Source organism: Pseudomonas sp. GW823-FHT06E10, assembly GCF_058794995.1.
In genome coordinates this window covers 245767-357117 of the sequence record NZ_JBXAHJ010000002.1, presented here as the reverse complement: position 1 = coordinate 357117, position 111351 = coordinate 245767, and the positions used below count along the sequence as shown (strand labels likewise).

Genomic DNA, 111351 nt, shown 5'->3' with positions numbered 1-111351 from the left:
ATCGATGACGCCATAAATCTCGTCGCGTCGGGCATCGCGGCCATCGTTGCTGGCAAGCTGGGGGTCGTTGGCCAAGTCTTCCCGGCCAATGATCAGCATGAAGCGTTTGAAAATCGCGTCGCCATTGGCGCCGATCTGCATGTGCTTGCCATCGGCACTGGTGTGGATCGAGGACGGGGTGATGCCGGGCATGATATTGCCCGTGCGTTCGCGGATGAAACCGAATACGTCGAACTCCGGAACCATGCTTTCCATCATCGCGAAGATGGCTTCGTACAGCGCCACGTCCACCACTTGCCCCAGACCGCCGTTGACTTCGCGATGACGCAGGGCCATCAGCGCGCCGATCACGCCCCAGAGCGCGGCAATCGAGTCGCCGATGGAAATGCCGGTGCGCACGGGTGGGCGGTCTTCGAAGCCGGTGATGTAGCGCAGGCCCCCCATCGACTCACCGACCGCGCCAAAGCCGGGCTGATCCTTCATCGGGCCGGTCTGGCCGAAACCCGACAGCCGCACCATGACCAGTTTCGGGTTCAAGGCGTGCAGGACGTCCCACCCCAGGCCGAGTTTTTCCAGGACGCCGGGACGAAAGTTTTCGATCAGTATGTCTGCCTCACCCAGCAGCTGTTTCAGGATGGCCTGACCGTCGGGGTGCTTGAGGTTGAGAGTCAGGGACTTTTTGTTGCGGGCCTGGACGAACCACCACAACGAAGTGCCTTCATACAACTTGCGCCATTTGCGCAATGGATCACCGCCGTCCGGGGATTCGATCTTGATTACGTCGGCGCCGAATTCCGCGCAAATACGCGAGGCAAACGGGCCAGCAATCAAGGTGCCCAATTCGATGACTTTCAGACCGGAAAGCGGTTTGGCGGTGAACGGCATGCTGGATCCTGTGGGGCAAAGGTTGAGCGGATAGAGCGTTTTAACATAGCCGACTGTCAGACGCTCCAGCTTGATTGTGTTCAATTCGTGGATTGCCCGTCGCATCGGTTAGACTTGCCGCCTTTCCTCGTATCAAGAAGCCCGTACATGGCCCAGCCGTCCACGACCTACAAGTTTGAACTGAACCTCACCGACCTCGACCGCAGCGTCTATGAGAGCGTGAAGCAGACCATCGCCCGTCACCCTTCGGAAACCGAAGAGCGCATGACCGTGCGCCTGCTGGCCTACGCCCTCTGGTACAACGAGCAGCTGTCTTTTGGCCGTGGTCTGTCGGAAGTGGATGAACCGGCCTTGTGGGAAAAAAGCCTGGATGACCGCGTCCTGCACTGGATCGAAGTCGGCCAGCCGGATGCCGAGCGCCTGACCTGGTGCTCGCGCCGCACTGAACGTACCAGCCTGTTGGCCTACGGCAGCCTGCGCGTGTGGGAGGGCAAAGTGGTGCCGGCGGTGAAAAACCTGAAGAACGTCAACATCGCTGCCGTGCCTCAGGAAGTCCTGGAAACCCTGGCCAAAGACATGCCCCGCGTCATCAAGTGGGACGTGATGATCAGCGAAGGGACGATCTTCGTCACCGACGACCGTGGTCAGCACGAAGTCCAGTTGCAGTGGCTGGCCGGTGAGCGCGGCTGATTTTTCGCAACTGCCCCGCGTCACCCGGTTTTATCCTACGTATTGAAGAGAAGCATCTTTCACCCCATGCGCATCGAACCTCGCCTGCTGCCCGACACCCTGCCATTCCTCGGTGATATTCCGCCGCTGTTGACCCGCCTGTACGCGGCTCGGGGCGTGCTGTCCGAGGCGGAACTGGACAAGAGCCTGGCGCGGTTGATTCCGTTCCAGCAACTCAAGGGCATCGATGCCGCCGTGGATCTGCTGGTGACTGCGCTCGAACAGCGTCAGCGCATTCTGATCGTCGGCGACTTTGATGCCGACGGTGCGACGGCGAGCACCGTGGGCACCTTGGGTTTGCGTCTGTTGGGGGCGGCACATGTCGATTACCTGGTGCCCAACCGATTCGACTACGGCTATGGCCTGACACCGGAAATCGTCGCGGTGGCGCTTGAGCGTCAGCCGCATTTGCTGATCACCGTCGACAACGGCATCTCCAGCGTCGAAGGCGTGGCAGCGGCGAAAAAGGCCGGGCTCAAGGTGCTCGTCACCGACCACCACTTGCCCGGTGACGAGCTGCCGTTGGCCGATGCCATCGTCAATCCGAACCAGCCCGGATGCGAGTTTCCGAGCAAGGCGCTGGCCGGCGTCGGGGTGATTTTCTATGTGTTGATGGCCCTGCGTGCGCGGTTGCGCGAGCTGGGCTGGTACACAAGCAGGCCGCAGCCGAATATCGGCGAACTGCTCGATCTGGTGGCTCTTGGCAGCGTGGCCGACGTGGTGCCGCTGGATGCCAACAACCGGATTCTGGTGCATCAGGGCCTGGAGCGGATTCGCGCTGGACGTGCCCGGCCGGGGATCAAGGCGATCCTCGAAGTGGCCAAGCGCGATCATGCGCGTATCACCTCCACCGATCTGGGCTTCATTGTCGGCCCGCGCCTGAACGCAGCGGGGCGCCTGGACGACATGAGCCTGGGTATCGAATGCCTGCTGACCGAAGACGCAGGTCTGGCCCGTGAGATGGCGGCGCAACTGGACGGCATGAACCAGGATCGCAAATCCATCGAGCAAGGGATGCAGCGTGAAGCGCTGGCGCAGCTCAAGGATCTGCCGGTGGAGTCGATGCCGTTCGGCTTGTGCCTGTTCGATCCCGAGTGGCACCAAGGCGTTATCGGTATCCTCGCGTCACGGATGAAAGAGCGCTATTTCCGCCCGACCATCGCCTTTGCCGATGCCGGGGATGGTTTGCTCAAGGGCTCGGGGCGTTCGGTCCAGGGCTTTCACATCCGCGACGCCTTGAGTGTGGTGGCGGCGCAGCATCCGAATCTGATCACCAAATACGGTGGCCACGCGATGGCGGCCGGCCTGACGCTGCCGGAAGCAAATTTCCCCTTGTTCGCCGAAGCCTTTGACGCTGAAGTGCGCCGGCAGCTGCGCGAAGAAGATCTGACTGGTCGCCTGTTGTCGGACGGCACCCTGGCGGTGGAAGAGTTCCACCTGGAGCTGGCTCGCGCCTTACGGCATGCCGGTCCTTGGGGACAACACTTCCCGGAACCGTTGTTTCATGGGGTGTTCCAGCTGGTCGAGCAGCGCGTCGTTGGCGAACGGCACCTTAAAGTCGTGCTCAAAAGTGAATGTGGTTCGGTGAAGCTCGACGGCATTGCCTTCGGGATCGATCGCGAAATCTGGCCGAATCCGACCATCAAATGGGTGGAGCTGGCCTACAAACTCGACCTCAACGAGTTTCGCGGGAACGAAACGGTTCAATTGATGATTGCCCACATCGAACCGCGTTGACCCCCTGTAGGAGCGAGCTCGCTCGCGATGGACGACAGGACACCGCGGGGTATCAGGTCCCCAACGCTATCGTTCACGCCCATCGCGAGCGAGCTCGCTCCTACAAGGGGGCAACATCCCTCGATGTCGACTAGGCTCTAAGCACTGCTTGATTTTGGCCTTGTGACGTCTTGTCGAATTTTTTGCCCGCGGGGGCGGGTGTTGTACCTTTTTCCTGTCACTCGTCGACTATTCAAACAGAACCTGGAGCCTGCCCACTGATTCGAGAGGTGCCCCATGAGTCTGCTGCTTGAACCCTTTACCCTTCGCCAATTGACCCTGCCCAACCGCATCGCGGTATCGCCGATGTGCCAGTACTCCAGCGCCGATGGCCTGGCCAATGACTGGCATCTGGTCCACCTCGGCAGCCGTGCTATCGGCGGGGCCGGGCTGGTGTTTACCGAAGCCACGGCGGTCACCGCCGACGGGCGTATCACGTCCGAGGATCTCGGTCTGTGGAATGATGAACAGATCGAACCCCTGCAACGCATCACCCGCTTCATCAACGCCCAGGGCGCCGTTGCCGGCATTCAGCTGGCCCATGCCGGGCGCAAGGCCAGCACCCACCGGCCGTGGCTCGGCAAGCATGGCAGCGTCAAACCCGACGAGGGCGGCTGGGTGCCGGTCGGACCTTCGCCGATTGCGTTCGACCCGCAGCACACCCAACCCAAACAACTGGATGACGACGAGATCACCGAGGTGATCCAGGCCTTTGTCGATGCGGCAAAGCGCTCACTGACGGCCGGTTTCAAAGTGGTCGAAGTGCACGCGGCCCATGGTTACCTGCTGCATCAATTCCTGTCGCCGTTAAGCAATCAGCGTCGCGATCAATATGGCGGTTCGTTCGAAAATCGTATTCGGCTGGTGCTGCAGGTCACCGAAGCGGTGCGTGCGGTGTGGCCTGAAGAGTTGCCGGTGTTTGTCCGGGTCTCGGCCACCGACTGGGTGGAAGACGGCTGGAACCCCGATGAAACCGTGGAGCTGGCCCGCCGCCTCAAAGCCTTGGGGGTCGACCTGATCGACGTCTCGTCGGGCGGGACGGCAGTCAATGCTGAAATTCCCACAGGGCCTGGTTACCAGACCCGCTTCGCCGAGCGCGTGCGCAAGGAGTCGGGCATGGCCACCGGCACAGTCGGCATGATCACCGAGCCGGCCCAGGCCGAGCACATCCTGCGCACCTGTCAGGCGGACATCATCTTCCTGGCCCGTGAGTTGTTGCGCGATCCGTACTGGGCGCTGCACGCGGACGACGACCTGGGCGGGCACAAGGCCGTGTGGCCGGCGCAATATCAGCGGGCGACTCACCGTGAGCAGCCCATTCATGAATCGGATTTGCGCGACTGAAATCCATCGATACGAAAAAGCCCCTGAATCGTGAGATTCAGGGGCTTTCGTTTATCCGGATCGTGGTCAGGCCGCTTCGATCTTGTTGCGGTTTTGCTCGACCTTGTTCAGGTAATCCTTGAGTTTATCCTGCTCCGCGGCTGTGGTGAACAAGCCGAGCTTGCTGCGCCGCCAGAGGATGTCGTGTGCGGTAGTGGCCCATTCTTCACTGCACAGGTAATCGACCTCGCGGGTGTAGAGACCGCCGCCGATATGCTCGCCCATATCGCTGAGGTCCTGTACGCCTTCGAGCATGCGCCAGGTACGGCTGCCGTAGGAGGTGGCCCAGCGGCGAGCAATATCGCTTGGTATCCAGTCGAATTTGTCGCGGATACGTGAGCTCAAGGCCTGCGGGGTGGTCATGTCTTCACCGCCCGGCAGCGTGGCGCTTGCGGTCCAGCTTGGCTGGATGTGCTTGAAGTAGGGTGCCAGTTGCGCCAGCGCCGACTCGGCCAGTTTGCGATAGGTGGTGAGCTTGCCGCCGAACACCGACAGCAACGGAGCCTCTTCGCCAGTGCCGGACAGCGCCAGGGTGTAATCGCGGGTCACGGCCGACGGGTTGTCGGATTCGTCGTTGCACAGCGGGCGCACACCGGAATAGCTGTGCAGGATGTCCTCGCGGCTGATTTGCTTTTTGAAATGGGCGTTGACCACGTTCAACAGGTAATCGGTTTCGCCGTCGGTAATTGCCACCTTCGCCGGATCGCCGGTGTACTCGCGGTCGGTGGTGCCGATCAGGGTGAAGTGATTCAGGTACGGAATGGTGAACACGATGCGCTGATCTTCGTTTTGCAGGATGTGCGCGTGTTCGCCTTCGTACAGTTTCGGCACGATCAGGTGGCTGCCCTGGATCAGGCGGATGCCGTAAGGCGATTCCATCTTCAGGTCATCGCGAATGAACCTGGCGACCCAGGGCCCGGCCGCGTTGACCAATGCCTTGGCGCGGATCGAAAACAGGCTGCCATCGGCGCGCTCCAGGTGCAGGTGCCACAGGCCCTTGGTGCGACGTGCGCTGACGCAGCGGGTCTGGGTGTGAATGTGGGCGCCTTTTTCCCGGGCGGCCATGGCGTTCAACACCACCAGGCGAGCGTCGTCGACCCAGCAGTCGGAGTATTCGAAGCCCTTGGTGATTTCGCTTTTGAGCGCGCTGTCGGGGCCGAACTTCAGGCTTTTCGAACCTTGCAGTTGCTCGCGCTTGCCCAGGTTGTCATAGAGGAACAGACCGGCGCGAATCATCCACGCCGGGCGCAGGTGTGGGCGGTGCGGCAACACGAATCGCATTTGCTTGACGATGTGCGGCGCCTTGGCCAACAACACTTCGCGTTCAGCCAGGGCCTCACGCACCAGGCGGAATTCGTAATGTTCGAGGTAGCGCAGGCCACCGTGAATCAGCTTGCTGCTGGCCGACGAGGTATGGCTGGCCAGGTCATCCTTTTCACAAAGGAACACCGAGAGACCGCGTCCGGCGGCGTCCGCTGCGATCCCCACGCCATTGATCCCGCCACCGATGACGGCGATATCGTAGACCTCGGCGAGAGGGGGCGTAGGCAAGGTGGAAGTGGGCATCGGCTCGGCCTCGGAATTCTTTGATGTTTTGTATTTGAATTCGAACATTAATGTTCATTTGCGAAAATACTAGCCCATAAAGACGCCCACAGCCAGTCAGCTTCGATTGAAAATACTCATCGAAGGGCCGTTAAAGGAAAATTTACGAACATTGAAAGGTTGCAGGCTGCTTTTGTGGCGAGGGGGCTTGCCCCCGTTCGACGGCGAAGCCGTCGCAGGTTGGGGCTATGAATGTGCCTGTCTGAACTCGGCTGAATGGTTTTAGGGCCGCTTCGCAGCCCAACGGGGGCAAGCCCCCTCGCCACAGGGGAGCGGTGTGCTTAAACGACTTCCAGGCGAACCTTGTGCTGGTTCAACAACTGCGCCAGCGCCGGGGAGGGCTGCTGATCGGTGACCAGGCAGTCGACCAGGCTGATCGGCCCCAGGCGAATCATGGCGTTGCGCCCGAACTTGCTGGAGTCGGCCGCGAGGATCACTTGCCGGGCATTGGCGATGATCGCCTGGGATACCCGCACTTCCTGATAGTCGAAGTCCAGCAGGCTGCCGTCTTCATCGATGCCGCTGATGCCGACCAGGGCGAAATCGACCTTGAACTGATTGATGAAGTCGACACTGGCCTGACCCACCACGCCACCATCGCGCCGCACGTTGCCGCCAGTGAGCAGGACATCGAAATCGTCCTTGGCGCTGAGCATGGAGGCGACGTGCAGGTTGTTGGTGATGATCTTCAGGTGACTGTGGTTGAGCAGTGCCCGGGCAATGGATTCGGTGGTCGTGCCGATGTTGATGAACAACGAGGCATGGTCGGGAATCTGCGCGGCAATGGCTTCGCCGATACGCTGTTTCTCATCGCGCATCTGATCGGCGCGCATGGCGTAGGCGGTGTTTTCAACGCTGGAGTCGTAAGCCGCGCCGCCGTGGTAGCGACGCAACAAATTGGCTTCCGCGAGCTGATTGATGTCGCGGCGAATGGTCTGCGGGGTAACTACGAACAGCGTGGCCATTTCCTCGATGCTGACATAGCCGCGTTCGCGGACCAGTTCGAGGATTTGCTGCTGGCGGGGAGGCAGATTCATGGGGCGTCCTTTGGGCTGCCGTGCAAAATTTGCCCATGATGCCGCAGGAATCTGCTCCCGACCAGTTACATACAGATACGAGCCTGCGTCTTGGCTTATTCAGCCTCGTCTTCAGCCGCCCAATCGCGGGTACGGCTGACCGCTTTTTTCCACCCCGCGTAGAGTTTTTCCTTCGCCGTTTCATCCAGCGTCGGCTCGAACTTGCGTTCGATCACTGCCTTGCCGCGCAACTCTTCCAGGCTGCCCCAGAAGCCACAGGCCAGACCTGCCAGGTAAGCTGCACCCAGTGCCGTGGTTTCGCGCATTTGCGGACGCTCGACCTGCGTGCCGAGGATGTCGGCCTGGAACTGCATCAGGAAATTGTTCGCCACCGCGCCGCCATCTACGCGCAGGGCCTTGAGGCGTTCGCCGGAGTCCTGTTGCATGGCGTCGAGCACGTCGCGAGTCTGGTAGGCAATCGATTCCAGCGCTGCGCGAATGATGTGATCTACGCGCACGCCGCGGGTCAGGCCGAACAAGGCGCCACGGGCGTACGGGTCCCAGTAGGGAGCACCAAGACCGGTGAAGGCCGGCACCAGGTACACACCGTTGCTGTCTTTGACCTTGTTGGCGAAGTATTCGGTGTCGTGGGCGTCGTTGATGATCTTCAGTTCGTCACGCAGCCATTGCACGGTGGAGCCGCCGTTGAACACTGCGCCTTCCAGCGCGTAGGCCACTTCGCCACGTGGGCCGCAGGCGATGGTGGTGAGCATGCCGTGTTGGGACTTAACGGCTTTGTCGCCGGTGTTCATCAACAGGAAGCAGCCAGTGCCGTAGGTGTTTTTCGCCTGGCCTGGCTCGACGCACATCTGACCGAACAGGGCGGCTTGCTGGTCGCCAGCGATGCCGCCGATGGCGATACCGCTTTTGGTGTGACCGTAGATTTCCGAAGAAGACTTCACTTGCGGGAGCATCTCACGCGGGATGTCGAGGACCTCCAGCATCTTCGCGTCCCACTCCAGGGTGTGGATGTTGAAGAGCATGGTGCGCGACGCGTTGGTGTAGTCGGTGACATGCACCTTGCCACCGGTGAATTTCCAGATCAGCCAGCTGTCGACGGTGCCGAACAACAGCTCACCGTTGCGCGCGCGCTCGCGGCTGCCTTCGACGTTGTCGAGGATCCACTTGAGCTTGGTGCCGGAGAAGTACGGGTCGGTGACCAGGCCGGTGGTGTCGCTGATGTATTGCTCGTGGCCATCGCGCTTGAGCTGCTGGCAGATCTCGGTGCTGCGTCGGCACTGCCAGACGATGGCGTTGTAGATCGGGCGGCCGGTGTTCTTGTCCCAGACCACGGTGGTTTCGCGCTGGTTGGTGATGCCGATGGCCGCCACCTGGTCGTGGTGCAGGCCGGCTTGTGCCAGGGCCTCGACCATCACGGCGCTTTGGGTCGCGAAGATTTCCATCGGATCGTGTTCGACCCAGCCGGCTTGCGGGTAATGCTGTGCGAACTCCCGTTGGGCGGTGCAGACCACGTTCGCGTCGCGGTCGAAAATGATCGCGCGGGAGCTGGTCGTACCCTGATCGAGGGCAATGATGTAGTTCTTATTCTGTGTGTCGGTCATGTCGATTGCCTTGGACGAAATAAGGGAGTGAGGTCTGGCGCGCGATCAAAGGGCAGGGGCACGCGCCAACGGTATCAAGAAGTTCTGGGTTTGCCGTCAATGACAGCTGTTGCATCCTTTGTAGCAGGTACGGCGCTGGGCAGATGGCGGGCAATCAGCCCGCGATAGGCGGCAGCCCCGAGGCAGGCACCGACAATCGGTGCAAAAACAGGAATCAGGAAATACGGGATATCGCGTCCGCCAGTGAAGGAAATTTCACCCCAGCCAGCGAAGAAAGTCATCAGTTTAGGGCCGAAGTCCCGCGCAGGGTTCATGGCAAAACCGGTCAGCGGTCCCATCGAGCTACCGATCACCGCAATCAACAGGCCGATCAACAGCGGTGCCAGCGGGCCTTTGGGCAGGCCATTGTTGTCATCGGTCAGGGACATGATCACGCCCATCAGAATGGCCGTGATGATCACCTCGACCAGAAATGCCTGGGCGGTGGTCAGCACCGGGTTCGGGAAGGTGGAGAACACGGAGGCCAATTCGAGGCTGGCTTGAGTGCCGCGAACCATATGGTGCGTTTGTTCGAATTCGAAGAATAGATTGCTGTAGAGCGTGTAAACCAACAGCGCTCCACAGAAGGCACCCGCCACTTGGGCGAATATGTAGAAAGGCAATTTACGTTTTTCGAAGTCCGCGAAAATGCTCAGGGCAATGCTGACGGCAGGGTTCAGATGAGCCCCGGAAACCCCAGCGGTAAGGTAGATCGCCATGCTGACGCCGACGCCCCAGATAATGCTGATTTCCCACAAGCCAAAACTGGCACCCGCGACCTTGAGCGCGGCAACGCAACCTGTACCAAAAAAGATCAGCAGCGCCGTACCCAGAAACTCGGCCATGCATTGGCTCGAGAGCGACGGTTGTTGTAAATCAGTTGTCATTGAAACCTCATTTTTGTTGTTGTCTGGCGCTTTTTCCATCATGGTCGGAGCGCGTTTTTCGCCGAGGCAGGATCCCCATCCTGGTCGCGGTTTACTGCTGGGTGCAGCGGTAGGACGTTTCGTACAGTTTCATAAACGAAAAAATATAGACAAGAAACGCTGCTGTCAAAGGTCGAAAGTGAACCATCGGTCACAAAGAAACTATTCGCTGTATGAATGACCGGGTTGTTGAGGAATGGGGTGGCCAGGCAATGGCGTCATGAATGCGCCGCTGTAGAGCCTTTTAATGATCAATGTCCTAGAATCGGGCGCAGTATTTTTCTTCTGCCGCCCAGTCTGGAGCTGTCATGACCCCCGCATTGGATTTGTTGAAAAAGGTTCGGGCCGAACATCGCGTACACAGTTACGAACATGACCCCAAGGCCGCCTCCTACGGATTGGAAGCGGCGGAAAAACTCGGGCTCGATCCGGCGCAGGTGTTCAAGACCTTGCTGGCGGCCAGTGAAAAGGGCGAGTTGCTGGTGGCCGTGGTGCCGGTTGTCGGCAGCCTGGACTTGAAAGGGCTGGCCCACGCCGCGGGCGTGAAAAAGGTCGAAATGGCCGACCCGGCGGCAGCGCAGCGCTCTACCGGCTATCTGTTGGGCGGGATCAGTCCGCTGGGGCAGAAAAAGCGCTTGCGTACCTTCATTGATAATTCGGCCCAGCCCTTCGCCAGCATTTTTGTCAGTGCGGGGCGGCGTGGACTGGAAGTCGAACTGGCACCGGCGGTGCTGGCCGAGCACACCCAGGCCAGATTTGCCGATATCGGCCGTGCGTGAACATCATCGGAGTCCGCGCAGCGCTGTATGGTGAAAATCAGCCTGCTCTGTCACTGGTGCCGGCTGAGCCTGCGCGGCATGCTGGGTGGTCTGACAAAGGGAGAAAGTTATGCAACTGGAGTTTCATCTGGTCGACGCGTTCAGCAATCAGCCATTTAGCGGCAATCCGGCGATGGTCTATCGGCTCGACACCTGGCTCGCCGATGAGTTGATGCAAAAGATTGCCGCCGAACACAACCTCGCCGAAACGGCGTTTGTCGTGCGTGAAGGGCAGGGCTGGCACATCCGTTGGTTTACGCCGACCACCGAGGTGCCATTGTGCGGTCACGCGACGCTGGCTAGCGCTCATGTGCTGTTCGAGATTTATAAGGAGCCCGTCGAGCGACTGGACTTCACCTGCAAATCCGGCCCGTTGGGCGTGACCCGTGAAGGTGGGCGGCTGTGGCTGGATTTCCCGGCGATCACTGCATCGCCGGTGAGCGTGATCTCGGACATCGAGCGTGCACTGGGCGTGAAGGCTGTTGAGGTACTGGCTTCAAATGAGCTGTTTGTGGTGCTGGAGTCGGAGCAAGCCGTGCTCGACTGCAAGCCGGACATGGTGGCCCTGGCGAAACTGCCATGGCTGGGTGGCATCGTGACGGCGCGGGGCGAGCAGCACGATTTCGTTTCCCGCTACTTCGCCCCGGCAATCGGCATCAATGAAGACCCGGTGACCGGATCGACCCATTGCCTTCTGATTCCGTACTGGTCAAAGCGTTTGGCCAAGTCGAGCCTGACGGCTTTTCAGCGTTCGGCGCGGGGTGGGGAATTGTTCTGCCAACTGGAAGGCGATCGGGTGAGGATCGGCGGCAATGCGACCCTGGTTGCCAGTGGCACGCTGATGCTGGGATAACGCAAACCCACTGTAGGAGCGAGCTTGCTCGCGATGGACGTCAACGATAACGCGTGCAACCGGAATGAACGCGTTATCCAGACGTTTTTCGCGAGCAAGCTCGCTCCTACAGGGATTTTTGTGTATCAGTTGGCCGTGCTGTAGCGCCGGACACCTGATTCAACAGCTGGAATCTGCGCCGCGGTGCTGCCGGACGCCTGGAACAGCACCAGGTGTTCAGCCGCGACACGAATACCCACATCCGCCCCAACCTGACGATCGACATGGCTCGGGAAAATCGACTCCAGCTGTGCGCCTGTCGGCAGTTGCAAGCGATACAGGGTCGATGCACCCAGGAACGTCTTGCCGGCAATTCGCGCCTTCAGTGCGCTGTCCGGCGCATAGACGATATCGTCCGGGCGCAGCAACACATCCACGGCGCCACCTACCGGCCAGGTGTAGGCCCGATTGCCGCGCAACTCACCCAGTTCGGTTTGCACCGATTCTGGGCTGCTCAACTGACCGCGAATGAAATAGCCCTGGCCGATGAAACTCGCGACAAAAGGTGTCAGGGGTTCGTGATACAGGTTGTAGGGCGTATCCCACTGTTCCAGGCGACCTTCCTTGAACACACCAACGTGGTCGCTGACCGCGAAGGCTTCTTCCTGGTCGTGAGTCACCAGAATCGCGCTGGTGCCACGGGCCTTGAGGATGTCGCGTACTTCATGGCTGAGCTTGCGGCGCAATTCGCCATCAAGGTTGGAGAAGGGTTCGTCGAGCAACAGCAGTTGCGGTTCCGGCGCCAGGGCACGGGCCAGTGCGACACGTTGCTGCTGACCTCCTGAAAGCTCGTGGGGGAAACGCTTGCCGAGATTCTTCAGGTTGACCAGTTCCAGCAGCTCTTCGGTCACGCGATCCTTTTGCGGATGCTTGCGAATGCCGAAGGCGATGTTGTCGGCCACGCTCAAATGCGGAAACAGCGCGTAGTCCTGGAACACCATGCCGATGCGACGTTTCTCCGGTGCAAGGGTGAAGCCGGCGCTGGAGATGGTCTCGCCAGCCAGCTGGATTTCGCCTTCGTGCACCGGTTCGAAACCGGCAATCGCCCTCAGGGTGGTGGTCTTGCCGCAGCCCGACGAGCCCAGCAGGCAACCGATGTCGCCTGCGTTCAGGTGCAGGTTGAGGTTCTGCACCACGCGCTGGTCTTGATAGCCGCAGGCGAGGTTGCGCAGGTTAAGCAGTAATGGCTGGCTCATGCGTGGTGATACGCCGGTTCGACGAGGAACTCGAGCAGGGCTTTTTGCGCGTGCAGACGGTTTTCGGCTTGATCCCAGGCCACCGAGCGCTTGTCATCGAGCAGGTCGATGCTGATTTCCTCGCCGCGGTGCGCTGGCAAGCAGTGCATGAACAGCACGTCTTCAGCGGCCAGGTCGAGCAGGGCGCGGTTGACCTGATACGGCGCGAACAGTTGCAGACGCTTGGCGGTTTCCTCTTCCTGGCCCATGGAGGTCCAGACGTCGGTGCTCACCAGATGTGCACCACGCACGGCTTCCTTCGGATCGCGAACGATGGTGACCCGATCACCGGCCTTGGCCAGGAACACCGGGTTGGGTTCATAGCCTTCCGGGCAGGCAACGCGCAACTGGAAGTCGAACTGGATCGCCGCTTCTATATAGCTGTTGCACATGTTGTTGCCGTCGCCAATCCAGGCCACGGTCTTGCCCTGGATGGAGCCGCGGTGTTCGAGGAAGGTCTGCATGTCGGCCAGCAACTGGCACGGGTGCAGGTCATCGGACAGGCCGTTGATCACCGGTACGCGGGAGTTGGCGGCGAATTCGGTCAGGTTGCTGTGGGCAAAGGTACGGATCATCACTGCATCGAGCATGCTCGACATGACGATGGCGCAGTCGCCGATCGGCTCGCCACGACCCAGTTGGGTGTCACGTGGCGACAGGAAGATCGCCTGCCCGCCGAGCTGGATCATGCCGGCCTCGAAGGAGATCCGGGTACGGGTCGAGGATTTCTCGAAAATCATTCCCAGGACGCGGTTTTTCAGAGGCTCGAACAGTACGCCGCGGTTACGCAGGTCCTTGAGCTCAACGCCTCGACGGATCACGCTGACCAGCTCTTCGGGCGTGCAATCCATCAGGGAGAGAAAGTGCCTTGCGCTCATCATTGACTACCTTTTGCTACAAACCGCAGATGCTCAAAGCCTTGTTTAACGGAACAACGGGCGAGACCTGCGGCGTAAGCCGCACGGGGCGACGAAATAGGGGAAGGCGCGATCTTATAATTAAATGTCGCGTCTTACCAATAGGGCTACAGTTTTTAGGGAGTTTCAGAGGTGCTACGGGTTTACCGAGGTAGCGCTTTTGAAGCCTGTTTCCTGATAGCGGCGGTTCATTTGTACACCGGCCCCTCGGGGCTTGGCAATCAGGCGAGGCGGCAATGGTGCGCTGACAGTCGGTTTTTGACTTGTCATTCATCAGCGCCGGGCTTGATGGGCACTGGCGCCTGATCGGCGAGCAGACCGGCGCGCATGGACCCCACGGACCGATTGAAACCCTTCAGGAAATTCAGTTGCAGACGCCGCCCAGGCTGCCTTCGAACTCAACTCGGGTGGCCATCGGCTGGCCTGATAACCCTCGATTCACAAGACGAACGTCGCTGGCGTGTCGGCGGCTCTGGCGCCATAGTTTTGTTTCCGCGGCCTACGTTGCCCGCCCATAACAAGACAGAGACTGGCCATGACCAAGACTCTCCATCACCGTGCGTGCCATTTGTGCGAAGCCATCTGTGGCCTGACCATCGAAACCACCAGGGTCGAAGGCGGTAACGTCCAGATCACTTCGATCAAGGGCGACCCCCAGGATACGTTCAGTCGTGGGCACATCTGCCCCAAGGCCGTGGCGTTGCAGGACATTCAGAACGATCCGGATCGCCTGCATCAGCCGATGCAGCGGGTGGGCAATGAATGGCAGCCCATCGAGTGGGAAGCGGCATTCAATCTGGTCGCCGAACGCCTCGCCGCCATTCAGGCGCATCACGGGCAAAACGCCGTGGCGGTCTATCAGGGCAACCCGAGCGTGCACAATTACGGGTTGATGACCCACAGCAATTACTTCCTCGGCCTGTTGAAAACCCGCAACCGGTTTTCCGCGACGTCGGTCGATCAATTGCCCCATCACCTGACCAGTCATTTGATGTACGGCCACGGTCTGCTGCTGCCGATCCCGGACATCGACCACACCGATTTCATGCTGATCCTGGGCGGCAATCCACTGGCTTCGAACGGCAGCATCATGACCGTGCCGGATGTGGAGAAACGCTTGAAGGCGATACAGGTCCGGGGTGGCAAGGTGGTGGTGGTCGATCCGCGCCGTAGTGAAACGGCGGCGATTGCCGACCAGCATCTGTTCGTACGCCCGGGCGGTGATGCAGCGCTGTTGTTCGGCCTGCTCAATACCTTGTTCGCTGAAGGTCTGACCCGCGACAGCCATCTGCCGGTGGACGGCCTGGAGGACGTACGGGAGGCCGTCGCACCGTTCACTGCCGAGGCCATGAGTCCGTTGTGCGCCGTACCGGCCGAACAGATCCGCCAGTTGGCGCGGGACTTCGCCGCGGCACCGAGTGCAGTCTGCTATGGCCGCATGGGCGTCTCGACCCAGGCCTTCGGTACTCTGTGCCATTGGGTGGTGCAATTGATCAACCTGGTCACCGGCAATCTCGATCGCGTGGGTGGTGCCTTGTGCACCGAGCCAGCAGTGGACCTGGTGGCGTCGACCTCGGGCGGGCATTTCAATCTGTGGCAGAGCCGGGTTTCCGGGCGCCCGGAGTACGCCGGAGAACTACCTGTCTCGGCGCTGGCCGAAGAGATGCTCACTGAAGGGGAAGGGCAAGTCCGCGCGCTGATCACCGTGGCGGGCAATCCGGTGTTGTCCACACCCAATGGCCGACAACTCGAACAGGCGCTGGACGGGCTGGAGTTCATGGTCAGTATCGACCTGTACATCAATGAAACCACGCGTTACGCCGACCTGATCCTGCCGTCCACATCGGCGCTGGAAAACGACCATTACGACACCACGTTCAACCTGTTCGCGGTGCGCAACGTCAGCCGTTTCAACCGCGCCATCCTCGCCAAACCCCAGGGTGCATTGCACGACTGGGAGATTTTCGTCGGCCTGGCCAAGGCATTTGCCGTCAGGACCGGCAAAGAACTGAAGCCCACCATCGCCCCAGCGCAAATGATCGATCTCGGCTTGCGCATGGGAATGTACGGCGACAATTCAGAGCACAAGCTGTCGCTGGCGACTTTGTTCGATCATCCCCATGGCGTCGATCTGGGCGCGCTCAAGCCTAACCTGACCCCACGCCTGAAGACTGCCAATCAACGCATCCAGGCCGCGCCTGCGGCGATTCTCGCTGACCTGGCGCGCTTTGCAGCCTTGAAGGCGCCGGCCGCCGACGAGTTGTTGATGATTGGCCGCCGGCATGTACGCAGCAACAATTCATGGATGCATAACTATCATCGGTTGGTAAAGGGCAAGCCACGTCACCAGTTGCTGATGCATCCGGACGATCTGGCCAGTCGCGGGCTCAGCGACGGACAGCGCGTTCGGGTCAGTTCACGGGTGGGTGTGATCGAAGTCGAAGTGCTTGGCAGTCTGGACATGATGAAAGGCGTGGTCAGCCTGCCTCACGGCTGGGGGCACGCGCGGCCGGGCGTGCAAATGTCGATTGCCAGCAGTCAACCGGGCTCCAGCGCCAACGACCTGACCGACGAACGCCAGATTGACGAACTGTCGGGAAATGCCGCGCTCAATGGTGTGCCGGTGATCGTGGTGGCGGCGTGAATCAGTCAGACGGAGAGACCGAGCAGGGCGCTCGGCTTTCCGTTACAATGCGCCACCGTGCCGACCCATGAGTCGGAAAGTTCAGCCGAGGTGCTCCATGGATATCATCGAAACGATTAAAGAGCAGATTGCCAACAACACCATTCTGCTTTACATGAAAGGCTCGCCGAATGCCCCGCAGTGCGGCTTCTCCGCGAAAGCCGCGCAGGCCGTGATGGCGTGTGGCGAAAAGTTTGCGTACGTGGACATCCTGCAGAACCCGGAAATCCGCGCCAACCTGCCAAAATACGCCAACTGGCCAACCTTCCCACAGCTGTGGGTTGCCGGTGAGCTGGTCGGCGGTAGCGACATCATGACTGAGATGGCTGCTGACGGTTCGCTGCAGAGCCTGATCAAGGACGCCGCCGCCAAGGCTGCTGCCAAGACTGAAGCCTGATTCGCTTCCTGTAGGAGCGAGCTCGCTCGCGATGGACTAAAGAACGCCGCTGGGTGTCAGGCTCCCAGCGTTATCGTTAACGTCCATCGTCGGAACGCCGCCCGGAGCAAGCTCGCTCCTACAAGAGCAGGCAATAAAAAGCCCCGCCACTCGAAAGAGGGCGGGGCTTTTTATCGCATCGAGATTAATGGCGTAGAACTTACTCGTCTTCGCCCATCTGCGATTGCAGATAGTTCTCAAGGCCCACTTTATCGATCAGGCCCAACTGGGTTTCCAGCCAGTCGATATGTTCTTCTTCGGACTCGAGGATATCTTCAAGCAGTTCACGGCTACCGAAGTCGCCAACTTTTTCGCAATGCGCGATAGCCACTTTGAGATCGGCATGGCCGGTTTTCTCGATACGCAGGTCACACTCAAGCATTTCCTTGGTGTGCTCGCCGATGTGCAGCTTGCCCAGGTCCTGGACATTCGGCAGGCCTTCAAGGAACAGGATGCGCTTGATCAGCTTGTCCGCGTGCTTCATCTCGTCGATGGATTCGTGGTACTCGTGCTTGCCGAGCTTGTTCAGGCCCCAATCTTCATACATGCGCGCATGCAGGAAGTATTGATTGATCGCGACCAGCTCATTGGCGAGGATCTTGTTGAGATGCTGGATGACTGTAACGTCGCCTTTCATGATGGGGTCCTGCCCTGTATTAGCTGTCAATAGAGCAGAGTTTGAGCCTCGTATTTAATAGTGTCAAACCTAAGTTATTGAAACTTAAATGAAAATTAATCGGAATAAGAATGTTTGTGTTCCGCGTCTAGAGCATAACTAGTTGATTTTGAGGCATAAAAAAACCGGACATATGTCCGGTTCTTTGAAATTCGATGTTTAAGCCGCGGTAAATTCTGCTGGATAAGGAATTGCAGCCTGGGCCGTTTGCAGTTTGGTCAGGGTCTCGCGGACCACTTCCTTGGCGAGGCAGGCACATTTGCCGCACTGGCTTGCAACGCCGGTGGCCACACGGACTTCCTTGTAGCTGCAGCATCCTTCATAGATCGCATCGCGGATTTGACCGTCGGTGACGCCAGTGCAGAGGCAAACATACATAGGGAAGGACCGTCGCTGATTGTGACTCAATTGCGATGGATCTTAATGTTAACGAGAATGATTGTCAAAGTGGTTTCAGAGCACTTTTCGTCATAAACGGGTATGGCTGACGAACGGTCTGCCTGGCAAATCGGTGATCCAAAACCGGCGGGGATTTCATCGTACGGGGAAAAAACAGCTAAGCCAGCTCAAACACGCGGTGTATGATGCCCGGTCTTTTGCGACCGGGGATCGTGTCACAGGGCTGTCGCCTCAAGGTGGCAGGCTGATGCGAACCCTGTTTCTCACGCTATTACACCAGGAGATATCCAATGAGCGTACTCGTAGGCAAACAAGCCCCTGACTTCACCGTACCGGCCGTACTCGGCAATGGCGAGATCGTTGACAGCTTCACCCTGTCCTCGGCGATCAAAGGCAAATACGGCCTGGTGTTCTTCTATCCACTGGACTTCACCTTCGTTTGCCCGTCCGAGCTGATCGCTCTGGACAACCGCATGTCTGACTTCAAGGCACGCAACGTTGAAGTGATCGCTGTTTCGATCGACTCGCACTTCACCCACAACGCATGGCGCAACACTCCAGTGAACAATGGCGGTATCGGCCAGGTTCGCTACACCATGGCTGCCGACATCAAGCAGGACATCATGAAGGCCTACGACGTTCAGTCCGCTGACGGCGTGGCTTTCCGTGGCGCGTTCCTGATCGACGACAAAGGCGTTGTCCGCTCGCAGATCGTCAACGACCTGCCGCTGGGCCGTAACATGGAAGAGTTGATCCGTCTGGTCGACGCTCTGCAATTCCACGAAGAGCACGGCGAAGTCTGCCCTGCCAACTGGAAAAAAGGCGACAAAGGCATGAACGCTTCGCCAGAAGGCGTTGCCGCTTACCTGACCGAGCACGCTGCCGCTCTGTAAGGCGTTCCAGGTATAAAAAAACCGGCCTTCGAGGCCGGTTTTTTTATGGACGGAATTCACTCAGTCGTCTGTAGGAGCGAGCCTGCTCGCGATGGACTTGAGAGCGCCGCTGGGTGTCAGGCTCCCCGCGTTATCGTTCACGACCATCGCGAGCAAGCTCGCTCCCACATTGATTCGTGAGTGCACTCAGTCGCCGAAGTCTTCCCAACCACCCATCTGCTTCCAGCGATTGACGATGCCGCAGAACAGCTCTGCCGTCTTCTCGGTGTCGTAGCGAGCCGAGTGAGCCTCGCGACCGTCGAAGTCGATGTCCGCTGCCTGGCACGCCTTGGCCAACACGGTCTGGCCGTAAGCGAGACCGGCCAGCGTTGCGGTATCGAAGCTGGAGAACGGATGGAACGGATTGCGCTTCATGTCCAGCCGCGCGACCGCCGCATTCAGGAAGCCCAGATCGAAACTGCTGTTATGCCCGACCAGGATCGCCCGTTTGCAACCGTTGGCCTTGAGGGCCTTGCGCACGCCGCGGAAGATATCGTTCAGGGCAGACTCTTCACTCACCGCCATGCGCAGCGGGTGATCGAGCTTGATCCCGGTGAATTCCAGGGCTGCCGCTTCGATGTTCGCGCCTTCGAACGGCTCGACACGAAAAAAGTAGGTGTGATCCGGGTAAACAAAACCCTTTTCATCCATGGCGATGGTGGTCGCGGCGATCTCCAGCAGGGCGTCGGTGGCCGAGTTGAAGCCACCGGTCTCTACGTCGACGACAACCGGCAGGTAACCACGAAACCTTGCCGCCATTGGATGACGAGGGCCGCCTCCGCCGCCATTGCCTTCCAGTTCGTCGTCGAAATGGTCTTCACTCACGCGTGTTCCTCCAGCAAGCGCCAGCGCAGTTTTTCACCGGCGCGCAGCGGGATAACGGTCAGCTCGCCAAATGGCAGGCTGGTCGGGGCGGTCCACTCTTCGCGGACCAGGGTGATGCGATCGGTGTTGGCCGGCAGACCATAGAAGCGAGGGCCGTTGAGGCTGGCGAAGGCCTCGAGCTTGTCCAGCGCATTGCGCTGTTCGAAGGCTTCGGCGTACATCTCGATCGCCGCATAGGCGGTGTAGCAACCGGCGCAGCCGCAGGCCGCTTCCTTGGCATGCTGGGCGTGGGGGGCCGAGTCGGTGCCGAGGAAGAACTTGTCGCTGCCGCTGGTGGCCGCGTCGAGCAGGGCTTCCTGGTGGGTATTGCGCTTGAGGATCGGCAGGCAATAGAAGTGCGGCCGAATCCCGCCCACCAGCATGTGGTTGCGGTTGTACAGCAGGTGATGCGCGGTGATGGTCGCGCCCACGTTGGCCGAAGCCGAGTTGACGAACTGCACGGCGTCCGCGGTGGTGATGTGTTCGAAGACCACTTTGAGGGTCGGGAAACGCTCGACCACACGACGCATGTGCTCGTCGATGAAGATTTTTTCCCGGTCGAACACGTCGACATCGCCCCGGGTGACTTCACCGTGGACCAACAACGGCATCCCGACTTCGGCCATGGCCTCGAGTGCAGGAAAGATCTTGTCGATGCTGGTGACGCCAGAATCCGAGTTGGTGGTCGCGCCGGCCGGGTACAGCTTGGCGGCGTGAATGAATCCGCTGGCCTTGGCCTCGCGAATTTCTTCAGGCTGGGTGCGGTCGGTCAGGTACAGGACCATCAGTGGCTCGAACAGGCTGCCGGCCGGGCGGGCAGCGAGAATCCGCTGCCGATAGCCGTCGGCTTCGGCCGCATTGCGTACCGGTGGAACCAGGTTGGGCATGATGATGGCGCGGCCAAAGGTGCGCGCGACATCCGCGACGGTATTGGTCAGCACGGCACCATCGCGAAGATGAATATGCCAGTCGTCGGGACGCAGCAGGGTCAGGCGGTCGGACATGAGGGGATTCCAGGCGGGTCAAACTCAAGGGAATGCTACCGGAAAAGACTCTTGCAGGCACTCGCTATCAAGTTTTGCAGGAAGCTTCCGATATCCAACAGGTATGCCGTAAACATGTGTGTGTCGGTCTTTTTGTTGTAGAAACCAGTGGAGCCTCCCGTGCGCCAGCGTTATTTAGCCTTGCTCAGTGTGTTTGCCAGCCTTCCGGCGATGGCGCTCACTTTCCAGACACGTCTGGAGAACATTGAGTGGACGGTCGAAGGCGACAAGTTCGAATGCCGCCTGACTCAGCCGGTTACCGATTTCGGTTCGGGCGAGTTCGTGCGTCGTGCCGGCGAGCAGGCGACTTTCCGTCTGAAAGCCTACAACCCGATGATCGGCGGTGGTTCGGCCACCTTGTTGGCCGCTGCCGCGCCGTGGCAACCGGGCCGTGACGATATCAACCTGGGCACGGTGAGAATCGGCAGTGGCAACGTATTGTTCAATAGCTCACAGGTTCAGGCCGGTCGTCTGATCAGTGGCCTGATGGACGGTCGCAGCCCGGTCGTTCGACATTCCTCGGGGGATGGGCGGGTGTCGGAAGTACGCTTGTTGCCGGTCAGGTTCACCAAGGCGTTTACCGACTACCAGGGGTGCGTGGCGAAACTGTTGCCACAGAATTTCGAACAGGTGAAGCAATCGGAAATCGGCTTCCCCGGCGGCGGAATCGAACTCGACAGCGCCGCAAAAGCCAAACTGCAGGTAATGCTGGAGTACATGAAGGCCGATCCGACGGTCAATCACATCGAGCTCGACGGTCACTCCGACAACAGCGGCAACCGCCTGACCAACCGCGACCTGTCGCGGCGACGAGCCCTGGCAGTGATGGAGTTCTTCAAGGCCAACGGCATCCAGGAATCGCAAATCACTCTGCGTTTCCATGGCGAGCGTTATCCGGTGGCGCCTAACACCAACAACACTAACCGCGCGAAGAACCGTCGAGTAGCGGTGCGCCTGGAGCGCGGAGCACCCGCGGAACAAGTTGCCCCGCAAGCGACGAAAGCGGCCACTTCGGCCACTTCCTGACCCGGCTGTAATCGTCGCGCCCTCGACATAATCTGTCGCTTCGTCGTCATAAGCTGTCGCGCCACTGTAAATTATTCTGCATGAGCGGTAGACTTCCCGGCTTTCCGTAGAACCCCGTGGAGTGATGGCATGGCGGACGTAAACAAGGTCGTTCTGGCGTATTCCGGCGGCCTGGACACTTCGGTGATCCTCAAGTGGCTGCAGGATACTTATAACTGTGAAGTAGTGACCTTCACCGCTGACCTGGGTCAGGGCGAAGAGGTCGAACCTGCACGCGCCAAGGCTCAGGCCATGGGCGTCAAAGAGATCTACATCGACGACTTGCGCGAAGAGTTCGTGCGCGATTTCGTTTTCCCGATGTTCCGCGCCAACACCGTTTACGAAGGCGAGTACCTGCTGGGTACTTCCATCGCTCGTCCGCTGATCGCCAAGCGCCTGATCGAAATTGCCAACGAAACCGGTGCAGACGCCATTTCCCATGGCGCCACCGGCAAGGGTAACGACCAGGTTCGTTTCGAACTCGGTGCGTACGCCTTGAAGCCAGGTGTGAAAGTGATCGCTCCTTGGCGTGAGTGGGACCTGCTGTCCCGTGAAAAGCTGATGGATTACGCCGCGAAGCACGCGATTCCGATCGAGCGCCACGGCAAGAAGAAGTCCCCGTACTCCATGGATGCCAACCTGCTGCACATCTCCTATGAAGGCGGCGTGCTGGAAGACACCTGGACCGAGCACGAAGAAGACATGTGGCGCTGGACCGTTTCCCCGGAAAACGCTCCAGACAAGCCGCAGTACCTGGAACTGACCTACCGCAACGGCGATATCGTCGCGCTGGACGGCGTCGAAATGACTCCGGCCACCGTGCTGGCGACCCTGAACCGTATCGGTGGTGAGCACGGTATCGGCCGTCTCGACATCGTCGAGAACCGCTACGTGGGCATGAAGTCCCGTGGCTGCTACGAAACCCCTGGCGGCACCATCATGCTGCGTGCCCACCGTGCGATCGAATCGATCACCCTGGACCGCGAAGTGGCTCACCTCAAGGACGAGCTGATGCCCAAGTACGCCAGCCTGATCTATACCGGCTACTGGTGGAGCCCTGAGCGTCTGATGCTGCAACAGATGATCGATGCGTCCCAGGTCAACGTGAACGGCGTTGTGCGCCTGAAACTGTACAAGGGCAATGTGATCGTCACTGGCCGCAAGTCCGACGACTCGCTGTTCGACGCCAACATCGCTACCTTCGAAGAAGATGGCGGCGCGTACAACCAGGCGGATGCCGCGGGCTTCATCAAGCTCAACGCCCTGCGCATGCGCATTGCGGCGAACAAAGGCCGGAAGCTGTTCTGAGACCTTTGATATCGTGATGGATACCTGACCTCGTCCTCGACGAGGTCAGGTACCTGAAAACGGAGTGTGATGCCAGTTACTGCGTTGTCGGGTGTTTTCTTTTCCACTGATGATTTCCTGTTTTTCTCCTTCTCGATGGCCTGACCTGTACTACAGGTTGCTGTTCGCCGGTTGCCCGGTGTGATCAATGACCGACAACCTGTGCGAGTCCAGATTGTAGGCCACATAAAAGGCGGCACCGCGTTTGCTGGCCTGCTTTGTATGTCCAAGCGCACTGGCTTTCAGTAATTTCTCCGAAACGGCACAAGTGACAAACAGAATCACGTACGCCGTCTTTTCCCGTGGCCTCTGGATTTTTTCCAGCAGCGCTCCAAACTCGACCTCTTCGCTCATCCAGCGTACATCAACGATGTACAGGTCTTTTACCGGTTCCGGTAACTGAAGGTGATGCTGAACAGAGACAGTGGTTTGCAGACCAATCCCGGTTGGCGGGTCCTGTGCGCCACAGGGCGTTCGGGCTGACCGCCAGTCATTCGCTGACGTTTCCAGTGTGGGGTTTTCAGGCGGTTTTGCGGACGCTTTTTTTTCCGAGCGCCCAACATCATCCATGACCTTCATGAAGTGCTTTCCCTTTTCAAAATCGGAGGGTGCATAAAGTGATTTATAGTTGAAGTTGAGTGTCGCGAAAAAAAGCAAAAGTAAATAAAACGGAAAGCTGATCAGGAACCAGACGTAGAGTTCTCTTTCCTCCTGATCAAGGAAGGGTAGAGAGACGGCTGCCGACGTTTCAGAGAGCGCTGCGAATATCGCGATAATTGTCATTGGGTTGGTGATTCGTTTTTTTATCATATTCTGTACTCATGCCGGGTTGTCTGTTCTCGAGTGGTTTATGAAGTTGGTTCGATGTGGTGCCTATTGTAGTGATTTTGATTGTCTGCTGGTTTTTGACAGGTTTTTATTTGTTTGTTGTATTGCTCTTCGGTTTCTTGAATTTTTGGCGTGTTTTAATGATTGCTCAAAAAATATTATTTGCTGTAAGAGTAATTGGATGCGAAGTGTGTGATATTTCTGGTGTGAGTGTTGAGTGCGAAAATATCAGTTACGTTTTAGCGGAAAGGTAGAGGCTAGTGTTTGTCAGGGCGGGACCGGATCAAGCTGGCTCTCGAAAAAATCTGGTCGTAAATCGACACAGGTGGCTGCTGGAAAGTGCGACACACTGACGCTGATACAGTTTTAAATTCATTCTGTTCGAGGGATTTTTGTAGGAGGAATCCGTGTTGTTTGTAGGGGATGTCTCTTGGTGTGGGTGGCCGGGAGGGGCGACATGCCATGGGTGAAACGACTAGGCTATTGTGCGGGCTCTAAAAATTCGAACAGCGAAAATTGGACTTGCCCATGAATAAAGTGCTGATCGTGGATGATCACCCCGTCATTCGTCTTGCGGTACGTATGCTAATGGAGCGTCATGGCTACGAAGTTATTGCAGAAACCGATAATGGTGTGGACGCACTGCAACTAGCCCGAGAACTTATGCCGGACATTGTCATTCTGGATATCGGGATTCCGAAGCTGGACGGGTTGGAAGTCATCGCGCGTTTGTCTTCGACTTCAATGCCGATGAAAGTGCTGATTTTGACTTCCCAGGCGCCGGGACATTTTTCGATGCGTTGCATGCAATCCGGTGCAGCCGGTTATGTCTGCAAACAACAAGATCTCACGGAGTTGCTCAGTGCAATAAAGGCCGTTTTGTCAGGCTACAGTTACTTTCCTAATCAAGCCTTGCATACCGTACGATGCAGTTTGGGGAATGCCAGTGAGGCCGATATGGTCGATCGATTGTCGGGGCGGGAAATGATGGTCCTGCAGCAGTTGGCCCGAGGAAAGACCAATAAAGAGATTGCCGATGGGATGTTTCTCAGCAATAAAACAGTCAGTACTTACAAGACCCGCCTGTTGCTCAAGCTGAATGCGCGGTCTCTGGTCGATCTGATCGAACTGGCACAACGCAATGGTCTGGTGTGATGGCATAACTGCGCGACAAGGGGCGCCTATCGGGGTACGGCACTTAGCAAAAAAAAGCCTCCGTTTCGGGAGGCTTTCAGGTGTCATAAATCAAAATCGTAATCGGCCAATTGCTTTTGCAGTCGGCGCTCCTCCAGCAGGTTGTCGATGGTGCGGCGTTTGCTCAGATTAGTTTTCGCTACTTCAACCACCGGTTCAGCATCATCGGTTTCGGCGGTGGTGAAATCGTCTTCTACGTCTAATTGCTCTTTGCCAGTACTCATTTAGTTGCTCCAGGCTAAGAAGGCCTTTGGCGCCCCTTATATCGACATTCTCCCGGCGGGTAAAAAAGATTTTTTCAATCGACAAATCAATAAACCCAATAGCGCCTCAATCGTCGGAGGTTTTGTGCTTGTATTCGCACAAATCCTCGATCCGGCAGCTTCCGCATCGGGGCTTGCGGGCCAGGCAAACATAGCGACCATGAAGGATCAGCCAGTGATGGGAGTCGAGCAGGTACTCCTTGGGCACGAACTTCATCAGTTTTTTCTCGACTTCCACCACATTCTTGCCGGGAGCAATGCCAGTCCGGTTGCTGACCCTGAAAATATGCGTGTCGACGGCCATGGTCAGCTGACGGAATGCCGTATTGAGTACCACGTTGGCGGTCTTGCGGCCGACGCCGGGCAGTGCTTCCAGCTCTTCGCGGGTTTGTGGGACCTCGCCGGCGTGACGCTCGACCAGCAAACGGCAGGTTTCGATCACGTTTTTCGCTTTGCTGTTGTACAGCCCGATGGTCTTGATGTACTCCGACAGCCCTTCGACACCCAGGGCATGCATCGCTGCCGGGGTATTGGCGACCGGGAAAAGCCTGGCTGTGGCCTTGTTGACGCCGACATCGGTGGACTGCGCCGAGAGAATCACGGCAATCAGTAATTCGAAGGGGGAGGAATAGGCCAGTTCGGTCTTTGGTTCCGGGTTGTCCTCGTGCAGTCGGCGGAAAATTTCCAGACGTTTTGCGGCATTCATGGGCAGTGCGTTTCCTCGAAGGCAATCAATGTGTGGGCGTCGGGCGCCAGGCCTGCCAGGCGGCGATCAGGAGTCCGAGCATGATGAACCCGCCAGGGACCAGTGTGGTCAGGCGCAGTCCGCCGTCAGCCACCAGCACCCAGCCATGCCAGTCAGTTTGCGTTGCACCGAACAGCCACGATAGATGGTTTCCAAGTGTTCCGTTGCCGATGAGTTCGCGCAGCAGGCCCAGCGTGATCATCAGCGTGGCAAACAGGCTATTGAGTCGCAGGCGTTGACGCCAATCGCTCTGAAAGACCCCGGTGTGTTCCAGTACAACGCATTGCAAGGCGATCAAGGCTCCATAAATCCCCAGATGCTGCTGCCATTGCAGCGACCAGGCTTGTGCCATGAGTTCCGCGCAACTGGTGAGGGTGGCTGCCAACAGGATGCTGGCCAGCATACGGGTCGCCGGGACCAGTCGAGATCGCAGGGCACCCATGGCCAGACCGAACAACTGAGTCACCACCAAGAACATCAGGCACAGGCCAACTGCAGCCATCAGCGAGTGGGTGACGCCGATCAGTGGCGTCAGCATCAAGGCGTTGCGCAGAGTCGATGAGTTATCCATGGGCAGGGATTCCGAGCAGTTGTTGCCGGTGTTCATCGAAGTAGCGCAAGGCATCGTGGACGGCATTGATCACCGCTCTTGAGGTGATGGTTGCGCCTGCGATCTGATCGAACTGTCCCTGATCCTTTTTCAGCGCCCAGCCGCTGTCACCGGGTTCTGTTCGAGACTTGCCGGAAAAAACCTGGAGCCAGGCATTGGGCCAGTCGGCGATCCGAGCCCCAAGTCCTGGTGTTTCCGACTGTTTGAGGGTTTTGACGCCCAGCAACCTGCCATTGGCGTCGACTGCGATCAACAGGTCGATGGCACCGGCGTAGCCAAGGGTTTGACTGCGCAGCAAGACCGCGACGGGCTGATCGGCCCGGGTCGCCAGATAACCACCCAGCAAGGTGCTGTTGGTCAGTGCGGCTGCTTCAATCGTTATGGGGTGTTCGAGTGGTTGATTGTCGTAGCTGTCCGGCGCGATCAGGTCCAGCAGGTTACGGCTGTCGATCAGGCGCTGTTCGGCTGCAATGCGTGGCGCGCTGCCGAGTTGTACGAAGTACGTCACGCCAAGGCCCAGTGCGGCCAAAAGCACCACAAGCGCGATGCTTGATGTCCGGTTCATGGCGCCTCCGGCTGTTGCCTGGCCGCCACGAACCGCTCCAGCGCCGGCACGCACAGGTTCATCAACAGCACAGCGAAGGCGATGCCGTCCGGGTAGCCACCCCAGGTACGAATCAGATAAGTGAGAAGCCCAACACCAGCGCCGAACAACAGTTTCGCGCCAGGGCTTCTGGCGCCGGACACCGGTTCGGTGATGATGAAGAACGCACCCAGCATGGTCGCGCCGGTCAGCAGATGAAACAACGGCGAGCCATGGGAGTCGGAGCCCGAGCCGTTCCAGCACAACAGGCTGATGATGAACAGGCTGGCCAGCATGCCGACCGGTGCATGCCAGCTGATCACCCTTCGTTGCAGGAGAAACGCTCCACCCGCCACAAAGGCCAGGTTCACCCATTCCACCCCCCGGCCGCCAAAGTGGCCGAATGCCGGGTTGCCGGCAAACAGTTCATCCATGGTCAGGCTTTTGTTGATCCGCAGACTGTCCAGTGCCGTGGCCTGCACCCACGCATCCGGCACATGGCCGATGCCAAACACGTGCTGCAGGCCGCTCAACAGATCCATGCCATGGGGCAATGGCCAATGGGTCATTGGTTGGGGAAAGGTCACCAGTACCAGAGCCAAGCCAAGCATCGCCGGGTTGAAGGGATTCGAACCGACGCCACCATACAAGTGCTTGCCGAACACCATCGCAGAAGCGGCAGCACTGAGGGTCAGCCACCATGGGCAGTAAGGCGGCAGTGCCAGAGCCAGCAATGTGGCACTGACCAGCGCGCTACCGTCACTCAAAGTTGGCCCCGGCGGCTGCTTGCGCCATTGCACGACGGCGGCCTCGACGGCCAACGCGGCAGTGGCCGCCAGAAGCAGATTGATCAACACACCCCAGCCGTACAGCCAGAACGCCGCCAGGATTCCCGGCAGCGTGGCCAACAGCACCAGTTTCATCGCCTGTTGCAGGCGATCATCCACCGCGTCAAGGGCTGGCATGGGCGTCCACCAGGCGTTCGGCTTCACCGAGTGCGCGTTCCAGGGCTTCGATTTGTTCCGCTGGTGCTTCGTTGGCCTGAGCCTTCTTGAGTTCGGCGCGGCGCATGGCCAACTGGATTTTGGCCCGTTTCAGATCGGCATCATTTGACGACGCAGCCGCGACCGTCGGTGCAGGGGAAGGTGGAGCGGCGCTTTCCAGTTGCGCCAGGTTTTGTTCGGCGGCTTCGAACTGTTGTTGCAGTGCGATCAACTGCGATTGCTGTTCGAAGGTCGGCGGATGCCCGAAGGCCTTCAGCGATTTGTGCAACTGCGCCCGACTCATCGCCACCTCGATCTTGGCCTTTTTCAGCGCGGCATCGGCATTGGCGGTTTTCTGTGCGCGGACGCGCTCGAGGGCCGCCTGCACCGGGTCGGCTGTCGTCTCGGCAGGTTGCGCGGCTCGCTGCCTTGCCTGGCGCTCGGCGATTTTCTGTTGCTCCTCACGCTGCAAGCGGGCATTGCGTTGTTCGAAGCGGCGCCGTGCGTGATCGCGCTTGAGGTTGCGGGCCTGCCGCGCCTGCGGTGTGAGGGCCAGGCCCCCGACAACAGGCAGTACAGTGTTCGGCGGCAGTGGGCGCATTTCGATGCAGTCCACCGGGCACGGTGCCACGCAGAGGTCGCAACCGGTGCACTCATCAATGATCACCGTGTGCATCAGCTTGGCCGCGCCGACGATGGCATCGATCGGGCAGGCCTGAATGCACTTGGTGCAACCAATGCACTCGGCCTCGCGGATATAGGCGATCTGCGCAGGTGCCGAGCCGCGAGTGATGTCCAACTCCAGCACCGGCACCTTCAGCAGTTCAGCCAGGGCCGCGATGGTTTCGTTGCCTCCGGGAGGGCACTTGTTGATCGGCTCACCGCTGGCGATGCCTTCGGCATACGGCTTGCACCCGGGGTGCCCGCACTTGCCGCATTGGGTTTGCGGCAAGAGTGCGTCGATGCATTGAATCAGACTCATGTTTTGATCAGTCCGCTGAATCCGAGAAAAGCCACTGCGATCAGGCCGGCACCAATCAGGTCGATCGGCAAGCCGCGAAAGGGCAGGGGAACATCGTTGTCGGCCGTGCGTTCACGCAAATCAGTGAACAGGCTCAACACCAGCCAGAAGCCCAACCCTGCACCGAGGCTCAAGGCAGTGGCGTGAAAAAAACCCTTGTCTTCCTGAGCATTGAGCAGGGCCACGCCGAGTACGCCAGCATTGCCCAGCAGCAACGGCCAGAGGCCTTCGAATGGTAGTGTCGAAAACAACCGCGCCAGCAACTTCAGCAACGGGCTGATCAGCAGCACGCTCAATGGCAGAAACACAAACAGACGCAGCGGCGTCAATTGTAGTGGGACCAGCATCCATTGATAGAGCGCGTAGCCGAGCATGCCCACGACCAGCATCAGGCATGTCGTCGCAATGCCCAGGGCATGTACCTGACGACGCTGACCGGCCAACAGTGGATCGACGGCCAATGGCCATTGCAACACGAGGTTGTTGATCAGGGCAGCGCTGATAAGCGTAAGCAGGATTTCGGTCATTGTTCGTGCCGACAAGAACGGTAGTTTTTGTAGGAGCGAGCTTGGTCCGGGCGGCGTTCCGACGATGGACTCAAGGGCGCTGCGTTCAACCTGTGGACACGCATAATCGTTAACGACCATCGCGAGCGAGCTCGCTCCTACAGGAGATGGTCTAAAAAGCTTAGGCATTATCCGGCAAGGCGGGAGGGTGGGCCAGACATGAAAATCCCACAGCCGCGCCAGGCACGACTGTGGGATCGATTTGCCGCAGACCTTACTTGATGCGCTGGCCAGGCTTGGCGCCGCTGTCAGGGCTGAGCAGGTAGATTTCTTCTCCGCCAGGGCCTGCCGCCATCACCATGCCTTCGGAGATACCGAACTTCATTTTCCGTGGCTTGAGGTTGGCGATCATCATGGTCAGGCGCCCATCGAGCTTGGACGGGTCCGGGTAAGCGCTCTTGATCCCGGAGAATACGTTGCGTTGCTCGTCACCGATATCCAGGGTCAGGCGCAACAGCTTGTCGGCACCTTCCACGTGTTCAGCCTTGACGATCAGCGCGACACGCAGGTCGACAGCGGCAAAGGTGTCGAACTCGATTTCCGGCGACAGCGGATCCTTGGCCAGTTCGCCATTGCCGGCAGGTGCGGCTTCGCCAGTGTCGGTCTGGCTGGCGGTCAGGTCTTCTTTCGAGGCGTCGGTCATGGCTTGCACTTTTACCGGGTCGATGCGGGTCATCAGCGGCTTGAACTCGTTCAGCTGGTGATTGCCGAGCAAGGTCGCGTGATCGTTCCAGGTCAGCGGCGCGACGTTGAGGAACGCCTCGGCGTCGGCGGCCAGCAGCGGCAGCACCGGCTTGAGGAAGATCACCAGTTGGCGGAACAGGTTGACGCCTGTGGCGCAGATGGCCTGGACTTCATCCTGTTTGCCTTCCTGTTTGTTCAACGACCACGGCGCCTTGTCGGCGATCCAGGCGTTGGCGCGGTCGGCCAGGCCCATGATCTCGCGCATGGCACGGGCAAAGTCGCGGGCTTCATAGGCGTCGGCGATACCTGGCGCGGCGGCCAGGAAGGCTTCGGTCAGTTCAGGCGCGGCGTTGGTGTCGACCATTACGCCGGCATTGCCCTTGTTGATGAAACCGGCACAACGGCTGGCGATGTTGACGACCTTGCCCACCAGGTCGGAGTTGACCTTCTGCACGAAGTCTTCGAGGTTCAGATCGAGGTCATCAACGCCACGGCCCAGCTTGGCCGCGTAGTAATAGCGCAGGTATTCCGGCGACAGGTGGTCCAGGTAGGTCCGGGCCTTGATGAAGGTGCCGCGGGACTTGGACATTTTCTGACCGTTGACAGTCAGGTAGCCGTGCACGTTGATGCCGGTCGGCTTGCGGTAGCCCGCGCCCTCGAGCATGGCTGGCCAGAACAGGGCGTGGAAGTTGACGATGTCCTTGCCGATGAAGTGGTACAGCTCGGCGGTGGAGTCCTTGCCCCAGAACGCGTCGAAGTCCAGCTCCGGCGTGCGGTTGCACAGGTTCTTGAAGCTGGCCATGTAACCGATCGGCGCATCCAGCCACACGTAGAAGTACTTGCCCGGCTCGTCGGGGATTTCAAAACCGAAATACGGTGCATCGCGGGAGATGTCCCACTGTTGCAGGCCGGCATCCAGCCATTCGGCGATCTTGTTGGCGACGGCTTCTTGCAGAGTGCCGCTGCGGGTCCAGGCTTGCAGCATTTCCTGGAAGTCCGGCAGTTTGAAGAAGAAGTGCTGGGAATCCTTGAGCACCGGGGTGGCGCCAGAGATTGCCGACTTCGGATCCTTCAGGTCGGTCGGTGCGTAGGTTGCACCGCATTTTTCGCAGTTATCGCCGTACTGGTCTTCCGTGCCGCATTTCGGGCAGGTGCCCTTGATGAAGCGGTCGGCCAGGAACATTTTCTTTTCCGGGTCGAAATACTGGGTGATCGATCGCTGGGCAATGTGCCCAGCGTCGCGAAGCTTCAGGTAGATCTGGCTCGACAGCTCACGGTTTTCTTCGGCGTGAGTGGAGTGGAAGTTGTCGAAGTCCACCAGGAAGTCGGCAAAGTCGGCGCTGTGTTCAGCCTGGACATTGGCGATCAGTTGTTCCGGGGTGATGCCTTCCTTTTCCGCGCGCAGCATGATCGCCGAACCGTGGGCGTCGTCGGCGCAGACATAGATGCATTGATTGCCGCGGTGCTTCTGGAAACGCACCCACATATCGGTCTGGATGTATTCCAGCATATGGCCGAGGTGAATCGAACCATTGGCATAGGGCAGGGCGCTGGTGACGAGGATCTTGCGTGGCTCGGACATGGGGCTCGGCTACTTGATGAAACGGAGGTCGGCCACTATAAAGCGCCGGCGCATATTTTTCACCCTGTGAGCCTGTTTCATTGGATGAGTAACAGGTGAAGGTTCAACATCCCGCCGAACGCTCGGAACAGGTACGATAGCCACTATCTTTTCCAGTCCTGTTTTCGGAGTTGCCCATGAGCGCCGTCAATCGCGCAGCGGTGGAAGCCGTCCTTCGCCAATACACCGACCCTTACCTGAACCTGGACCCGGTCAGCGCCGGGTGCGTGCGCAACATCGAGATCCAGGGCGACCGCGTCAGCGTTCAGCTTGAACTGGGTTACGCCGCCGGTCTGTTCAAGAGTGGCTGGGCGCAGATGCTGGAAATGGCCATTCAGGGGCTGGATGGCGTGGCAAGTGCCAAGGTCGAAATCACCAGCGTGATCGCCGCGCACAAGGCTCAGGCGCAGATTCCGGGCTTGGCGAACGTGAAAAACGTGGTGGCCGTGGCGTCCGGCAAGGGCGGCGTGGGCAAATCCACCACGGCGGCCAACCTGGCCCTGGCTCTGGCCCGGGAAGGCGCCAAGGTCGGGATTCTCGATGCGGATATCTACGGCCCGAGCCAGGGCATCATGTTCGGCATCCCCGAGCGCACCCGCCCCGAGGTCAAGGATCAGAAATGGTTCGTTCCGCTCAAGTCCCATGGCGTCGAAGTGATGTCCATGGCTTTCCTCACCGACGACAACACGCCGATGGTCTGGCGCGGGCCGATGGTTTCGGGCGCCCTGTTGCAACTGGTCACGCAGACCGCGTGGGGTGACCTCGATTACCTGGTCATCGACATGCCGCCAGGCACCGGTGACATCCAGTTGACCCTGGCGCAGAAAGTGCCAGTGGCCGGTGCGGTTATCGTGACCACCCCGCAGGACCTGGCATTGCTGGACGCACGCAAGGGCGTGGAAATGTTCCGCAAGGTCAACATCCCGGTGCTGGGCGTGGTGGAAAACATGGCCGTGCACATCTGCTCCAACTGCGGACATGCCGAGCATCTGTTTGGCGAAGGCGGTGGTGTGAAACTGGCCAACCAGTATGGCGTTGAACTGCTGGCTTCGCTGCCGCTGTCGATGGTCATCCGCGAGCAGGCCGATGGCGGCAAGCCAACAGTGATCGCCGAGCCTGATAGCCAGATTGCGATGGTTTACCAGGAACTGGCCCGCCATGTCGGCGCGCGGATCGTGTTGCAGGAAGCGTTGACGCCGGCGATGCCGAACATCAGCGTCAGCGACGACTGAGGGTGTGAACGCAATCCCCTTGTAGGAGCGAGCTTGCTCGCGATGGTGGGTCAGTTACACCAATGTGCCTGACACACCATCGCGAGCAAGCTCGCTCCTACAGTAGTTGTTTTGTGGTGGATTTAGATCCGCAACCCGCCATCCATCTCCAGAATCCGACCGGTGTAATAGTCGTTCTCGAAGATGTAAGCCGCCGAATGGGCGATTTCCTCAGGCTTGCCCATGCGCTTGAGCGGGATCCCCGCAGTCATCTTCTCCAGCGCTTCAGGCTTCATGCCCAGGGTCATTTCGGTTTCGATGAAGCCCGGTGCAATGCCGGCGACGCGAATGCCGTAGCGTGCCAGTTCCTTGGCCCAGGTCACGGTCGCCGCAGCAACACCGGCCTTGGCGGCGGAGTAGTTGGTCTGACCGACGTTGCCGGCGCGGGAAATCGACGAGATATTGATGATCGCGCCAGTGTTGTTCAGCTCGACCATTTTCGCCGCGACTTCACGGGTGCACAGGAACACGCCGGTCAGGTTGACGTCGATGACGGCCTGCCACTGGGCCAGGCTCATCTTGGTCATTTCGCCATCCTTGACCTTGAGCAACAGGCCGTCGCGCAGGATCCCGGCGTTGTTGATCAAGCCATGGATCGCGCCGAAATCTTCAGCGACCTGGGCAACCATGTGGGTCACTTGCTCTTCGTTGGCCACGTTGCACAGGTAGGCGCGGGCCTCGACACCTTGGGCCTTGCAGGCCGCGACGGCGTCGTCGAGTTTTTCCTGGTTCAGGTCCACCAGCGCGAGTTTCGCGCCCAGGCCTGCGAAATACTCGGCCATGGAGCGGCCTAAACCCTGGCAACCGCCAGTGATAATGATTACTTTGTCAGTGAGTTGCATTCGCATGCCCCGGTAGCAGGTCTGAGTGGTTTCCTTTAGAGGGCCTCTCGATCTGCGCCTGACCTGGCTTGGCTGCACATGAGAACTGCCCCCGATGGCGTGCTGGGACTTTCGCCAGCAGCTCGTCCGTTTTTCTGACGGATTCTATTTAAGGAGTCATAAATTGAGCGTTGAAGCGGCTAAGCATGCACGAGAATTGCTTCTCAAGGAATACCGTGGGGTGCTCTCGACGCACTCCAAATCAATGCCCGGTTTTCCGTTCGGTTCCGTGGTTCCGTACTGCCTGGACGAGCAGGGCCGGCCGCTGATCCTGATCAGCCGCATCGCCCAGCACACTCATAATCTGCAAAAAGATCGGAAATGCTCGCTCTTTGTCGGCGAACGTGGTGCCGAAGATGTCCAGGCCGTTGGTCGACTGACTTACCTGGCTGAGGCGCAGCAGCTCGAAGACGAAGCCGCCATCGACGCTGCCTCCGAGCGTTACTACCGCTACTTCCCGGAGTCGAAGGGTTATCACAAGGCCCACGATTTCGATTTCTGGGTGCTTGAGCCTGTACGCCACCGTTACATCGGCGGTTTTGGCGCGATTCATTGGGTCAACGAGCTGACCCTGGCCAACCCGTTCGCCGGCAAGGCCGAAGTGAGCATGGTCGAGCACATGAACGCCGATCACGCCAAGGCCATCGCCCATTACGTCGATCTGGCCGGGCTGCCGAAAAACGTGCCGGCGCAAATGGTCGGCATCGATTGCGAAGGCATGCACCTGCGCATCGGTCAAAGTCTGTACTGGTTACCGTTCCAAGCGCCTTGTAATACGCCGACACAAGTTCGCGAAGCCTTGGTTTCTCTGGCCCACGCCGATCATTGGCCGAAAAATGAAGTGGCCGACGCTTGAATTCACGAAACGGCGACGTCATCTAAGGTGAACTGGCAAGGCATTCTTGCGTTGAGGAACCATTTGATGCGCCCTTTTTTGTTGCTCTTTCTGCTGTTCCCGGTGTTGGAGCTGTTCGTATTCGTCAAGGTGGCAGGGTCCATCGGGTTCTTCCCGGCCCTGCTGCTGATCATTCTCGGCTCGATGTTCGGCGTGTTTGTGCTGCGCATCGCCGGCCTGGCCACGGCCCTGCGTGCCCGTGAAAGCCTGAGCCGCGGCGAACTGCCGGCCCAGACCATGCTCGAAGGCCTGATGCTGGCATTGGCCGGTGGCCTGCTGATTCTTCCGGGCTTCATCAGCGATGTGATCGGCCTGTTCATGCTGCTGCCGTTCAGTCGTCGCCTGCTGGCCAATAAAATGCGTCAGCGCGCCGAAGAGCAGGCGATGCGTCAGCGAGCGTTCGCCGACGACCTCCAGGCCCGTGGCGGCCCGGTGCCTCGCGAGCCGCTGGGCCGCGAGCCCAACGTGATCGAAGGCGAGTTCGAACACCGCGATACCAAGTAATACGCACATCGACACGGCACCTTCGGGTGCCGTGTTCGTTTGCGGGGCATCGACCTGAAAAATTTTTCACCGCCGCCCTTGTAATAAGCTTATGCGCCCTTATGTAACGGTCACCGCAAGGTTTCTGGCGAACAAGCCAGACAGACTTCCGCGGTTCGCTTGACGAACCGCAACCGGCACCGCCGGCCTTTGTTAAACCCGCCGGGACTACACCGGCCGATGAAAACCACAATTAGGAGAGATCGACAATGAAGCTTCGTCCTCTGCATGACCGCGTCGTCATCCGTCGCAGCGAAGAAGAAAAGAAAACCGCTGGCGGTATCGTCCTGCCAGGTTCGGCTGCTGAAAAAGCCAACAGCGGCGAAATCCTCGCTGTAGGCACCGGCCGCGTACTGGAAAACGGTGAAGTGCGTGCACTGTCCGTGAAAGTGGGCGACAAGGTTGTGTTCGGTCCTTACTCCGGCAGCAACACTGTGAAAGTCGACGGCGAAGACCTGCTGGTAATGAGCGAGAACGAAATTCTCGCCGTTATCGAAGGCTGATACCCCCGTTCATTTTCCCGCTACTACAAAGTATTTAAGGAATATCGATCATGGCTGCTAAAGAAGTTCTGTTTGGCGATTCCGCCCGTAAAAAAATGCTCAAGGGCGTCAACGTCCTGGCTGACGCAGTAAAAGCGACCCTGGGCCCGAAAGGCCGTAACGTGATCATCGAGAAGAGCTTCGGCGCTCCGACCATCACCAAGGACGGCGTTTCCGTAGCAAAAGAAATCGAACTGGAAGACCGTTTCGAAAACATGGGCGCGCAGCTGGTCAAAGACGTTGCCTCCCGTGCCAACGATGACGCTGGTGACGGTACTACCACCGCTACCGTTCTGGCTCAGTCGATCGTCAACGAAGGCCTGAAAGCCGTCGCTGCCGGCATGAACCCGATGGACCTCAAGCGCGGCATCGACAAGGCGACCATCGCCATCGTCAAAGAGCTGAAAAACCTGTCCAAGCCATGCGCTGACACCAAGGCTATCGCTCAGGTCGGCACCATCTCGGCCAACTCCGACAACTCCATCGGCGACATCATTGCCGAAGCCATGGAAAAAGTCGGTAAAGAAGGCGTGATCACCGTTGAAGAAGGCTCGGGCCTGGAAAACGAACTGTCGGTTGTTGAAGGCATGCAGTTCGACCGTGGTTACCTGTCCCCGTACTTCGTCAACAAGCCAGAGACCATGGTCGCTGAGCTGGACGGCCCGCTGATCCTGCTGGTCGACAAGAAGATCTCGAACATCCGCGAAATGCTGCCAGTGCTGGAAGCCGTTGCCAAAGCCGGCCGTCCACTGCTGATCGTGGCCGAAGACGTTGAAGGCGAAGCCCTGGCGACTCTGGTTGTGAACAACATGCGTGGCATCGTTAAAGTCGCAGCCGTCAAGGCTCCAGGCTTCGGCGATCGTCGCAAGGCCATGCTGCAGGACATCGCCGTTCTGACCGGCGGTACCGTTATCTCCGAAGAGATCGGCCTGAGCCTGGAAAGCGCAACCCTGGAAAACCTGGGCAGCGCCAAGCGCGTGACCCTGTCCAAGGAAAACACCATCATCGTTGACGGTGCTGGCGTACACGGCGACATCGAAGCACGCATCACTCAGATCCGTGCTCAGGTTGCCGAAACTTCCTCGGACTACGACCGTGAAAAACTGCAAGAGCGTCTGGCCAAGCTGTCCGGCGGCGTTGCAGTGATCAAGGTTGGCGCTGGTTCCGAAGTTGAAATGAAAGAGAAGAAAGCCCGCGTTGAAGACGCCCTGCACGCTACTCGTGCAGCCGTTGAAGAAGGCGTGGTACCTGGCGGTGGCGTTGCGCTGATCCGCGCTCTGCAAACCCTGAACGATCTGAAAGGCGACAACGCTGATCAGGACGTAGGTATCGCTGTTCTGCGTCGTGCCGTTGAAGCACCGCTGCGTCAGATCGCTGCCAACAGCGGTGACGAGCCAAGCGTTGTGGTCAACGAAGTCAAGAACGGCAAAGGTAACTTCGGTTACAACGCTGCGACTGGCGAATACGGCGACATGATCGAAATGGGCATCCTGGATCCGACCAAGGTCACCCGTTCCGCGCTGCAAGCTGCATCGTCGATCGGCGGTCTGATCCTGACCACCGAAGCCGCTGTTGCTGATGCACCGAAGAAAGAAGGTGCAGCTGGCGGCGGTATGCCAGACATGGGCGGTATGGGCGGCATGGGCGGCATGATGTAAGCCAGCCTTACCCCTGTACGAAAAAACCCCGTCTGCGAAAGCAGGCGGGGTTTTTTATTGCCTTCAATTTGGGGTTGGCTGGAGATTGCGTCGCGCCCATCGCGGGCAAGCCACGCTCCCACAGGATCTGCATCGTCTCTGTGGGAGCGTGGCTTGCCCGCGAAGGCGTCAGGTCAGGCGCTGACAGGTTCTGCACTTGCCTCGCGATCCGCCCTCAAGGCCGGTCGATACAGAACGTAGTAATACGACCCCAAACAAATCAGCCAGCAGAACACCGCCGTCCACACGTTGTGCGAGAAGAAGTGCGCGCCCTGCATCATCCGCCCGATGGAGAACACCGAGCCGAGGGCAAAGGCGAAGACCAACGCTGCGCGAGCCATGCGCGGGCGACGGTCACGCAGTACGAAAAACAGGGCAAACAGGGTGAAGCCGGTGGCCGCATGGCCGCCGGGCCAGCAACGCCCTGGTTTATCGGTGTGCGGGCGAGGACTCAACAGTTCGCTGTAGGTCTCGTGACCGCCGAATTGTTCGAGGCTCCATGGGCATTGCACCGCGGTCACTGCTTTGATGGGCGTGACAAAGGAAGTCGCCAGGCCCAGGGACAGCACCAGGCAACCCAGTTCCCGCTTGAGCGGTTTGAGCCTGGCCATGAAGAACGAAGCGATGAAGGCGAGGATGGCAAACACCGAGAAGGCGATGACCACTTGCTTGGCGCGATCGTGCAGGATGTCCTCGAGGAAGTAACTGTGGCGTCCGATGAATTCCCCGGTGACCGGGTCGTAAAACAGCTTGGCCAGGTCCATGTCCAGACTGGTCAATTCGAGCAATACCAGAATGATCGCAGCTACGGCGGGGACTCCAAGGCACACCCAGAAATTGAGCGGACGAGGGGCAGGGCGGGCAAGGGTCGAAACCATGCTAGTTCCTTGATCAGTGAAATGTTCTCAAATGCGCAGCCGCGCAGAGTTTGAACCCGATTCTGTCGCCAGCATGTGAATCGCCGGTGAAAAACTCGTTAAGGCTGTAATCGGTCAATTTCCGCGCTTTTGCGCTTCACTCAGTCCTAGCCCTGAGCGGAACTTCGCCTTAAGCTGCGCGGGCCACGACGGCCGTTACTGTGGACGGAGAGATACCCATGCGAATTCTATTGGTTGAAGACAACCGCGATATCCTGGCCAACCTGGCCGATTACCTGGGGCTCAAAGGCTATACCGTCGATTGCGCTCAGGATGGTCTGTCGGGCCTGCACCTGGCGGCCACCGAGCACTACGATTTGATCGTGCTCGATATCATGTTGCCCGGCATCGATGGCTACACCCTGTGCAAGCGCCTGCGCGAGGATGCTCGCCGCGAAACGCCGGTGATCATGCTCACGGCCCGCGATCAGCTGGATGACCGTCTGCAGGGCTTCAAGTCCGGCGCCGATGACTATCTGATCAAACCGTTCGCCCTGTCTGAGCTGGCGGCGCGTATCGAAGCGGTCATGCGCCGAACCCAGGGCGGCGGGCGGCGGACCTTGCAGGTCGGCGACCTGAGCTACGACCTCGACACACTGGAAGTCACTCGCGAAGGCCGGTTACTGAAACTCAACCCGGTCGGCCTGAAGTTGCTGGCCGTGTTGATGCAGAAAAGCCCTCATGTGTTGCGCCGTGAAATTCTTGAAGAAGCGCTCTGGGGCGACGACTGCCCGGACAGCGACAGCCTGCGCAGTCATGTCCACCAACTGCGCCAGGTGATCGACAAGCCGTTCGCCAAACCATTACTGCAAACCGTGCACGGTGTGGGGTATCGCCTGGCCGAGGGCCGTGATGGAGTTTAAGCAGAGCCTTGCTCAACGCATCATCATTGCCTTTGCGCTGATGAGCGCACTGGTGGCGGGTGCCTTTGCCATGGGCATCGTGGCGACCGTGCACCTGGTGGAGGAAAAACTGATTTCGGCCGGTCTGGGCGGCGATTTGCAGCGCCTGTTGCTGATGGACAATGTCACGGACTGGAGCCACCGACCCGAACCGGACCAATTGTTCTACTTCAGCAACGGGCCAGGCGATTTCAATTTGCCCAAGGATTTGCGGCATCTGGAGCCGGGTTTCCACGAAGTGTTCCGTGAAAACCTGTCGTACCATGCCATGGTCGAAATCGTCGACGGCCGACGTTACGTGCTGTTGCAGGATCAGAGCGATTTTGAAGAGCGCGAGCGGGTGCTGTTTGCCGTGGTGCTGGTGGGTTTCGTACTGAGCCTGGCACTGGCTGTATTTCTCGGCTGGGTGCTGGCACGCAAGGTCATGGCGCCGGTGGTACGGCTGGCCCGCCAGGTACGCCATCGCGATCAACTGCTGGGTTTGGCTCCTCCCTTGGCTCCGGATTATGCCGCCGACGAAGTGGGCGAACTGGCCGTGGCCTTCGACGCCACCCTCGGGCGCTTGCGTCAGGCCCTGACCCGCGAGCGTTTGTTCACCAGCGACGTCAGCCACGAATTGCGTACGCCCCTGATGATCCTGGCCAGTTCCTGCGAGTTGTTGCTGGAAAACCCAGGTCTCGATCAGCGCGGTCGCGCCCAGGTCGAGCGCATTGCCCGGGCATGTGAAGAAATGCGTGAGCTGGTGCAAACCTTCCTGATGCTGGCCCGCGCCAAGCGCGAAGATAACAGCATGTCGCCGCAGCAGCCTCTGGGCCAGGTAGCCGAGGGCCTGGTCGGTCTGTGGCGCGGGCCCATTGAAAGCAAAGGGTTGAAACTGATCTTCGAACCGGGCAACCCTGAGGCCAAGGGCTACAATGCGACGCTCCTGCACGCGGTGATGGGTAACTTGCTGCGCAACGCCTTGCACTACACAGAACGGGGCTTCATCCGCCTGAGCCTGACGGGCACGGGATTTCTGGTCGAAGACAGCGGTGTGGGCATTCCCGAAGAAAAACGCGAGGCGATGTTCGAACCCTTCGTTCGGGGCACTGAAAAACGCGGGGAAGGCTTGGGCCTGGGGCTTTCACTGGTGCAGCGGATTTGTGAAAACCAGGGCTGGAGCGTCAGCCTGACTACGATGGAGCCCAGTGGCTGCCGTTTTCAGGTGGAGCTGTCCCGAACTTGATCTGTTAAGTCAGGCGTCCAGCAAACCCTGTCAACTCTGTAAAACCCTGTAATATTTCAGGTTTTCCCATAACGATATTTTCACAAATGGATGACCAGACGCCGACACTACAAAATCTAAGGTAGCTGCTATCAGAAGTTCAGGAGACCTGATGATGGACGGCCCGATCAAGCTCGATTTTTCCGAAAAGTACGACGATCAACACGCGCAACGCTATTTGCGCAAACACCAGGAAGGTCTCGGCCGTCGATTGTCCCACTGGCGTGACGAACAACTGGCGCGCAAGGCACTGGCCCTGGTTGGCGAGCCTGGTCTGGTCCTCGATTTGCCTTGTGGTGCAGGGCGTTTTTGGCCCTTGTTGGCGGAAAAATCCAACCGAGTGATCATCGGTGCCGATAACTCGCCGTCCATGCTGAAGGTCGCAACCCAGGCGCAACCTGCCGATGTGGTGAAGCGGGTACAACCCTTGCACACATCTGTATTCGACATCGCCTTGCCGGACAACGCCGTCGACAGCATTTTTTGCATGCGTTTGCTCCACCACATCGGTGAAGCCAAGCATCGCATGGCTATTTTGCGTGAGTTCGAGCGGGTTTCCCGCGACAGCGTGATCCTTTCGCTGTGGGTCGATGGCAACTTCAAGGCCTGGAAACGCAAGCGTTCGGAGAAAACCCGTGGGCAGGAAGGTTACCAAAACCGGTTTGTGTTACCGGCCGCTACCGTAGAGAAGGAATTTGAGCAGGCGGGTTTCCGAATCCAGGAACAACTGGACTTTTTGCCGCTCTATGCCATGTGGCGAGTTTACGTATTACGCAAGAGGTAACAGGATGGCAGTGCAGTGTGCAGCAGAAACGGAAGTCGTTCCCCAGGACCGCTTCGATTACTTTTGGAATCAGCGCGGTGAATGGGTAGAAGAACCCAACGTCCGTCGCGGCGGGGAAAGCGGCGTTCAACGCCTGATGGGCAGTGATGGTCAACTGCTCTACGTCAAGCGCCAGACCGGGCATATCCATCGTAGCTTGCAGCACCCTTTCGGGCGGCCGACGGTCATGCGCGAGCATGCTGCGCTCACCGGTGTGACCGCGCTTGGCGTACGGGTTCCGGAAATCGTTTTTTGTGGTGCACAGCGCGATCCAGTGCACAAGTGGCGTGCCTTGCTGGTCACCAAGTCGCTGGACGGCTTCGAGGAAATCGATCGCTGGTACGCCGGTGGCGGTCGCGAGCGTCATGGTGAAGCCATAAACGAACGAGTGCTCAAGGATCTGGCTGAAAACCTGGCTCGCATGCACAAGGGCCGCTGGCAGCACGGTTGTATTTACGACAAGCACGTATTCGTTCGCGTGACCGGTGAGGGCGAGACGGCCAAGGTCGAAGTGGCCCTGATCGATCTGGAGAAATGCCGACAGCGTTTGACGGCTCATCGCGCAGCTGTCCATGACATGAAGCAATTGCGTCGCCACTCGTCGTTCAGCGACGCAGACTGGGAAAAACTCATCTACTTTTATGAGACGGCGTTTGGCAGCGCTATCAAGGGTTTATAGCGATGAAACTCGAAATTGCACGAGGTTTGTTTCTGGTAGGAGCCTTGGCAGTTGCATCGATCGCGATGGCAACCTGGGAGCAACCACGCCCCCAGGTTCTCAGCTCGATAAACGCAGAAGAACATTGTCCGTTGCCACGGATTGCCAAGGCATCCGTGGCCACTCGACCCGATCATGACTTGTTGCTGTTCATGTTCGGACTTTCTCAGGGATTGAGGCCGCAGAGTTGAACCGATTGAAGCCAAAATGAAAGGCCTCGCTGATGCGAGGCCTTTTTTTGTTGCCCTGACTTCGGGCTCCCACAGGTTTTTCTGCATCAGGGTTTATCCGGCTTGGCCAGCAAGGTGTAGACGCAAGGCAATACAAACAAGGTGAACAGTGTGCCGATCGACATGCCGGTCGCGATGACCGTGCCGATGTCGAACCGGCTGACCGCGCCAGCACCGCTGGCGATGATCAATGGCACCATGCCGAACACCATTGCCGCCGTGGTCATCAAGACCGGACGCAGCCGGATGGCCGCTGCTTCCTCCACCGCTTCCCGTGCGGTCAGGCCCTTGTCCTTGCGTAACTGGTTGGCGAACTCGACGATCAGAATGCCGTGCTTGCTGATCAGCCCGATCAAGGTCACCAGCCCGACCTGGGTATAGATGTTCATGCTCGACCAGCCCAGGAACAGCGGAATCAATGCACCGCAGATAGACAGGGGCACGGTGACCAGGATCACCAGCGGGTCGCGGAAGCTTTCGAACTGGGCCGCCAGCACCAGGAAAATGATCGCCAGTGCCAGGGCAAAGGTGACCCACAGGGCACTGCCTTCCTGAACGTACTGCCTCGATGCGCCAGCGTAGTCGAAGGCAAAACCGGCGGGTGCCTCTTCCCGGGCGATCTGGCGCACGAGGTCGATGGCTTCCCCCATGCTCACCAGCGGCACGCCGGACAGGATGGCCGAGTTGAGTTGCTGGAACTGGTTCAGCTGTCTCGGTCGGGCACGGTCGGTGACGGTGATCAGGGTCGACAACGCCAACAGTTCACCCTTGGTGTTTTTCACGTAGTAATTGTTCAGCCAGTCCGGATTGTCACGGAACGGCCGCTCGACCTGGGCAATGACCTTGTAGCTGCGACCTTCAATGGTGAATCGGTTGATCTCGCCTTCACCCAGCAGGGTCGCCAGGGTCCCCCCCAAGTCCTGCATGGAAACCCCCATCTGCGCAGCCTTGGCGCGGTCGATATCCACCACCACTTCCGGCTTGTCGAAGGCCAGGTCAACGTGGACAAACGCAAACTTGCCGGATTCCTTCGCACGTTTTTTTACCCGGTCGACCACCTGCAGCAGCAATTCGTAATCGTTGGCGGAGTTGATGACGAACTGGAACGGCACGCCTTCGCCGGTGCCCGGCAGCGACGGCAGGTTGAAGCCGAAGATCTGCAGCCCCGGGATCTTTTCCAGTTTGGCTTGCACCTCGGGCAGGATCGCCATTTGCGTTCGACTGCGATCGTCCCATGGCTTGAGCAGGAAACCGCCGATGCCCGATTGCACGCCGTTGAAACCGTTGATCTGGAACGACGAGTAGTACTCGGGAAACGCCTTGAAGATCGAGACGAACTCGTCGGTGTAGGTGTTCAGGTAGTCGAGGTTGGTCGGTTGCGGGGCGTTGGCAATCATGAAAATGATGCCCTGGTCCTCATCCGGCGCCAGTTCCGATTTGGTGAAGTTGAGAAGGACCGGAATCAGGCACAACACGATCACGGCGAACACCAGCACCACCGGCCGGGTGTTGAGGGTGCCATGAAGCAGGCTCTGGTAGCGGCGCTTGAGGCGTTCGAAAATCATGTCCAGGCGATGGGCCAGGCCGCTGGGGTTCTCGTCGTGACGCAGCAGAAACGCACACATCATCGGCGACAGGGTCAGGGCGACGATACCGGAAATCACCACCGCGCCGGCCAGGGTCAGGGCGAACTCCTTGAACAGCGCCCCGGTCAGGCCGGTCAGGAAACCGATCGGTGCGTACACCGCCGCCAGGGTGATAGTCATCGAAACCACCGGCATGGCGATTTCCCGGGCGCCTTCAATGGCGGCCTCGAGCGGTGTCTTGCCTTCCTCGATGTGACGGTGAATGTTTTCCACCACCACGATGGCATCGTCCACCACCAGGCCGATGGCCAATACCATCGCCAGCAGGGTGAGCAGGTTGATCGAGTACCCCATCATCTGCATGAAGAACATGACGCCGATCATCGACAGCGGGATGGTCACCACCGGGATCACCACCGAGCGCAGGGCACCGAGGAACAGGAACACCACCACAATCACGATCAGCACCGCTTCGAACAGGGTCTTCACCACTTCGTCGATCGAGGCCTGGATGAACAGAGTGGCGTCGTAGGCGATTTCACCTTTCAGGTTCGGCGGTAGCTGGGCCTCCAGGTCCGGCATGATCTTGCGCACTTCCTTGATCACTTCCAGCGGGTTGGCGCCGGGCGTCGCCTTGATGCCGATGTACACCGACGGGGTGCCACCGAACGAGCTGATGGAGTCGTAGTTCTCCGCACCCATTTCCACGCGCGCCACATCCCGCAGCAACACTCGGCTGTCGCCATCGACCTTGAGCGGAATCGTCCCGAAGGCTTCGGCGGACTTGAGTTCGGTATTGGCGTTGATGCTGGTGACCACGTATTCGCCCTTCACCTCGCCGGCGGCAGAGAGGAAGTTGTACTGGCGCACCGCATTGGTCACATCGCTGGCACTGAGGCCGAAACCCGCCAGCTTCATCGGGTCCAGCCACAGGCGCATGGCAAATACCTGGTTACCGAGGATCTCGGCTTCGGCCATGCCGGGCAAGGTCGCCAGCTTGGGCTGGATCACCCGTGACAGGTAATCGGTAATCTGCGGGTTGCTCAACTCCTTGCTGAAGTAGCTGATGTACATCAGCACTGACGCATCGGCCGATTCTTTGCTCAGCACCGGGTCTTCAGCGTCCTGGGGCAGCTGGTTCTTGACCTCGTTGGCCTTGGCCAGCAGTTCGGTAAACAGACGGTCGCTATTGGCGCCGACGCGCGCGTAGATCGAGATCACCGAGAAATTCTGGCGACTGACCGAGGTCATGTAGTCGATGCCCTCGGCGCTGGCCAGGCTTTGCTGCATCGGTTGGGTGATGTAGCCCTGGATGGTCTCGGCGTTGGCCCCGGGGTAGGCGGTGGTCACCGTGATCAGGGCGTTTTCCATTTGCGGGTACTGGCGTAGCGGCAGCTTGCTCCAGGCCTGAAAGCCCAGCAGTACAATCAACAGACTGACCACGGTAGCGAGAACCGGACGGCGGATGAACGGGTCGGTAAAAGCCATGGGAATTCCTTGATCAGTCCGCGCGTGGCTGGCTGTTCTGCCCGGCCAGGGTCTTGTCGTCGCTGATGGCAATGCGTGAGCCGTTATCCAGTTTGAGCTGGCCGGCGGTCACCACTTTCTCGCCGCTCTGCACGCCTTTGGTGATCATCACTTGCCCATCGCGGCGTTCGCCGGTCTCGACAAACCGCCGTTCGGCGATCAGCACCGGTTGGCCCTTGTCGTCCTTTACCAGGCTGCCATCCTCGGCTTTCTTTGGTACGGCCACATACACCGAGTTGCCGTAGAGCGTGTAGGTAATCGCGCTTTCCGGCACCACGATGCGCGGTTGCGGGTCGGGCAGGAGCACCTGGAGGCTGGCGAACATGCCTGGCATCAACTTGCCATCGGGGTTGGCCAGGGTGGCGCGGACCTGCACGTTACGGGTGCTGTTCTCGACTTTAGGGTTGATTGCACTGATGGTGCCGGGGTACTCCACGGTCGGATACGCCGCGACAATGACCTGCACTGGCTGGCCGAGCGCAATCTTCGGCACCGACTGCTCGGGCACAAAAAAGTCGACATACAGGCTACTGAGGTCTTGCAGGGTGGCGATCATGGTGCCACTGGCCATGTAGTCGCCAACGTCCACCTGACGAATGCCGATGGTGCCGCTGAACGGCGCGATGATGCTTTTTTTGCCGAGCGCAGCCTTGAGTTGATTGACCGTGGCCTTGCTCTTTTTCAGCACCGCCGAAAGTCGGTCGAATTCGCCTTTGGAAATGGCCTGGCTGCCGACCAGTTGGCTACCGCGACCGTAATCAAGCTGTGCCAGCCCGAGGTCGGCCAGAGCAGTTTCCAGCAGGGCACTTTCAACGGCGCTGTCGAGGCGCAGGAGTGGTTGGCCGGCCTTGACCTTCTGCCCCGACTCGAACTGGAGATCGATGACGGTGCCATCGGTCTCCAGGCTCAGGTCGACGCCCTGCAATGCCTTGAGCGTGCCAACGGTAGGCAGGCGGGCTTGCCATGGGCGCTCGGTGGCGGTGGCCACGGCAACGCTGACGGCCGGTCTGGGCGCAGAGAAGCCTTGAACCATCGTGTAGATCGAGAAGGCTTTATACGCAGCCAGGACCAGCACAATCAGTAGAACAACACCCAACATGATCAGCATGCGGCGACGCAGCATATTCCAGTTCCTTGGACAAAATCAGGCGAGACAGCGGGGCACATTACCGGGAGTGTAGAGGGTAATCCAACTGCCGTTTTTACAGGTTGTGAGGTATTAGAGGGGTGAAAGCCTGAAAAAATTCGCCGCCTCGGGTCGCGCCTGCGGGGTGTAGGTCATCCCGATGCAGGCGCGGCCCAAGGCGGCGATTTTTCAATGATTCAGGCCATCAGGTGCAGATGGTTGTCCCAGAGCCCTGCGGGTAGCTCCAGCGGTTTTGCAACAAGGTTTGTCTGGCGGCAGTCGTAGTAACGGCAGCGTCCCTGGCCCGAGGTCACGACAAAACCATCAGCCACGGCGCCGACGCCCGCGCAATCGGGCAGTGGCGCGTCCAGGCGTACTTCACCGCTGTCCAGGTCCCAGATGAAAAAGCGGTTGCCCCGCGGTGCGGTCAACGCCACCAGGCGCAAGTCGCTGTGTATTGCGACGCTGGCGGTGTAGTGTCCCATGGCCTGCAACTGGTGCTCGGGTACCGGGAACGCGACGAAGGGCTGACCGGGGCGCTTGATCGCCAGCAACTCCGACGACTCGTGGGCCGCACCCATGAACTGCTGGCTGGCGACGATGGTGCCGTCGCTGGCGATGGCCAGATGACGCACGCTGTTCATCTGCTGGGCAAGGGTTTCCTTGCTCAGCAGGGTGCCGTCGCGGTGCATCAGGACCAGGCTCGGTTCCATGGCGCTGAGGTTCATCTCCACCCGGCTTTCGGCCTCGGTGCGAATCCCGCCGTTGGCCACCACCAGGGTTTCGCCATCGGGCAGCCACGACACCTGATGCGGACCGAGGCCGTGGGTGGAAATCTCACCACTGTGCACCAGCCGTTCGCCTTCGAACTTATACACGCCGAGCAGGCCGCGCCCCGGATCGGAGGTGTCGTTTTCCGTGGCGTACAGCCAGTCGCCGCTGTGGTGAATGACCGCGTGCCCGTAGAAGTGCCGGTTCGGCTGTGACACCACGGTTTGCAGGAGCGCGCCGTCGCGCAGGTCGATCAGGTAGCTCTCGGTGCCCGGACGGCGAGCGACGAACAGCGCAATCGGCTGTGTCGGGTGGTTGATGATGTCGTGGCAACGCTGGCCGACCCGGGTGGCGAACACTTGGGTGCCATCGAGCCGGTAACCGACGGCGTAATGCTGGCCGTCGGTGTCGTCCCGTGCCGAAAGCAACAACGGACTCCTGTCCTTTTGCTTGAACAGCTTCCAGCCGCCCAGCGTCACTGCACCCAGCAGCAAACTACCTAATGTCAGAACCTGGCGTCGCAGCATGGAACCGGCCCTCATCAGTCACCGTCGTTGGCGTTGAAGCCCAGCTGGATGCCCAGTGCCTTGGCCAGATCGGCCTCGTGCAGGCGATGGACGACGTTGAGGCTGTCATACAGCTCGTTGAGTTGCTGGCGGCCGGCCTCGTCATTGAGCATGTCGGTCAGCGAGCGCTGGTTGCCGGCGAACAGCTTCAGCGAGGCGGCATAGGCTGCATCGATCTTGTCGGCCAACGGCTTCTGCTCGCTCGGCAACAGGCCGCGCAGGCCTTTGTTATCCACACCTTCCCAGACGGTCCTGGCGGCCGCGAGGCTGGCTTCGAGGCTGGTCAGGGACGCCTGGCTGCGCCATGCATCGGCCTGGAATGGTTGCGGCACGCCCTTGCTCTGGCGGCCCATCGGCGTGCCGAGCTTTTTCTTCAGGGTGTCGATGGCGGTGACTTGCACGCGCAGCAAATCGGCGATCGCTTCGTGGGAGTCCGCGTAGCGCTGGTTCGGGAACTTGCTCATTTGCGCGAGCATGCCGTCGGTGTTGTTCCAGGTTTGCAGAATTTCTTCGGCCAATTGCTTCTGGCGTTCGCCGATGGCGATCAGCAGCGGGCAGTATTTGCTCTTCTGCTCAGCGTTGGCCACGTCGGGCTTGCTGTCGAACAGAATGTATTCGTAGGCCGAGAGCCCCTGTACCACGACGCTGGACTTGGCCAGGGCGGCGGCATCGATTTGCGGCTGGGCGGTGACCAGTTGCTCGACCTGACGGCCGACCAGGTTTTTCTTGTCCGGCCAGAACTGCACTTGCCACGAACGGTTGCCTTCGGCCAAAGGCCCGATCAGCAGCGGTTGCAGCTCGGCCCAGGCTTTTTGCGCATGCAGGAAGTCGGCACGGGCGGTTTCCAGGTTTTCCTTGCCTTCGCAGTAGGCGAGGGCGCTGACCGCCAATTGACGATCGGCCTCAACCCAGCGGGTGTAGGTCGGCAGGATCACCGACTTGGCAATGGCCGCCGACGTGACCGCTTGCGGGTCCTGGGGCGAGCAGGCGCCCAGGGCGAGGGCGGCAAGGCTGGTGAACAACAGTTTGGGACGGAACATGTCGGGCTCCCGCGAGTGGAATGCGTGTTAAAGGGAATTCAGGAACGCCAGCAACGCAGCGCGTTGCTCGGCATTGAAAGACAAAACCTGTTGTTGCGCCGCAGTCGCCTCGCCGCCATGCCAGAGCACGGCTTCGAGCAGGTTGCGGGCGCGGCCGTCGTGCAGGAACTGGGTGTGGCCGCTGACCGCCTGTGTCAGGCCGATGCCCCATAACGGCGGGGTGCGCCATTGGCGGCCGCTGGCCTGGAATTCGCTACGGTTGTCGGCCAGGCCGTCGCCCATGTCATGCAGCAACAGATCGCTGTACGGGCGAATCACTTGATTGGCCAGTTCAGGTTCGGCGGCGTTGGCGGCGGTGGTGTATTTCGGTGTGTGACAGGACTGGCAACCGGCCTGATAAAACAGGGTCTTGCCGGCCAGTACTTCAGGGGCGTTGACGTCACGGCGGGCCGGTACGGCAAGGTTGCGGCTGTAGAACAGCACCAGGCGCAGGATGTTGTCGCTGACTTCCGGCTCGCCATCGGGGCCGTTGCCACTGGGTGCCTGTTTGCAGGCCGTTTGCGCGTCCGTGCAGTCATCAAGGGGTCTAAGGCTGGTTGTGAGCCCCATATCTCCCGAAAACGCGTGGACATTCTGTTGATTGAGGTTCGGTTGTCCGGCTTTCCAGCCAAATCGTCCCAGAACGGTCTTTTGCAGAGCGTCATCCCAGACCCGGTTCGGTCGCCCGTTGATGCCGTTGTTCGCCTTGGCCTGTGCCTCGGCGTTGGCCAGGATCGCCTCCTCGGGGATCGCTTCGAGCAGGCCCAGGCCAATCATTGGCGGCGCCACACGGGCCGAGAAACGGGTGTCGGGGTGCATCGGGCCGTAACCCAGCTGGGTGATGTTCAGGCTCGGTTTGCGTAACTCGACTTCGGTGCCGTCCTTGAAGCGAACCGGCACGGGAGTGTAATCGACCCGCACTTTGCCTTCGGGGGGCACGCCGGGTACGGACATGTCCTGGAACTGGCCGCCGTAGACGGGCTCCGGCACCACGCCGAGCTGTTCGATGACCTCGGCATACGCCGGGGCGTCGGGAATCGACAGGCGTACCAGCATCGACACCGCGTTCACATCGTCGGGCGTCGGCGGATGGCCGCGGCCGTCCTTGATGTGGCAGCCCTGGCAGGCATTGGTGTTGAACAGTGGACCGAGACCATCGCGAGCGGTCGTCGTCGACGGGGCGATCACCCAAGGGCTGCGGAAGAAGCTGTTGCCGACACTGAAATCCACACGCCGTGATGGCGGCAGGTTCGCCGAGGGCATGGAAAACGCGTTCTGATCGGTCTTGCGCACCGTCGCACTGCCGCCGGAGCGGGCTTCACCGGGTTCGGCCCGGGTGAATTTCGGGGCGTCATCGCAGGCACTCAGGCCCAGGGCCAGAAACAGTGCGGACAAGCGAAGAGGCAGCGGGGGCATCAGACATCCTGCAAGACGAGCAAAACAAGGGCGCAAAGTCTAACAGGGGATGGGAATTTGAATAAGAGGAATTATCGTTTGCTTGATGTGGGGCAAGAGTCTATTTGCAAACCACGATCCCCTGTGTAGGAGCGAGCTTGCTCGCGATGGACGTGAACGGTGACGCGTGCTGACTGGAAAAATGCGTTGCCTTCAAATTCATCGCGAGCAAGCTCGCTCCTACAGGGGGGGGGGCACATCCGGGCAGACAAGAAAAAGGCGACCCGAAGGTCGCCTTTTTCATTCAGCCAGCGTTGATCAGAATTCGTGATCAGCGTTGTCCGGGTTCAGATCGTTGATGCCCAGTTTGCCAGCGGCGGCTTCGATCGAACCGGTCTGCTTGACCAGGGACGCGATAGCGTCACGGACAATCTGGTTGCCTGCGGTGTTGCCGGCAGCGATCAACTGGTCGTAGTGCTCGCCCTTGTTGGCGTGGTCGACCATGACCTGAAGCTTGGCTTCAGTGGCGGCCAGGTCGTCTTTGAGCGCGGTGTCGGCAGCCGGGTCGGCTTTGGCCACCAGGGACGACAGGCTGGCGCCGGTCATTTTGGTGCCATCGACGCGAGTGTATTCACCCAGGTACACGTTACGAATGCCCTTGGCATCGTAGAAGTGCGAGTTGTGGGTGTTGTCGCTGAAGCAATCCTGTTCGTCTTCCGGGGAGTTGGCTTCCAGGGAAACCTTCATGCGCTCGCCCGCCAGTTCGCCCAGGGACAGGCTGCCCATGCCGAACAGCATTTTGCGCAGGCCGGTTTCAGCCGGTTCTGCTTCCAGGGTGGCGCGATAGTTGTCGGCCACGTTCGGCTTCCAGTTACCGACCATTTCTTCCAGGTCGCTGACCAGCAGCTGAGTCACGGACTTCAGGTAGGCACGACGACGATCATTGTGACCGCCGGTAGCGCCTTTGCCTTCCAGGTAGTCCGAAGCCGGACGGTTGCCGGCGCCAGGGCCGGTGCCGTTCAGGTCCTGGCCCCAGAGCAGGAATTCGATGGCGTGGTAACCGGTGGCGACGTTGGCCTCGGAACCGCCCAGCTCGTTCAGGCTGGCGAGTTTTTCCGGGGTGATGTCTTTGACATCGACCTTGTCTTCGCCGATCTGCACTTGAGTGTTGGCGATGATGTTGGCAGTGGCACCCGGGTTGCCCAGGGCGTGTTCGTAGGATTTGTCGACGTAGTCGATCAGGCCTTCGTCCAGCGGCCAGGCGTTCAGCTGACCTTCCCAGTCGTCAACGATGGTGTTGCCGAAACGGAACACTTCGCTCTGCAGGTAAGGCACGCGAGCGGCAACCCAGGCAGCCTTGGCGGCTTTGAGGGTGTCGGCGTTCGGCTTGGCGAGGAAGGCGTCTACGGCGGTTTGCAGGGTCTTCGCGGTGGATTCGGCATCGCTGTAAACGGCGAAAACGATGTCGGCGTAATGGGCGACAACGGCTTTGGCGGCAGCTTCGTCGACCTTACCGGCAGCGGCAGGCGCAGTGGCTGGAGCAGCCGGGGCAGCTGCAGTGCTGGCAGCTGGCGCGGCAGCTTTTTCTTGGTCTTTACCTTCGCCGCAACCGGCGAGGGAAATAGCGATGGCCAACAGACTGGCGGTAGCCAGAGGCATACGAATCATGGCGAACATCCTGCTTCGATAGGGGTGGAGTCGTGCTATGCACACGCAAAACTGCGACATAATGCAAATCTTTCGCATTATGTGTAAAGGGTTGTACCTGTAAATATTTCTTATTCACAGAGCGCGGCTCGCAACCCTGTAGGAGCGAGCTTGCTCGCGATGAACCTGAGAACCACGCGCTCATCCAGAATGAACGCGTTATCGTTCACGACCATCGCGAGCAGGGGTTACAAAATAGCCGCATTGCTGCGTTGGGCCTGCTTGAGGTAAACGCCCAGTTCCCGTGCCGGCAGCGGTTTGCTGTAGTGATAGCCCTGACCTTCGTGGCAGCCTTCAGAAATGATGTAGGCCTCTTGCTCGGCGGTTTCCACGCCCTCGGCAATCACCTGCATGCCCAGGCTTTTGCCCAGCTGGATGATGGCGCGAACGATGGTCGCATCGTCGTCGTCATCGAGCAGGTCCTGGACGAAGCTCTTGTCGATCTTGATCTTGTCCAGAGGCAGGCTCTTGAGATAGCTCAAGGACGAATAGCCGGTTCCGAAATCGTCGATGGCGATCAGCGCGCCGGAGCGGCGCAGGCTGAGCAAGTGCTGGGCTGCGGTGCTGATGTCTTCCATCAGGCCGGTTTCGGTGACTTCCAGCTCCAGGCTGCGCGGTGGCAGGCGGTACATCTGCAGCAGGTTGTTGACCACCCGTGGCAGTTCGGCGTGGTGCAGTTGAACCGTAGACAGGTTCACCGCCATGCGCAGGTCGGAGAAGCCCTGGTCATGCCACTCGCGTAGTTGTTTGCAGGCCTGGTCCAGCACCCATTCGCCGATGGCGATGATGGTGCCGTTCTGTTCGGCCAGCGGGATGAACAGGTCCGGCGGCACCATACCGTGCTCAGGGTGTTGCCAGCGAATCAGGGCCTCGACGCCCACCACGCGGTTGTCGCGGTAGCTGATCTGCGGTTGATAGACGAGGTAGAACTGATTGCGGATCAACGCATCGCGCAGGTCTTTTTCCAGCTCGCGGCGGCGACGCATTTCGGTATCGACGCTGGCGATATAGAACTGATAGCGGTTGCGCGAACGGGTCTTGGCCAGCGTCATGGTCTGCTCGGCCTTTTGCAGCAACTTCTCGGTGCTGTTGCCGTCCTCGGGGAACAGGGTGATGCCGATAGTGGCGCGCAGGCGGATCTCCTGATGATCGAGGGCAAACGCCGCTTCCAGGTCATCGAGAATGCTTTGCGCCAGCTCGGCGGCTTCGTAGGGTTGCTCGATATCGGCCTGGACCAGGGCGAACTGGTCGCCGCCGAGGCGGGCGAGGGCGCCCAGGCGACCGCTATGACCGCGCAGGCGATCGGCCAGGGCCAGCAACAATTGGTCGCCGGTCTGGTAGCTGAACTGCTCGTTGATGCCCTTGAAGTCATCGAGGCCGACACACAACACCGCGACCCGGCGCTGCAATTTGCCGGCGTCGATGAGGATCTTGTCCAGTTGCTGCTGCAATTGCTGGCGGTTCGGCAGCCCCGTCAGGAAATCGTACTGGGACATGCGCACCAGGCTGTTTTCCGCTTCGTGGCGCAGATGGGTATTGCGTTCGATGGATTCGAGCAACTGGTTGGCGGTGTTGATCCAGATGCCCAGTTCGTTGTTCTCGTGGCCCTTGAGCAGCGGAATCTTGTGTTCGCTGGGACGATCCGGATTGATTTCCGTGAGGTGCTCGATGATCCGCGACAGCGGCTTGGTCAGCAGCCAGTGGTAGACCAGGTACAACACCAGTCCCATGGCGAGTGCGCGCAGGACGCCGGAAATGAAGATGATCACCGAGCTGACAATGAACCCTTGGCCGTAGGTGGCGGTATCGAGGGTGATGCTCAGGTCGCCGTAATACTCACTGTAGGGCCCGCGACCGACCAGTTGGGTGGTGAAGGTGCGTTCCTTGCCAAGAATCAGGTCGGTCAGCCAGCGGCTGTGGGAGTGCTGCAATTCGCGGGTTTTTTGCGCGAGCATGGCTTCGTTGGGATGGCCGATGGAGGCCTTGCGCACGGCGGCGTCCTGAAACAGGCCTTCGATCACCTGCATGCCCATTTCCCGGTCCAGGCTGTAGACGGCCTGGGTCGAGGGGTCGCGAAACATGTCGAGGATGCGTTCGGCATCGCTGGCGACGGCCTGGCGTGTTTTATAGGCATCGAACACAATCTGCGCGCAGCTCAAGACCACGCCGACGATCAATGCCGACAGGAGTACGACCCGGAGCAACTTCACCGACAAGCTGTTCTTGAGTTCCAGCTTCAAAGGGTTATTCCTTGTTCCGTGCGGGTAGCATCAAGTTGCCATGAGTATTGGCAATCCCGTGATGGCAGTCAAAGGGACAATCATCCTTGGGGGATTTTGCCTGCTGCTTGGCCGATTTGCAGTTGACCTGGCGAGTTAGCCTATTAGTACTGTGTCGGTTGTCGAGTCCTTCAACTTGAGGGGCGGGATGGAGATATTTTCCTTTTGTTTGATGTTAGTCGGCGTGGGCGGGGGAGCAAGGGGCTGGAGGCTGGTTTCATCTTGGGAAATTGGCTTCGTCCGGGTTTTTTTTGGGGGGGCATATCCATTGCTGCGGTAACGGCAGCTGGCGGTTTCGCCCTTACGGCGAGTCCCTTTTGTCAAACGACACAAAAGGAACCAAAAAGTCTCGCCCCGAACGTACGGCCCCTCGCCAAGGCTCGGGGTTCCTTCGCTCCGGCATTCATCCGGGGGCATCGCCCTCCGGTTGGCTTCGCTGGCACCTACATGCGATGTGTTCGACTGCGTCGAACGGCGCTGCGCGCCAATCCCCGGATGAACACCTCCGCTCAGCCTGCCGAGGGGGCGGGTGGATCAAGATCAAGAGCTGCAGGCGAGCTAACGCTCGGCCTGATGAGTGGTGAGAAGCGTGGGTGTATGCCGATCTGCCTTTGCTCTGCTCTTCTGTAGGAGCGAGCTTGCTCGCGATGGACGTCAACGATAACGCGGGCTGCCTGATTGATCGCGTTGTTCAGACGTTTTTCGCGAGCAAGCTCGCTCCTACAGGGATCTTCAGTGGCCACAAGTCCCGACTGAAAGCCGGGGACCCAATGTGAGCGAGTCATACCCATGTGTGGCCAGGGATGCTTCGCGTTACGTTTTGGGCGTTAGCGCGGTGTAGGAAAGCGCCAGAAGTTTCCCACGCAGTTTTCAGGTTGTCCGTCGGAAGCGGGCTGAATAACCTTTGGCTGTCGCTGAAACTCAGTGATCGGGTGTGAGAACCCGGCTACTTATGGTCATCCAGAGCCTGTGCACGCATAATCGCCGCCAGCTAATCCGCTGTCTGTAAATGCGTCATGGCGGCTGTGTGCGGGCAGACTTAGGTCTGGCCCGGGTGTCCATACCGGTTTCTCACCTCGCACATAGCTGCCACCTCTTCACCGCGTGAGAAACGGCAAGTGGTGGCCCCAGCGCTAGAGGAATGGTTTTATGGACAAATTAATCCCCGATCCCCCCTGCAACACCACCAAACCCTACAGCCCTCGCACCATGTTCATGATCGTCCCCGACATGGACACTGAAAGCCTGCTTGCCCACGCTTGTGAATCACTGGCTTCAGCCAATGTCATGGCGAGTGATTTCGCTACCTGCCTGGCTGGCCCCCAGCGCAACACGGCGCTGGCCATTTCGCAGATTGTCATGTTGGCGGAGCTGGCGGTGAATCGTGCGCTGGATAACCTCGATCCGCAGTAGTTGGCAGGCTGATCGCGTTATCGTTCTTCGCGAGCAAGCCCGCTCCCACTGGCTCGGGGGGTGATCTGTGGGAGCGAGCCTGCTCGCGAAGACGGCGGGACAATCACCACCGTCCCTTTGCTCATATTCCTTCCATAAAAAAACCCGGCACAAAGCCGGGTTTTTTGTCTGGCATCGAGCTTAAGCGGTGAAGGTTTTGCCTTCGAACTGCTCAGCCACGAATTTCCAGTTGACCAGGTTCCAGAACGCTTCGACGTACTTCGGACGCAGGTTGCGGTAGTCGATGTAGTAAGCGTGTTCCCAGACGTCGCAGGTCAGCAGCGGGGTGTCGCCGTTGGTCAGCGGGTTGCCGGCGCCGATGGTGCTGGCCAGGGCCAGGGAACCGTCAGCCTTCTTCACCAGCCAGCCCCAACCGGAACCGAAGGTGCCGATGGAAGTCTTGCTGAACTCTTCCTTGAACTTGTCGAACGAACCGAAGGCCGCGTTGATGGCTTCAGCCAGAGCGCCGGTTGGTTGACCGCCAGCGTTTGGCGCCAGGCAGTTCCAGTAGAAAGTGTGGTTCCAGACCTGAGCGGCGTTGTTGAAGATACCGCCCGAGGAAGTCTTGACGATTTCTTCCAGGGTCTTGCCTTCGAACTCGGTGCCTGGCACCAGGTTGTTCAGGTTCACGACGTAGGTGTTGTGGTGCTTGTCGTGGTGGAACTCCAGGGTTTCCTTGGAGATGTGCGGCTGCAGGGCATCGTGTGCGTACGGCAGTGGCGGCAATTCGAAAGCCATGATGATTCTCCTAATCAGGTCAGTTGCGGTGAGCGCAAGGCCGATCACGGGCGGCCAGACAAGCGCCGGGGAGTTTGTACTCTTTGCGGCGCAGGGAGTCGGATCATAGCACCGGGGGGGCGGCATAACCACGCAACAACTGTGTGGAATAGAGGTTCCGCCAATCAGATGGCCGCGATCAGCTGCAGCGCTACGGCAAACATCATCACCGCCACCAACAGATCGAGAATTCGCCAGGTGCCGGGCCGGGCGAGCCACGGTGCCAGCCATGCCGCACCGAGGGCCAGGGTGAAGAACCACAGCAGCGAGGCACTGGCCGCGCCTACGACATAAGCGCCCGGCTCGGTTTGTTGGGCGCCCAGGGAGCCGATCAGCAAAACGGTGTCCAGATAGACGTGCGGGTTGAGCAAGGTCACCGCCAGCGCGCTGAGCATCACCGCCCGCAGCGAGCGTACGGTCTGGCCTTCGCCCTGCTCAAGGCTCTGCTTCGAGAAGGCCCGGCGCAGCGCCTGGCTGCCGTACCACAACAGGAACGCTGCGCCGCCCCAACGGGCAATCGCCAACAGCGTCGGGTTCTGTGCCAGCACCGTCGCCAGGCCGAATACCCCGGCAGCTACCAACAGGGCATCGCAGGTCACGCAGAGTGCCGCCACCGGCAGGTGATGTTCACGCCGCAGACTTTGCGCCAGGACAAACGCATTCTGGGTGCCGATCGCCATGATCAGGCCGAAGGCCACGAGCAGCCCGTTCACATAACTTTGCCACATGATTTTTTACTCCGCGTTGGCTGCCAGATCCCGCAGCACTTGCAGGGCACGGTCGGCGTCGGCCTGGCCGACGAACAAATGATCGTGGTAGTAGCCGGCAATCACGTTGCAGCTGATTCCGGCCTTGCCCAGTGCCGTGGCGAACGCGGCGGTCAGGCCGACCGCTTCGAGGGCCGAATGTACGTTCAAGGTGATCCAGGCGGCGATGTAGTCGAAGCTGAATCCGGCTGTTTCGGCGTGGGAACGCTCGAGAATCACGGTCAGGCCTTCCTGCTCGCGGAAGCTGCCGACAATCTCCAGATCCGCAGGCAACTTGCCGTCGCGCAGGGTGCAGAACACGTATTCGCCTGCGTTGAGTTGCGGGCTCATGCTGCGCAGCAGCGTTGCCAATGAAGTTTCGCCAGCCATGTGGGTGATCCTTGTTCAAGAGTTCTTGCTGGTCATTGTCCTTGTGAAGGTTGTATAAGAAAAACCAATCTTGCTGATCGCTCATTAGGAAAACTGATGTTCGACTATAAATTGCTTTCTGCCTTGGCCGCCGTGGTCGAACAGGCCGGTTTTGAACGGGCGGCCCAGGTACTGGGCTTGTCGCAATCGGCGATTTCCCAGCGCATCAAGCTGCTGGAGGCGCGGGTTGGCCAACCGGTGCTGGTGCGGGCCACGCCGCCAACGCCGACGGAAATCGGTCGACGGCTGCTCAACCACGTGCAGCAGGTGCGATTGCTTGAACGGGATTTGCAAAGCCTGGTGCCGGCGCTGGATGAAGAGGGCCTGCCGGAACGCCTGCGCATCGCCCTGAACGCCGACAGCCTGGCCACTTGGTGGGCGCAGGCCGTGGGGGCGTTTTGCGCCGAACAGCATCTGCTGATGGATCTGGTGGTCGAAGACCAGACCGTCGGCCTCAAGCGCATGCGCGCCGGTGAAGTGGCGGCTTGTGTCTGCGCCAGCGAGCGGCCGGTGGCGGGCGCGCGCAGCGTGTTGCTGGGGGCCATGCGTTACCGTGCGCTGGCCAGCCCCGCCTTTATTGCCCGGCATTTTCCGCAGGGCGTACGCGCCGATCAGTTGGCCCGAACCCCGGCGCTGGTATTTGGCCCGGACGATTTCCTGCAGCATCGCTACCTTGCGTCCCTAGGCGTCGAGGGTGGATTCGAACACCATTTGTGCCCGTCCTCCGAAGGTTTTATCCGCCTGACGGAAGCCGGTCTGGGCTGGGGGCTGGTTCCGGAACTGCAGGTGCGCGAGCAACTGCAAAGGGGTGTATTGCAGGAGCTGCTGCCAGATAAGCCGATCGATGTGCCGCTGTACTGGCATCATTGGCGTAATGGCGGCCAGCTGCTGGGGCTGCTCACCGATCAATTGGTCAGCGCATCGAAGCAATGGCTGGTGCCCTTGGACTGACGCGCAGCGTCAAGACCTCACGTAATACGCAAAACGAAATATTCGGAGCAATTCATGAAGATTCTGGTTACCGGCGCAAGCGGCTTCATCGGCGGGCGCTTTGCGCGTTTTGCCCTGGAGCAGGGCCTGGACGTGCGGGTCAACGGTCGCCGGGCCGAGAGCGTGGAGCATCTGGTACGCCGGGGAGCCGAGTTCATCCAGGGTGACTTGAGCGACCCGGAACTGGCGCGCGAGCTGTGCTCGGACGTCGAGGCCGTGGTGCATTGCGCCGGTGCTGTTGGATTATGGGGACGTTATCAGGACTTCCATCAGGGCAACGTCCAGGTCACCGAGAACGTGGTCGAAGCCTGCTTGAAGCAACGGGTTCGGCGGCTGGTGCATTTGTCGTCGCCGTCGATCTACTTCGATGGTCGCGATCACCTGGGTCTGACCGAAGAACAGGTGCCCAAGCGCTTCAAACACCCTTTCGCCGCCACCAAGTACCTGGCCGAGCAAAAAGTCTTCGGTGCCCAGGAGTTCGGTCTCGAAACCCTGGCCTTGCGCCCGCGTTTCGTCACCGGGGCCGGCGACATGAGCATCTTCCCGCGCCTGTTGAATATGCAGCGCAAGGGGCGCCTGGCGGTCATCGGCAACGGTCTGAACAAAGTTGATTTCACCAGCGTGCAAAACCTCAACGAGGCGTTGCTCAGCAGTTTGCTGGCCAGCGGTTCTGCGTTGGGCAAGGCTTACAACATCAGCAACGGCACGCCGATTCCCCTGTGGGACGTGGTCAATTACGTCATGCGTAACATGGAAGTCCCACAGGTCACCCGCTACCGTTCCTACGGCCTGGCCTACAGCGTGGCGGCGCTCAACGAGGGCATGTGCAAGTTGTGGCCGGGGCGTCCCGAACCGACGCTGTCGCGTCTGGGCATGCAGGTCATGAACAAAAATTTCACCCTGGACATCAGCCGCGCGCGGCATTATCTGGATTACGATCCCAAGGTCAGCCTCTGGACGGCGCTCGATGAATTCTGTGGCTGGTGGAAGGCCCAGGCTGTTCGCTGACGCTCGAACAACGACCCCCGACTGAACCGGATTCGGGCTAGGGGGTCAATGGTTGCGGCTGTGGGGTTTATACTGCGCGGCATAAAGCCATTATGTGATTCACTAAGGTTGATTCAATGTCCATGCGAAACGATGCCAACGACGACTTCGATGATGTACCGAGCCTGCGTGCAGACGTTCTCGATGACGACTTTGCGCCCCCCGCCCGCACGGTCGTGCATTCGCGCACGACGCCGGTGGTGAAGGTCAAGGCGGCGAGTACCGGTGCCTTGTGGGCGTTGATCGGGGCGTTGTTCTTTGCGTTCACGGGCCTGGCCTGGTGGAGCTTTCAGCAGATCTCCCTGATGGAACAGCAACTGGTGGCGACCCAGGAAAGCTTCGCGCGAATCAGTGAGGAAGCGGCAGGGCGCCTGCAGGATATTTCCGGAAAGGTTGTTGCCAGCCAGACCAGTGTCAACACCGACAGCGAGGCCTTGAAGCTGCAAATCCGCCAGCTGGAAAGCAAGCTCCAGGACCAGAACGCCCAGCAGCAAGGTGTTGCCGGCCAGGCCTCGGACCTGGACAAGCGACTGGCACAAATGACCGCGCAAACCACCGAGCTGGACAAGCGCCTGGCGCAATTGAATGCCCAGAACACCGAACATCAGACGGCCAATACGCAGTTGCAGGCCCAGGTCAAAGCCTTGAGTGCTGAATTGGCCACCCTGAAAAGTGCCCCGTCGGACGCTGAAAAACTCGATGCACAACTGAAGAACCTGGGCGCCGATATCACAGCGCTGAAGAAACAAGGCAACCCAAGCGCTGCTATCGAGCGTCTCGAGCAAGACATGATCGTGCTCAAGAGCGAGCAGGACAACCGTCCAGCGGTCACGCAGGGCTCGACCAATACCGCCGAGTTCGATGCATTCCGCAGCCAGGTCACCCGCAACATCAATACCCTTCAGGCGCAGATCCAGAACCTTCAGCAGCAACTGCGCGCCCGGCAGTAATCCGAACAGTTGTGGCGAGGGGGCTTGCCCCCGATGGGTGGCGAAGCCGCCCCAAATCCATTCGCCGCGGTTCACCAGATCAACCGCGGTGCCTGATTTACGACTGCTGCGCAGCCGAACGGGGGCAAGCCCCCTCGCCACAAAAGCCTATGACCCTGTTCTGGCGAATATTCGTACATATCCCATTGCCGTCTACGCTCTTGAAACACCATCAGGAACGAGGGATGCGCAATGGGGTTTCTGCATAGGTTTACCTTGCTGTGCGGCATGTTTTTGTTGTGCCTGGGCCAGGCGCAAGCCGCCGGGACGGAAAAGGACGACAGCAAGGCGGCCATTGCCCTACTGGAAAAAGCCCTAGCCTACTACCACCAGAATGGCGACAAGGCGCTGGCGGCATTCAGCCGCCAGGGTGAGTTTGTCGACAAGGACCGTTATGTCTTTGTGCTCGACACCAAGGGCGTGATGCTCGCCAGTGGCGGGCCGTCGTCGGCGCTGATTGGCCGGGACGTGTCGCAAGTGCTCGGGCCGGATCTGCAGAAAGCTTTCAAGGACGCCCTGAAAGTGCCGGAAGGCAATGGCATTCAGCAGGCGGAATATCGCTGGCAGAACTGGAATGACGGCAAGGTCGAGCGCAAGCATGTCTACTACCAGCGCGTTGGGCAGCGGATTCTGGCGGTCGGTTATTACCTGTCACGGGCCTCCGCCGAACAGGCCATGACCTTGCTGAACAAAGCGGCAACCGATCTGGCCAAGGACGAAAAGGGCACCCTGACGGCGATCAATTCCCTCAAGGGCGGCTACCTGCAGGATGATCTGTATGTGTTTGTCGTCGACCTGGATACCCAGCGTTACGTGGCCCACGGCACCAACCTACGGCTGATCAATACCGACTTCAGCAAGATCGTGGACCCGGAAGGCAAACCGGTGGGCGAGCCGATTCTGGCGTTGATGGCCCAGCAGGATTACGGCGAATACGAATACCGCTGGAAAAACCCGGTGACGGGCAAAGTCGAGAACAAGCATGCCTACCTGAAGAAGGTCGGACATTTTCTGGTGGCTGTCGGGTATTACAGCCCTTGATAGCCTTCGCGATGTAGGAGCGAGCTTGCTCGCGAAGGTCGTAAACGATAACGCGTAAAACCAGATGCCCAGCGGCGCCCTTGGATTTTTTCGCGAGCAAGCTCGCTCCTGCAGATATCTAGCGAACCTTGTCCTCGCGCCCGCGCAACAACATGTTCGGCATGGCAATCGCCGCCGCCAGCCCAAGCAATGAAACGGCCGCGCTGACCGTCAGCAAATGCCGGAACGTCAGTAACAATTCGGCACGCAGGGTGTTCTGCGCGTCACCCGGCGCGGCATTCAAACCGTCCAGCAACACATTCCCCGAGCTGCCTTCGGCAATCAGCGACGAACCGGCCAGGTGCGCGAAACTCGAATCCTGCAACAACGCCAACAGCAGCGCCGACATCAATGCCACACCCACGGCACCACCCAGCGAACGGAACAGGTTGGTGGTGCTGGTGGCTACACCGATGTCCCGCTGGTCCACCGAGTTCTGCGTGCCGACCAATGACGTCGGGAACTGCATGCCCGAGGATATCCCGCAGAGCAGCATGAACAGACTGCTCACAACGAACGCCTGCGGCGGGCTGAACGCCATGCCGATAATCGAGACAGGCATCAGCGCCGCACCAGTAAGGATCATCGGTTTGTAGCGTCCGGTGACCGAGGTGCGGCGGCCTGCGAAATACGCGCCAATCGGCAAACCCATGGCCAGGGGCAGCAGGTGCAGGGCGGCGCTGTCGGCACCGGCGCCGGTGACGCTCTGAAAGCGCAGCGGCATCAACACAATCAGCGAGATGGCCTGGAAACTGGTGAAGAAAATCGTGCACCAGCACAGGATCGCATTGCGGTTGGCGAACAGATGCATGGGCAACAACGGTTCTCGCGCCCGTCGCTCGTGGACGACGAACAGCCCCAGCACCAGCACCGCACAAGCGAGCAGCGCCAACACCTCGGCACTGCGCCACGAATGGCCCTGGCCGACCTGGGTGATGCCCAGCAACAATGCTGTCAGCCCGATGATCATCAACACGGTGCCCAGGTAGTCGATGATCGGTTTGCGTTGCGGAATCGGCAGGCCCACCAGCGTGCGATAGGCGACCAGCCAGGCGCCCAGGCCCAGTGGCAGGTTGATCAGGAACACCCAGCGCCAGGACAGGTATTCGGTCATGTAACCGCCGAGCACCGGGCCGGCCACGCTGGCCACTGCATACATGCTGCTGAAATAGCCCTGATACCGGCCGCGCTCCCGTGGCGGCACGATGTCACCGATGATCGCCTGGCTCACCGAAATCATCCCGCCGGCCCCGATGCCCTGGAAGATTCGCGCCAGCACCAGTTGCTCCATGCTCTGGGCCATGCCGCAGAACACCGACGCCAGGGTGAACAGGCCCATGCCGAACAGCATCAGCTTGCGCCGCCCGTACAAGTCGCCCAGTTTGCCGTAGATCGGCACCGCCACGGTCATGGCCACCATGTAGCCGGAAATCACCCAGGCCAGCAGGCTGACGTCCTTGAATTGCGCGGAAATGGCCGGCATCGAAACGGCGACGATGGTCTGGTCCAACGCACCGAGAAAGATCGCCAGCATCAGGGCGATCAGCACGCTGCGAATGGCCGGTTTGGGCGTTTCAGGCTGATGGAGATTGGTCACGGGAAAACCTGCGGGCAGTGATTGACCCGCAAGAGGCAAGGCGAGCAGGGATGCTCGCCAGTGTAAGTCGATAGGAAGCTATTCGATAGCCTCATAAGGAAGCCCGACGTAGTTTTCTGCAATGGTTTTGCGACCCGCCTGCGAATCGACAAAATAGTCCAGTTCCGACTCGGCAATGCGCTGGCTAAAGGCATCGTGATCATCAAAGCGGTGCAGCATCGAGGTCATCCACCAGGAAAAACGCTCGGCTTTCCACACCCGGCGCAGGCAGATTTCCGAGTATTTCTCCAGCAGATCAAGGCGATCGTCGCGGTAAACCTTGACCAGGATGTTGAACAGCGTGCTGACGTCACTGGCCGCCAGGTTCAGGCCCTTGGCCCCGGTGGGCGGGACAATGTGCGCGGCATCACCGACGAGGAACATCCGCCCGTACTGCATGGGTTCGACGACGAAGCTGCGCAGCGGCGCGATGCTTTTCTCGATGGACGGGCCGGTCACCAGTTTTTGCGCAAGATCGACCGGCAGGCGGTTTTTGAGTTCGTCCCAGAAGCGTTGATCGGACCAATCCTCGACATTTTCCTCTGCGGGCACTTGCAGGTAATAACGGGTGCGCGTCGGCGAGCGCATGCTGCACAGGGCGAAACCGCGCTCATGGCGGGCATAGACCAGCTCATCGTGGACCGGTGGGGTATCGGCCAGAATCCCCAGCCAGCCGAAGGGATAGATCCGTTCGAAGATTTTCAGGCTGTCGGCGGGAATCGATTGCCGCGCCACACCGTGGAAGCCGTCGCAACCGGCGATGTAGTCGCAGTCGAGTCGATATGGCTCGCCGTCCTTCTCAAAAGTGACAAACGCTTCATCGGTTTTCATGCCGTGGGGAACGACGTTGCTGGCCTGGTAAATCGTCTGCGCGCCCACCTCCCGACGAGCGGCCATCAGGTCACGGGTGACCTCGGTCTGGCCGTAGATCATCACCGTCTTGCCGCCGGTCAACGCTTGCAGATCGATGTGTACCTGGCGCCCGTCGAGGGCCAGTTCGAAGCCACCATGGACCAGTCCCTCGGCGTCCATGCGCTGACTCACGCCGGCCTGACGCAACAGCTCTACCATGCCTTGTTCAAGCACGCCGGCGCGGATTCGACCGAGTACGTAATCGGGGGTTTGACGTTCGAGAACGATGTTGTCGATGCCGGCGTTGTGCAGCAATTGGCCGAGCAGCAAGCCTGAGGGGCCAGCACCGATAATGGCAACTTGGGTTTTCAGTGTTTTCATTGTTCTTATGACTCGCAAGCTCCACACGACCTGGGCCGGTGAATGATTTTTATGGATCGAGTGCTTGCATTTTTCCCTTGCGAGTCTGTCAATTGAAGGTGAAAACTGAGCCGATAGCTGTACATTCTGCCAATCGGTGCGATTATCGCCCCAGATCAACCCCGAGGCCTGGATTGAAGTGATGAACAAGCCTGACCTGCCTTCGATTCCGGTGTTCAAGCTCTACGGTGAAAGCCTGGATTGGCCGACCCCGGACTTGCTGCACTGTGAAACCATTTCCAAACGCAGTCGCGAACATCATTGGGAAATCAAACCTCACCGCCACGCTGACTTGTGCCAGTTGCTCTTCGTATTCAAAGGTCAGGCCGAGCTTGAAATCGAAGGCAAGCGAACGCAACTGGTGGAGCCGGCAATTCAGATCCTGCCACCGCTGTCGGTGCACGGCTTTCGTTTTTCCGAGGACGTGGAAGGGTTTGTCGTAACCCTGGCTGCGCCGCTGATCGCCCACCTGCAGATGCAGTTGGGGCAATCGGTCAATGCCCTGGCCCAGTCCGAAAGCTACCCGGCAGGCAAGGACGCCGAGTACCTCAACAGCCTGTTCAGCGCCTTGCAGAACGAATACACCAGCCATCAACCGGCGCGGGAAATGCTCATGCATTCGCTGGTCAGCGTGATCGTGGTGTGGGTCAGCCGCCAGGTGATCCAGCGTCGCACCGCCATGGCGCGACCGCAGAGGGCCCGGGAATACCTCAACGGCTTTATTCAACTGGTGGAAGAGACGTATCGCCAGCACGTCAAGGTCGAGGATCTGGCACACCGGCTGGGGATTTCCGTGTCCCACCTCAACGGCACCTGTCGTGAGCTGGCGGGGCAACCGGCGTTGCAGATCATGCATGAGCGGCAATTGCTGGAGGCCAAGCGTTTGCTGACCTACACCAGCATGACCATTTATGAAATGTCCGACGTGTTGGGGTTTTCCGATCCGACCAACTTCACACGCCTGTTCCGACGTCGAGTGGGGATTTCGCCAAAGGCGTTCCGCGACCGCTTGAAGGCCGATCAGGACAACGAAGCCTGACCCCCTTCGTTACCGGAGGGCGTTGAGGGTGGCGTTGTGAGGAATGCAGCGCTCGAAGTTGCAGCTCGCGGCTTCACGGGGCAGGTTGCGCAGTTGCTCGACGCGCCAGGCCGCAGCGCCATAAAGCCCGAGCGTGACCGCACAGGTGATGAAAATCGCGAGGTATCTTCTTGTTCTGATGTTCATGGCGTTGACCTCTGAACGAATACCTTTCGGTATTACTTTGAGCATAGGTCAGCGCCGGTGAGTTACCAGCAATAGCGCGGTATTCAGAACACTGATCACCCCTGTGGGAGCGAGCTTGCTCGCGATAGCGGTGGATCAGTCGATATCATGGGTGAATGTTCGGCAGCCATCGCGAGCAAGCTCGCTCCCACAGGGCTTCCATTTACAACCCGATGTCCCATTCCGGTTCTTGCGGAAACCTCACCACCAGAAAATCCAGCAAGCTGCGCAACGCCGCCGGCATGTGCTTGCGCGAGGCATACACCGCATACACGTTCATTTGCCGGGGTTCGGCCGTCGGCAGCAGGCGAATCAACTCGCCGCTGTGGATGTGCACGCCGGCCTGGTAGGTGGGCAGCATCGCTACCCCGGCGCCGGCTATCGTTGCGCGCAGCAGTGTGCTGGCCTCGTTGGCGCTGATGTTGCCTTGCACCGGTACTGAAACCTGCTCGCCGTCCTGTTCGAAATGCCACAGGCTTTTGCCGAAGTAGGAGTGGGTCAGGCAATTGTGCAGGCTCAAGTCCTCGACCCGTTGCGGCGCCGGGTGCTCGCGCAAGTAAGCGGGGGACGCGCAGATCACCGAGCGGCAAACCGTCAGGCGGCGGGCGATCAGGTTCGGGTCCAGGTCGTTGCTGGTGCGGATCGCCAGGTCGATGCGCTCATCCACCAGGTTCACGGTGCGGTCGAGCATCTGCATGTCGATGCTGACGCCGGGGTAGCGTCGGACATAGGCGGCCATGGCGTCGGCCAATTGCGCCTGGCCGAAGGAGGTGCTGACGCTGATTCGCAGCAGGCCGCGGGGTGCGTCATCTGGTTCGCTGACGGCGGCTTGCATGTCGGTGGATAAATCGAGCATCTGCCGGCAGCGGGGCAGGATCTCGGTGCCGGCGGCGGTGAGGCTCAACTTGCGTGTGGTGCGATGCATCAGGCGCGCGCCGACCCAGTCTTCCAGCTCCGCCAGATACCGCGACACCACCGGCCGTGACAGCTCCAGATGATCGGCGGCGGCCGACTGGCTGCCGAGGTCGACCACCGTGACGAACACACGCATTGCTTGAAGACGATCCATGATTTGCCCGCTTTCAGAAACAAACTATGTTCAAGCATCGCATTTTTTGTACCGAGTCAGGCAACTAAGCTCTGTTCCTCTGTGTAGGAGCGAGCTTGCTCGCGATGGTCGTTAACGATAACGCGGGATACCGGTTATACGCGGCGCCTTCAAGTCCATCGCGAGCAGGCTCGCTCCTACAAAAGGCATCGCCAAACATGGCATCGGGATCACGGAGCAACAGATGATCGGTTTCACCTCACTTAAGCGAGTCTTGCTGGCCACCACCTTCGGTTTTGCCGCCCACGCCAGCGCCTCGACCCTGACGCTGGATGTCTACAACCCCGGCGAAAAAGCCATCTTCCCGGTGACCTCGGTGCTGGTCAGTGGCGAGAAAGAAGCGATCCTGGTGGATGCGCAATTCGGCAAATCCCAAGCCGAACAGGTAGTGGAAAAAATCCGTGCCAGCGGCAAGCAGTTGACCACCATCTACATCAGTCACGGTGACCCGGACTACTACTTCGGCCTCGATACCCTGACGGCCGCATTCCCCAAGGCCAAGGTCCTCGCCTCGCAGCCGACCGTCGACCACATCAAGCAAACCGTCGAGGGCAAACTGGCATTCTGGGGCCCGAAAATGGGGGCCGACGTGCCTGTAAAAACCATCGTGCCGGACGTGCTCAAGGGTGACAGCCTGATCCTCGAAGGGCAGAAGTTGCAGGTGGTGGGTCTTGAGGGCCCGCAGCCGGATCGCAGCTTTGTGTGGATTCCATCGATCAAGGCCGTGGTTGGTGGTGTCGTGGTGGCGCAAAACATCCACGTCTGGATGGCTGACACGCAAACTCCGCAGTCCCATGCCGATTGGCTGACTACGCTGCATGCCATTGAAACCCTGAAACCGCAGACCGTGGTGCCGGGTCATTACCTTGGCGAGAGCGATCGCTCACTGACGGCCGTGCAGTTCACCGCCGCCTACATCAAGGCCTTCGACGAAGAAACCGCCAAGGCCAAGGATGCTGCCGCGCTGATCGCCTCGATGAAAAAACGCTTCCCGACCCTGGGCGATGAAAGCTCCCTGGAGCTGAGTGCCAAGGTCGCCAAGGGCGAGATGAAGTGGTAACCGGAAGCACATGAAGCTGAAGCAAGTTTTGAGATGAAATTGATTACCTGTGGCGAGGGGGCAAGCCCCCTCGCCACAAAGGTCAGCGCAATTTGATACCGATACTTTCAAGCCAACTGGAGAACGTCATGAGCAAAATCGCAATCATCGGTGCCACCGGTCGTGCCGGTAGCCAAGTGCTGGAAGAAGCCCTGCGGCGCGGCCACAGCGTTACTGCCATTGCCCGCGACACATCGAAAATAGACGTGCGTGAAGGTGTGGTCAGCAAGGAAGTCGATGCCCTTGATGCCGCTGCGTTGCAAGCTGCGATTGCGGGCCATGACGTAGTCATCAGCGCCGCACATTTCGCGACCCTGCCTGCCAGTGCAGTCGTTGGCCCGGTGAAAAAAGCCGGGGTTAAACGTTTGCTGGTAGTGGGCGGGGCGGGTTCGCTGCTATTGCCCGATGGCGCTCGAGTGATCGATAGCGAAGGTTTCCCTGAGGCTTACAAGGCAGAGGCCAGCGCCGGTGCCGAATTCCTCGCAAACTTGCGTGAAGAGCGGGATCTGGACTGGACCTTCCTGTCGCCATCGGCCGAATTTGTCGAGGGCGAGCGCACCGGGAAATTCCGCACCGGCCAGGATGATTTGCTGGTGAGCAGCGAAGGGCGCAGCTGGATCACGTTTGCCGATTATGCGATTGCGATGCTCGACGAAGTGGAAACGCCGAAGCATTCGCGACAGCGGTTTACCGTCGGTTATTGAGTTCACTGACTTTCTGTAGGAGCGAGCTCGCTCGCGATGATCGCCAACGATAACGCTGGGAACCTGATACCCCGCGGCGTTCTCAGGTTCATCGCGAGCAAGCTCGCTCCCACAGGGTGGTGCACCAGGATTTTGCGGTTTTACCGCGATTGCGCCTGCTCCACCAACCACCCCATCAATTCACGCAACTTCGGCGAAGGCCCGGGTTTTTCCGGGAACACCAGGTAATAGGCCAGTCCCGTTGTCACTTTCAAATCGAATGGCATGACCAGCCGCCCGGCGTTCAGGTCATCGCCGATCAGCGACCAGTCGCCAATCGCCACACCCGTTCCCTGGGACGCCATCGACATCGCCAGGTCCAGTGTTTCGAAGTGCTGGCCCTTGCCGACATTGGTCAAATGCACATCCGCGGCTTTCAACCAGGCTTTCCAGTCCCGTTCATCGCGGGTCGGGTGCAGCAGCAGGTGTTGTTGCAGATCGGCCGGAGTCTGCAGGGGCATGGGGCCTTCGAGCATCGGTCTGGAACACACCGGCGTGAGTTGTTCATCGAAGAGTTTTTGCGACATCAATGAATCATCCGGCGGTGCGCCGTACATCACCGCCGCATCGAACTGCTCGCGATGAAAATCCACCCCGTGCTTGACCGTGGTGGTCAGTTCCACCGGCACGTCCGGGCGTTCCCTTTGCCATTGCAACAGACGCGGCAGCAACCAGCGCATCACGCAGGTCGGTGCCTTGAGTTGCAGGGTTTCACGCTTCTCGCCAATCTGTTCAACGGCCTCGTCGATCAGGCCGAAAATCTGCTGGACCCGTGGCAGCCATTCCCGTCCCTCGGCTGTCAGGTCCAGGCCTCGGGCCAGGCGGATGAACAGTTCATAACCCAGATGATCTTCCAGCCCGGCGATCTGCCGACTCACCGCGCCCTGGGTGATGTGCAGCTGTTCGGCGGCCCGGGTGAAATTGCAGCACTGCGCGGTAATCAGAAAAGTGTGCAGCGCCGGCAGGGGAGGCAGTCGTTTCATTGGGATCCAAGGTATGACGTGAGGTCATGGCTAGTATGACTTTTTATCCATTGTTGCGGCTACCTGTCGCCCGTTCCAATGAGGCCATTCCCGGGCCTGCGAATCCATCATAAACACAGCGCACGCCCGGCGTCTCAAACGAACAAAAAGGGCAAAGACATGGCGACGTGCGGCGAAGTATTGGTCAAGTTACTCGAAAACTACGGGGTCGAGCAGGTGTTCGGCATTCCAGGGGTGCATACCGTGGAGCTGTATCGCGGGCTGGCCCGTTCGAGCATCAACCACGTCACGCCGCGCCATGAACAGGGCGCCGGCTTCATGGCCGACGGCTACGCCCGTACCAGCGGCAAACCGGGTGTGTGCTTCATCATCACCGGCCCCGGCATGACCAACATCACCACCGCCATGGGCCAGGCCTACGCCGATTCGATCCCGATGCTGGTGATCTCCAGCGTGCAATCGCGCAGCCAGTTGGGCGGTGGTCGCGGCAAGCTGCACGAACTGCCGAACCAGGGCGCGCTGTGTGCCGGTGTCGCGGCGTTCTCCCACACCCTGATGTCGGCGTCGGAATTGCCGGGTGTGCTGGCTCGCGCCTTTGCACTGTTCCAGGCTGGCCGTCCGCGTCCGGTGCACATTGAAATTCCGCTGGATGTTCTGGTTGAAGAAGCCGACGACTTGCTCGCCAGCCTGCCGGTCAATATCGACCGCGCCGGTGCTTCGCCGAGCGCCGTGTCGCGCATGGCCGAATTGCTGGCCGGCGCCAAGCGTCCGCTGATTCTCGCCGGTGGCGGCGCCATCGACGCGGCCGTCGAGCTGACTGAGCTGGCTGAACTGCTGGACGCGCCGGTCGCCCTGACCATCAATGCCAAGGGCATGCTCGCCTCCGGCCACCCGCTGCTGATCGGCTCGACCCAGAGCCTGGTCGCCACCCGAGCGCTGGTCGCCGAGGCCGACGTGGTACTGGCCATCGGCACTGAACTGGCCGAGACCGACTACGACGTGACCTTCGCCGGTGGCTTCGAAATTCCTGGCAAGTTGCTGCGCATCGATATCGACCCGGACCAGACCGTGCGCAACTACCCGCCGCACGTGGCGCTGGTGGCCGACTCGCGCAACGCCGCCCAGGCGTTGCTCAGTGCCCTGTCGCACAAATCCCTGGCCGAGCGTCGCAACGATTGGGGACAAGTACGTGCCGCCCGTCTGCGTGAAGACCTGGCCGCAACCTGGGACGCACCGACCCTGGCCCAGACCCGCTTCCTCGAAACCGTGCTGCAGGAACTGCCGGACGCGGTGTTCGTCGGCGATTCGACCCAGCCGGTGTACACCGGCAACCTGACGTTCAACCCGGAGCGTCCGCGTCGCTGGTTCAACTCGTCCACCGGTTACGGCACCCTCGGCTACGCCTTGCCGGCGGCGATTGGCGCCTGGCTGGGTGGCCGCATCGAAGGTGGCGCGCGTCCTCCGGTGGTGTGCCTGATCGGCGATGGTGGCCTGCAGTTCACCTTGCCGGAACTGGCCAGTGCCGTTGAAGCGCGCACCCCGGTCATCGTGCTGCTGTGGAATAACCAAGGCTACGAAGAGATCAAGAAATACATGGTCAACCGCGCCATCGAGCCGGTGGGCGTGGATATATACACCCCGGACTTCATCGGTGTGGCCAAGGCATTGGGTTGCGCCGCCGAAGCGGTCAGCAGTGTCGAGCAATTGCGCGGCGCATTGCGGGTGGCTACCGATCGCCAGGGCCCGACCCTGATTGAAATCGATCAGGCCGAATGGATGCAGGCGGTGTCGAAATGAGCTTCCCGACGACTCTGGATGGCCTGTACATCAACGGCCAATGGTCGGCCGGCAACGAACACCTGCGCGTGATCAACCCGGCGACCGAAGCTCTGTTGACCACCGTCAATGGCGGCGACGAGCGCGCGGTTGATCAAGCCGTGAACGCAGCGACCCAGGCGTTCGCCGACTGGTCGAAAACCACGGGCGCCGAACGCGGTGCGATCCTGCGCAAAATCGCCACGGGCGTGCAGGCCAACCGTGAAAAACTGATGCACTTGCAGTCGAGCAACAACGGCAAACCGCAGTTCGAAGCCGCGATCGACGTCGATGACGTGATCGCCACGTTCGAGTATTACGCCGGTCTGGCCGAAGGCCTGGATGCCAAACAAGACAGCGCGGTAGAGCTGCCGACCGACGACTTCAGCGCTCGCCTGCGCCGCGAGCCGTGCGGTGTGGTCGGCCTGATCGTGCCGTGGAATTTTCCGATGGTCACCACCGCGTGGAAACTCGCCCCGGCCCTGGCCGCCGGTTGCTGCGTGGTGCTCAAGCCTTCGGAAGTGACGCCGCTGCCGGAACTGGAACTGGCCGCGATCATCGCTCAAGCCGGTGTGCCGGCGGGTGTCTTTAACCTTGTGTGCGGCACCGGCCTTGCCGTTGGCGCTCCGCTGTCGGCAGACCCGCGCATCGCCAAGGTGTCGTTCACCGGCAGCAATGCCGTTGGCGTGCAGGTCATGCAACGGGCGGCGGAAACCGTCAAAGGCGTGAGCCTGGAGCTGGGCGGCAAATCTTCGCTGTTGGTGCTGGCCGATGCCGATCTCGAACTGGCGGTGGAAGTGGCCTGTGGCGGTGGTTTCTTCAACGCCGGGCAGATGTGCTCTGCCACCAGCCGCGTGCTGGTCGCCGATGAACTGGCCGATGAATTCCTGAGCCGAGTGAAGGCCCGTGCCGAAGCCATTCGCGTGGCCGACCCGTTCGACCCGAACGTGGAAATGGGCGCGCTGGTCAATCAGGCGCAATACCAGCGCGTGCTCGGTCACATCGATCGCGGTTTGAGTGCCGGTGCCAAGCTGGTTTGCGGTGGCAATCGCCCGGCCGACCTGCCGCGCGGATATTTTTTGCAGCCGACGGTGTTCACCGACGTGCCCCTCAACAGTGCGTTGTGGAATGAAGAGATTTTCGGCCCGGTGATCTGCGTGCGCCGTTTCGCCTCCGAGGCCGAAGCGATTGCCCTGGCCAACGACAGCCAGTTTGGCCTGGTCGCCAGTGTGGTGACGCGCAATGCACAGACCGCTGACCGCGTTGCCAATGCTTTGCAGGCGGGGCTTGTGTGGATCAACGCGCCGCAGGTGATCTTCCCGCAGACCGCCTGGGGCGGCTACAAGCAGAGCAGCATCGGCCGCGAATTGGGGCCATGGGGCTTGCAGGCTTTCCAGGAAATCAAACACGTGATCCGGGCCGTCTGACGCCTGGCACTGTGTAGGAGCGAGCTTGCTCGCGATGGACGCATGGACGACACGGGCTGTCTGATGCCCCGCATTATCGTTGACGTCCATCGCGAGCAAGCTCGCTCCCACAAGGAAAAGGAGGCATGCGCTGGCGTCATGGCTTCAATGAGTTTTTATCGATAGTCAGGTGTTTTACGCGACCTCAGGATGAACTTGCCGGCTCAGCCAAGCCCCCGAAAATACGAGGGCTAACGCTGGTCCGGTCGCGCGGATGCAACAGTTTCGACCTGCCTTATACCTACAAAAACAAAGGGAGTCCGTAATGGGCGAGCATGATCTGAACAGACGTCAATTCATCAAGACCGTGGGCGTAGCCTCGGTTGCAGCGGCAGCCATGAGCATGCCGTTCATCAAGGCCAATGCCAGCGACACACGCTTTGCCGGCAAGACCCTTCGTCTGCTGACCTGGTCCGATGACACCGGCCTGGCCGCACTGCGCAACATCGCCGCGACGTTCGAAGACAAGTACGGCTGCAAGGTCATCGCTGACCGCACCGGCAGTACCTCGGAAATGGTCGCCAAACTCAAGGCCGGCGGTGATCGTCCGCAGTACGACATCATCACCCTGGCAGGCGTTGGCGCCGAAGGTCTGGCCGCCGCCAACCTGCTGGAAAAACCCGACCTCAACCGCATTCCCAACCTCGTCGATGTACCGGAGAAATACCGCACCGGCGCCAATGGCCACGGTATCGGTTACCTGCTGTGGTGCAACAGCCTGGTCTACAGCACCCGCACCCAGAAAGAAGCCCCGACCAGCTACGCCTCCCTGTGGGATGCCGACGCGGCGCCGAACATCTTCCTGCCGCCGCCGAACTGGACCGAGGCCATGGACCTGATCATCATCGCCGCCAAACTGGCCGGTGGTGACGAACACAACATCGAGCCTGGCTTCAAGAAGCTCGCCGAGCTGAAGGATCGTGTGGTGACCCTGGGTGAAAACCCTAACCAGATCGCCGAACTGTTCCGCACCGGTTCCCTGGACATGGGCGGCCTGTACGCGCCAGCCTTCTTCCCGAAACAGATCCGCGATCCGAACTACGGCCTGGGCGCCACATTCGGCATGAAGGAAGGTTTCTACACCGACCTGATGCTGTCGGTGATGCCGAAGAACCGTCCGGGCGATACCGACATGGCCTACGCCTTCATCAACCACTCTCTGGACCCGCTGGTGCAGGGCAAGATGGCTGAAGACATCTACAACGGCCCGGTCAACGCCAAGGCGATCATTTCCGCCGAAGCACGCAAGAGCCCGTACATCCTCACGCCGGAGCAGATTGCCGAGAAGGCGATCATGCACGACAACGCCTTCCTGGCCAGCGTGCATGACCAATGGATTCGTCGTTACACGGAAATCTTTTCTTCCTGATCTGTAGGAGCGAGCTTGCTCGCGATGGACGTTAACGATGACGAGGGTTGCCTGAATGAACGTGGCGCCCTCACTTCCTTCGCGAGCGAGCTCGCTCCTACAGGGGATCGGGGTTCACACCCCGAGTCCGTGTGCCATTGATCCTCCATTGACGAGACCCTTTGCTATGGAACACCAACCTCTGACTCATCCGCTGAGTGCCGCCCCCGTGCGCGCCGCTCGGGGTGTTTCGCCGACCGCGCGCGCCTGGCTTTTCCTCACGCCGTCGATGCTGTTTCTCGGCGTTTTGATTGCCGCGAGCCTGCTGGTACTGCGCATGAGCGTGGGCACCAAAGGCGCGGAATGGTCCGGGTTCAGCCTGGCCAGTTACGCCCAGTTGCTGGAACCCTATTACCTCAAGTCGCTGATGCTGACCCTGCGCCTGGCGCTGATCAGCGCGGTGATCGCAGTGATTCTGGCGATCCCGGTGGCCTACACCATGTCGCGCCTGACCTCGCCGTTCGTGCGACGGATCTTCCTGGCGGCGGTGTTGCTGCCATTGCTGGTCAACCTGCTGCTGCAAAGCTACGGCTGGCTGGTGATCCTCGGTCCCGGTGGCATGCTCAACCAGACCCTGATGGGCCTGGGCCTGATCAAGCGCCCGATCATGCTGTTGTACAACCAGAACGGCGTGTTGATGGGCCTGGTGCAAACCGCCTTCCCGCTGGCCGTGTTGCCGATTGCCAGCGCCATGCGCGGTGTCGCCCGCAGCTACGAAGAAGCTGCCGCCACCCTGGGCGCCAGTCGCTTCCAGGTGTTCCGCCAGGTGGTATTGCCGATGAGTCTGCCGGGGATCATTACCGGTGCGACCCTGGTGTTCGCCTACAACGCCAGCAGTTTCGTGGTGCCCTTGCTGCTCGGAGGTCGGCGCGTGCCCATGCTGGCGGTGATGGTGCATGACCAGATCGCCCCGCTGATGAACTGGCCCGCCGCATCCGCTGCCGGCGTGGTGCTGATCGTCACCACCCTCGCGATCATGACCTTGTCCGAATACATCACTGGCCGTCGTCGGCGCATGCTGGAGGCTTCCCAATGAGCACCCTGACCAAAAAGCGTTATGGGCTGTTGCCCGGCGAGACCGGCAAGTTTGCCGGCATCCTTTCCGGTTTCATCCTGCTGCTGGCGGTACTGCCGATCCTGACCATGATCGTCATGTCGTTCAGCGGCGCGTCGAACCTCGACTTCCCGCCGAGCAGCTACAGCCTGCAATGGTACAAGGCCGCCTGGCACACCTTCGTGTCGCCGGATGCCAGTGACGTCCTGAGCCTCGGCCAAGCCATGAGCACCAGCCTGCTGGTGTCGTGCCTGACCATGATTTTCGCCACGATCATCGCGGTGCCGGCGGCCTACGCGCTGACCCGTTGCGAGTTCCGCGGCAAGGCCGTGGCGCTGCAGCTGATGTCGTTGCCGCTGGTGTTTCCGATGGTGGTGTTGGGCCTGGCGTTGCTGCTGGTGTTCGACAGCCTGCCGTTCCACATGACCACCTCGCGCCTGGTGATTGCCCACGTGATCCTCGCGTTGCCATTCGTGGTGAAGAACTGCACGGCGGCGATGCTCTCCATCGGCAGCGAAGTCGAAGAGGCCGCGCAAATGCTCGGTGCTTCACCGCTGCGGGCGATTGTCGATGTGGTGGTGCCGTTGATGAAGTCGGGGATCCTGGCGGGCATGCTGCTGGCGTTCATCGTCTCGTTCAACGAATTCACCGTGACCTATTTCCTCTACACCATCGACGTCATGACCGTGCCGATCTGGATGTACAGCCGCACCGTGTCTTCGCTCGACCCAACCGTATTTTCGTTTGCCGTGCTGATCGTGCTGATCGACTTCGTCCTCATCTGGGCGCTGGAGAAGCTGGTTGGTGAAGGTGGCGTTTCGTTCTGATTTCTTGAGGTGATTCTTATGTCTGGTCTGATTCTGGAAAACGTCGAGAAACATTACGGCTCGGCCTGCGCGGTAAAGGATGTAAACCTGCATTTGCCCGAGGGCAAACTGGTGTGTTTCCTCGGTCCTTCGGGCTGTGGCAAAACCACCTTGCTGCGCATGATTGCCGGGCTGGAAACCCTGAGCGGTGGCGAGATTCGCCTGGACGGTGAGGACATCGGCCACACCCCGGCGCACCTGCGTAATTTCGGCATGGTGTTCCAGTCGCTGGCGCTGTTCCCGCACATGACGGTGGGGGAGAACATCGCCTATCCGCTGAAACTGCGTGGCGTCAGCAAGGCTGACCAGCAGGCGCGGGTGGTGGAATTGCTGGAACTGATCCAGCTGCAAGCGATGATCAATCGTCCGGTGGCCAAGCTGTCCGGCGGCCAACGCCAGCGCGTGGCGATTGCCCGGGCGATTGCCAATCACCCGAAAATCCTCCTGCTCGACGAACCTCTGTCAGCGCTGGATGCCAAGCTGCGTGAGTCGATGCAGGTGGAGATCCGCCAACTGCAACAACGCCTGAACATCACCACCATCATGGTGACCCACGACCAGCGCGAGGCCATGACCATGGCCGATATCGTGGTCGTGTTGGGTGAGCACAAGGTGCAGCAGGTGGGCACGCCGATCGAGATCTATCGTCACCCGGCCAACGAGTTCGTCGCGGACTTCATCGGCTCGGGCAACATCTTCCCGGCCACGGTGCTGGGTAACGGCAAGGTCAGTTTGCCGGGCGGCGATGCGCTGCAAGTACCGATCTGCAGCAGCATCGTGGTCGGTGAAAAGGTGAAGATGCTGATTCGCCCGGAAGACCTGCAACTGTCCGCACCCCAGGCGACCGCGGGCAACCGCTTGCTGGGCAAGGTGACGTTCGTGCGCGATATCGGCGCGACCATCGAGACCACGGTGGAGTGTTCCGGGGTGTCGTTTACCGCGCTGAGCACGCCATGTCAGGGCTTTGGCCTGAGCGTTGGTCATCCGGTGTCGGTGACCTTGCCGGTGGAGGCATGCCGGGTACTGGGCGCCTGATCCGGATTTGATATTGGCCTCGCTGGCCTCATCGCGAGCAAGCTCGCTCCCACACTATCGGTGTACACCGGACCCTGTGGGAGCGAGCTTGCTCGCGATGGGGTCGGCACAACCAACACAAATTCTGGATCAGACTGACAACCGCAATCGCGCCAGATCCCGCAATGGCGGCGCCCCGAACAACCGGCTGTACTCCCGGCTGAACTGCGACGGACTCTCATACCCGACCCGATACCCCGCCGCCGAAGCCTCCAGCCCTTCGGCGAGCATCAGCCGCCGTGCTTCCTGCAGGCGCAACTGCTTCTGATACTGCAACGGACTCATCGCCGTCATCGCCTTGAAGCGGTGATGCAGCGTCGACACGCTCAGGTTCACTTCCTTGGCCAATTCATCAATGCGCAACGGCTGTTCGAAATTGCCGTTGAGCCATTTGATCGCCTGGCTGATGCGATGGCTCTGACTGTTGGCGATGGCGATTTCGTACAGCCGATGCCCCTGTTTACTGCGCAACAGGCGATAGAGGATCTCCCGGCGAATCAGCGGCGCGAGCATGGCGATGTCTTTTGGCGTGTCCAGTAACCGTGCCAGGCGCAGCACGGCGTCGAGCATCGCGGTGTCGAGTTTTTCGACATAGAGCCCGCGCCCGGTCGGCCGGGTGGGCACGCCGAGGGGGCCGGCGTCGGCGATCAGTGCGGTGATTTCCGTCGGGTCGATGTCCAGGCGCAAGGCCAGGATCGGTTCCTCAGGCGAGACATCCACCACTCGTCCACTGAGCGGCATCGAGACCGAGACCACCAGGTAGTTCAGCGGGTCGTAGTTGAAGTATTCGTTGGCCAGCTGAACTTCCTTGCGCCCCTGGGCCATGATGCACAGCGCCGGTTGCGCGAGCACCGGGGCGAACTCGTGGGACTGGCTGTGGCGGGACATGAACAGCGAGCCGATGGCCGTGGCATAACTGCCATCTTCGGCGGTGTTGCGGCGGATGATGGCCGCCAGTTCCGCGCGCTGCTTTTCCATGTCGGTGTCCAGCGGGGCTTGAAAGTGATCGAGCGACGACATGCGAGGCATCCTCGGCAAGGCATGAAGGGAGTGGTGCAGAGCATAAGTTTGTGCAAGCGACAGCGGTAGACACATCCTGCCGGATGCTTGCCTGATTCTGCCTGGGGGCGACCGGCGGTGTAGCCAATAGAGCCTTGTGCCGCAAGAACTTGCTTGAAACTCGTATGGCAGAACCGTGACAGGGTTTTACAGCTTGTTACAGGCTGGCGATGAAGTTTCGCAGGATTGTGCAACGCGCCGGCAGGAATCGACTAACGAGACAGGCGTCGCGGCCCTTAACCTTTGATCCTGTCGCAGCCCGTCCCCCGGCTGCCACGCGACTCCCCGGGAGGGTTGAACATGTCCACGCAGATCCCCGTCAGTCATATGGCCTTCGTTCGAGCGCGCGCCGGGCGCTCGGAGGAACTCGGTGTGCGCCTCAGCGCCCTGATCGAACCGTCCCGCGCAGCGCCAGGCTGCCTGAGCTTTGCCTTGCAGCATTCGCAATGCGATCCGGAGCTGTGGCTGGTGTCCGGTTTCTGGAGCAATCAACAGGCCATGACCGCGTACTTCAGCACGTCGGCGATGGAGATTTTTGCCGAGCTGGTGCAGGAGCTGGTGGTCAACAGTCTGGATTTCCACACCTTCAAGGATGTCTCGGCGGCGCAGGCCCTGGGGCAGTCCGCAGTGGCGGTACACAAACTGGCCGGTTGAGGGTTTAATGACGGCATTCTCAACCAGCCAGGATTCGCGACATGGCACGTAAAGCCTTTGAACACTTCGAAGCTGTTTCCGCTGTAGTACCGGGCGAGGGTGGTTACCACGCCGCTATCGCCGTCAAAGCGCTGGGTGGTTCCGGCGCCCCGCGTTTTCACAAGGTGCTGGAAGGTCAGATCTTCAAGACCGCCCATGACGCCGACCTGGCAGCGGCCAAAGAGCTGACCCACCTCAGGGACGTCAAAGAAGACGCCGACCTGCTCTGGTGATCACTTCACCGCCCCCGGGCGGTACATCTTGAACAACGCCTCAGGCCCCAGCTGGAAGTAATCCGCCGGCCCGCCGCCGCGCAGAATCGGTTCTGCCGCGGCGGTGTCGTATACCCCGTCCTTCAATAGCCATTTGGCGATATGTACGGCGACCACTTCGCCGAGGATCAGCCAGCTCGGCACCACGTTGCCGTCCGCCCGTTGCAACTGAATGATCTGCGTGACCTTGCACTCGAAGGACACCGGGCTCTCTGCCACCCGTGGCACCTGAATGACCTTCGAGGCAGCGGTCGTCAGCCCGGCCAGTTCGAATTCGTTGACCTCAGGCCCGACCATGGCGCAGCTCTGGTTCATCTGCTCGGCCAGCGGCCGCGTGGCCAGGTTCCAGGCGAATTCGCCGGTCTGTTCGATGTTGTTCAGGCTGTCTTTGCGCCCGACGCTGGAAAACCCAATGATCGGCGGAATATAGTTGAAGGCGTTGAAGAAACTGTAGGGCGCCAGGTTCAGGTGGCCCTCGGCATCCTGTGAAGAGATCCAGCCAATGGGGCGCGGGCCGACGATAGCGTTGAACGGATCGTGGGGTAGGCCGTGGCCGTTGGCGGGTTCGTAGAAGTGGATGTCGTCAGGCATTGGAGAGAATTTCCGGAGCGGGCTGGAGGCGCTCATGGTGCAAGCACGCGCCGCAGATTTCCAGCCCGACCTCACCCCCTTTAGGAGCGAGCTTGCTCGCGATGGTCGTTAACGATTACGCGTGTTCCCTGGCTGAACGCGGCGGGCTTGAGTCCATCGCGAGCAAGCTCGCTCCTACAGGTTTTGAAGCCGGATCAGCCGATAGCTTCAGCGCTACCGGTTTTGTCGAAACCGTCGGCAGCAATAGCGTCCGCGGTGCCGGTTTTATCGAAGCCGTCAGAAGCATAGGTGCCCGAGTGGCTGCGTTCGATGGCGGCGCTGGCGCCGGAGCCGTAAGAGGCCGAGCCGGTTTTGTCGTAGCCATCGGCGGCGAACGTGTTGGCGGCCAGTACGGAAAGGGCCAGGGCAAGGATCAGTTTGGTCTTCATGGTAGTGACTCCCGTCTCGTTGGCGTTTAGTGGAAAAAAGCCAAGACGCCAGATATATCGATTAATTTTCGCAATTAAATCCTGCTACTTATCGATTAATTGGATGTTAAGGCCGTCAGGCTTTTTCGCTTTCAAGGACTGAGTGAGCGCATCGCAATGAATCGATCAGGCCGTTAAAGGTTGGGCGGCGAGCATTAACGCGTGATTAATCGGCTCTTTTACCTGGGTGACGGATTTTTCATGAAGCCTGTGGAGAACAGGTTCGGCAAGCGCGAGGGTGCGCAGTTGCCTTGATAGACCGAGTTGCGCCTATCGCGAGCAGGCTCGCTCCCACATTGGACCGCATTCCTCCCGGGGTACGCGGTCAACCTGTGGGAGCGAGCCTGCTCGCGAAGGGGCCTTGGCAGTCACCCTTGCGGTAACTGCCTGACGTCTGTCAGTCAGTGACGATCCGCGAATGCTTGCGGGTGTCTTTCATGGTGATGTACACCAGCAACGACACGGCAATACACGCGGTGACATACCAGTAGTAACCCGTCTCCATGCCAATGCTCTTGAACCACAGCGCGATGTATTCGGCGGTGCCGCCGAAGATCGATACGGTCAGTGCGTACGGCAGGCCCACGCCCAGGGCGCGGATTTCGGTCGGGAACAGTTCGGCTTTCACCACGGCGTTGATCGAGGTGTAGCCGCTGACGATGATCAGCGCCGCCATGATCAGGAAGAACGCGCCCCACCAGGTCGTAATGGTGTGCAGGGTGGTCAGGATCGGTACGGTGAACAGCGTGCCCAGGATGCCGAAGGCAATCAGGATCGGCCGACGACCGATTTTATCCGACAGCCCGCCGATGATCGGTTGCAGGCACATGAACAGGAACAACGTGGCAGCGGAAATGGTGGTGGAGTCGGAAATGCTCATGCCGACGGTATTCACCAGGTATTTCTGCATGTAGGTGGTGTAGGTGTAGAACGCCAGCGTACCGCCCATGGTCAGGCCGACCACGGTCATCAGTTCCTTGGGGTGGCGCATCAAGGTGCGCATCGCGCTTTCCTTGGCTTTTTCTTTCTTGGTGAAAGACTCGGTTTCTTCCATGCCACGACGCAGGTACAGCGCAACCACGGCACACAGCGCGCCGATGGCGAACGGGATGCGCCAGCCCCAGGCGTAGAGCTCCTCGGTGGTCAGGAAGTTCTGCAGGACAATCAGCACCGCCAAAGCGATGAGCTGGCCGGAGATCAGGGTCACGTACTGGAAGCTGGAGTAGAAGCCGCGACGCTCCTTGGTCGCCATCTCGCTGAGGTAAGTGGCGGAGGTGCCGTATTCGCCACCCACCGACAGGCCTTGCAGCAAGCGCGCGAACACCAGCAGGATCGGCGCGCCGATGCCGATGACTTCATAACTCGGGCTCAGGGCGATCAGCAGCGAGCCGAAGCACATCAGGTACACCGAGGCCATCAGGGCCTTTTTGCGCCCGACCTTGTCGGCATACAGACCCATCAGCCAGCCACCGATCGGACGCATCAGGAAGCCCACGGCGAAGATCGCGGCGGTGTTGAGCAGTTGGGCGGTGGTGTCGCCTTTGGGGAAGAAGGTCTTGGCGAAGTACAGGGAGAAGGCGGCGTAGACGTACCAGTCGTACCACTCGACCATATTGCCAACGGAGCCGCTGAAGATCGACTTGATGCGGCTGGAAGTGGTTCTTTCTTTGGCCGGCGCGGCAGCCGACCCAAGCGGCAGGGAGTTGGAGTTATCCATTGAAGGATCCTTCATTTAATTGTTTTTGTGGAGCGCGATGAAACGCAGCCTGCCAGGGCTATAGCAGGAGCTGTGCCAACGGGGAGAGGGCCGGTTTAGAGGGGGTAGAGTGTTTCGGTGAGCGGAAATCCGCTTATTCGTGGCGGGTGATGGGCGGAAAATTGCTTACGGTTCTGTTGGTTGCTTTGCCTGTACAGGTCTCATCGCGAGCAAGCTCGCTCCCACAATGTTTGGCGTACACAGATCCACTGTGGGAGCGAGCTTGCTCGCGATGGGGCCAGGGCAGACACCATAAAAATCAGGCCTCGGGCAAAAACATCTCCCGGCTCAACCCATGCCGCTGCATCTTTTCATTGAAGGTCCGGCGCGGCAGTTGCAGTTCTTCGAGCACCGCTTTCACATCGCCCTTGTGCCGGGTCAATGCCGCACGCAGGCATTGCGCTTCGAACGCCTCCTGCTGAGCCGCCAGTGACTGGCCGGGCTCGATGCCCAAGGGCTCCGGCTCACCGAGCCCCAATACCTGACGCTCGGCGACATTCGCCAATTCGCGCACGTTGCCTGGCCAGTCGTGGCTCAGCAGGTGACTCAACTGGGCGCCGCTCAACGGTGGAAATTTACGTCCCAGGCGTTCGGCGGCGTTTTGGGCAAAGGATTCGAACAGCAGGGGGATGTCTTCACGGCGTTCGCGCAAGGGCGGCAGGCGTAGTTCAGCGACGTTCAAGCGATAGGCCAGGTCTTCGCGAAAACGTCCGGCCCGCGCTTCGTCGAGCAGGTCCGGCTTGGTCGCGGCAATGATGCGCAAATCCACGCGGATGCTCTGGTTCGAGCCCAGCCGTTCAAGTTTTTGCTCCTGCAACACCCGCAGCAGTTTCACTTGCTGGGCCAACGGCATGCTTTCGATTTCATCGAGAAACAGTGTGCCGCCGTCGGCGTACTCGAGCTTGCCGATGCGCTTGCCGGACGCCCCGGTGAACGCGCCGCTCTCGTGGCCGAACAGCTCGGCCTCGAACAATTGCTCGGGGATGGCCGCGCAGTTGAGTGCGACAAAGGGCTTGTCGGCCCGCGGCCCGAAGTCGTGCAGGCAACGCGCGACCAGTTCCTTGCCGCTACCGGTTTCGCCGCGAATCAGCACGTTGACCGGCAGTGCTGCCAGGTCCAAAACTTGCCGACGCAGGGTCTGCAGACCCCGGGACACGCCGAGCAGCGTGGCATCCAGTTTGGCGCGGTTGTCCGCCTGCTCGTGCAGTGCGCGGTTTTCCAGCACCAGCCGGCGTTTGTCGAGGGCGCGGCGCAGGCTGCCGAGCAGGGTTTCCGGGCTGAAGGGTTTTTCGAGGAAATCGTAGGCACCGTCGCGCATGGCTTCGACGGCCATCGGTACATCGCCGTGACCGGTCAGCAGGATCACCGGCAAATCGGCATCCCGGCGCTGCACCTCGGCCAGCAGTTCGAGGCCGGTCATGCCGGGCATGCGCACATCGCTGAGAATCACCCCGGCAAAATGCCTGGGCAATTGCGCCAGGCATTCATCGGCGCGACTGAACAACTGCACCTCGAAACCCGACAGACTCAACCATTGCTCGACGGCACTGCGGATGCTGCTTTCGTCATCGACCACGATCACTGAGTTCAGCATGGTTCATGCACCTCCAGGTCGATGGGCAAGGTCACGGTGAACACGGCACCTTTGTCATGATTGTCGGCACTCAAGCGCCCGCCGGATTCGTGAACGATGGCAAACGATACGGCCAAACCGATCCCCAGGCCATCGCCCACCGGTTTGGTGGTGAAGAACGGATCGAAGACCTTGGACAGGTTCTCTTCGGCGATACCGCCGCCGTTGTCGATCACACTCAGGCGCCATAGTTGTTCGTCGGCTTCGAGGCGGATTTCCAGGCGTTTGCAGGGCTTGTCCTGCATTGCATCGAGGGCATTGCGCAGCAGATTGATCAGCACCTGTTCCAGGCGAATCGCATCGCCACGCACCCAGGCCGGGCGGGTCAGATGCAGCACGGTGCTGACCTGTTCGTCGCGCAGCCGGGTGTCGAGCAGTTGCAGCGACTGATCCACCACCGCCGCCAGGTCCAGGCGTTCGCGCAAACCGCTGGGGCTCTTGCGGGCGAAGGTTTTCAGGTGGCCGGTGAGGGCCGCCATGCGGGTGAGCATTTCATCCACCGGCTTGAGCGCCTTGTAGGCGTCGTCGACGCGGCCGTTGTCGAGCAGCAGGCGCAAGGTCGCCAGCTGCATGCGCTGGGCGGTGAGCGGCTGGTTGATCTCATGGGCCAGGGCGGCGGACATCTGCCCCAGCGCCGCGAGTTTGGCCGACTGCACCAGGCCTTCCTGGGCGGTGCGCAGGTCGCGGGTACGCTCTTCTACAAGCTGTTCGAGTTCTTCGCGACTGCGCTGACGCAGTTTGGCCAAGCGCCAGCGCTGGTTCAGAAACAGCAGCAGGAACACCAGGGTCAGCCATAGCCCGGCCGCGGCGAGGGCAGCATTGCGGCTGTCTTCGAAGGCGACTTGTGGGCGCCGCAGCAGGTGCAGGGTCCAGCCCTCGGTATTCAGCGGCAGGGATTCCCACAGGTAATCCGCCTTGCCGTCGGGGCCGTCGACCCGAGCCAGGTCGCTGTTATCGTCGAAGCGCCGCAACGATTGAAACTCAAGCGGCGTCAGCGGCTGCTTGTCGTACTGGCGGGTGGTCTTGAGTTCGGCATGATCGCTGTCGCTCAGCGGCTTGAGCAGGCGATAGCGCCAGCCCGGCTGGTTGGCGATGAAGATTATTCCACGTGCGTCGCTGACCAGCAGTGTGTCGCTGCCCTGGCGCCACTCGCGTTCCAGTTCGGGGAACTCCAGTTTCACCACCATGGCGCCGAGGAACTGGCCATCGTCATCGCTGACCGCGCTGGAGAGGAAGTAGCCGGGAATTCCGCTGGTCACCCCCACGGCGTAAAAGCGCCCGGTGCCCTGGGTGCGGGTCTGGTTGAAATAGGGACGGAAACCGTAGTTGTGGCCGACATAACTGCTGGGCAAACGCCAGTTGCTCGCCGCCACGGCGAGGCCGGTGTGATCGAGCAGTTCCAGGGTCGATGATTGGGCGGCGCCGTTGATTTTTTCCAGTTTGCGGTTCAATGCGTCCTGCTGTTCGGGGCTCACCGCCCCCTTGAGCGCCGAGCGCAGCTCCGGGTCCAGCGCCAGCACCGCGGGCAGGGCGCGGTAACGTTCGATCAGGGTATGCAGGGACGTGGCATACAGCGCCAGTTGCTGATTGGCGCGAGCCGCGTCTTCGACCATTGACTGGCGCACGGTGTGGCGCATAGCCAGGGTGGCCGCGATGGCAGCACCGGCAATGATCAATACGGTATAGAGCGCCAGGCGCAGGGATCGAGATGACTCAAACATGCAGGGCTTACACAAGGAATACGGAGGGGTCGCACGATAACATGAGCGACTTGGCCCTTGCAGGAGCGAGCCTGCTCGCGATGGAAGTCAACGATAACGCGGGGCACCATTCAGCCCGTGTCGTCCATGCGTCCTTCGCGAGCGGGCTCGCTCCTGCAGGGGTATGGCTTGGCAATAAAAAAGGCGACAGGGATAACCCTGTCGCCTTTTCTGGAGCAGTCCAAGCGCTTACTGCACTTCTACCGCCAGGCTTTCACTGATCTTTTTCTGCCAGATGGCAGGACCGGTGATGTGTACCGACTCACCTTTGCTGTCGACGGCAACAGTCACAGGCATGTCTTTCACGTCGAACTCGTAGATCGCTTCCATGCCCAGTTCGGCGAAAGCCACCACGCGGGACTTCTTGATCGCTTGCGCTACAAGGTAAGCCGCGCCGCCGACTGCCATCAGGTAGACAGCCTTGTGGTCCTTGATCGCGTCGATTGCGGTCGGGCCGCGCTCGGATTTGCCGATCATGCCCAGCAGGCCGGTTTGCTCGAGGATCTGACGGGTGAACTTGTCCATCCGCGTGGCGGTGGTAGGACCGGCCGGGCCAACCACTTCGTCACCGACCGGATCGACCGGGCCGACGTAGTAGATGAAGCGACCCTTGAGGTCCACCGGCAGGGTTTCTCCCTTGTTCAGCATCTCGACCATGCGCTTGTGCGCAGCGTCGCGGCCGGTGAGCATCTTGCCGTTGAGCAGAACGGTTTCGCCCGGCTTCCAGCTCTGCACTTCTTCCGGGGTCAGGGTGTCGAGGTTGACACGACGGGCCGACGGACCTGCTTCCCAGACGATTTCCGGGTAGGCGTCCAGCGGTGGCGCTTCCAGCGAAGCAGGGCCGGAACCGTCGAGCACAAAGTGTGCGTGACGGGTGGCGGCGCAGTTCGGGATCATGCACACCGGCAGCGAAGCGGCGTGAGTCGGGTAGTCCATGATCTTCACGTCGAGCACGGTGGTCAGGCCACCCAGGCCCTGGGCGCCGATGCCCAGTTGGTTGACCTTCTCGAACAGCTCCAGGCGCATTTCTTCAATGCGGTTCTGTGGGCCACGGGCCTTCAGCTCGTGAATGTCGATGGATTCCATCAACACTTCCTTGGCCATGACGGCAGCTTTCTCGGCGGTGCCGCCGATGCCGATGCCGAGCATGCCCGGTGGGCACCAGCCGGCGCCCATTTCCGGAACTGTCTTGAGCACCCAGTCGACGATCGAGTCGGACGGGTTGAGCATGGCCATCTTCGACTTGTTCTCGGAGCCGCCGCCCTTGGCTGCCACGTCCACTTCCACGGTGTTACCCGGAACGATGGAGTAGTGGATGACCGCCGGGGTGTTGTCCTTGGTGTTCTTGCGAGCGCCCGCCGGGTCGGCGAGGATCGAAGCACGCAGGACGTTTTCCGGCAGGTTGTAGGCGCGACGTACGCCTTCGTTGATCATGTCGTCCAGGCCCATGGTGGCGCCATCCCAGCGCACGTCCATGCCGACACGCACGAACACGGTGACGATACCGGTGTCCTGGCAGATCGGGCGGTGGCCGGTGGCGCACATGCGCGAGTTGATCAGGATCTGTGCCATCGAGTCGCGGGCCGCTGGCGATTCTTCGCGCAGGTAGGCCTCGTGCATCGCCTGGATGAAATCCACGGGGTGGTAGTAGGAAATGAACTGCAGGGCGTCGGCAACGCTCTGAATCAGGTCGTCTTGCTTGATCACGGTCATGAGTCGCGCTCCTCTAAAAGACGGGAACATTCAATAAGGTGCTTGCAGCTTGGGTGCATCGGTCGGTTGCAAGCACCTTTCAAGGCACGCCGGGCAAGCTGGCGCGACGCTAAAAAGGCGCGGCAGTATACCGCGCCTCGCGGACAGGCACACGCGCCGGCAGTCAATCGTTGGTCGCATAAGCTCCTGCAACCGGGACGACCTTGCCCATCCCGAAAATTGAATGGTCATTTATCGGCCACGCCACTAAAGTGACATTCGGTCTGTAGAGTAGGACGCTCTGTCAGTCTCCTTTCATTTGGTGAATCAACGATTGACCCAAAACGCCATCCAGCGCCTGTTGCTCAAACGTTTCGCCCTCGCGGCCGGCACCTATGCCCTGGCATTGCTGTTGCTGTGGCTGGCGTTTTTTACCGGTCACTACAACGCGCCGCTTTCCAGTGTCGCCATTGGCAGCGCACTGGTAGTGATCAGTCAGGCCATCCTGTTCGCGGTGTTCTACAGCGGCTGCAACCTGCGTTTCGCCGACCCCAGCCTGACCGAGGCACAAGTGTTGCTGGGGCTGGGTTGGCAAACCTGGCTGATTGCCCATCTGGATGAAGCCCGGGGCGCGTTTCTGGTGTTTTACGTGCTGATCCTGCTGTTCGGCCTTTTCCATCTGTCTCGCCGGTCTTTAGTACGATGCGCGCTGCTGGTGTTTTTGAGTTTCAGTGCGATCACGCTGTGGGAGGGCTACCACTTCCAGCTGCCTGACCCGGCCATGGCGGTGTTGCAGGTCTGTGTGCTGTTCATCGTGCTGGTGTGGCTGGTGCTGTATGCCCGCTATGTCCAGGCCTCGCGACAACGCATGCGCCAGCGGCGTTTTGCCTTGCAGGCGCACCAGGACACGTTGCGCGGGATGATGCGCCAGCTCGAAGACCTGGTGGCCACCGACGAGCTCACGGGCCTGTTCAATCGTCGGCATTTCCTGCGCCTGGCGTCACGCGAGCTGAACGCCATGGACGCCGGTGTCGTGCATGGCCTGGCGCTGATAGACCTCGACCATTTCAAACGCATCAACGACCTGCACGGTCATGCCGCCGGCGATCAGGTGCTGCAAGCCTTTGCCGGCGTTGCCAGCGCGTGCCTGCGTGACGGTGACGTACTGGCTCGCTACGGTGGCGAAGAGTTCGTGGTGCTGCTGCCCGATTGCGATGCCGACAGTCTGACTTCGTGCTGCGAACGGCTGCGCATCGCGTTCACCGATGTCGAGCTGATTGGTCTGAATGTACGCAACCTCAGCCTGTCCGCCGGCATGACCCTGCTGGAATTGGGTGACGACCTCGATGATGCGTTGCAGCAGGCCGATCAGGCGCTCTATCGCGCCAAGCGTGACGGCCGCAACCGATGCGCGGCAGCGTGGGAGAACGTCGATGCCTGAGCTGCGGGTCGGCGAGCGCCATTGGTCGGTGGCGGCGGGCAGCAATCTGCTCGATGCACTGAATCAGAACGGTGTGCCAGTGCCTTACAGTTGCCGCGCCGGCAGTTGTCATGCGTGCCTGGTGCAGTGTGTGCGGGGCCTGCCGAACGACAGCCGCCCCGATGCCTTGAGTGCACAGCAGCGTGAACAAGGCTGGCGGCTTGCGTGCCAGTGCCAGGTGGTCGAGGACTTGCAGGTGCACGCCTTCGACCCGCAAACCGATGGTCATCCGGCCGAAGTCGCGGCGGTCGATTGGCTGACTACCACGGTGCTGCGCTTGCGGGTAATCCCCCAGCGACCGTTGCGTTATAGCGCCGGGCAGCACCTGGTGTTGTGGGCGGGCAGCGTGGCGCGGCCGTATTCCCTCGCCAGCCTGCCGCAGGAAGACCGTTTTCTGGAGTTTCATCTCGATTGCCGCACGCCCGGGGAATTCAGCGATGCCGCCAGGCAAATGCGCATCGGCGATCCGATCCGTCTCGGTGAACTGCGCGGCGGTGCCTTGCATTATGACCCTGACTGGCACGCCCGGCCGTTGTGGTTGATGGCGGCCGGCACCGGATTGGGGCCATTGTTTGGTGTCTTGCGCGAAGCATTGCGCCAGGATCATCAAGGCAGCATCCGCGTCATCCACCTGGCCCATGATGCCGATGAGCACTACCTGGCCAAACCCCTGCAAGCCATGGCAACCAGCCGTCCGAACCTGAGTGTCGAACTGTGGACCCCGGCCGAGTTGCCAGCGGCTTTGGCGCAACTGCGGCTTGTTTCCCGGCAAACCCTGGCCTTACTCTGCGGAGGCCCCGACAGTGTCGACGCCTTTGCCCGGCGCCTGTACCTGGCGGGATTGCCGCGCAATCAACTGCTGGCCGATGTGTTCCTGCCCCGTGGTTGAGCGCTGACTTTTCAGACGCGAGACCTGCCATGACCGATGCCATCCAAGTTGAACGCGAACGCGGCCTGTTGACCCTGCGCCTGAATCGCCCGGACAAGAAAAACGCCCTGACCCGCGCCATGTACAGCCACTTGGCCGAGGCGCTGAAACAGGCCGACAGCGACCCGAATGTCAACGCCGTGTTGATCACCGGCTCTGCCGAATGCTTCACCGCCGGCAACGACATCGCCGATTTCATCCAGCAACCGCCGAACAGTCTCGACAGCCCGGTGTTCCATTTCATGCTCAACTTGCTCGAATGCCGCAAACCGGTGATCGCCGCCGTGGCCGGAGCGGCGGTGGGCATTGGTACGACCATGTTGCTGCATTGCGACCTGGTCTACGTCAGCCGCGACGCCCGGCTGCGCATGCCGTTCGTCAACCTTGGTCTTTGCCCGGAGTTCGGCTCCAGCCTGATCCTGCCGCGTCTGCTCGGGCAGGCCAAGGCGGCGGAGTTGTTGCTGCTCGGTGAAGGTTTCAATGGGGAGCAGGCTGCCGCGTGGGGTATTGCGTCCGAAGCCTTGGGCAGTGGCGAAGAAACCTTGGCCAGGGCGCGGGAGATGGCGTTGCGATTCGAGTCGCTGCCGCCGGAAGCAGTGCGTATCAGCAAGCAATTGATGAAAGCGCCGGACCGGGAGCTGTTGCGCAAGGTGATTGAAGAGGAGGGTGCGTTGTTTACCCAGCGGCTGCGGTCGCCGGAGGCGTTGGCGGCGTTGACGGGGTTCATCAAGCGGCATTGAATCTTTCGCTGACTGGGCCGGCCCCATCGCGAGCAAGCTCGCTCCCACAGTAGATTTGTGTACACCAAACCATTGTGGGAGCGAGCTTGCTCGCGATGAGGCCAGCCTGAACAACACAACTATCGGATCCGAATGCAAAAAGCCCCGCCATTCACATGGCGGGGCTTTTGTTTTTCAGCAGCCGGTCACTCAGACCATCGGATCGCCAACGTGCAGGATCTTCATGCCGTTGGTGCCACCGGTAGTGTGGTAGCTGTCGCCTTTGGTCAGGATGACCCAGTCGCCTTTCTGTACCACGCCGCGCTTGACCAGCTCGTCGATAGCCTTCTGGCTGACTTCGTTCGGCGCCAGCGAAGCCGGGTCGAACGGGATGGTGTACACGCCACGGAACATTGCCGCGCGAGCCTGGGCTTCGCGGTGTGGGGTGAACGCGTAGATCGGCACCGAGGAGCGGATGCGCGACATGATCAGCGGGGTGTAGCCACTTTCGGTCAAGGCGATGATCGCCTTCACGCCCGGGAAGTGGTTGGCGGTGTACATGGTCGCCAGCGCGATGCTTTCGTCGCAGCGCTGGAATTCCTTGCCGATGCGGTGGCTGGAGGTCTTGCTGGTCGGGTGCTTTTCGGCACCGACGCAGATACGCGCCATGGCCTGAACGGCTTCCAGCGGGTACAGGCCAGCGGCGCTTTCGGCCGAGAGCATCACGGCATCGGTGTAGTCGAGCACGGCGTTGGCTACGTCGGACACTTCGGCGCGGGTCGGCATCGGGTTCTGGATCATCGACTCCATCATCTGGGTCGCCACGATCACCGCCTTGTTGTGGCGGCGTGCGTGCAGAATGATTTTCTTCTGGATGCCCACCAGCTCGGCATCGCCGATTTCCACACCCAGGTCACCACGGGCAACCATCACCGCATCGGACGCCTTGATCAGGCCGTCGAGGGTTTCGTCGTCGGCCACGGCTTCGGCGCGTTCGATCTTCGCCACCAGCCAGGCAGTGCCGCCGGCTTCGTCGCGCAGTTGACGGGCGTACTCCATGTCGGCGGCGTCACGCGGGAAGGATACCGCGAGGTAGTCGACTTCCATTTCCGCGGCGAGCTTGATGTCGGCCTTGTCTTTTTCAGTCAGGGCCGGAGCGGTCAGGCCGCCACCGCGACGGTTGATGCCTTTGTGGTCGGACAGCGGGCCGCCGATGGTCACGGTGCAGTTCAGCTCGGTGGCGGTGGCGGTATCGACGCGCATCACCACGCGACCGTCGTCGAGCAGCAGCTCGTCGCCCACACCGCAGTCCTTGACCAGGTCCGGGTAGTCGATGCCGACCACTTGCTGGTTGCCTTCGGTCAGAGGATGGCTGGTGGAGAAGGTGAATTGATCACCGATCTTCAGCTCGATCTTCTTGTTGGCGAATTTGGCGATACGGATTTTCGGGCCTTGCAGGTCACCCAGCAGGGCGACGAAGCGGCCGTGCTTGGCAGCGAGGTCACGCACCAGCTTCGCGCGAGCCTTGTGCTCGTCGGGGGTGCCGTGGGAGAAGTTCAGGCGGGCGACGTCCAGGCCAGCCAGAATCAGCTGTTCGAGAACTTCCGGCGAGTTACTGGCCGGGCCAAGGGTGGCGACGATTTTGGTACGACGGACGGACATGCAAAGACTCCTGAGTTCAAGCGCTGAGTGAGGCTACTATGCTCCGAAGGTGTAGTCATTGTTCGTATGCACTACTTTTCGTGAAGAGCTTGGTTTTTTCGAAGAACCTGGTTATTGCCTTCTTTATAGAACCGCGCAACTTTGCATCCGGCAGCCTGAAGATTTCCGACCATGGGTCGATACAGCGTTCATGACAGGAGATTTTCCCATGCGTTGCGTACTCATTGCCGCCCTTGCCATCAGCGCCCTCAGCGTCACGGGCTGCACCCGTTGGTCGATGAACCATCATTTGAACAATGCCTACAAAGCCTATGACCGGGGCAATTGCGAGCAAGTCATGCTTGAACTGTCCAAGGTCGAGCGCGAAAGCCGGGCGCGACCTTATGTGTGGCCGGAAGCATCGATGATGCGCGGCCTTTGCCTGGAACGGCAGAAGATGTTTGTCGATGCGGCGCAGACGTATCAGTTCATCATCGCGTCGTACCCACAGAGCGAATACGCCTACCGCGCCCGAGCTCGTCTGGAAACCCTGCAAAGCCTGGGTCACTACCCGTTGCGCAGTGCCGCCGCGACAAAATCCACGCAGTTCTGACGGCCGTAACCCTCTGATCGCTGGCTCCCCGGCGGTGGTGAGCTATAGTCCAGGGAACCGGTTTTAGAGCGTTGTCTCTGATGAACCGGGGCAACACCTGTGACCGGTACAAGCAAGACTCTGCGCTACAAGGACTGGCGCACCGGAAGCGGGGAGAGCGGGCAAAGACTTATGCATACCCGTTCCGAAGCAGTAGTGCGGCTCTGCTTAAGAGCCTTGCATAGCGAAATTGCACATGTTCACTGACCGCCGAATCGAGCGGCATCAACTGCCGTACTTCCTGAAAGTGTTCAACGGCATCACCGGCAAACCCATCGGCTACCTGGGCAATGTCTCCGAAGACGGGCTGATGTTGATCAGCCAGCTGCCGATGATGATCGGCGCGGACTTCAGCCTGCGCCTGAAAATTCCCGCCAGCGAAGGTGGTCTGCGAATCATCGACCTGCAGGCCTGTTGCCTGTGGTGCCACGAAGACGCGACCCCCCAACATTTCGACGCCGGGTTCAGCCTGCAACGGGCACCGCCGGAGTATGGGCAACTGGTAGAGGCGTTGAAGCAGTATTTCAGTTTTCTGCCGCTGCCGGCTTCGGCGTGAGATCAATGGGAACTTGGCTGTGAGTGATTGCCCAGGCTCAGAGTCCGGTTCTCTTCCAGCCCAGGTACCGAGTCACCAACTCTGCTCCCAACTCACCAGGCCGCGCATCCATCACCAATACGCCATGAGCGTTCAAGCGCTCATGGAGTTCGGCGCGTGCATTCAGGTAGTCCACGGTCCCGCAATAGGCCAGCGCTTCGGGCAAAGTCTGCACCGGTGACTGACGCAGGGAGTCGAGCACGTCTTCGCGCAGGCTCGCGACCAGCACCTGATGCTGCTGGCTCAGGCGGTGGACGGCCGGCAGCAATTCATCGTCGTCCTCTTCGCGCAGGTTGGTCACCAGCACCACCAGTGCCCGGCGTTTTTGCCGTGCCAGCAGTTGCGTGGCCGCGGCTTGATAGTCGGCGCTGCGTTGGGTGCTGTTCAAGTCATAGACGGTGTTGAGCAGGGTGTTGAGATGGCTGGTGCCTTTTACCGGCGCGAGGTAGCGCGCCTGTTCGCTGGCAAAAGTACTCAGGCCCACGGCGTCGCCCTGACGTAGAGCGACGTAGCTGAGCAACAAACAGGCGTTGAGGGCGTGATCGAAGTGCGACAGCTCATCATCCTGGCTGCGCATGTGCCGGCCGCAGTCGAGCATGAAAATGATTTGCTGATCGCGTTCGTCCTGATATTCCCGGGCAATCGGCGTGCGCTGGCGCGCGGTGGCTTTCCAGTCGATCTGGCGCAGGCTGTCGCCCTCGCGAAATTCGCGCAATTGATGGAATTCCAGGCCCAGGCCCCGCCGTTGTTTCTGGCGGACGCCAAGCTGGCTGAGCCAGTTGTCCACCGCCAGTAATTGCCCTTCATAGAGACGGGCGAAGTCGGGGTAGACGCGGGTGGCGTCGGGCAGGTCGAGCAAGCGTCTTTGCGACCAGAGTCCCAAGGGGCTTGGCAGGTTGATTTCGCAGTGTTCGAAGCTGAAGTGGCCGCGCTTGAGCGGGCGCAGGTGATAACCGGCCAGGCTGTGCTGGCCGGGTTGCAGCTCGACCGTCAGCGGCAGGTTTTCGAAACTCAGGCCCGGTGGCACATGGTCGAAGACTTGTACCTTCAGCGGTTGCGCAAAGTCGTGTTCGACCGTCAGTTGCACCTCGCTCCATCGACCCAGCGCCAGGCTGCCGGGTATCTGGCGTTTCAGCCGGGGCGACGGCAGGCGCTTCACGCACACCGCATCCAGCAGTGCCAGGGCCAGCAGCGCCAGGAGCAACCCCCAGTTGATCGCCATGAGATTCGTCGGAACCGAGACCTCCAATGCCACCAAAGTGCCCGACACAATGGTGCAGGCCAGCAGGATCAACAGCCAGACGAGCACCAGGCGCGAGGGTTTCACAGGCGCGGCGCCGGCACTTGGTCGAGCAACTGCTGGAGCACCTGATCGACATCCAGACCCTCGATATCCAGCTCCGGCGCGATGCGCACACGATGGCGCAGCACGGCCAGGGCGCAGCCTTTGATGTCATCCGGAATCACGAACTCACCGCCGCGCAGCAGCGCCCGGGCCCGGGCACATCGCACCAGCGCGATGGATGCGCGTGGGCCGGCGCCGAGGATCAAGCCAGGCCAGTTGCGGGTGGAGCGGGCCAGGCGCACGGCGTAATCGAGCACCTGGTCGTCCAGTGCCAGGTCGCTGGCGATGCGTTGCAGGGCCAGTACATCCCTGGCCTGCAATAACGTGCGCATCGGTTGGACATCAAGCATGTCGGCCCGGGTCGAGCGGCTGACCTGACGCACCATGTCCAGCTCCTGCTCGGCGTCGGGGTAATCCATGCGGACCTTGAGCATGAAGCGGTCCAGTTCAGCCTCCGGCAGGGGGTAAGTGCCTTCCTGTTCGATCGGGTTCTGCGTGGCAAGCACCATGAACGGTTGCGCAATCGGCAATGGACGGCCTTCGAGGGTGACTTGCCGTTCCTGCATGGCTTCGAGCAGCGCCGCCTGGGTTTTCGCCGGGGCGCGGTTGATTTCGTCGGCCAGTAGCAAGTTGGTGAACAATGGCCCTTTGCGCAGTTTGAATTGTTCAGTCTGCAAGTCATACACGGCATGCCCGGTGACATCGCTGGGCATCAGGTCCGGGGTGAACTGGATGCGTGCGAACTCGCCGCCGAAGCAGCGGGCGAGGGCGCGCACCAACAGGGTCTTGCCCAAACCGGGCACGCCTTCGAGCAGCACGTGGCCGCCGGCGATCAGTGCCGTCAGGACGTCGTCGATCACGCTGTCCTGGCCAATCACCGCTTTTTGCAGTTCTTTGCGTACGGCCTGGGCCAGATGGCCGGCACGCTGACGCTGTTGAGCGGCATGGCTCGGTGCGTCGGGCTCGATCGGTTGACTCACGACTTCCGGAGCCTTGTTAACAGTTACATTTGTTTTATCTTCCATAAGTCAGTCACTTATCTAATCTAACTTTTTTCACGTATTTTCTTACGCGTGGAACGAGTGAGTGACTGCCAATCTGCCTCATTGCAAACCCATGGCAACCCTTCATTTGAGCGTTCGTCAGAGGTGGAGGTTAGTCTATGACGGTCAACTGCCGACATTACCTGCCTTGCTTGGGAGAATTTGGTTCGATGAGTGAATCAAACGCTGCTGTCAGGTCTGCACGATAAGGTGCAGTAAAGCCTTGCCGTGTCGCGGCAGTCATTCGGCCATCCCGGAACCAAGGGTGATGCGAGCGAAAAGCATGGCTGGAGCTGCTTGAAACGTATCTGCCGCACCGGTATCAGGCGGCAACGGCGCATGTCGTAGATAGCAGGGACGGGTTCAGCCAGTGACAATTTCACAGCAGAGCAAGCCTGCAACACTCCTTCTGCCTACACAGAATTTAGCTGTGTTGCATCGACCGGTTGAATCCACAGCCGAAAGCTGCCGACCATCAAGGGCTGCTACCGACCTGGAGCAGTCGGCGAACAGAATAATGGCAAATTAGTGGCTATGCTTGGTCTGCTGTCGAAGCTGATCAGGCAGTCCGGCAGGCTGCGCGGAAATGACCCGCAACGTGCCCTGTGTAACCCGACTATTCTGCATGAAGCATCCAGTTCAGGGGCGCAAATGCGCAACGACACTCGGGAGCTTCGCTCACGAAAACCAGCGTGAATCCAGAACAGAGAAAAAATTTGGCTAATGCTACGTGCGGTGTGTTCTCAGGTTCAGGTGGCGGCACAAAAGGTCAATTGGTTTCCGAATACCGCTTCTATTGGTCAATTTAGAAGGATTATGTTTGGAGATTGTGAAATGGATTTTTTCAGGAATAAAACCGCCGCAAAGCAAGCCATACCCACCAGTTCAAATAAGCCGCGCTCGACCAAATGGCACCGCATGTACTTTTTTCTTGCGGGATTCGACGTGCTGGTTGTTGTGCTGAGCGTGCTATTGAACCACCTGATCGTCGATACCTATCACCGCTCCATCAAGGCAAACCAGTCGTGGGTCCAACAGCTGTCGAGCTATTCAACGCTGGGCAGCCTGGCTTCCACAGTCAATGCGCCGGGCAATAATGTGTTCGATACACATAATGTTGAAGCCGAATCGCGGAACATGAATGAAGCCTTGCGCGCCTTCAACGAGCATTTGGCAATGGCCAAAAAACAGTTGGAAGTACGGATCGCCAATGAGGCTGAACACAGTGCAGATATACAGGCCTTTACCCTTGCATTGAAGGATGAGGTGGGTGCAGTTGATGCCGCGATGGTCGAAATGGTGAACGAGGCCTTGCTGATCTTTTCCTACTTCAGGGAGGGGCAGTCGGATAATGCCGGCAAACGCATGGCAACGATGGACAGGAAGTTTGCCCTGTTGCTCGCCTCACTCAGTACCGTGCGGGATCGCGTTGGCCTGATTCAAAGCAAGCTCCTGGAGGAGGAGCTTGAGTCGGTCGAAGAACTGCGCCGGGTCGAATACGCGATCATGGTGTTCGTGCTACTGATGGTCAGTGCGGCCGTTATCTACGGGGGCAAGATCAGGCGCGAAATGGAGTCGCAAGCAGCCGAAAGGGAAGGTTATCTGGCAGTGCTGCGCGAAAGCGAGAAGCAGGCCCGCCAGCAAGCATCGCTGCTGGACAAGGCCCAGGACGCCATTGTCGTTCACGGGATGGATAACCGCATCCTGTACTGGAACAAAAGTGCCGAGCGTCTCTACGGTCTGTCAAAGGAAGAGGCACTCGGCAAATCGGCACAGGAGTTGATCTACCAGGGTAGCGCCGCTTTCAATGCGGCCACTGACAGCCTGATAGAAACGGGTGACTGGGCGGACGAAGTTACACTTCGACGCCGGGATGGCTGCACCATCACGCTCGAAAGTCATCGAACCCTGGTGCGAGACGATGATGGCCAGCCGCAATCCGTTCTGTCGATCAATACTGACATCACCCACCGTAAGACCGCTGAGCAAGAGGTCCAGCGTTTGGCCTTCTACGATCAGTTGACCGGGCTGGCCAACAGGCGGCTCATGTTGGACCGGTTACAGCATCTGCTGGCGGGCAGCGCCCGTAGCCTGCATACGAACGGGATAATTCTCATTGACCTGGATAACTTCAAGGCACTGAACGACACGCTGGGGCATGACAGAGGCGACATGTTGCTGCAGCAAGTTGCTCTGCGCCTTTGCGGCTGCATACGCGAGAGCGACACCGTGGCTCGCCTGGGCGGAGACGAATTCGTCGTCCTGCTGGATGGCCTTAATGAGAATCCTCCAGACGCAGCTATCCAGGCCAAGGCTATTGGCGAAAAGATTCTCAACTCTCTGAACATTTCCTACCAGTTGGATGGATATGAGCACCACAGCACCCCCAGCCTCGGCATTGCGCTGTTCCAGGGGCAACTGAGCACAGCGGACGATATTCTGAAGCGCGCTGACCTGGCGATGTATCGCGCCAAGGCAGCGGGCCGCAATACCATGCGCTTCTTCGATCCGGAAATGCAGGCGGTTGCCACGGCACGCGCCAGACTGGAAGTAGACTTGCGCCAAGGCTTGCAGGACAACGAATTCCTTCTTCATTACCAGCCGCAGGTGAATAGTGAGGGCCGTATCATTGGCGCAGAGGCACTGATGAGATGGCGGAATCCTGAGCGCGGAGTCGTGTTTCCAGGCGAGTTCATTCCATTGGCAGAGGAAACAGGGTTGATTCTGCCATTAGGCCGTTGGGCGCTGCAGGCAGCCTGCACTCAGCTGGTTGCCTGGGCAAAGCGTTCGGAAACCGCCCGACTGGGTATGGCTGTGAATGTCAGCGCCCGCCAGTTTCACCATCCGGACTTCGTCGAGGAGGTACTGCAAGTACTGAAATACACGGGGGCCGATCCGAAGAAATTGAAACTGGAACTGACCGAAGGCCTGCTGATAGAGGATATGGAAGGTACTGTCGCCAAAATGATCGAGTTGAAAGAGATCGGCATAGGCCTTTCGCTGGATGATTTCGGAACCGGCTACTCGTCACTGTCATACCTGAAGAGCCTTCCGCTGGATCAACTCAAGATCGATCAGTCCTTCATCAGAGATGTGCTGGTTGATCCCAACGACGCCGCCATCGCCTGCGCGATTGTGAGCCTGAGCCAGATATTGGGGCTTTCGGTGATTGCAGAAGGTGTGGAGACAGAAGCTCAGCGCATCTTTTTAGTCAAGCATGGCTGCCAGACCTATCAGGGCTTCCTGTTTTCCCCGCCACTGCCAGCCGAACAATTTGAGGAGTATGTTCACGAAAGATTAATGGCGAGCACTGATTTCCCACGGACCAAGACTAAATCGCCATAACTTCGTAGGTGCCTGGGAACGTCCGCTTTCGACTATGGATTCAACCCAATGCGGACGATGAGAGGTCGACTCAAATGTGGCTCGCACCCGCAACTGCCGGAGGTAGCCTCGAACAGCTCGTAAGGGGCTGTCTTCTAATCCAATGGGAATCCAACACTTGTCAGGTGCCAGATCATAAGGCGTTCCTCAAAGTTTGCAGGTGGGCGACCTGGCGGCTGAATTCAACGCTGGAAAGCCGTTGTTTCGGCCGCGGGCTCATGGCCTGGCTGATGGCGCGTGTGGGTTGGCCGGTCAGGCGCGCGAGCACCAGCCATTGTTCGGCAACACCGAGCTGTTCAAAACCGGGGTGACGACGCCGTACACGCCGCAGGATGTCTTGCTGCAAGGCTTGCAACAGGCCGGCCTGACCGTTGCGGCGCAACAGGAAGTCGGCACTGGCGCGCAGGTGCTCCTGCAATTGCCGGCGTGCTTTCGGAGCCGCTTCCAGCAACGGTCCCTGGCGCACGCCAAAGTGCCAGAAACTCAGGCCGATCAAGGCGAACAACGCGACCAGCGCCTGGGGGAAATAACGCAGCAGTAACGTCAGCAGGCTGTCGTGATCGGTGTTGAAGATCAGCGTCACGCGGGTGTCGGCGGTCAGGTACCAGAGCAGCCAGGCGTTGTCGTACCGGTCGATGGCCGGGGTTTTCCACAGGTCGGCATCGGTGACCACGATGATCGAACCGAGCCCGTGGTTGAGTTGCATCATGTGCGTGGCCCTGGCGCTGTTGGCCCAGGCCAGGGCGAGGTTTTTCGGGTCTTCGAGATGGAACGCGGTATCGAAACCGGCATAGGCCGGGGCGTCTTCGTCTTCCAGGTAGAGCTTGGTCAGTTGCGGGTACGGATCGTCACCGATATCCGGCGGTGGGTCCTTGAGGTCTTTGCTCAAGGACTGGTGCAGTTGCACCCGGTCGAGCAGCAGGTCATTGCTATGGCCGAGTTTTTCATCCCACAGCGCCTCGGCGACGAACAGAAGCCGCCCGCCGGCCCGGGTCCAGTTCATCACCTGGTCGATCTGCCGTGGGGTCATGTTGTAGCGTTCCCCGAGCAACAGCAGGCTGTGTTGATGCGGGTCGAGGCTGGGCAGGATATCGAGGCCATTGGCGTGGCCGACCTTCAGGCCTTGCTTGCGCAGGAACAACTCGGCCGCCAGATAAGGGTTGGCATTGGCTTCGGGGGAGGGGCCGTGATCGATTTCGGTCCGGTAGGGAGTCGCCTTGAGGTACAGATAAACACTCAACGCAGCCAGCAACACGGCCATCAACGCACCGGCTATCGAACCCCGGCGCCGACTCAACGGACAGCCTCCGGACCGAACAGAACACGCCAGCCGTTACACAGTTCCTGTTGCACTTGAGCGGGCGGCAGGCGATGCCCGTAGGCCATGTTTTGCCAGTGCCCGGTAAGGTTTTGGCTGTAGGCCAGCAAGGCCGGCTGCTGCAGTAGCTCGACACGCCGAAGCACCTGACCTTCGGTGTCGGCGGCCTTGAGCACGATATTGAAGTCGTGCAGCAGGCGGCTGAGCAGAGCGCGATAGAGCAAGCCAAGCGCTTCGCGTGGGTGGGCTTGCCAGAGGCTTTCGGCGTGGGCGGCGATGTCGGCGGGCAGGGATTCGGGCTTGAGGTCCAGGCCGAACGCCTGCTGCGGTAACGGTCGCGTGGCTTTGACATTGAGGGGCGGTCGTCGGCTGACGAACGCCTGCAGCCAGTCGCGATAGCGCCAGATCAACAGGCCGACGGCGCCAATGACGATGCCCCACAGTACGATTTCGATCAGTGTCGCCAATGCCCCGAAGCGTTGCCCCTCGAGCAGCTTCAACAGCGCCTTCAACCATTGTGGTGTCTTGCCGTCGTCCAAAGCTTCAGCATTCGGTTGCTCTTCGCCAAAGCGGTAGCGCGTGACCGATTCCCGGTTCTTGAAGGGCGCCTGTTCGAGGATCGCCTTGATGCTGTCCCTGGAGGCCTGACTGGTCAGGGGCTGGCCCAGCAGGCGCGGGCTGTCGGGTGAGAGGGTCGGTTCTGTGGCCCATGCGTTGTGGGTGGTTGGCATCAGCATAATCACGGCCATCAACAGGACAGCGCCTGCACTGACCAGACGTTGGCGCATCCGGCGAAACACCAGTTCGATATCCCAGGCCTCCAGCACGGTGCGCCGGTTCAGGTACAGGCTGAAACCGCAGGCGACATAGATCGGTTCCCAGACCACCAGCACCAGTGCATAAAAGGCATTAGTCAGGTGTTCCAGCCAACGCCAGTCCTGGGTGGCCGCCGAGATCAGCGACTGCCAGCTCCAGTCGAGCGCGACCTGTTGTGGCAGCAGCAGATAGAACAACACCATCAAGCCGACCCACAATGCGCCTTCCAGGTGCGCGCCGATGATCGTCAGCCAGCGTGCGGTGCCGGCGTCTCGCTGCAACAGCACCTGTAGGCGTTGTTGCCGTTGCTGCCCGTCCAGTCCTTCGAGTTGCACCACCGGCATCACGAAACTGCGGGGCAAACTCAGGCGTCGCCAGGTCAGGCTGGCCAGCAATTGCGGCTTGAGCAGACGTGGCCATTGGCGCAGGGCCTGTTTGAGAGTGGGCGTTTCACCGAACATGGCTTTGGACAGGATGTATAGGGGAAGGCGTTCGAACGCCGGCTTCAGCCACCAGAAAATGAACACGGCGAGATCGGGCGAATCCCAGAGCCCCCAACTGAGCAGCGCGAAAACCGGCAAGGTGACCAAGGCCCAACTGGTCATCAACAGACGTCGGTGGCGTTGGCTCAGCAGCACCCCCAGGTCCATGGCTTCCCAGGTCGAGCGCGGGCGAATCACCACCGTGGCGTCACTCAGGCGCATGGCGCTGACGTCCGGCAAACACGAGATAAACCACCACCGACAGCCAGAGCGCCGCGCCGACCAGATATTTGGTCTGGTGCGAAGGGCCGGTCATTGACGACCAATAGGCTTCGATAAACGCAGCGATCAACAGAAACAGCATGACCCCGCAGATCAGCAGCACGCTCTTGCGCGCAGCCAATCGCAAGGCCTCGGCCCGTGGCAGACGCCCCGGGGCGACCAAGGCCCAGCCCAGCTTCAGACCGGCGGCACCGGCCAGGGCGATGGCGCTGAGTTCGAAAGCGCCATGGCCGATCACGAATGACCAAAAGGTTTGCCCGTAGCCGACGTAGGTCAGGTGCCCGGCCACCGCACCGATCATCAGGCCGTTGAAAATCAGGAAAAACACGCTGCCCAGACCGAACAGCAAACCACTGGCGAAGGTCTGAAAGGCAATGCCGATGTTGTGCATGATGTAGTAGCCGAACATCGCCCAGTCCTCGCTGGCGGCTCGTTCCGCCGTGCGCCCGAGGTGACCGGCAACGGGGTCGTACATGCTTTGCATCTCGCTGACCTGCTCGGCGGGGATCAGGTTGTAGACCAGCGCAGGGTACAGGTACACCAGCAGCGCGAAACCGGCCAGGCTGCCAAAAAACATCAGGCTGGCGGCGAGGACAAAACGCCACTGTTCGCGCACCAGTCGCGGAAAGTCGGCCAGGACGAACGCCAGCACATTGGCCCCCAAATGGCTGCGATGACGGTAAAGCTGTTGGTGTCCGCGCAGCACCTGTTGCTGCAAGGAGTCGATCAGAAAACTGCTGTAGCCACGCTCCCGTGCCAGTGCCAGGTGTTGGCAGAGGCGTCGGTAGTCCTTCGGGAAACTGCCGGCGTCGGTAGCCTTGCCGTCCCGTTCCAACTGCTCGAGCAGATGGGCGAAATGGTCCCATTCGGCCTTGTGCCGGCTTTCAAAAAGGCTTTGCTTCATGTCGGCCCCAACAAGCCGCGGGCGATGCCGTTGAGCTCGGTCAATGCCTGCGGGGGTTGGACTTGCAAGGGGTGGGCGAGAATCGAAGCCAGTTCATCGACCCGCGCTTCGGAGAGTTCACCCTGGCGCTCGGCAAACCCGAGGATGGCCCGTTGCTCGGTGAGTGTCAGGACAAAGGCCGGGCGGCGGGGCCGGGCTTCGGGGAGCTGGGGGCGGGTGTGCGGTCGTTCGCGGTAGATCACCAGGGTCCCGGCGGCGATATCGCCGAGGCGCTTGAAGTGGGGATGTTGCAGGCAACTGATGGCCCCGAGGAAGTAACCGAACGGCAGCAGGTCGACAACGCGCAGCAGGTTGCGCAACAGCGACGCCGACCAGCCGACCGGGGTGCCATCGTCGTGCACCACCTGCAGGCCCATCCATTGCTTGCCCGGCGAGCGACCGTGATTCAGCACCTCGAACAGCACCATGTACCACCAGCTCACCACGAACAGCAGGATCGAGCCGAGCCCGGCTCCGAGTTTGCCGAGCATCGCCAGCACAATGAACAGCACGCCCAGGACCAGGCCGCGTAAACCAAGATCAATGGAGAATGCCAGCGCACGGACCATCAACCCGGCCGGGCGCAGTGGCAGGTCGACGCCCTCCGGCGTTTCGACCTGGTACCGCGTATCCAGCGGCGGTGACAGCGGCGCATTCCGTGGCTGTGCTGTGGTCTCGAGCATGGGCAACCTGATGATGTGGCCTTATTCGGGATTGTGTATCCAGTCGATGCTAGCAGCCTATTCGAGGGGCGGGGGCTGGGGGAAACGACATAACTATGTATTGCATGGTGAGTCGCGCAAGGTGCTTGAATGACAAGACTACTGGCCGGGGCGGGCGGTGAACGCCTAGACTTTGCCGATCTTCAGTTCAGGAATCGCCCGTGACCTCCATTTTCTGGTACGACTACGAAACCACTGGCATCAATCCCCGTAGTGACCGTCCGTTGCAAATGGCCGGCCTGCGCACCGACTTCGATCTCAATGAAATCGACGAGCCGGTCAATCTTTACTGCCAGCCCAGTGACGACATCCTGCCGCATCCTGCCGCCTGCGCGATCACGGGAATCACCCCCGGGCAACTGCAAGAGCACGGCTTGAGCGAAGCCGATTTCATGACCCGGGTGCATGCCCAACTCGCGGCGCCCGGTACCTGTGGTGCGGGGTATAACACCTTGCGTTTCGATGACGAGATGACCCGCTACAGCCTGTACCGAAACTTTTTCGACCCCTATGCGCGGGAGTGGCAGGGCGGCAATAGCCGCTGGGACCTGATCGATGTGGTGCGCGCCGCCTATGCCTTGCGCCCAGATGGCCTGGTTTGGCCGACCGATGACGAGGGGCGGGTCACGCTCAAGCTCGAACGCCTGACCGCTGCCAATGGCATCGATCATGGCAATGCCCACGAAGCACTGTCGGACGTTCGCGCGACGATCGCCCTGGCGCGCCTGATACGGGAAAAACAGCCAAAGCTGTACGACTGGTTATTTCAACTGCGCAGCAAGCAAAAAGTCATGGACCAGATACGCCTGCTGCAACCGCTGGTGCATGTTTCCGGACGTTTTTCGGCCGCTCGCAACTATGTGGGGGTGGTGTTGCCGCTGGCCTGGCACCCGCGCAACAAGAACGCCCTGATTGTCTGTGATCTGCACCTGGATCCCCAGGGCCTGCTCGACCTGGATGCCGAAAGCTTGCGCCAGCGCTTGTATACCCGCCGCGACGAACTGGCCGAAGGCGAGTTGCCGGTGCCGTTGAAGCTGATTCACATCAACAAGTGCCCGGTGGTGGCACCGTTGTCAGTACTTCGCCAGGAAGATCAGCAGCGTCTGGGGCTGGATATGGCGCTGTATCAGCAGAGGGTGTCGCAGCTCAATGACGCCCGGAAAGTTTGGCTGGATAAAATCCTGGCGATTTATGCCCGCGAAGACTTTTCCCAGAGCCAGGATCCGGAGCAACAGTTATACGATGGATTTATCGGTGATCGGGATCGACGATTGTGTGAACAAGTCAGGGCCGTTGACCCGATGCAATTGGCACAAGAGCAGTGGCCTTTCGATGACGAACGTTTGCCTGAATTGCTGTTTCGATATCGCGCACGCAACTTTCCCGACACGCTGAATTCCGAAGAGCAAGAGCGCTGGCGAATATTCTGTCAGAAACGTTTGTCAGACCCTGAATGGGGTGCGCCAAATACCCTTGAAAGTTTTGTAGAAGCCGCGGCCCAATTGAGCGTTAGTGCTACTGCGTTTCAGCAGGGGGTGCTCGGTGAGTGGCAGGATTATGTCCAGGGACTGCGCCAGCGTTTGAGTCTTTGAAATCGAACATGCCAGGGCTTAAACGCCGGGCATAAATAACGCCAGCATTTGCTGGCGTTATTTTTTGTCACGGATCCATCTGCGACAAGCTCTGAGGCTTAGCCCAGCAGGGTAGCCCAGCCTTCCACCACGTCACCGCCCCACTTGGCTTTCCACTCTTTCAGAGTCTTGTGGTTGCCACCTTTGGTTTCGATGACTTCACCATTGTGCGGGTTTTTGTATTGTTTAACTTTGCGAGCACGCTTGGTGCCGGTAGTTTTCACTGCACCGCCGCGTGGTGCCTTGGTTTTGGATTCTGGATCCAGCAGCGCGATGATGTCACGCAGGGACTTGGAGTATTCACCCATCAGGGTGCGCAGTTTGCCTTCGAATTCCAGCTCGGTTTGCAGTTTGTCGTCTTGGGACAGGTTCTTCAAACGGGCTTGCAGCTCTTTGATAGCTTCTTCGGTGGCGCGATATTCGTTGATCAAGGACATGTGGACTACCTTATGTTGTGCGCTGGATGGCAGGTGACAGTGCGGCAATAATAGTCACGGTGTTTCATCAAGTAAACATTTAAGGCAAGTTTATTCAATTTAATTGCCGGGGTTCTGGCGCGCATTGGTAGTGCGATTATTAGTGTGGTCCCGGTCTGTCAGATATACATAAATTAACAATTGGCCGGCACCGCAAGAGCATCTGTGCAAGCAGGCACTGCTGGTGTCCGCCCTGCCGCACTGACCTTCCGGCAGGGCGAAACGTCAACAATACTGCAGTTTTGTTGCGCAATCGCTAGAATGGCGGCCTTTGCGAAGTTCTGGAGTTCCCCCCTCATGCGCACTTTTCGTCTGGTGATTTCTTGCCCGGACCGTGTTGGCATCGTTGCCAAAGTCAGTAACTTTCTGGCATCACACAACGGCTGGATCACTGAAGCGAGCCATCACTCGGACAATCTCAGTGGCTGGTTCTTCATGCGTCACGAAATCCGTGCCGACTCCCTGCCATTTGGTATAGAAGCGTTTCGTGAAGCCTTTGCCCCGATCGCCGAAGAGTTCTCGATGGACTGGCGCATCACCGATACCGAGCAAAAGAAGCGCGTGGTCCTGATGGCCAGCCGCGAGTCGCACTGCCTGGCCGACTTGCTGCACCGCTGGCACAGCGATGAACTGGACTGCGAAATTTCCTGTGTGATTTCCAACCATGATGACTTGCGCAGCATGGTGGAGTGGCACGGTATTCCGTACTACCACGTCCCGGTCAATCCGCAGGACAAGCAGCCAGCCTTCACCGAGGTTTCGCGCCTGGTCAAGCAACACGATGCCGAAGTGGTGGTACTTGCCCGCTACATGCAGATCCTGCCGCCTGAGTTGTGCAGCGAATACGCGCACAAGGTCATCAACATTCACCACAGTTTCCTGCCGTCGTTCGTCGGTGCCAAGCCGTACCACCAGGCCTCCCTGCGCGGCGTGAAGCTGATTGGCGCGACTTGCCACTATGTGACCGAAGAGCTGGATGCCGGCCCGATCATCGAGCAGGACGTGGTGCGCGTCAACCACAGCGACAGCATCGAAGACATGGTGCGTTTCGGCCGCGATGTCGAGAAAATGGTGCTGGCCCGTGGCTTGCGTTATCACCTGGAAGACCGCGTGCTGGTGCACGGCAACAAGACCGTCGTCTTCTGACAGACGTACGTCACAGTTGAAATTCGAAGGGCCTGGGCGTTCAATCGCTTCAGGCCCTTCGCCGTTTTTGCACCGAGGACATGACCATGGCCGATCCACTGGACAAAGCCACCTCCAAGGCTCCCGCCACGCTGGGCGAGGGTTGCCTGAGCCGCTACGACCCGGATGACATGGGGCCTGAAACCGGTACGGAGTTTCCCGACGCCGCGCAGTTGTGGGAACAGTTGCAGCAAGAGCCCGAGGACAAACCTAAGCCTGCCTGAGTTTCATCAACTTCTTCAGCAGCGGCCGACCCAGCATCAGCAGAAACACCGGCCCACCGACCAGTAAATAGAAGTAATAGGTTACCGCCCGCCAAATCAGAATCGCCGCGGCTGCCGTGGACTTCCCGACCATGGGCGCCAGCAGCGCGGCGGACGTCAACTCAGCCGCCCCGGCTCCGCCCGGCAGCAGGCTGAATTGCCCGGCGCTCAGTGCCAGCATCTGGATCAGAAAACTCCAGGCCCACTGCAAATCCGCGCCGAGCCCACGCAACGCTAGGTACAGCACGCTGTAGCGCAGGCCCCAATGCACACAGGTCAGGGCGAATACCTTGATCAAGGTCTGCACGGGCAACTTCAACGTGTCGGTAAACGCCGCCAGAAACTGCAGGAGTTTGCGCGCCCAGCGCATTCGAGTGGCCGCTTTGACATTGAGTCGGGCGAGCCAACGACCACTCAGGCGAATCAATAATCGGTGATAGCGCGCCACCATGACGCAACTGATCAGGCCGCCGAACAGCGAAACGGCGCTGACCATCAGCATCCATTCCATACGCTGGCTGAGGTGCTGGAACAGGGCGTAAATCAGAATCCCGCTCAGGGCACAGAGAAAAAACAGCAAGTCGCTCAGTTGATCCATGGCAAACACCGCACTGCCCCTGGCCGGACGCACGCCGTGACGCGCCAGCAAAGCCATGATCGTCAGAGGCCCGCCACTGCCGCCGGGCGTGGCGCAGTAGGCGAATTCGGCGGCCATCACCACGCCGAGGCTCCTGAGCCGGCTGACTTTGTTGCATTGATCCCCCAGCAATAGGCGCAAACGCAGGGTGTTCACCCCCCAGCACAACAGGATCATGCCGAACATGATCAGCAACCACGGCAGCGGAAAGGCGGTCAGCCGAGACCAGATTTCACCGCCGCCCAACAGTAATGGAATCAGCACTGCCGCGAGCAGACCGACGAGCAACAGCAGTGCGCGACTCATGCGGCACGGCCCAGTCGGTCGTTTTGCTTCGCCAGCCAGTGTGCCTTGGTCATTGGCACCCGTCCGTTGTCGAGTAGGCGCTCAAGGGTTTTTAGCCAGTATCGGCGCGAGAACTCATGGCGCATGTCCACCGGGTGCAGGCCCAGGCGAATCACCGGAGCGTGCTGCCAGCGCTGTTCACGCCGGTCGCTGACGAGCTTCGACACACCCCGGCGCCAGGCGCTGCGCGCACTCCAGACCAGCCCCGGCGCCTCGAGCGCGGTGAAATCCGGTAGCCGGTATAAATGTTGCGAGTCGCTGGTGTAACTCAGCGGCAATTGGCGCAATGCCTGGCGAGTGCCTTGGCTCATCAGCCAGGCCGGGGCGACGAACCCTTCCAGCGGCCAGTCATGGCGGTGGAACATCTCGATGCCCGAACGCAGGCGGGCGAGGGCGTCTTCCTGCGACAAACGGTAAAACTCGCCTTCGTGGGTGTAGACCCGACGCATGAACCAGTCGCTGGGATTGATGGTCATCGGCCCGTCGTCGTAATGGAAATAGCCATGCAGTGCCAGTTCGTCGCCCCGGGCGACCCTGGCACTGAGCTGGCGGCAAAACTGCGGATGGGCGTCCAGGTTGTTGTGTTTGTGCAAATCCGGCACCACCAGCCAGGTGATCGGTACGCCACCCAAAGCGTCGACGGCTTTGACGAACGACTGGTAATCGGCCCAGGTGGGCGGCGCCACGTCGTGCAGTACCAGCAGTAAAGCGGGACTGTTCATGGGCTCAACCATTGGCTGTCAGCGGCCATTGGCTGCCGAGCACGGCGTGATAGTGGCGCAGCAAACTGGTGACCACCGTGTCCCAGGCATAATGTCGTTCGACATGTAATCGCGCCTGTTGGCCCAGCGCTACGCTGCCCGAGCCGAACAGTTCTCGAACAGCGGTGGCCATCGCGGCGGGATTGTTCGGCGCACAGAGCAGGCCGCAGTCCTCGGTGACGATTTCTTCGAACGCCCCGGCCGCCACGGCTACCACCGGAATACCGCTGGCCATGGCTTCGAGTATCACCAGGCCGAAGGTTTCCTGATCGCCAGCGTGGAGCAAGGCGTCGGCGCTGGCCATCAGGCGGGCCACCTGCGCCGCCGGGCAGAACTCGTCGATCACCGTCACGTTGGAGGGCACGGCCGTGGGCATCGACGACCCAACCAGCAGCAGGTGATAGCGTCGGCCCAGGCGTTTCATGCAGTCGAGCAGCACCGGCAGGTTTTTTTCCTTGGAACCGCGCCCGGCAAAGATCAAGAGGTGGGTGTTTTCGTCCAGACCCAGTTCGGCCCGCAGTCCGGGGTCTCTGGCATCGGGATTGAAGGTTTGCAGGTCAACGCCGAGCGGCTGCACGAAGACATTCCTGACCCCAAGCCCGGTGAGTTTGTCGGCCATGACCCGGCTGGGCGCCAGGACCCGGTCGAAGTTGCCGTAGAGCTTGCTGACATAGGCCTCGACGTTGTTGGTCACCCAGTTGCCCATGCGGTTGCTGACCAGCAGGGGCAGGTCCGAGTGATAAAAACCGATGATCGGCACATCGAGTTGGCGCCGCGCATCCAGCGCCGCCCAAGCGGTGAGGTAGGGGTCGCCAACTTCGATCAGGTCGGGTTGCAAGTCTTGCAGGACATTGCGCCAGGGCGCCAGACGCAGAGGAAAGCGATAGCCCTTGGCGAAGGGCAGGGCAGGGGCGGGAACTGTGAAGATGCCATCCTGCTCTCCAAAGGACGATCCGGGGATCAGCAAACTGTGGCGAATGCCTGGCTTGATGCCCAGGCGACGGTGCTTGGCATCCAGATAAGTGCGCACGCCTCCGCTGGCAGGGGCGTAGAACATGGTGATGTCCGCGATATGCACGATGAACGATCCTCCGGTCCTGTTACTCCTTTGGTTGACCTATATGAAGGATAGATGTTCGGTTGGGGTTGTGCGGGGGGGGGGGATGTCGGCGGGGGAAGTATCGTTTGGCAGGCCGCTATCGCGAGCAGGCTCGCTCCCACAGGAATCTTTGTCGCACTATAGATCTACTGTGGGAGCGAGCTTGCTCGCGATGAGGCCGGTGAGGTCGCCTTAGATCCTGAAGCTACCTACCAACTGCTTCAACCGCGCCGCCTGCTGCTCAAGGTCCGAGCACGCGCGCAATGTCGATTGCAGGT

101 protein-coding genes (1 of these 101 only partly in view) are annotated in these 111351 nt (G+C 60.0%); 46 read left to right on the top strand and 55 right to left on the bottom strand.

Annotation, left to right across the window (positions count from 1 at the left end; genetic code table 11):
• Nucleotides 1–885, bottom strand: partial view of a CaiB/BaiF CoA transferase family protein gene (locus tag AC1Q6Y_RS04700; RefSeq protein WP_492624099.1) — the 5' portion only. 315 nt of this gene lie to the left of the window's left edge; only the first 885 of its 1200 coding nucleotides appear in the window; its start codon is at nt 883–885; its stop codon lies beyond the left edge, outside the window.
• 147 nt (nt 886–1032) lie between these two features.
• On the opposite strand from AC1Q6Y_RS04700, the gene AC1Q6Y_RS04695 reads away from it, so the two are divergent.
• The 3 genes from AC1Q6Y_RS04695 to AC1Q6Y_RS04685 all read left to right on the top strand — a co-directional run bounded on the left by AC1Q6Y_RS04695 (nt 1033) and on the right by AC1Q6Y_RS04685 (nt 4734).
• Nucleotides 1033–1575, top strand: a complete 543-nt coding sequence (locus AC1Q6Y_RS04695) for a YaeQ family protein (RefSeq protein ID WP_007971297.1) — start codon at nt 1033–1035, stop codon at nt 1573–1575.
• Between the two features lie 66 nt (nt 1576–1641).
• Entirely contained in the window at nt 1642–3351 is a 1710-nt protein-coding gene (recJ, locus tag AC1Q6Y_RS04690; RefSeq protein ID WP_489339176.1) for a single-stranded-DNA-specific exonuclease RecJ, read from the top strand.
• Nucleotides 3352–3627: 276 nt separating this feature from the next.
• The gene (locus AC1Q6Y_RS04685) at nt 3628–4734 is read left to right on the top strand and encodes an NADH:flavin oxidoreductase/NADH oxidase (protein WP_492624098.1); all 1107 of its coding nucleotides are present in this window, start codon (nt 3628–3630) and stop codon (nt 4732–4734) included.
• Nucleotides 4735–4800: 66 nt separating this feature from the next.
• Here the strand turns inward: AC1Q6Y_RS04685 and glpD are convergent, their stop codons facing one another.
• The 4 genes from glpD to AC1Q6Y_RS04665 all read right to left on the bottom strand — a co-directional run bounded on the left by glpD (nt 4801) and on the right by AC1Q6Y_RS04665 (nt 9942).
• Nucleotides 4801–6339: a glycerol-3-phosphate dehydrogenase gene (gene glpD / locus AC1Q6Y_RS04680; protein WP_492624097.1), complete on the bottom strand. Its 1539-nt coding sequence runs from the start codon at nt 6337–6339 to the stop codon at nt 4801–4803.
• A gap of 320 nt (nt 6340–6659) precedes the next feature.
• The gene (locus AC1Q6Y_RS04675; protein WP_007971301.1) at nt 6660–7415 is read right to left on the bottom strand and encodes a DeoR/GlpR family transcriptional regulator; all 756 of its coding nucleotides are present in this window, start codon (nt 7413–7415) and stop codon (nt 6660–6662) included.
• A gap of 95 nt (nt 7416–7510) precedes the next feature.
• Nucleotides 7511–9016 carry a glycerol kinase GlpK gene (glpK, locus tag AC1Q6Y_RS04670; protein WP_492624096.1) on the bottom strand — a complete coding sequence of 502 codons (1506 nt, stop codon included), beginning with the start codon at nt 9014–9016 and terminating at the stop codon, nt 7511–7513.
• 74 nt (nt 9017–9090) lie between these two features.
• A complete protein-coding gene (locus AC1Q6Y_RS04665; protein WP_492624137.1) occupies nt 9091–9942 on the bottom strand; it encodes an MIP/aquaporin family protein in 852 nt (283 codons plus the stop codon).
• A 347-nt stretch (nt 9943–10289) separates the two neighbouring features.
• Between AC1Q6Y_RS04665 and ybaK the strand changes: the two genes are divergently transcribed.
• Together ybaK and AC1Q6Y_RS04655 are read left to right on the top strand one after the other, a co-directional pair.
• On the top strand, nt 10290–10760 hold the full coding sequence (ybaK, locus tag AC1Q6Y_RS04660; RefSeq protein WP_057713427.1) for a Cys-tRNA(Pro) deacylase: 471 nt from the start codon (nt 10290–10292) through the stop codon (nt 10758–10760).
• A 109-nt stretch (nt 10761–10869) separates the two neighbouring features.
• Nucleotides 10870–11652 carry a PhzF family phenazine biosynthesis protein gene (locus AC1Q6Y_RS04655; protein ID WP_492624095.1) on the top strand — a complete coding sequence of 261 codons (783 nt, stop codon included), beginning with the start codon at nt 10870–10872 and terminating at the stop codon, nt 11650–11652.
• 125 nt (nt 11653–11777) lie between these two features.
• On the opposite strand, the gene AC1Q6Y_RS04650 is transcribed toward AC1Q6Y_RS04655, so the two are convergent.
• A complete protein-coding gene (locus AC1Q6Y_RS04650; RefSeq protein WP_007971311.1) occupies nt 11778–12887 on the bottom strand; it encodes an ABC transporter ATP-binding protein in 1110 nt (369 codons plus the stop codon).
• Nucleotides 12884–13804 (bottom strand): ornithine carbamoyltransferase, encoded by a 921-nt coding sequence (gene argF / locus AC1Q6Y_RS04645; protein WP_057713430.1) that lies wholly within the window; start codon nt 13802–13804, stop codon nt 12884–12886. Before argF ends, AC1Q6Y_RS04650 begins: the two co-directional genes overlap by 4 nt.
• A gap of 574 nt (nt 13805–14378) precedes the next feature.
• On the opposite strand from argF, the gene AC1Q6Y_RS04640 reads away from it, so the two are divergent.
• Together AC1Q6Y_RS04640 and grxD are read left to right on the top strand one after the other, a co-directional pair.
• Complete coding sequence (locus AC1Q6Y_RS04640) at nt 14379–16487, top strand: molybdopterin oxidoreductase family protein (protein ID WP_492624094.1); 2109 nt, start codon at nt 14379–14381, stop codon at nt 16485–16487.
• 97 nt (nt 16488–16584) lie between these two features.
• Entirely contained in the window at nt 16585–16923 is a 339-nt protein-coding gene (grxD, locus tag AC1Q6Y_RS04635; protein WP_223501951.1) for a Grx4 family monothiol glutaredoxin, read from the top strand.
• A gap of 199 nt (nt 16924–17122) precedes the next feature.
• On the opposite strand, the gene bfr is transcribed toward grxD, so the two are convergent.
• On the bottom strand, nt 17123–17599 hold the full coding sequence (bfr, locus tag AC1Q6Y_RS04630; RefSeq protein ID WP_057713432.1) for a bacterioferritin: 477 nt from the start codon (nt 17597–17599) through the stop codon (nt 17123–17125).
• A gap of 198 nt (nt 17600–17797) precedes the next feature.
• Nucleotides 17798–18016, bottom strand: a complete 219-nt coding sequence (locus AC1Q6Y_RS04625) for a bacterioferritin-associated ferredoxin (protein ID WP_007985869.1) — start codon at nt 18014–18016, stop codon at nt 17798–17800.
• Nucleotides 18017–18327: 311 nt separating this feature from the next.
• Here AC1Q6Y_RS04625 and AC1Q6Y_RS04620 point away from each other — a divergent pair, with 311 nt between their 5' ends.
• The gene (locus AC1Q6Y_RS04620; protein WP_057713433.1) at nt 18328–18930 is read left to right on the top strand and encodes a peroxiredoxin; all 603 of its coding nucleotides are present in this window, start codon (nt 18328–18330) and stop codon (nt 18928–18930) included.
• Nucleotides 18931–19116: 186 nt separating this feature from the next.
• Here AC1Q6Y_RS04620 and rnt read toward each other — a convergent pair whose 3' ends face one another.
• Together rnt and pyrC are read right to left on the bottom strand one after the other, a co-directional pair.
• On the bottom strand, nt 19117–19794 hold the full coding sequence (gene rnt / locus AC1Q6Y_RS04615) for a ribonuclease T (RefSeq protein ID WP_057713434.1): 678 nt from the start codon (nt 19792–19794) through the stop codon (nt 19117–19119).
• On the bottom strand, nt 19791–20837 hold the full coding sequence (pyrC, locus tag AC1Q6Y_RS04610; protein WP_090457540.1) for a dihydroorotase: 1047 nt from the start codon (nt 20835–20837) through the stop codon (nt 19791–19793). The genes rnt and pyrC overlap by 4 nt, the downstream gene beginning before the upstream one ends.
• A 159-nt stretch (nt 20838–20996) precedes the next feature.
• Here pyrC and AC1Q6Y_RS04605 point away from each other — a divergent pair, with 159 nt between their 5' ends.
• Both AC1Q6Y_RS04605 and AC1Q6Y_RS04600 read left to right on the top strand, forming a co-directional pair.
• Complete coding sequence (locus tag AC1Q6Y_RS04605; RefSeq protein ID WP_492624093.1) at nt 20997–21902, top strand: flagellar protein MotY; 906 nt, start codon at nt 20997–20999, stop codon at nt 21900–21902.
• Between the two features lie 129 nt (nt 21903–22031).
• Entirely contained in the window at nt 22032–23249 is a 1218-nt protein-coding gene (locus tag AC1Q6Y_RS04600) for an argininosuccinate synthase (RefSeq protein ID WP_007972320.1), read from the top strand.
• Between the two features lie 150 nt (nt 23250–23399).
• On the opposite strand, the gene AC1Q6Y_RS04595 is transcribed toward AC1Q6Y_RS04600, so the two are convergent.
• A complete protein-coding gene (locus AC1Q6Y_RS04595; RefSeq protein WP_492624092.1) occupies nt 23400–24098 on the bottom strand; it encodes a hypothetical protein in 699 nt (232 codons plus the stop codon).
• A gap of 546 nt (nt 24099–24644) precedes the next feature.
• Here AC1Q6Y_RS04595 and AC1Q6Y_RS04590 point away from each other — a divergent pair.
• Nucleotides 24645–25271, top strand: coding sequence for a response regulator transcription factor (locus AC1Q6Y_RS04590; protein WP_008053528.1), 627 nt, complete (start codon nt 24645–24647; stop codon nt 25269–25271).
• An 83-nt stretch (nt 25272–25354) separates the two neighbouring features.
• Here AC1Q6Y_RS04590 and AC1Q6Y_RS04585 read toward each other — a convergent pair whose 3' ends face one another.
• The 8 genes from AC1Q6Y_RS04585 to metG all read right to left on the bottom strand — a co-directional run bounded on the left by AC1Q6Y_RS04585 (nt 25355) and on the right by metG (nt 32347).
• Nucleotides 25355–25534 carry a PA3496 family putative envelope integrity protein gene (locus tag AC1Q6Y_RS04585; RefSeq protein ID WP_007972325.1) on the bottom strand — a complete coding sequence of 60 codons (180 nt, stop codon included), beginning with the start codon at nt 25532–25534 and terminating at the stop codon, nt 25355–25357.
• A gap of 106 nt (nt 25535–25640) precedes the next feature.
• Complete coding sequence (gene nth, locus AC1Q6Y_RS04580; RefSeq protein WP_057713439.1) at nt 25641–26279, bottom strand: endonuclease III; 639 nt, start codon at nt 26277–26279, stop codon at nt 25641–25643.
• A 25-nt stretch (nt 26280–26304) separates the two neighbouring features.
• Nucleotides 26305–26889: an Rnf-Nqr domain containing protein gene (locus AC1Q6Y_RS04575; protein WP_407514593.1), complete on the bottom strand. Its 585-nt coding sequence runs from the start codon at nt 26887–26889 to the stop codon at nt 26305–26307.
• A complete protein-coding gene (locus AC1Q6Y_RS04570) occupies nt 26882–27493 on the bottom strand; it encodes an RnfABCDGE type electron transport complex subunit G (protein WP_057713441.1) in 612 nt (203 codons plus the stop codon). Before AC1Q6Y_RS04570 ends, AC1Q6Y_RS04575 begins: the two co-directional genes overlap by 8 nt.
• Nucleotides 27490–28476 carry an RnfABCDGE type electron transport complex subunit D gene (locus tag AC1Q6Y_RS04565; protein ID WP_057713442.1) on the bottom strand — a complete coding sequence of 329 codons (987 nt, stop codon included), beginning with the start codon at nt 28474–28476 and terminating at the stop codon, nt 27490–27492. Before AC1Q6Y_RS04565 ends, AC1Q6Y_RS04570 begins: the two co-directional genes overlap by 4 nt.
• Nucleotides 28463–29476 carry an electron transport complex subunit RsxB gene (gene rsxB / locus AC1Q6Y_RS04560; RefSeq protein ID WP_057713443.1) on the bottom strand — a complete coding sequence of 338 codons (1014 nt, stop codon included), beginning with the start codon at nt 29474–29476 and terminating at the stop codon, nt 28463–28465. The genes AC1Q6Y_RS04565 and rsxB overlap by 14 nt, the downstream gene beginning before the upstream one ends.
• Nucleotides 29473–30042 (bottom strand): electron transport complex protein RnfA, encoded by a 570-nt coding sequence (locus tag AC1Q6Y_RS04555; RefSeq protein WP_154860461.1) that lies wholly within the window; start codon nt 30040–30042, stop codon nt 29473–29475. Before AC1Q6Y_RS04555 ends, rsxB begins: the two co-directional genes overlap by 4 nt.
• A gap of 253 nt (nt 30043–30295) precedes the next feature.
• Complete coding sequence (metG, locus tag AC1Q6Y_RS04550; protein ID WP_492624091.1) at nt 30296–32347, bottom strand: methionine--tRNA ligase; 2052 nt, start codon at nt 32345–32347, stop codon at nt 30296–30298.
• Nucleotides 32348–32523: 176 nt separating this feature from the next.
• On the opposite strand from metG, the gene apbC reads away from it, so the two are divergent.
• Complete coding sequence (gene apbC / locus AC1Q6Y_RS04545; RefSeq protein ID WP_057713446.1) at nt 32524–33618, top strand: iron-sulfur cluster carrier protein ApbC; 1095 nt, start codon at nt 32524–32526, stop codon at nt 33616–33618.
• A 122-nt stretch (nt 33619–33740) separates the two neighbouring features.
• Here the strand turns inward: apbC and AC1Q6Y_RS04540 are convergent, their stop codons facing one another.
• Nucleotides 33741–34499: an SDR family oxidoreductase gene (locus AC1Q6Y_RS04540; protein WP_223501961.1), complete on the bottom strand. Its 759-nt coding sequence runs from the start codon at nt 34497–34499 to the stop codon at nt 33741–33743.
• A gap of 163 nt (nt 34500–34662) precedes the next feature.
• Between AC1Q6Y_RS04540 and AC1Q6Y_RS04535 the strand changes: the two genes are divergently transcribed.
• The 4 genes from AC1Q6Y_RS04535 to groL all read left to right on the top strand — a co-directional run bounded on the left by AC1Q6Y_RS04535 (nt 34663) and on the right by groL (nt 38176).
• Nucleotides 34663–35394: a HugZ family pyridoxamine 5'-phosphate oxidase gene (locus tag AC1Q6Y_RS04535; protein WP_057713448.1), complete on the top strand. Its 732-nt coding sequence runs from the start codon at nt 34663–34665 to the stop codon at nt 35392–35394.
• Nucleotides 35395–35460: 66 nt separating this feature from the next.
• The gene (locus AC1Q6Y_RS04530) at nt 35461–35937 is read left to right on the top strand and encodes an FxsA family protein (protein ID WP_218494259.1); all 477 of its coding nucleotides are present in this window, start codon (nt 35461–35463) and stop codon (nt 35935–35937) included.
• Nucleotides 35938–36185: 248 nt separating this feature from the next.
• Complete coding sequence (locus AC1Q6Y_RS04525) at nt 36186–36479, top strand: co-chaperone GroES (protein ID WP_007985847.1); 294 nt, start codon at nt 36186–36188, stop codon at nt 36477–36479.
• 50 nt (nt 36480–36529) lie between these two features.
• The gene (groL, locus tag AC1Q6Y_RS04520; protein WP_090457529.1) at nt 36530–38176 is read left to right on the top strand and encodes a chaperonin GroEL; all 1647 of its coding nucleotides are present in this window, start codon (nt 36530–36532) and stop codon (nt 38174–38176) included.
• Between the two features lie 173 nt (nt 38177–38349).
• Here groL and AC1Q6Y_RS04515 read toward each other — a convergent pair whose 3' ends face one another.
• Nucleotides 38350–39093, bottom strand: a complete 744-nt coding sequence (locus AC1Q6Y_RS04515) for a phosphatase PAP2 family protein (protein WP_492624090.1) — start codon at nt 39091–39093, stop codon at nt 38350–38352.
• Between the two features lie 218 nt (nt 39094–39311).
• On the opposite strand from AC1Q6Y_RS04515, the gene colR reads away from it, so the two are divergent.
• From colR to AC1Q6Y_RS04490, 5 genes are all read left to right on the top strand, one after another.
• On the top strand, nt 39312–39995 hold the full coding sequence (gene colR / locus AC1Q6Y_RS04510) for a two-component system response regulator ColR (protein ID WP_007985839.1): 684 nt from the start codon (nt 39312–39314) through the stop codon (nt 39993–39995).
• Nucleotides 39985–41259: a sensor histidine kinase gene (locus AC1Q6Y_RS04505; protein WP_057713451.1), complete on the top strand. Its 1275-nt coding sequence runs from the start codon at nt 39985–39987 to the stop codon at nt 41257–41259. Before colR ends, AC1Q6Y_RS04505 begins: the two co-directional genes overlap by 11 nt.
• A gap of 154 nt (nt 41260–41413) precedes the next feature.
• Nucleotides 41414–42082 carry a class I SAM-dependent methyltransferase gene (locus AC1Q6Y_RS04500; protein ID WP_057716567.1) on the top strand — a complete coding sequence of 223 codons (669 nt, stop codon included), beginning with the start codon at nt 41414–41416 and terminating at the stop codon, nt 42080–42082.
• A 4-nt stretch (nt 42083–42086) separates the two neighbouring features.
• Nucleotides 42087–42800: a lipopolysaccharide kinase InaA family protein gene (locus tag AC1Q6Y_RS04495; RefSeq protein ID WP_057713452.1), complete on the top strand. Its 714-nt coding sequence runs from the start codon at nt 42087–42089 to the stop codon at nt 42798–42800.
• 2 nt (nt 42801–42802) lie between these two features.
• Complete coding sequence (locus AC1Q6Y_RS04490; protein ID WP_079246712.1) at nt 42803–43030, top strand: hypothetical protein; 228 nt, start codon at nt 42803–42805, stop codon at nt 43028–43030.
• An 86-nt stretch (nt 43031–43116) separates the two neighbouring features.
• Here AC1Q6Y_RS04490 and AC1Q6Y_RS04485 read toward each other — a convergent pair whose 3' ends face one another.
• The 7 genes from AC1Q6Y_RS04485 to AC1Q6Y_RS04455 all read right to left on the bottom strand — a co-directional run bounded on the left by AC1Q6Y_RS04485 (nt 43117) and on the right by AC1Q6Y_RS04455 (nt 55066).
• Nucleotides 43117–46143 carry a multidrug efflux RND transporter permease subunit gene (locus AC1Q6Y_RS04485; RefSeq protein ID WP_090457523.1) on the bottom strand — a complete coding sequence of 1009 codons (3027 nt, stop codon included), beginning with the start codon at nt 46141–46143 and terminating at the stop codon, nt 43117–43119.
• A gap of 13 nt (nt 46144–46156) precedes the next feature.
• The gene (locus tag AC1Q6Y_RS04480) at nt 46157–47305 is read right to left on the bottom strand and encodes an efflux RND transporter periplasmic adaptor subunit (protein ID WP_492624089.1); all 1149 of its coding nucleotides are present in this window, start codon (nt 47303–47305) and stop codon (nt 46157–46159) included.
• Between the two features lie 200 nt (nt 47306–47505).
• The gene (locus tag AC1Q6Y_RS04475; protein ID WP_492624088.1) at nt 47506–48606 is read right to left on the bottom strand and encodes a DUF1513 domain-containing protein; all 1101 of its coding nucleotides are present in this window, start codon (nt 48604–48606) and stop codon (nt 47506–47508) included.
• Nucleotides 48607–48620: 14 nt separating this feature from the next.
• Nucleotides 48621–49685 (bottom strand): imelysin family protein, encoded by a 1065-nt coding sequence (locus AC1Q6Y_RS04470; protein WP_223445979.1) that lies wholly within the window; start codon nt 49683–49685, stop codon nt 48621–48623.
• Nucleotides 49686–49712: 27 nt separating this feature from the next.
• A complete protein-coding gene (locus tag AC1Q6Y_RS04465; protein ID WP_407514613.1) occupies nt 49713–51140 on the bottom strand; it encodes a di-heme oxidoreductase family protein in 1428 nt (475 codons plus the stop codon).
• 297 nt (nt 51141–51437) lie between these two features.
• The gene (locus AC1Q6Y_RS04460; RefSeq protein WP_492624087.1) at nt 51438–52787 is read right to left on the bottom strand and encodes an imelysin family protein; all 1350 of its coding nucleotides are present in this window, start codon (nt 52785–52787) and stop codon (nt 51438–51440) included.
• Between the two features lie 227 nt (nt 52788–53014).
• Nucleotides 53015–55066 (bottom strand): putative bifunctional diguanylate cyclase/phosphodiesterase, encoded by a 2052-nt coding sequence (locus AC1Q6Y_RS04455; protein WP_057713458.1) that lies wholly within the window; start codon nt 55064–55066, stop codon nt 53015–53017.
• 1188 nt (nt 55067–56254) lie between these two features.
• On the opposite strand from AC1Q6Y_RS04455, the gene AC1Q6Y_RS04450 reads away from it, so the two are divergent.
• Nucleotides 56255–56518: a DUF6124 family protein gene (locus tag AC1Q6Y_RS04450; protein ID WP_090457509.1), complete on the top strand. Its 264-nt coding sequence runs from the start codon at nt 56255–56257 to the stop codon at nt 56516–56518.
• 180 nt (nt 56519–56698) lie between these two features.
• Here the strand turns inward: AC1Q6Y_RS04450 and AC1Q6Y_RS04445 are convergent, their stop codons facing one another.
• From AC1Q6Y_RS04445 to AC1Q6Y_RS04435, 3 genes are all read right to left on the bottom strand, one after another.
• The gene (locus AC1Q6Y_RS04445; RefSeq protein ID WP_008022038.1) at nt 56699–57295 is read right to left on the bottom strand and encodes a superoxide dismutase; all 597 of its coding nucleotides are present in this window, start codon (nt 57293–57295) and stop codon (nt 56699–56701) included.
• Nucleotides 57296–57459: 164 nt separating this feature from the next.
• On the bottom strand, nt 57460–58062 hold the full coding sequence (locus AC1Q6Y_RS04440; RefSeq protein WP_057713460.1) for a LysE/ArgO family amino acid transporter: 603 nt from the start codon (nt 58060–58062) through the stop codon (nt 57460–57462).
• A 6-nt stretch (nt 58063–58068) separates the two neighbouring features.
• Complete coding sequence (locus tag AC1Q6Y_RS04435) at nt 58069–58470, bottom strand: ACT domain-containing protein (RefSeq protein ID WP_492624086.1); 402 nt, start codon at nt 58468–58470, stop codon at nt 58069–58071.
• Between the two features lie 96 nt (nt 58471–58566).
• On the opposite strand from AC1Q6Y_RS04435, the gene AC1Q6Y_RS04430 reads away from it, so the two are divergent.
• The 4 genes from AC1Q6Y_RS04430 (at nt 58567) to AC1Q6Y_RS04415 (ending at nt 62576) form a co-directional block, all read left to right on the top strand.
• A complete protein-coding gene (locus AC1Q6Y_RS04430; protein ID WP_489317085.1) occupies nt 58567–59460 on the top strand; it encodes a LysR family transcriptional regulator ArgP in 894 nt (297 codons plus the stop codon).
• Nucleotides 59461–59514: 54 nt separating this feature from the next.
• On the top strand, nt 59515–60507 hold the full coding sequence (locus AC1Q6Y_RS04425; RefSeq protein ID WP_492624085.1) for an NAD-dependent epimerase/dehydratase family protein: 993 nt from the start codon (nt 59515–59517) through the stop codon (nt 60505–60507).
• A 116-nt stretch (nt 60508–60623) separates the two neighbouring features.
• Complete coding sequence (locus AC1Q6Y_RS04420) at nt 60624–61496, top strand: ATPase (RefSeq protein ID WP_492624084.1); 873 nt, start codon at nt 60624–60626, stop codon at nt 61494–61496.
• Between the two features lie 231 nt (nt 61497–61727).
• Nucleotides 61728–62576 (top strand): cache domain-containing protein, encoded by an 849-nt coding sequence (locus AC1Q6Y_RS04415; protein ID WP_492624083.1) that lies wholly within the window; start codon nt 61728–61730, stop codon nt 62574–62576.
• Between the two features lie 118 nt (nt 62577–62694).
• Here the strand turns inward: AC1Q6Y_RS04415 and AC1Q6Y_RS04410 are convergent, their stop codons facing one another.
• A complete protein-coding gene (locus tag AC1Q6Y_RS04410; protein ID WP_349736429.1) occupies nt 62695–64212 on the bottom strand; it encodes an MDR family MFS transporter in 1518 nt (505 codons plus the stop codon).
• A gap of 78 nt (nt 64213–64290) precedes the next feature.
• Nucleotides 64291–65484 (bottom strand): 4-hydroxybenzoate 3-monooxygenase, encoded by a 1194-nt coding sequence (gene pobA / locus AC1Q6Y_RS04405; protein WP_349736428.1) that lies wholly within the window; start codon nt 65482–65484, stop codon nt 64291–64293.
• A gap of 181 nt (nt 65485–65665) precedes the next feature.
• On the opposite strand from pobA, the gene AC1Q6Y_RS04400 reads away from it, so the two are divergent.
• Complete coding sequence (locus tag AC1Q6Y_RS04400; protein WP_090457497.1) at nt 65666–66562, top strand: helix-turn-helix domain-containing protein; 897 nt, start codon at nt 65666–65668, stop codon at nt 66560–66562.
• A gap of 9 nt (nt 66563–66571) precedes the next feature.
• Here the strand turns inward: AC1Q6Y_RS04400 and AC1Q6Y_RS04395 are convergent, their stop codons facing one another.
• Nucleotides 66572–66748 (bottom strand): hypothetical protein, encoded by a 177-nt coding sequence (locus AC1Q6Y_RS04395; protein WP_007978514.1) that lies wholly within the window; start codon nt 66746–66748, stop codon nt 66572–66574.
• A 202-nt stretch (nt 66749–66950) separates the two neighbouring features.
• The gene (locus AC1Q6Y_RS04390; RefSeq protein WP_206743389.1) at nt 66951–67856 is read right to left on the bottom strand and encodes a LysR family transcriptional regulator; all 906 of its coding nucleotides are present in this window, start codon (nt 67854–67856) and stop codon (nt 66951–66953) included.
• A gap of 223 nt (nt 67857–68079) precedes the next feature.
• On the opposite strand from AC1Q6Y_RS04390, the gene AC1Q6Y_RS04385 reads away from it, so the two are divergent.
• Both AC1Q6Y_RS04385 and AC1Q6Y_RS04380 read left to right on the top strand, forming a co-directional pair.
• Nucleotides 68080–68955 carry an MBL fold metallo-hydrolase gene (locus AC1Q6Y_RS04385; RefSeq protein WP_492587572.1) on the top strand — a complete coding sequence of 292 codons (876 nt, stop codon included), beginning with the start codon at nt 68080–68082 and terminating at the stop codon, nt 68953–68955.
• Nucleotides 68956–69083: 128 nt separating this feature from the next.
• Complete coding sequence (locus AC1Q6Y_RS04380; RefSeq protein ID WP_492624082.1) at nt 69084–69698, top strand: NAD(P)-dependent oxidoreductase; 615 nt, start codon at nt 69084–69086, stop codon at nt 69696–69698.
• Between the two features lie 140 nt (nt 69699–69838).
• Here AC1Q6Y_RS04380 and AC1Q6Y_RS04375 read toward each other — a convergent pair whose 3' ends face one another.
• Nucleotides 69839–70720 carry a LysR substrate-binding domain-containing protein gene (locus AC1Q6Y_RS04375; protein ID WP_150813333.1) on the bottom strand — a complete coding sequence of 294 codons (882 nt, stop codon included), beginning with the start codon at nt 70718–70720 and terminating at the stop codon, nt 69839–69841.
• A gap of 159 nt (nt 70721–70879) precedes the next feature.
• Between AC1Q6Y_RS04375 and AC1Q6Y_RS04370 the strand changes: the two genes are divergently transcribed.
• The 6 genes from AC1Q6Y_RS04370 (at nt 70880) to AC1Q6Y_RS04345 (ending at nt 78364) form a co-directional block, all read left to right on the top strand.
• A complete protein-coding gene (locus tag AC1Q6Y_RS04370) occupies nt 70880–72517 on the top strand; it encodes a 5-guanidino-2-oxopentanoate decarboxylase (RefSeq protein ID WP_492624081.1) in 1638 nt (545 codons plus the stop codon).
• The gene (locus AC1Q6Y_RS04365) at nt 72514–73962 is read left to right on the top strand and encodes an aldehyde dehydrogenase family protein (protein WP_492624080.1); all 1449 of its coding nucleotides are present in this window, start codon (nt 72514–72516) and stop codon (nt 73960–73962) included. The genes AC1Q6Y_RS04370 and AC1Q6Y_RS04365 overlap by 4 nt, the downstream gene beginning before the upstream one ends.
• Before the next feature lie 304 nt (nt 73963–74266).
• Nucleotides 74267–75370: an extracellular solute-binding protein gene (locus tag AC1Q6Y_RS04360; protein WP_057713476.1), complete on the top strand. Its 1104-nt coding sequence runs from the start codon at nt 74267–74269 to the stop codon at nt 75368–75370.
• A gap of 166 nt (nt 75371–75536) precedes the next feature.
• Nucleotides 75537–76445 carry an ABC transporter permease gene (locus AC1Q6Y_RS04355; protein ID WP_492624079.1) on the top strand — a complete coding sequence of 303 codons (909 nt, stop codon included), beginning with the start codon at nt 75537–75539 and terminating at the stop codon, nt 76443–76445.
• Nucleotides 76442–77290: an ABC transporter permease gene (locus tag AC1Q6Y_RS04350; protein ID WP_007978496.1), complete on the top strand. Its 849-nt coding sequence runs from the start codon at nt 76442–76444 to the stop codon at nt 77288–77290. Before AC1Q6Y_RS04355 ends, AC1Q6Y_RS04350 begins: the two co-directional genes overlap by 4 nt.
• Before the next feature lie 18 nt (nt 77291–77308).
• Nucleotides 77309–78364 (top strand): ABC transporter ATP-binding protein, encoded by a 1056-nt coding sequence (locus AC1Q6Y_RS04345; RefSeq protein WP_057713479.1) that lies wholly within the window; start codon nt 77309–77311, stop codon nt 78362–78364.
• A gap of 129 nt (nt 78365–78493) precedes the next feature.
• Here AC1Q6Y_RS04345 and AC1Q6Y_RS04340 read toward each other — a convergent pair whose 3' ends face one another.
• Complete coding sequence (locus AC1Q6Y_RS04340) at nt 78494–79423, bottom strand: AraC family transcriptional regulator (RefSeq protein WP_090457485.1); 930 nt, start codon at nt 79421–79423, stop codon at nt 78494–78496.
• 339 nt (nt 79424–79762) lie between these two features.
• Between AC1Q6Y_RS04340 and AC1Q6Y_RS04335 the strand changes: the two genes are divergently transcribed.
• Both AC1Q6Y_RS04335 and AC1Q6Y_RS04330 read left to right on the top strand, forming a co-directional pair.
• A complete protein-coding gene (locus AC1Q6Y_RS04335; RefSeq protein ID WP_492624078.1) occupies nt 79763–80116 on the top strand; it encodes a putative quinol monooxygenase in 354 nt (117 codons plus the stop codon).
• A gap of 41 nt (nt 80117–80157) precedes the next feature.
• On the top strand, nt 80158–80388 hold the full coding sequence (locus AC1Q6Y_RS04330; protein WP_102671191.1) for a hypothetical protein: 231 nt from the start codon (nt 80158–80160) through the stop codon (nt 80386–80388).
• On the opposite strand, the gene AC1Q6Y_RS04325 is transcribed toward AC1Q6Y_RS04330, so the two are convergent.
• The 6 genes from AC1Q6Y_RS04325 to AC1Q6Y_RS04300 all read right to left on the bottom strand — a co-directional run bounded on the left by AC1Q6Y_RS04325 (nt 80389) and on the right by AC1Q6Y_RS04300 (nt 88347).
• The gene (locus AC1Q6Y_RS04325) at nt 80389–81018 is read right to left on the bottom strand and encodes a flavin reductase family protein (protein ID WP_090457482.1); all 630 of its coding nucleotides are present in this window, start codon (nt 81016–81018) and stop codon (nt 80389–80391) included.
• Between the two features lie 194 nt (nt 81019–81212).
• The gene (locus AC1Q6Y_RS04320; RefSeq protein ID WP_057713484.1) at nt 81213–81446 is read right to left on the bottom strand and encodes a hypothetical protein; all 234 of its coding nucleotides are present in this window, start codon (nt 81444–81446) and stop codon (nt 81213–81215) included.
• 436 nt (nt 81447–81882) lie between these two features.
• Nucleotides 81883–83202, bottom strand: a complete 1320-nt coding sequence (locus AC1Q6Y_RS04315; RefSeq protein WP_489846336.1) for an MFS transporter — start codon at nt 83200–83202, stop codon at nt 81883–81885.
• A gap of 298 nt (nt 83203–83500) precedes the next feature.
• Nucleotides 83501–84835 carry a sigma-54-dependent transcriptional regulator gene (locus tag AC1Q6Y_RS04310; RefSeq protein WP_057713486.1) on the bottom strand — a complete coding sequence of 445 codons (1335 nt, stop codon included), beginning with the start codon at nt 84833–84835 and terminating at the stop codon, nt 83501–83503.
• Nucleotides 84829–86595 carry a sensor histidine kinase gene (locus AC1Q6Y_RS04305; protein ID WP_349735235.1) on the bottom strand — a complete coding sequence of 589 codons (1767 nt, stop codon included), beginning with the start codon at nt 86593–86595 and terminating at the stop codon, nt 84829–84831. The genes AC1Q6Y_RS04310 and AC1Q6Y_RS04305 overlap by 7 nt, the downstream gene beginning before the upstream one ends.
• A 228-nt stretch (nt 86596–86823) precedes the next feature.
• On the bottom strand, nt 86824–88347 hold the full coding sequence (locus AC1Q6Y_RS04300; RefSeq protein ID WP_057396275.1) for a fumarate hydratase: 1524 nt from the start codon (nt 88345–88347) through the stop codon (nt 86824–86826).
• A gap of 313 nt (nt 88348–88660) precedes the next feature.
• Here AC1Q6Y_RS04300 and AC1Q6Y_RS04295 point away from each other — a divergent pair, with 313 nt between their 5' ends.
• Genes AC1Q6Y_RS04295 through AC1Q6Y_RS04285 form a run of 3 tightly spaced genes read left to right on the top strand, consistent with a single transcriptional unit; the run spans nt 88661 to nt 91474 of the window.
• Complete coding sequence (locus AC1Q6Y_RS04295) at nt 88661–89767, top strand: GGDEF domain-containing protein (protein WP_057713488.1); 1107 nt, start codon at nt 88661–88663, stop codon at nt 89765–89767.
• On the top strand, nt 89760–90695 hold the full coding sequence (locus AC1Q6Y_RS04290; RefSeq protein WP_090457474.1) for an iron-sulfur-binding ferredoxin reductase: 936 nt from the start codon (nt 89760–89762) through the stop codon (nt 90693–90695). Before AC1Q6Y_RS04295 ends, AC1Q6Y_RS04290 begins: the two co-directional genes overlap by 8 nt.
• Before the next feature lie 29 nt (nt 90696–90724).
• Nucleotides 90725–91474, top strand: a complete 750-nt coding sequence (locus AC1Q6Y_RS04285) for an enoyl-CoA hydratase-related protein (protein WP_340313106.1) — start codon at nt 90725–90727, stop codon at nt 91472–91474.
• Nucleotides 91475–91663: 189 nt separating this feature from the next.
• Here AC1Q6Y_RS04285 and pyk read toward each other — a convergent pair whose 3' ends face one another.
• On the bottom strand, nt 91664–93115 hold the full coding sequence (pyk, locus tag AC1Q6Y_RS04280) for a pyruvate kinase (RefSeq protein ID WP_007978464.1): 1452 nt from the start codon (nt 93113–93115) through the stop codon (nt 91664–91666).
• A 208-nt stretch (nt 93116–93323) separates the two neighbouring features.
• Here pyk and AC1Q6Y_RS04275 point away from each other — a divergent pair, with 208 nt between their 5' ends.
• Both AC1Q6Y_RS04275 and AC1Q6Y_RS04270 read left to right on the top strand, forming a co-directional pair.
• Nucleotides 93324–93707: a tetratricopeptide repeat protein gene (locus AC1Q6Y_RS04275; protein WP_057713491.1), complete on the top strand. Its 384-nt coding sequence runs from the start codon at nt 93324–93326 to the stop codon at nt 93705–93707.
• Nucleotides 93708–93942: 235 nt separating this feature from the next.
• Nucleotides 93943–94302: a PilZ domain-containing protein gene (locus AC1Q6Y_RS04270; RefSeq protein WP_057713492.1), complete on the top strand. Its 360-nt coding sequence runs from the start codon at nt 93943–93945 to the stop codon at nt 94300–94302.
• Between the two features lie 37 nt (nt 94303–94339).
• On the opposite strand, the gene AC1Q6Y_RS04265 is transcribed toward AC1Q6Y_RS04270, so the two are convergent.
• The gene (locus AC1Q6Y_RS04265; RefSeq protein ID WP_492624077.1) at nt 94340–95668 is read right to left on the bottom strand and encodes a DUF58 domain-containing protein; all 1329 of its coding nucleotides are present in this window, start codon (nt 95666–95668) and stop codon (nt 94340–94342) included.
• Entirely contained in the window at nt 95665–96666 is a 1002-nt protein-coding gene (locus AC1Q6Y_RS04260) for an AAA family ATPase (RefSeq protein WP_150813322.1), read from the bottom strand. Before AC1Q6Y_RS04260 ends, AC1Q6Y_RS04265 begins: the two co-directional genes overlap by 4 nt.
• Nucleotides 96667–97563: 897 nt before the next feature.
• Here AC1Q6Y_RS04260 and AC1Q6Y_RS04255 point away from each other — a divergent pair.
• Nucleotides 97564–100074 carry a putative bifunctional diguanylate cyclase/phosphodiesterase gene (locus tag AC1Q6Y_RS04255; RefSeq protein WP_492624076.1) on the top strand — a complete coding sequence of 837 codons (2511 nt, stop codon included), beginning with the start codon at nt 97564–97566 and terminating at the stop codon, nt 100072–100074.
• A 172-nt stretch (nt 100075–100246) separates the two neighbouring features.
• On the opposite strand, the gene AC1Q6Y_RS04250 is transcribed toward AC1Q6Y_RS04255, so the two are convergent.
• The 4 genes from AC1Q6Y_RS04250 to AC1Q6Y_RS04235 are packed head-to-tail and all read right to left on the bottom strand — an operon-like array spanning nt 100247 to nt 104637.
• On the bottom strand, nt 100247–101374 hold the full coding sequence (locus AC1Q6Y_RS04250) for a DUF4350 domain-containing protein (RefSeq protein WP_492624136.1): 1128 nt from the start codon (nt 101372–101374) through the stop codon (nt 100247–100249).
• Nucleotides 101375–101406: 32 nt separating this feature from the next.
• Complete coding sequence (locus AC1Q6Y_RS04245; protein WP_492624075.1) at nt 101407–102951, bottom strand: DUF4129 domain-containing protein; 1545 nt, start codon at nt 102949–102951, stop codon at nt 101407–101409.
• The gene (locus AC1Q6Y_RS04240) at nt 102938–103915 is read right to left on the bottom strand and encodes a stage II sporulation protein M (RefSeq protein ID WP_057713498.1); all 978 of its coding nucleotides are present in this window, start codon (nt 103913–103915) and stop codon (nt 102938–102940) included. Before AC1Q6Y_RS04240 ends, AC1Q6Y_RS04245 begins: the two co-directional genes overlap by 14 nt.
• Complete coding sequence (locus tag AC1Q6Y_RS04235; protein WP_492624074.1) at nt 103912–104637, bottom strand: RDD family protein; 726 nt, start codon at nt 104635–104637, stop codon at nt 103912–103914. The genes AC1Q6Y_RS04240 and AC1Q6Y_RS04235 overlap by 4 nt, the downstream gene beginning before the upstream one ends.
• Nucleotides 104638–104837: 200 nt before the next feature.
• Here AC1Q6Y_RS04235 and sbcB point away from each other — a divergent pair, with 200 nt between their 5' ends.
• Nucleotides 104838–106268 (top strand): exodeoxyribonuclease I, encoded by a 1431-nt coding sequence (gene sbcB / locus AC1Q6Y_RS04230; protein WP_489339140.1) that lies wholly within the window; start codon nt 104838–104840, stop codon nt 106266–106268.
• Between the two features lie 98 nt (nt 106269–106366).
• Here sbcB and mvaT read toward each other — a convergent pair whose 3' ends face one another.
• Complete coding sequence (gene mvaT, locus AC1Q6Y_RS04225) at nt 106367–106744, bottom strand: histone-like nucleoid-structuring protein MvaT (RefSeq protein ID WP_007933316.1); 378 nt, start codon at nt 106742–106744, stop codon at nt 106367–106369.
• A 336-nt stretch (nt 106745–107080) separates the two neighbouring features.
• Here mvaT and purU point away from each other — a divergent pair, with 336 nt between their 5' ends.
• Nucleotides 107081–107929, top strand: a complete 849-nt coding sequence (gene purU, locus AC1Q6Y_RS04220; protein ID WP_057713501.1) for a formyltetrahydrofolate deformylase — start codon at nt 107081–107083, stop codon at nt 107927–107929.
• A gap of 86 nt (nt 107930–108015) precedes the next feature.
• Nucleotides 108016–108192 (top strand): hypothetical protein, encoded by a 177-nt coding sequence (locus AC1Q6Y_RS04215; RefSeq protein WP_173677941.1) that lies wholly within the window; start codon nt 108016–108018, stop codon nt 108190–108192.
• Here AC1Q6Y_RS04215 and gpgF read toward each other — a convergent pair.
• The 3 genes from gpgF to gpgS are packed head-to-tail and all read right to left on the bottom strand — an operon-like array spanning nt 108179 to nt 111052.
• Entirely contained in the window at nt 108179–109174 is a 996-nt protein-coding gene (gpgF, locus tag AC1Q6Y_RS04210; protein ID WP_492624073.1) for a glucosaminyl phosphatidylglycerol flippase, read from the bottom strand. The genes AC1Q6Y_RS04215 and gpgF overlap by 14 nt on opposite strands.
• Nucleotides 109171–109947, bottom strand: coding sequence for an N-acetylglucosaminyl phosphatidylglycerol deacetylase (gene gpgD / locus AC1Q6Y_RS04205; protein WP_492624072.1), 777 nt, complete (start codon nt 109945–109947; stop codon nt 109171–109173). Before gpgD ends, gpgF begins: the two co-directional genes overlap by 4 nt.
• Nucleotides 109940–111052 carry an N-acetylglucosaminyl phosphatidylglycerol synthase gene (gene gpgS / locus AC1Q6Y_RS04200; protein ID WP_492624071.1) on the bottom strand — a complete coding sequence of 371 codons (1113 nt, stop codon included), beginning with the start codon at nt 111050–111052 and terminating at the stop codon, nt 109940–109942. Before gpgS ends, gpgD begins: the two co-directional genes overlap by 8 nt.
• Nucleotides 111053–111351: the final 299 nt, after the last annotated feature.

What these genes read in the sequence shown, in the direction of transcription:
- gpgF (WP_492624073.1), bottom strand. Translation starts at nt 109,174, where the DNA reads ATGAGTCGCGCACTGCTGTTGCTCGTCGGTCTGCTCGCGGCAGTGCTG.
- AC1Q6Y_RS04470 (WP_223445979.1), bottom strand. Translation starts at nt 49,685, where the DNA reads ATGTTCCGTCCCAAACTGTTGTTCACCAGCCTTGCCGCCCTCGCCCTG.
- AC1Q6Y_RS04505 (WP_057713451.1), top strand. Translation starts at nt 39,985, where the DNA reads ATGGAGTTTAAGCAGAGCCTTGCTCAACGCATCATCATTGCCTTTGCG.
- AC1Q6Y_RS04695 (WP_007971297.1), top strand. Translation starts at nt 1,033, where the DNA reads ATGGCCCAGCCGTCCACGACCTACAAGTTTGAACTGAACCTCACCGAC.
- glpK (WP_492624096.1), bottom strand. Translation starts at nt 9,016, where the DNA reads ATGACCGACACACAGAATAAGAACTACATCATTGCCCTCGATCAGGGT.
- AC1Q6Y_RS04275 (WP_057713491.1), top strand. Translation starts at nt 93,324, where the DNA reads ATGCGTTGCGTACTCATTGCCGCCCTTGCCATCAGCGCCCTCAGCGTC.
- AC1Q6Y_RS04425 (WP_492624085.1), top strand. Translation starts at nt 59,515, where the DNA reads ATGAAGATTCTGGTTACCGGCGCAAGCGGCTTCATCGGCGGGCGCTTT.
- AC1Q6Y_RS04655 (WP_492624095.1), top strand. Translation starts at nt 10,870, where the DNA reads ATGCAACTGGAGTTTCATCTGGTCGACGCGTTCAGCAATCAGCCATTT.
- AC1Q6Y_RS04675 (WP_007971301.1), bottom strand. Translation starts at nt 7,415, where the DNA reads ATGAATCTGCCTCCCCGCCAGCAGCAAATCCTCGAACTGGTCCGCGAA.
- AC1Q6Y_RS04575 (WP_407514593.1), bottom strand. Translation starts at nt 26,889, where the DNA reads ATGGATAACTCATCGACTCTGCGCAACGCCTTGATGCTGACGCCACTG.
- AC1Q6Y_RS04315 (WP_489846336.1), bottom strand. Translation starts at nt 83,202, where the DNA reads ATGGATAACTCCAACTCCCTGCCGCTTGGGTCGGCTGCCGCGCCGGCC.
- AC1Q6Y_RS04540 (WP_223501961.1), bottom strand. Translation starts at nt 34,499, where the DNA reads ATGCAACTCACTGACAAAGTAATCATTATCACTGGCGGTTGCCAGGGT.
- pyrC (WP_090457540.1), bottom strand. Translation starts at nt 20,837, where the DNA reads ATGTCCGACCGCCTGACCCTGCTGCGTCCCGACGACTGGCATATTCAT.
- AC1Q6Y_RS04650 (WP_007971311.1), bottom strand. Translation starts at nt 12,887, where the DNA reads ATGAGCCAGCCATTACTGCTTAACCTGCGCAACCTCGCCTGCGGCTAT.
- AC1Q6Y_RS04525 (WP_007985847.1), top strand. Translation starts at nt 36,186, where the DNA reads ATGAAGCTTCGTCCTCTGCATGACCGCGTCGTCATCCGTCGCAGCGAA.
- AC1Q6Y_RS04310 (WP_057713486.1), bottom strand. Translation starts at nt 84,835, where the DNA reads ATGCTGAACTCAGTGATCGTGGTCGATGACGAAAGCAGCATCCGCAGT.
- AC1Q6Y_RS04345 (WP_057713479.1), top strand. Translation starts at nt 77,309, where the DNA reads ATGTCTGGTCTGATTCTGGAAAACGTCGAGAAACATTACGGCTCGGCC.
- argF (WP_057713430.1), bottom strand. Translation starts at nt 13,804, where the DNA reads ATGAGCGCAAGGCACTTTCTCTCCCTGATGGATTGCACGCCCGAAGAG.
- ybaK (WP_057713427.1), top strand. Translation starts at nt 10,290, where the DNA reads ATGACCCCCGCATTGGATTTGTTGAAAAAGGTTCGGGCCGAACATCGC.
- AC1Q6Y_RS04395 (WP_007978514.1), bottom strand. Translation starts at nt 66,748, where the DNA reads ATGAACATCAGAACAAGAAGATACCTCGCGATTTTCATCACCTGTGCG.
- gpgD (WP_492624072.1), bottom strand. Translation starts at nt 109,947, where the DNA reads ATGGTTGAGCCCATGAACAGTCCCGCTTTACTGCTGGTACTGCACGAC.
- purU (WP_057713501.1), top strand. Translation starts at nt 107,081, where the DNA reads ATGCGCACTTTTCGTCTGGTGATTTCTTGCCCGGACCGTGTTGGCATC.
- AC1Q6Y_RS04570 (WP_057713441.1), bottom strand. Translation starts at nt 27,493, where the DNA reads ATGAACCGGACATCAAGCATCGCGCTTGTGGTGCTTTTGGCCGCACTG.
- AC1Q6Y_RS04475 (WP_492624088.1), bottom strand. Translation starts at nt 48,606, where the DNA reads ATGCTGCGACGCCAGGTTCTGACATTAGGTAGTTTGCTGCTGGGTGCA.
- AC1Q6Y_RS04665 (WP_492624137.1), bottom strand. Translation starts at nt 9,942, where the DNA reads ATGACAACTGATTTACAACAACCGTCGCTCTCGAGCCAATGCATGGCC.
- AC1Q6Y_RS04365 (WP_492624080.1), top strand. Translation starts at nt 72,514, where the DNA reads ATGAGCTTCCCGACGACTCTGGATGGCCTGTACATCAACGGCCAATGG.
- grxD (WP_223501951.1), top strand. Translation starts at nt 16,585, where the DNA reads ATGGATATCATCGAAACGATTAAAGAGCAGATTGCCAACAACACCATT.
- AC1Q6Y_RS04625 (WP_007985869.1), bottom strand. Translation starts at nt 18,016, where the DNA reads ATGTATGTTTGCCTCTGCACTGGCGTCACCGACGGTCAAATCCGCGAT.
- AC1Q6Y_RS04500 (WP_057716567.1), top strand. Translation starts at nt 41,414, where the DNA reads ATGGACGGCCCGATCAAGCTCGATTTTTCCGAAAAGTACGACGATCAA.
- AC1Q6Y_RS04415 (WP_492624083.1), top strand. Translation starts at nt 61,728, where the DNA reads ATGGGGTTTCTGCATAGGTTTACCTTGCTGTGCGGCATGTTTTTGTTG.
- AC1Q6Y_RS04240 (WP_057713498.1), bottom strand. Translation starts at nt 103,915, where the DNA reads ATGAAGCAAAGCCTTTTTGAAAGCCGGCACAAGGCCGAATGGGACCAT.
- pobA (WP_349736428.1), bottom strand. Translation starts at nt 65,484, where the DNA reads ATGAAAACACTGAAAACCCAAGTTGCCATTATCGGTGCTGGCCCCTCA.
- apbC (WP_057713446.1), top strand. Translation starts at nt 32,524, where the DNA reads ATGAGCGCCGTCAATCGCGCAGCGGTGGAAGCCGTCCTTCGCCAATAC.
- colR (WP_007985839.1), top strand. Translation starts at nt 39,312, where the DNA reads ATGCGAATTCTATTGGTTGAAGACAACCGCGATATCCTGGCCAACCTG.
- AC1Q6Y_RS04485 (WP_090457523.1), bottom strand. Translation starts at nt 46,143, where the DNA reads ATGGCTTTTACCGACCCGTTCATCCGCCGTCCGGTTCTCGCTACCGTG.
- recJ (WP_489339176.1), top strand. Translation starts at nt 1,642, where the DNA reads ATGCGCATCGAACCTCGCCTGCTGCCCGACACCCTGCCATTCCTCGGT.
- AC1Q6Y_RS04600 (WP_007972320.1), top strand. Translation starts at nt 22,032, where the DNA reads ATGGCGGACGTAAACAAGGTCGTTCTGGCGTATTCCGGCGGCCTGGAC.
- AC1Q6Y_RS04440 (WP_057713460.1), bottom strand. Translation starts at nt 58,062, where the DNA reads ATGTGGCAAAGTTATGTGAACGGGCTGCTCGTGGCCTTCGGCCTGATC.
- AC1Q6Y_RS04340 (WP_090457485.1), bottom strand. Translation starts at nt 79,423, where the DNA reads ATGTCGTCGCTCGATCACTTTCAAGCCCCGCTGGACACCGACATGGAA.
- pyk (WP_007978464.1), bottom strand. Translation starts at nt 93,115, where the DNA reads ATGTCCGTCCGTCGTACCAAAATCGTCGCCACCCTTGGCCCGGCCAGT.
- AC1Q6Y_RS04640 (WP_492624094.1), top strand. Translation starts at nt 14,379, where the DNA reads ATGACCAAGACTCTCCATCACCGTGCGTGCCATTTGTGCGAAGCCATC.
- AC1Q6Y_RS04530 (WP_218494259.1), top strand. Translation starts at nt 35,461, where the DNA reads ATGCGCCCTTTTTTGTTGCTCTTTCTGCTGTTCCCGGTGTTGGAGCTG.
- AC1Q6Y_RS04445 (WP_008022038.1), bottom strand. Translation starts at nt 57,295, where the DNA reads ATGGCTTTCGAATTGCCGCCACTGCCGTACGCACACGATGCCCTGCAG.
- AC1Q6Y_RS04350 (WP_007978496.1), top strand. Translation starts at nt 76,442, where the DNA reads ATGAGCACCCTGACCAAAAAGCGTTATGGGCTGTTGCCCGGCGAGACC.
- AC1Q6Y_RS04385 (WP_492587572.1), top strand. Translation starts at nt 68,080, where the DNA reads ATGATCGGTTTCACCTCACTTAAGCGAGTCTTGCTGGCCACCACCTTC.
- AC1Q6Y_RS04555 (WP_154860461.1), bottom strand. Translation starts at nt 30,042, where the DNA reads ATGACCGAAATCCTGCTTACGCTTATCAGCGCTGCCCTGATCAACAAC.
- AC1Q6Y_RS04585 (WP_007972325.1), bottom strand. Translation starts at nt 25,534, where the DNA reads ATGAGTACTGGCAAAGAGCAATTAGACGTAGAAGACGATTTCACCACC.
- AC1Q6Y_RS04515 (WP_492624090.1), bottom strand. Translation starts at nt 39,093, where the DNA reads ATGGTTTCGACCCTTGCCCGCCCTGCCCCTCGTCCGCTCAATTTCTGG.
- AC1Q6Y_RS04450 (WP_090457509.1), top strand. Translation starts at nt 56,255, where the DNA reads ATGGACAAATTAATCCCCGATCCCCCCTGCAACACCACCAAACCCTAC.
- AC1Q6Y_RS04330 (WP_102671191.1), top strand. Translation starts at nt 80,158, where the DNA reads ATGGCACGTAAAGCCTTTGAACACTTCGAAGCTGTTTCCGCTGTAGTA.
- AC1Q6Y_RS04490 (WP_079246712.1), top strand. Translation starts at nt 42,803, where the DNA reads ATGAAACTCGAAATTGCACGAGGTTTGTTTCTGGTAGGAGCCTTGGCA.
- AC1Q6Y_RS04270 (WP_057713492.1), top strand. Translation starts at nt 93,943, where the DNA reads ATGTTCACTGACCGCCGAATCGAGCGGCATCAACTGCCGTACTTCCTG.
- AC1Q6Y_RS04435 (WP_492624086.1), bottom strand. Translation starts at nt 58,470, where the DNA reads ATGGCTGGCGAAACTTCATTGGCAACGCTGCTGCGCAGCATGAGCCCG.
- AC1Q6Y_RS04465 (WP_407514613.1), bottom strand. Translation starts at nt 51,140, where the DNA reads ATGCCCCCGCTGCCTCTTCGCTTGTCCGCACTGTTTCTGGCCCTGGGC.
- rsxB (WP_057713443.1), bottom strand. Translation starts at nt 29,476, where the DNA reads ATGAGTCTGATTCAATGCATCGACGCACTCTTGCCGCAAACCCAATGC.
- AC1Q6Y_RS04250 (WP_492624136.1), bottom strand. Translation starts at nt 101,374, where the DNA reads ATGGCCGTGTTGCTGGCTGCGTTGAGTGTTTATCTGTACCTCAAGGCG.
- metG (WP_492624091.1), bottom strand. Translation starts at nt 32,347, where the DNA reads ATGTCCGAGCCACGCAAGATCCTCGTCACCAGCGCCCTGCCCTATGCC.
- nth (WP_057713439.1), bottom strand. Translation starts at nt 26,279, where the DNA reads ATGAATGCCGCAAAACGTCTGGAAATTTTCCGCCGACTGCACGAGGAC.
- AC1Q6Y_RS04300 (WP_057396275.1), bottom strand. Translation starts at nt 88,347, where the DNA reads ATGACCGTGATCAAGCAAGACGACCTGATTCAGAGCGTTGCCGACGCC.
- AC1Q6Y_RS04430 (WP_489317085.1), top strand. Translation starts at nt 58,567, where the DNA reads ATGTTCGACTATAAATTGCTTTCTGCCTTGGCCGCCGTGGTCGAACAG.
- AC1Q6Y_RS04400 (WP_090457497.1), top strand. Translation starts at nt 65,666, where the DNA reads ATGAACAAGCCTGACCTGCCTTCGATTCCGGTGTTCAAGCTCTACGGT.
- AC1Q6Y_RS04285 (WP_340313106.1), top strand. Translation starts at nt 90,725, where the DNA reads ATGACCGATGCCATCCAAGTTGAACGCGAACGCGGCCTGTTGACCCTG.
- AC1Q6Y_RS04355 (WP_492624079.1), top strand. Translation starts at nt 75,537, where the DNA reads ATGGAACACCAACCTCTGACTCATCCGCTGAGTGCCGCCCCCGTGCGC.
- AC1Q6Y_RS04305 (WP_349735235.1), bottom strand. Translation starts at nt 86,595, where the DNA reads ATGTTTGAGTCATCTCGATCCCTGCGCCTGGCGCTCTATACCGTATTG.
- AC1Q6Y_RS04480 (WP_492624089.1), bottom strand. Translation starts at nt 47,305, where the DNA reads ATGCTGCGTCGCCGCATGCTGATCATGTTGGGTGTTGTTCTACTGATT.
- AC1Q6Y_RS04255 (WP_492624076.1), top strand. Translation starts at nt 97,564, where the DNA reads ATGGATTTTTTCAGGAATAAAACCGCCGCAAAGCAAGCCATACCCACC.
- AC1Q6Y_RS04685 (WP_492624098.1), top strand. Translation starts at nt 3,628, where the DNA reads ATGAGTCTGCTGCTTGAACCCTTTACCCTTCGCCAATTGACCCTGCCC.
- AC1Q6Y_RS04420 (WP_492624084.1), top strand. Translation starts at nt 60,624, where the DNA reads ATGTCCATGCGAAACGATGCCAACGACGACTTCGATGATGTACCGAGC.
- AC1Q6Y_RS04335 (WP_492624078.1), top strand. Translation starts at nt 79,763, where the DNA reads ATGTCCACGCAGATCCCCGTCAGTCATATGGCCTTCGTTCGAGCGCGC.
- glpD (WP_492624097.1), bottom strand. Translation starts at nt 6,339, where the DNA reads ATGCCCACTTCCACCTTGCCTACGCCCCCTCTCGCCGAGGTCTACGAT.
- mvaT (WP_007933316.1), bottom strand. Translation starts at nt 106,744, where the DNA reads ATGTCCTTGATCAACGAATATCGCGCCACCGAAGAAGCTATCAAAGAG.
- bfr (WP_057713432.1), bottom strand. Translation starts at nt 17,599, where the DNA reads ATGAAAGGCGACGTTACAGTCATCCAGCATCTCAACAAGATCCTCGCC.
- groL (WP_090457529.1), top strand. Translation starts at nt 36,530, where the DNA reads ATGGCTGCTAAAGAAGTTCTGTTTGGCGATTCCGCCCGTAAAAAAATG.
- AC1Q6Y_RS04380 (WP_492624082.1), top strand. Translation starts at nt 69,084, where the DNA reads ATGAGCAAAATCGCAATCATCGGTGCCACCGGTCGTGCCGGTAGCCAA.
- AC1Q6Y_RS04565 (WP_057713442.1), bottom strand. Translation starts at nt 28,476, where the DNA reads ATGCCAGCCCTTGACGCGGTGGATGATCGCCTGCAACAGGCGATGAAA.
- AC1Q6Y_RS04320 (WP_057713484.1), bottom strand. Translation starts at nt 81,446, where the DNA reads ATGAAGACCAAACTGATCCTTGCCCTGGCCCTTTCCGTACTGGCCGCC.
- AC1Q6Y_RS04290 (WP_090457474.1), top strand. Translation starts at nt 89,760, where the DNA reads ATGCCTGAGCTGCGGGTCGGCGAGCGCCATTGGTCGGTGGCGGCGGGC.
- AC1Q6Y_RS04370 (WP_492624081.1), top strand. Translation starts at nt 70,880, where the DNA reads ATGGCGACGTGCGGCGAAGTATTGGTCAAGTTACTCGAAAACTACGGG.
- AC1Q6Y_RS04495 (WP_057713452.1), top strand. Translation starts at nt 42,087, where the DNA reads ATGGCAGTGCAGTGTGCAGCAGAAACGGAAGTCGTTCCCCAGGACCGC.
- AC1Q6Y_RS04245 (WP_492624075.1), bottom strand. Translation starts at nt 102,951, where the DNA reads ATGCGCCTGAGTGACGCCACGGTGGTGATTCGCCCGCGCTCGACCTGG.
- AC1Q6Y_RS04235 (WP_492624074.1), bottom strand. Translation starts at nt 104,637, where the DNA reads ATGCTCGAGACCACAGCACAGCCACGGAATGCGCCGCTGTCACCGCCG.
- AC1Q6Y_RS04360 (WP_057713476.1), top strand. Translation starts at nt 74,267, where the DNA reads ATGGGCGAGCATGATCTGAACAGACGTCAATTCATCAAGACCGTGGGC.
- AC1Q6Y_RS04325 (WP_090457482.1), bottom strand. Translation starts at nt 81,018, where the DNA reads ATGCCTGACGACATCCACTTCTACGAACCCGCCAACGGCCACGGCCTA.
- AC1Q6Y_RS04595 (WP_492624092.1), bottom strand. Translation starts at nt 24,098, where the DNA reads ATGATAAAAAAACGAATCACCAACCCAATGACAATTATCGCGATATTC.
- AC1Q6Y_RS04460 (WP_492624087.1), bottom strand. Translation starts at nt 52,787, where the DNA reads ATGATTCGTATGCCTCTGGCTACCGCCAGTCTGTTGGCCATCGCTATT.
- AC1Q6Y_RS04390 (WP_206743389.1), bottom strand. Translation starts at nt 67,856, where the DNA reads ATGGATCGTCTTCAAGCAATGCGTGTGTTCGTCACGGTGGTCGACCTC.
- AC1Q6Y_RS04215 (WP_173677941.1), top strand. Translation starts at nt 108,016, where the DNA reads ATGGCCGATCCACTGGACAAAGCCACCTCCAAGGCTCCCGCCACGCTG.
- AC1Q6Y_RS04375 (WP_150813333.1), bottom strand. Translation starts at nt 70,720, where the DNA reads ATGAAACGACTGCCTCCCCTGCCGGCGCTGCACACTTTTCTGATTACC.
- AC1Q6Y_RS04590 (WP_008053528.1), top strand. Translation starts at nt 24,645, where the DNA reads ATGAATAAAGTGCTGATCGTGGATGATCACCCCGTCATTCGTCTTGCG.
- AC1Q6Y_RS04620 (WP_057713433.1), top strand. Translation starts at nt 18,328, where the DNA reads ATGAGCGTACTCGTAGGCAAACAAGCCCCTGACTTCACCGTACCGGCC.